This window comes from Wolbachia endosymbiont (group A) of Anomoia purmunda (genome assembly GCF_947251545.1).
Lineage (GTDB): Bacteria > Pseudomonadota > Alphaproteobacteria > Rickettsiales > Anaplasmataceae > Wolbachia.
Genome location: NZ_OX366362.1, coordinates 691,602 through 806,944 on the forward strand (window position 1 = coordinate 691,602; position 115,343 = coordinate 806,944).

Here is a 115,343-nt window from a genome sequence, read left to right on the forward strand (position 1 = left end):
ATTCACGCCGCTGTTAAATGCTGATGCCAGGAAATACATCAGAATTGTTGGATCTTCAACTGTTTTTCCTTTTATCTCGTTTATAGCCGAGGAGTTCAATCGTGTATTCCCTTTTAAGACTCCAGTTGTAGAATCAATAGGAAGTGGATCAGGGTTCAAAATGTTTTGCTCAGGAATAGGGGAAGACACGCCAGACATCACCACTTCATCTCGCCCTATGAAGGAAGTAGAAAGAGAACTATGTAAAAGAAATAAAATTAATGAAGTGATAGAGATCATCATTGGCTATGATGGAGTTGTCATTGCAAATTCAAATCAAAGCCATAGATTTGATTTCACAAAAAAGGACTTATTTGAAACTTTATCTGCATATTCTCAAGAAAATGATAAATTAGTAAAAAATAATAAGAAGTTTTGGTCTGATGTAAATCAAGCCTTACCAAAAACAGAAATTGAAATTTATGGTCCACATCAAAATACAGGCACATACGAAACTTTGGTTAATTCTATTATGCTTGATCAATATTCATGCATGAATTCAAGAATTTTTAAAGAGAATTATAAAGATCAGGAAGAAAGAAAGAAAGCATGTGGTAATATAAGGGATGACGGAAGGTATATAGAAGTTGGAATTAATGAAAATATAATAATACAAAAATTGAAAAGTAACAAGAACGCCTTAGGGATATTTAGTTTCAGCTTTTTAATGAGGAATCAAGATAAAATACAAGGGAGCACAATTGCAGGAATTGAGCCAACTTACGAAAATATATCATCGGGAAAATATATATTAGCAAGACCTCTATACCTTTACATAAAGAAAGAACACCTGGATACTGTTGATGGATTAAGAGAATTCATAAAAGAAATTATAGATTCGATCGGCATTGAAGATGGGTACCTATCTAGGCTTGGTCTAATCCCACTTTCAAGTGAAGATATAAAGAAAGCTTCAGCAAAGGTTTATGATATAACATGACGGCAACACTTCTTGTATCCGTTCAGGATAGCGGCAAGACCATAGAGTAAAAGTGAGTTTACAACAAATGGTGTCATCCCAGTGCTTGACACTGGGATCCAGGTTACTATATATGAAAAGTTATTATGTTTATATACTTGCAAGTGAACGAAATGAAACCTTGTATATAGGTATAACGTCAAATTTAATTAAACGAATTTGGGAGCATAAGAGCAAAGCCATTTCCGGTTTCACGTCAAAGTACAATGTTAGTAAATTAGTCTACTTTGAGGAGTTTCAAGACATAAATTTAGCAATTAGTAAAGAAAAGCTTCTAAAAAGCTGGCAGAGAAAATGGAAAATAAACTTAATTGAAAAAACAAATCAAGAATGGAAAGATTTATATGATGAAATCGTATCTGGATTCCAGTGTCAAGCACTGGAATGACACCATTTGTTGTACAAACTACCTTTGCAAACAAATGTTCGTACAGCTGTGTGTCATGCACTTTGCTTCAATATTTGTACATTAGCCACTCCCCTGAACAGATACCACTTCTTTTATATTCTTTGTTCTAACGTCCCAGCGCGCCGCGCTGGGATGACATTATTAATGTTGTACTTCTCGTTGTGATGTAAGCCGTTCCACACTTGGGTTCTCAAAAACTCCTCCAATATAAGCACCAGCTAGTACAGCCAATGCTGAAACTGCTAAAACTAATGCAACTACAGGATATGCCAGCACATAGGCTGCAATAGCACCAGCTACGCATAGCCCACCAACGCTTAGAGCAATCTTCCCCTTGTGTTTACTCAAGAAGGTTGTATCGTTATCGTTCTTTTCTGGGGTTGTGTTACCAGTAGTTGGTGCAGTAGTGTTAGTTACTATAGGAGCATTGGAATTAAGATCCATTACCCTCTTGTGCTCTTCCATTTTTTGAATAACTTTTCCAAGAGCAGATGCGTTATTAGAGTCGTTGGTCCTTTCTTGCAGGCCTCTAAGCATATTTATTGTGTTAACACTATCACCTCCTGCTAGATCGTATTCTGTACTACACAAAAAATCACGAGTTCTTTGATCAGCTTTCTGCCAAATTAGTTCAATGATCTATATAGCTTTGTCTTGATCTTGAATGTTATAAGAGTCAATAGCAACCCTTAAAACAGTATTTCTGAGTTCATTAGAAATCCACTCAAGTCTCAAAATTTTTTGTATATTACTATCTTCACTATCTTTGAACATGTTCTGGACTTCTAGAAGATTGCCACACGAGATTGCTTGTATTAATGAGTTTTGAATGTTTGTTTGTAGCTCAGTTAATTTAACTATATCTTACCTCTAATAAAAATTTAATTATCACACATATTTACAAGTAAGTCAAATATATTGTTAATAACTGTTAATAAAGGCCAACAAAGTGCTTGACGTTAGAGTAGCTTTTATGGCTTTGTATAGCGAGGAAGTAACTCTATGAAAAATCATCAACGTTTACAAACTTTACGTTCAATTGCATTTATTGTGGGAATATTCCTATTGTTGTTTAGCTTAGCAATGCTTATTCCTGCTATTACCAATAAGTATCTCAGCTACGAATGGAAAAATTTCCTCGCTGGATTCATAATTACCTGCACATCTGGCGTAACTTTTATTTTGTTCGGTAAATTAAGTAGATTACATGGCATGCCAGCAATTTTTGCGATTACTAGTTGCACCTGGATTGCCTTGTCTCTGTTTGTAGCTATTCCTTTCTATTTTGATAATCTGAGCTATGTTGATGCATTATTTGAAACGATATCTGGCATCACAACCACAGGGGCAACTATATTTAATGATATTGAAAAACAATCTCCAGGAATATTGCTGTGGAGAGCAATGCTACATGGCATGGGGGGTTTTGGTGTAATCACTTTAGGAATTGCAGTTTTTCCTATATTTAAGGTTCTCAGTCTAAATAATTTACTTTATTCTGAATATTCAGATACTACCAAAAGGAAGTTGCCGAACACGCGAAGCGTAGTAATTCATGTTACGGCAATATATTATGGCCTAATTTTGTTATGTATATTTTCCTGTTATCTAGCTGGTATGCCACTGTTTGATGCAATATGCCACGGAATGTCCTCTGTATCAACTGGTGGATTTACTAACTATAATGATTCTATAGGGCACTATAATAACCCTATGTTAGAAGTCATAACGATCATTTTTATGATTTTAGGTTCTCTGCCTTTTCTTAGCTATTTAAAAATTATAAGACGGTTAGACATTTGCTATGATGAACAGGTCTCTTACTTTGTTAAGATAGCTACTATCTCAATCATTTAGATGCAGCACATTTACCATCACTTCCTTGATTACGTCAACTGGTTATGCAATCTGTAATCATATAGATTGGAGCTTCATTTCAGTCTTAGCTTTTTTTCTAACCTTTGTTGGTGGATGTAGCGGTTCTTCAAGTGGTGGTGTCAAAATCTTTCGTTTGATCATTTTTCTAAGATCTATAGAAAATCACTTTCGCCTTTTATTAAACCCAGGCGCAGGCGATAGGGTAAAATTCAATGGAAAAACCCTGGAGAATGATGAAGTTCACTCTGTCTTTATATTTTTTGCAATTTTCATGTTAACGCTTACCGTTTCATCAATAGTGATGTCTTACTTAAGCAATGCAGACTTTATAACTAGCATCAGTTCAGTCTCTGCAACGCTTACAAACTCTGGCCCGGGATTTAGTAATTTAATAGGCCCTTCGGGTAATTATTCCTCTTTCAGTAATGAAGTAAAATTATTTCTATCGTTTTTAATGCTGCTTGGCAGACTTGAAATATTGCCAATCTATTTTTGTATAGGCAATTTATTCTTATTTAATAGAAAGAAATAGTTGGTGAAGTTGTGAAACTTGATATTATAGCTAAACTGACTTACGACAATTTGAAAAACCGTCATTCCGCTACTCGTTAGCGGAATCTATACCGCGAATAAATCTACAACTGTACAAACATTGCAATATGGCACATAGTAAACGATGTCATGCAAGTAGCTGACACTGGAATCCAGCTTCTATGCAACCTCATCAAAAACATTCATTTAGTGTAAGATCAGCTACTTTCCATGATAGTTTACTTGTTCACAAGCAAATTTTTCTGGATCCCAGTGTCAAGCACTGGAATGACATCATAGGGGCACTGGAATGACAAAAAAAGGAGCACTTGAATGACAGAGCTCTACAAGGAGGTGCAATGTTTTTCACTTACCCAACAAACTTAGATTTTATGCTAAACTGTGCTGCCACTAACTTTGCAATCGGTACTCTATAGGGTGAGCATGAAACATAATCTACCCCTGATTCGATGAGAAACTCTATAGATCTTGGATCTGCTCCATGCTCTCCACATATACCCAATTTTATTTCTTTTCGGGTTTTTTTGCCTCTTTCAATGGCTATCTTGATTAACTCCCCTACCCCTTCGATGTCCAGCACTTCAAATGGGTCGCTTTCGAATATGTTGCTTTCCTTATAAGAATCGAGGAAATTAACTGAATCATCTCTTGAAAGTCCCATGGTTGTTTGCGTTAAATCATTAGTGCCAAAACTAAAAAACTCTGCATGTTTTGCTAACTTATCAGCAATCAGTGCTGCTCTTGGTAGTTCTATCATCGTTCCAATTGAATAAGCCTTGTCTGATGTCATTCCAGCGCGTGACGCTGGAATCTGCGTCTGGATCCCAGCTGAGATGACAGAGGATTCTTTCTTTGCTAGCTCGCATATCAGAACAAACTCTTTCTCACTCATGATAAAAGGAATCATGATTTCAGGCTCCACTTCTATCTTCTTTTCTTTCTTTAATTCACTTGCAGCACTAAGTATTGCCCTAATCTGCATGCTATATATTTCAGGATGAGAAATAGCAAGCCTACAACCTCGATGACCAAGCATTGGGTTCTTTTCTGACAACTCTGCTATTTTATTTTTTACTGATTCAACTGACTTACTAAGTGATTTGGCAATTTTTTCTATAGTAGACTGATTATTGGGTAAAAATTCATGCAAAGGAGGATCAAGCAACCGTATAGTGACTTCCCTGCCCTCTATAATAGAAAATATTTCTTTGAAATCAGACTTTTGCATTTCTTCCAGTTTAATGAGCGCATTTGCCCTTTCATTTTCATCGTCAGCTATTATCAACTTTTGAATGAATTCGATTCTATCACTAGCGAAAAACATATGTTCTGTGCGACATAAGCCTATACCTTCTGCACCGAATCCTTTTGCAATTTTTGCATCTTTTGGAGTATCAGCGTTCGCTCTCACTTTGATCGTTTTAATTTCATCTATCCAGTTGATTATCGTTTTGAATTCTTGCGATAATTCAGGTGAAATTGTAGGGAGAATGCCAAGCATAACCTCCCCTGTTCCTCCGTTGATGGTAATTGGTTCACCTTTATTTACTTTTGTATCCCCTACAGAAAAGAAAGTTCCATCTTTATCGATATAAAGTCCACTCACACTGCAAATGCATGGCTTACCCATTCCACGGGTTACAACAGCAGCATGCGAGGTCATCCCTCCCCGTGCTGTTACTATGCCACTTGCAGCATTCATTCCATTAATATCTTCAGGACTCGTTTCTGACCTTACTAAAATCACTTTTTTGCCCTGCTCTGCAGCTTTTTCAGCATCACTTGCACTAAACACTACATATCCAGAAGCAACCCCTGGAGAAGCCGGCAGTCCCTTCCCTATTGCTTTTTGGTCACTCTTAACGTCAAGAACTGGATGCAATAAATTGCCAAAGGTTTTTGGATCAATTCTCAATATTCCTTCTTCTTTTGTAATCGTTCCTTCGTTTACCATATCAACTATTATGCGAATAGCAGCTTCAGCCGTGCGCTTGCCAGACCTAGTTTGCAAAATCCATAACTTACCGTCCTGTACAGTAAATTCGATATCCTGCATGTCTTTATAATGCCTTTCAAGTTTTTCACATACCACACATAATTCTCGGTAGACACTTGGCAGCAACTTCTCCATGGTGTTTTTTTGCTCTCCGTCAATTGGCATAGGAGTATAAACACCAGAAACCACATCCTCACCCTGAGCATTAATCAGAAATTCACCAAAGTATTTTTTTTCTCCAGTTGAAGGATTTCGTGTAAATATCACACCAGTTGCAGAATTATCATTTAAATTACCAAAAACCATTGCTTGCACGTTGACCGCTGTTCCAAGGTTTTCAGGAATATTATGTATTCTTCTATAGGAAACAGCCCTATCATTTTTCCAAGAGGCAAATACTGCATTAACTGAATTTAACAATTGCTCTTCAACGTTCTGCGGGAAATGTTTCTCAGTTTTTTCATATACTATCTTTTTAAAATCGTTAACAATTCTCTTTAAAACATCAACATCAAGATCAGCTAAGCTTTTTGCTCCACTCTTTTGCTGCTCATTATCAACAACATCTTGAAATAGGTGATGATCAAGCTTTAGTACAACATTGGAGTACATCATGATGAAGCGGCAGTAGCTATCGTAAGCAAAACGTTCGCCACTTTTTTTTGCAAGCCCAACAACGGTTTCATCATTTAGACCAACATTTAAAATAGTATCAAGCATGCCCGGCATTGAACTAACACTACCAGAGCGTATAGAAACTAATAAGGGATTATTTAAATCCCCAAATTTACAACCGATGTCATTTTCGAGCATCGCCATGTAGTTTTTGATTTCACTACATATGTCATTCCAGTGCGTGACCACATTTTTTTCTGGATCCGAGTAGTCAGCTACTTGGATGACAGAAGATCTATTGTCTTGATAATAGACTTTGCAAGCAGAGGTGGAAATTGTGAAACCAGGTGGAACAGGAATGCCAACATTGCACATTTCTGCTAAATTTGCCCCCTTTCCTCCCAGCAGATTTTTCATTTCTGCATTGCCTTCGCATTTACCCTGGCTAAAGTAATGTATTAACTTTTCCCCCATCATTTTCTCCGGATTTTCACTGATAAACACATTGTACATATAGTTCCAATAAACCTGTGAGGACTTGAAACCTTAGGATAATAAATTTTACAAAATTTTGCAACAACGTTCCTTCTGGCAACGTCAGTAAAGTTAACAAAAAAGATGACAAATTATTGAATTATTATCAATAAGAATATATAATATAAAGATACATTTAAAAATTTTTTTATGGCTCTTTCTAAGTTTCTCGACCCCAAGAATGATGTTGCGTTTCGGCGTATTTTTGGTACTGAAAAAAATAAAGACATCCTCATTCACTTTCTCAATGATATTTTGGGGTTCACTGGCAAAGATGAAATAAAAGAAATAGAATTCCTCAGCACTATTCAAGATGCTGAAATTGCCTCTAAAAAACAAAGTATCGTTGATGTACTCTGCAGGGATGAAAATGGGGTGCAAGTAATAGTCGAAATGCAAGTTGCCAAAACTAAAGGCTTTGAAAAACGCGCTCAATATTACGCTGCTAAAGCTTATTCAAGGCAAGCTGATAAAGGTGATCAATACCATAATCTCAAAGAAATTATCTTTATTGCTATTGCTGATTGTATTCTCTTTCCTAATAAATCTGAGTATAAGTCAGATCATGTAATGTTAGACAAAGATAGCTATGAACATGATTTAAAAGATTTTTATTTTACATTTATTGAGTTACCAAAATTTCCTAAAACTAAAGAAGACCAATTGGAGAGTATAGTTGAAAAATGGATCTATTATTTTAAATATGCAGATGAAACTAGCGAAGAAGAATTGGAAAAGATAATAGGTAGTGATGTAATAATTAAAAAGGCATATGAAGAACTAAATAGATTCAACTGGTCAGAGAAAGAATTTATTGCCTACGAACAGGAAATAAAACGTATTCGTGATGAACGGGCTGTTCTTGAACAAAAACTTGATGATGCTAAAAAGGAAGGAAAAATTGAAGTTGCAAAAACAATGCTGGCTAATAATGTTGATGTCACCACTATTGTTAAGTTTACTGGCCTCTCCATGAGTGAGATCAAAGAATTGCAGAATTAAGTGGACCCGCAAACGGTTACACGAAATAATGCTGCAGCCTGACCAGGTGATAAGTACATTTAGCCTATTTATCTTTATACTTTCATGTTATCTGTTCAGGGGAGTGGCTAATGTGCAAATATTGAAGCAAAGTGCGTGACACACAGCTGTACGAACATTTGTTTGCAAAGGTAATTTGCACAACAAATGGTGTCATTCCAGTGCTTGACACTGGAATCCAGATACGATTTCATCATATAAATCTTTCCATTCTTGATTTGTTTTTTCAATTAAGTTTATTTTCCATTTTCTCTGCCAGCTTTTTAGAAGCTTTTCTTTACTAATTGCTAAATTTATGTCTTGAAACTCCTCAAAGTAGACTAATTTACTAACATTGTACTTTGACGTGAAACCGGAAATGGCTTTGCTTTTATGCTCCCAAATTCGTTTAATTAAATTTGATGTTATACCTATATACAGAGTTCCATTTCGTTCACTTGCAAGTATATAAACATAATAACTTTTCATATATAGTAACCTGGATCCCAGTGTCAAGCACTGGGATGACACCATTTATTGTAAACTCACTTTTACTCTATGGTTATACTACCTTGCCGCTATCCTGAACGGATACCTTTCATGCCAATTTTATAAATCAAGTTTATTTCTATGAGTAGCTACAATTTAAAGACCTTGCTTCATCAATGTAATGGAACAAAACCTTTTTAGTAAGTTCAAAACCTTCTAAAGTCTCTCCTTCGCATCTTGCTGTAATGCAGTTTTGCGTATTTGATACCCTAAGAAGCCACCAACCTTTATTATCGGTTACCTTAACACCATCAAGATCTGAAAATACAATATTTTGCTTCTCCAGTGTTTTCTTTATTGATTCAATTATTTGAAATTTTTTCTCATCTTTCACTACAATCTTTACTTCATGAGTGATATATAGCTTCGGTAAATCCTCAATTACCTGAGATAGGCTTTGGCTTTTCTTAAGCAAAATGTCAACTGCTTTAACAGCAGAATATAGCCCATCATCAAAACCTAGCTCAGAAAAGAAGAAGTGCCCGCTTAATTCACCAGCAAACTTTGCCTCTTCCTCTACCATCTTCTTCTTAACTAGTGAATGTCCAGTAGCGCAGGTAATAACTTGCCCTCCTAACTTACTAACAAAATCATGCACTTTCATACTCATTTTTACGTTGGCAATAACTTTGCTTTCTGGATATTCCTCCAACACTTCACGTGCAAAAATTATAAATAAATGGTCATTGGAAACAACACTGCCTTTATTATCAATTAAGCGCACCCTATCGCTATCGCCATCTAGCGCAATGCCAAGATCACATCCATATTCCTTCACAATGTCAATTAATTGAGCGAGATTTTTTTCCTCTATGGGATCTGGATCATGCAGTGGAAATGCCCCATCTATAGAGTTATTGGTTACGATGTGTGTATGACCAGGAAAGATCTTTTCAATATACCTTATAATTCCACTTGCTGGACTATTTCCACAATCCCAGGCTATTTTTAATTTCTGTGTAGTATCGTTCTTCACTGCACTTTTTAATATGCGAATGTACTCACTATATATATTTATGTTAATTAAGCTTCCAATTCTTGTACTGTCTTTAATTGGATTGCTTATAATTTCCTTTATCTCTTGATCTGAGAAGACTTTTTCATTACTAAAAAATTTAAAGCCATTGTATTCACTTGGGTTATGAGAAGCGGTTATTACAATACCAAGATCCGCCTGCGTGATTTGTGTTGCAGCGTAGAGCATAGGTGAAGAGCAGAGTCCAACGCGTATAACATTTGCACCGGATAAAGTTAAGCCCCTAATTAATTCTCTTTCTATACCTGGTGAATCTATTCTGCTGTCGTAGCCGACACAAACACTAGCTACGGTTTGGCCAAACTTTCTACCTATCTCGTACCCATCATTAATCTGCAAATCTTTGCCTACTATACCTCTAATATCGTATTTTCTTATAATGGTATTGTCCATACTGCACTTCTTAAGGAGTAACTACTATATAACATAATGGACAAGTGCTCAAGTTTATTTACTCAATGATTAGTTGACTTTTTAAAAAAAATCTGTTAATATTATAGTATATTCTTCAAAGATGTAAAATTATGCCACAGGAAAACGAAAGTGTATTTATAGCTGAGAGTCAAAGTTTAAATGTAGATGAACAGCAAAAAAAGGATATTTTAGATGCGATTAAATCTTGTAGCAGCTTTCAAGAGACTATAAAACAATTGGAGGAAAAAAATTTAATCTGGTATTTTATTGGTCCTTTACGCAAAGATGAGGACATTACAGGACAGATAAATTCAAAGTGGGAAAAGGAGTTCCAAAAATTTGAGCAATCAATAAATGAAACACATAGAGAATTTGAAGCATCTTTACCGGATCAAAATTTTTTAGTGTATCCAGCAAAGGATAATGGCTTCAAAATTAGATTTGAAAATGAAGAAAAACCAATAGAAATTAGCAATATTTTAGGGGCCAGCAGTGAAGGTAAGGTTTATAACATATCTTTAGGGAAAGATAGTCAAATAACCGCAAGCAAGAAAAATGGTACTGAGAGGCACTATGATTTTACTGGCTCCGGTTCATGTGAAATGACCATTAACTGGCAGGCTAAGGATTCTGAAGGTAATAACATAGACTGTAGCATGACCGTAAAATTAGATTCTGGTGGTATACAAAGTGTTATTGGTGAGCCAAAGTTTGGTGATTTAAAGTTCACACCAGAGGAAACAAAAGATAAAATATTAAAATTAGTTGAGCAGAATAAAGAAGTTTTTATCAATAGAAAAACTCTGCATCAAGCTTTTACTGACATGTCCAGGAGTGTAGACGATCAGCAAGTACCAGCAGAGGAAATATTTACAAAAGATCCACATATATCACCACAGTCACCTACACCAAGCAGCAGTGGGTATTCCTCTCCTAGCACACCTTCTTCACGTAGAAGTTCTTCTTCTGTTGAAAGCGAGATTGGTGATGAAGAGTCTGAAATCACTGATGAATACATTGACGACGACTATGATAAACAAAAAATGCACAAAGATTATGAGAGAAAGTATGAACAAGAAGGATTAAAAGGAGTAGATGAGACTATAAATGAAATTAACAAACTTGCAGAGCAGCGTGACTTCTTGAGAGATGAAGTTAATGAACAACGGCAAGTTATATCTGAAAAAAATCAAAGAATAAAGGAACAAGGTACTTTAATTGAGTCGCTTATGAGTAAAGAGCAATTAAAGAATCAAGAGTTAGTTAAGGAATTAAATCAACTGTACAAAGAAAAAGAAGATTTAGAAATGGCAATTCAGCAATCTGGTATAGGTAAAAAGTCTCTTGCAGATGAGATAGAAGAAGTGGAGAAAAATGAGAAAATAGAGAGTTTGAGAAAAGAAATTAAGCAGAAGGATGAAAAGATACAGCAGATAGTAAGAGAGAGCCAGAAATTAGAAGGAAAGCTTCAAGATTTAAGGGCAAAGTATTCGGAAGTAAAAAACGAAGATAGTGAGTATATTGAAAATTTAACCCGTAAACTAAAACAAGCTGAGATTGAATTTATCGATAATAAAGATAAGCTGACTGAGCAAATAGAAAAATTGGCAGAAGAAAAGGAAAATTTATTTAGACAATTAAGAGCAAAAAGTACAGATTCAACATCGTTCAGAAAGCAACAATCAGAAATAGATAAGCTTAAACAACATCTTAAGGAAAAGGAAGGGATGTTAACGTGTACACAGGAAGAGCTGGCATCTGTCAAAGAGAGTCTAGAGCAACTGCAGAACATATTACAGCAGGAAAAAGGTCAGGCAACTCAAACTGAAGTTGAATATGAAAGTAGAGGAACAAGCATGCAGCAGCAAGACCAAGGTATACAAGCTGTAAACAACAACTCAAGCAGAATAGCTAGTGGGTTAAGACAAGAAAACAAAAAATTGACTAGAGACAAACTAACTATATCTGAACAATTAAAACAAAAAATAAGAGAGATTGACGAGTTAAAGAAAAATTTAAAGCAACTGCAAGAAGAAAATAAACAACTAAAACAAGAAGTTACCAAAAATGCAGGCGTTGATGCATCATCTTCAACAGGTCAAAAAGAAGCTAAAGAAGCAGAAATTATACCGCAAAACATTATGGATTGGCCCGTTCCAATTCCAGACGATAAACCGGAAGAGCAGAAAACTCCATTAGAGCCAATCAAGGTAAATACAGAATTATCAGATCCAAAATCAATCCCCGCTGAGGTTTCGGAAAAATCTCTTCCTCTTCCAAAAGGATGAGTTTTGCTTCTATTGTTAACTGACCTGACCGCCAACATTCCTTTCGCTTTTTGGCTTGTCCTTTTTTATTTTGTATAGCTCTTTTGAGCTGGGCAGGGATGAGTTTTTTGAATTTAAACCGAGCCTTTCCTTTAATTCAGCGTTCTCTATCTTTAAAGCCTTGTTCTCTGCCTTTAGACTTTCATTCTCTCTTTCCAGCCTTTCTATTTTTGCTTCTAACTTTTCTATTTTTTGCTGTAAATTTTTGCAAAGTTCTAAAAGGGTTACCACATTACCTCACTTTTGCTCTATGATTATCTTTTAGATCACTTTGTCTACCTTATTCTGCCACTCCGCTGAACGGATACCAAATGACCATCATAACAAAAGCCTTGACCTCCCACACTAAAACTATATAGATACACTTTTAAGTTTGGTATGAGAGGCACATTAACTAATTACTTCCTTTCCACATCCCAGTCTTGTTACCACTAATTTTTACTTCATCAATATCAGTGTTAGGATCTCCAAGCTCTTCTTCAGCCTGTTGTACAATTCTTATAATCATGTCCACATCTATATTATTTAACCTCATCGATTGCTCTATTGGTGACAAAAGATTTTCATGAATTGGCTGCTTATGTTATGTTTTGTTGAACCACTCAACAATTGAAATGATTGATATTAGTATGTTATTTACTAGAGTAGCGTTTATTTCTGGTACTGCTGTAACGGTATGATTATTACGTTCTCCAGAAGTAAGTAGAGCTGGAGATTCTGTGGAACCCTTAGGAGAATTAAAATCAGTACCTTTTTCTGTGAGGGATTTTACTACATCCACACCGTAAGGTTGAAAATGCTCCATATCTATAGCTGGCTTAAAAGGAGAAGAGATAAACTGAGAAACACCCTTAACAACGTCTACTACATGAGCAAAAGCATTTGTCCAAGAAGATGGCTTACTTGCTCCACTTGCAGCTTGATTATTCTCTATTGCAGAATCAACATTTTCAATACTATGGCTAGCACCTTTTGATTCAAGGTAGATAGATCGTTCTTCCCTATGATGACGAGGGTGATCTCCATGGTGATGACGACGTTTGCGTTGTTCAGGTATTCCTCTTTGTTCAGCAAGTTTTTTCTCTAAATAGTCTACAACTTCTGATGCGTTATTTTCACGTGCCAACTCCAAAGGTGTTTTACCATTTCCTGCTTCAATTTCCATATCAGCACCTCTCTTAACAAGCTCTTCTACTACATAAAAGCGACCCTTGTAAGCAGCCAAGTGCAGAGGGGTATTGCCATCGCTGTTCTTCTCATTAACATTGGCATTGTTGTCTATAAGCTCTTTTACTATATTAAAGAGACCTCTGTAAGCAGCCAAGTGTAGGGGAGTATTGCCATTGTTATCCCTCTCATTAACATCGGCATTGTTATCTATAAGCTCTTTTGCTACACGTAGGTAACCATTTGCAGCAGCCAAGTGTAGGGGAGTATCGCCATTGCTATCCCTCTCATTAACATCGGCATTGTTGTCTATAAGCTCTTTTACTATATTAAAGAGATCTCTGTGAGCAGCCAAGTGTAGGGGAGTACTGCCATTGCTATTCCTCTTATTAACATCGGCATTGTTATCTATAAGCTTTTTTACTACACTTAAGTGACCTTTGAGAACAGCAAAGTGCAGAGGAGTATAGCCTTCTTTGTTCTCAGAATCAATATTAGCCCCTTTCTCTATAAGCTTTTCTATGACACTTAAGTGACCATTGAAAGCAGCCTCGTGCAGAGGAGTAGAGCCTTCTTTGTTCTGAGCATCAATATTAGCCTTTTTCTCTATAAGCTTTTCCACTACACTTAAGTGACCATTGAAAGCAGCTTCGTGCAGAGGAGTAGAGCCTTCTTTGTTCTGAGCATTAACATCAGCCTTTTTCTCTGTAAGCTTTTCTACTACATCTAAGTGACCATTTTTTGCAGCCCAGTGCAGAGGAGTATAGCCTTCTTTGTCCTTAGCATTAATATCAGCCTTTTTCTCTATAAGTTTTTCTACTACACTTAAGTGACCCATGTAAGCAGCAAAGTGCAGAGGAGTATAGTCTTCTTTGTCCTTAGCATTAATATCAGCCCCTTTCTCTATAAGCTTTTCTACTACACTTAAGTGATCATTGTAAGCAGCCAAGTGCAGAGGGGTATAGTCATCATTGTCCTGAGCATCAACCTCAGCCCCTTTCTCCAGTAGAAGATTAACTAATTCTAAATTACCTTTTTCTGCAGCATAACGCAGTAATGTATTACCTGCATTATCTTTGTACTTTACAAAAAAAGCTACTATCTCTGATCTATTGCGGGAATTTGCTAATTCAAAAGGTGTTAATCCATCCTCGTTCTTAGCATTAATACTAGCCCCTTCCTGTACTAGCTTTTTTACCTCTTCATAATTATTGTTGTTAACAGCTAAGTGCAGAAGGGTATTGCCATGATTATCCCTCCTATGATTATTGTCCAGTAGAAATTTCAAATTTTGTGAAATCTTTAAAAACCCAGTCATTTTTAAGAGTATAGAAAATAGTTATAAGAAATTTCCTAGCAGTAGCAGTTATAGCTTTAGCAGAACCACGCTTCTTTTTTATATGTTCATAAAAACTTTTCAAGTAAGGACTGTAACGTACAGCAATCCAAGTACATTGAACTAAAGAAGTACGCGCTATTTTTGACCCTCGTTTGGTAATTCTTCCAATTGTACATTGCTGATTAGATTGAGAAACTCTTGGTACAACTCCAAAATATGCAGTAAGTTTCTCAGGTCTACGGAAATCATTAATGTCTCCAATTGTTGCAATAAAGACAGCTGCAGAAATTGGACCAATTCCCTTTATGCTGATAAGATTGCTGAACCCAGGAAGTTGTTTAGCAAAAGCTATAATTTCCTTTTCAAGTTTTTTAAGGCTTTCTCGGATAGCTTCTAAATGATAGCTAATCACTTCAATTTCAACTTTTTCTAAAGGCTCCCAATTATGCTTTTGAGTAGCACGCTCAAATCCTACTTTAGTTGTAAGTACTTCTTTTTTAATTTTTATTCCATGATAATTAAAAAGACCATGAACTTTATTGATTAAAGATACCCGTGACTTTACTAACTGATCTCTCGTTTGAAGAAGAGAAGCTAACTGCTGGCATTGTTTGTTTTTGCACCTTGCCTCAGGCAACATATCTTTGCTTAGAAAGAAAGCAATAGCTCGCGCATCATGCTTATCTGTTTTGTTCACAGAGCGACGAACAACTTCAAACTGTCCAGGAGCAATTATTACTATGCGTTTAACGTAAGGTGAAACTGCATCATAAAAGAAACAGCTGTTACCTGTTGCTTCTATGGCTACTTCATATGTTTCTTGAAGATCTTTGGTGAAATTATCCAAGTCTTTTAAGCGAAACGTTTGAATATGCTCAGGTTTCCCTTCTTGTAAGTAACAAGCAGTAAAACTATTGGTATGTAAATCAACTCCAATGTGACGCATATTTTTTCCTCCAATTGCATATTTCAATATATCAGAGTAGAATATTGCCGGTTGTTCCAAACTCCTATACGAGGTCATCACATTTTGTGAGCCTCACGATGATTTTCGGTGGCAGGGGCAGTTAATCTCCCCCACGAAGTCTTCTTTCTACTCCCTGGGCAGAAAGTGCTTCAGAAAAACATCCAACCTGCCACCTATCCACTCTGAGAAGTTATTATCTTCTCTTGCTTCCAACCAAGCAATACTTATTCATACCATCTCTTTCTCTTAATTTTACTTTTGCTAAGGAAAAAGAATCTTTTTTACGTATTATGTTTGCATTATAGACTAGTTGACCGTAAGTCCTACCAACAATTTCATCATAATCAAAGCAATAGCTAACATTATAGTCACTTTCACTAGTTGATTTCTGATCATTGCTACTTTCATCGTCATCTTTATTCCATACTTCAATATCGTAATCAGTGTTTTCAAGGTTTTTGTCTTCACTTGTTCGATAATCTTGATTGTTTTCTACTTTTTCGTACAGCCAGGTTGATTTTTGATCATCGCTACTTTCATCGTCATCTTCATTCCATACTCCAATGTCGTAGTTAGTATTTTTAGGTTTTTTATCTTCACCTGTATGATAATCTTCTGCTTCTCTATATAGCCATATTGATTCCTGGTCATCATTATCATTGATACGCCTCATTTCCACTTTTGTTGTAGACTGAGGTCTTACTATTTCTTTTCTTACGTTTTCTTTGTTTAATTCATCTTCAAGAGACACTTCATTACTAATATAGAAGTTTTTCTGTTTTAAACTCTCATTTTCATTCTGCAATGAACTAAATTCTGCAAACAGTTCTTCACGCTCTGATAAATAAACATAGAGCTGGCCTATTACATCATTAAGTTCCTTATCTTTTTCTAATATCTGGTTTTCATAATTACTCTTCAAATCCTCTATACTGTCTACCAGCGCTACACTTTCTTTTCTTAGTCTACTTGAGTTAGATTCAACCAAATTTAACCTTTGCTGTAACTCTTCATTTTTTTTGTCTATCATCTGTATTTCATTCTTCATATCTTCTAATTTGCTGTCCAAGTTCCTTATTATGTCATTTTTATTCTTCACGTCCAATAATACTCTTTCTATTTCTTGTTTTAGCTGTTCAATTTCTTGGCCATTTTTAGTTAATTCTCTTGTTTTTCTTTGTAATTGAGCTTCAAGCTCTTTAATTTTCTTTTCTAGGATCTGATTTTTCTTGCTGAGCTCACTCACTTCTTGATCATACTCTTCCGCTATACCTTTATAGCATTCCAAGAGCTTTTCATTTTTCTTGAGATCAAAGTTTTCTTGTTGCAGCCTTTCTATTTCACCATCTGAATTATCTATTACTTGGTTACCCTCACTACCAATCTCAAATATCTCTTCAGAAGTAATCGTAAAATCTTTAAATACGCAAGGCAAAGTAGTGTCTTCAAGGTTATTACTATCAAATGAGTTATATTGTACTACCTGCCTTGAACTAGGCATACTTATACCTTTCTATTAACAAAAGCACACAATGCATTATATTTACTATATACGCAACTGATTTAAACATAATTTATTTACTAATTCATATTGTGAATTTTTATAAAATAGGTTTATATGCAAAATATTATAATAACGTTAAAGCACGTAGCTAATACCATTATTAGTACAGTATGAAGGGCCTTTTTGCCTATAATTGAAGAGTTTAAGCAAATTCATAATATACCTCATTTATCTTCTAATAACGAAAATTTGTATCGAAACAGATAAGACCATAAGTATGAAATTCAAAGAGGAATGAATCAGTTAAATCAAGAATAGATGTTGTGTTATAGTAGTGATTATGCTAATTATTGGGTCGTTTGGTTAAAAGGTAATTGTGAAAAGGGGTAAGAATTTGACTGAAGATAAAAAATTAGCATCTGATATTCTAAAAGAGGTTGCAGGTACTGGTACTGCTGATAGTGATAAAGTGACATTGTTTGACATTAAAACAGCTTTACAAGAACGTGGTTTTGGTATTTTAATAATCATCTTCTCCTTGCCGCTATCGGTGCCTATACCGGTTCCACCTGGTTATACAACTATTCTTTCTATACCTTTAATCTTGTTTTCATTACAACTTCTGCTTGGGTTTCATTCTCCCTGGATGCCACGTTGGTTGGAAAGGAAATCCTTTAAACGTTCAACATTAGCCCTTGTGGTTAAAAAAACTTTACCTGCATTAAAAAAAATAGAAAAGTTCATGAAACCGAGAATGTCTTTTATCTTCTGTGGGCCAGGTGAAAAGATTTTGGCATTTATAATGCTGGTTTGCGTATTGGTGATAGCCAATCCGTTTCCGTTGACTCACTTCATTCCAGCAATCGGTACAACTCTTATTTCACTTGGTATTATGAATAAAGACGGGCTTGTCTCGATACTTGGAGTGTTGGTATCCTCATACGCGTCAAGTTAAGGAAAAGTGTAAGTAAAATTGATAGAGTGAAGGAAAAGAATAAGGTATAAGTTCTTCTTGGATATGTGAATGAGAGAACTTACAATGGACAGAATAGCTTGCTTATCAAAAGACCTCAATGAATTCTTTAATGAAAAAGCAGACGAAATATCAATTGCAGTAGGTTTTATAAAAAGAAAGAGAAAACTTAATGGCTCATCATTCATAAAAGCTATGGTTTTTGGTAACATAGGAGTTGGTGATTGCAGCATAGAAACAATGTGCCAATTGCTAAATGAAGACTCGATAGAAATTACAAAACAGGGTTTGGATTATATTAGCCTGCCCAGTAGCATGGAAGATATGTACAAAGGATATGGGAGTAGCTATAGAGATTGTGAGAGTAATACCAAATCAGGAATAAAGCTGCAGTTAGTCTTTGATTACCTGAACCAAGCGCTAGATAAGTTAAATTTAATAGAAGGAATAAGGTCGGATCAAGGTTATAGGGATTATCTGAACGGTTTATCAGCCAATGATTTGCTAATATTTGATTTGTGCTACTTTGTGCCTAGTTCTTTTAAACAGATTGATGAAGCAGGTGCATATTTTGTTAGTCGTTATAAGTCTGATACCAATATATATGATATAGAAACAAATCAAAAAATAGAGTTGTTGGAATGTTTAGAAGGTCAATCCCTTCTAGAGATGGAAGTGCTATTAGGAAAAGAAGTAAAAATTAAAGTGAGAATTATATGTCAAAAATTAACTGAAGAACAGTCTATAATTAGAAGAAGAAGGGCTAATAAGTTAGCAAAATCACATGGATATACATCTTCTCAAAAGAATCAAAAATTGCTGGATTGGTCGATATTCATAACTAACGTTCCAGAGAGTAAAATCAGCGCTGAACAAGTATTAACAGTTTACAGGGTAAGATGGCAGATTGAATTATTATTTAAATTGTATAAGAGTCACATCAGGCTTGACGAACTTAAAGGAAAACCATACAGAGTATTATGTGAACTATACGCTAAATTGTGCGCAATTCTTATATTTCATGGAATAGTTGGTTGTATAAAACTGAAAGAGAATACAGAGCTGAGTTTAACAAAGGCATTCATTGAATTAAAAAGAAGGATTAGGGAGTTGTTTTTAGCGTTAAGCAGTAAAATTAATAATTTGAGAATTTTCCTGAAAAAACTTACCACAGACTGGTCACAATTTTCTGTGAAAGATAGATATAGAAAAACTAGAGTATCCACCTTAAGTTCATTGAATTTTCTTACCCTTGCTTCTTAACTTGACGCGTATGCGATCAGCAACCCGTACGTTCAATTATTAAAATGCTGCAAAGTTGCTATTTTTTTGATGTGGTTGAACAGGACTCTAAACTGAAATTTGTCCAAAAGGGCAGGGGAGTTACAACTGTAATGCCAATTGGTGAAACGGTTTTCAGTAACAATTCAAAACTTGCTAATATCAGTCAATTAGATTTAAACAATAAAGTTAACATCGTTTACTTTAACCGCAATTTTGGCTATCCAATTGATGTTAAATACGCTGAGTTGCCAAAGCAAGGCGCTGCTATAACAGTTGAAATACCGCTCATTATGGAGGAGGGAGAGGCGCAAAATATCGCTGAGGTTTTACTTTATTCTTCGTGGCAAGAGAGAAATATATACAATTTCAAGCTACCGATAAAATATGCATGGCTTGCTCCAAGTGATGTAATGACGATTTTAGACGGTGAGAAAAAGCATACGGTGAGAATTATAAAAACAAAATTTGAAAGTATGTCCATTCAAGTGATTGGCGTTGGTTATGATCACTCTATATATAAGCTCTCTTTTCCTTCAACAAGGTCACTTATGCTGAAGGAATACCCTCCTTCTCACATCAGCAAAACCATCATAGAAATGATAGATTTACCGCATGTTAAAGGTAATAGCGCAAGCTTTACTTTAATTAGCGAGGAAAAGAATTGGAAGGGAGCAACACTCTTTATTTCGGGTGACGATAAGGATTATAAGCCTATTACAAGCACAAACAAGCAGTCTACTTACGGATATGTAATGGAATCTACCGACGAGGGGCTTATAGTAGTGTTACGTTTTGGTGTATTGAGTTCTTCATATAACCATTATTTAAGTGGGAAACTAGCAATTTATCATGGTGTCATTCCAGCGCTTGACCATATTTCTCCTGGATCCCAGTGTCTGGGCACTGGGATGACAGAAGAGGGTTTTACAAGCACTAACGTTAGTACTATAAATGTAAGCAATTTAGCACTGGTTGGAAAAGAGGTAATAAAATTCCAGAGTGCTGAACTTATAGATAAAAATAAATATAAGCTTAGCAACCTAATTAGAGGGCAAGAAGGCACTAAAGAGACTGCAGGTGAAAAATTTACTCTGCTTGATGATTCAGTAATATCTTTCGAAGTGCAAAGGGGAAAAAAGTTTTACCTAAAAGCAGTGACTTATGGTGACTCGCTGGAAAATACGGAAGTGAAAGTGATAAATTCATTTAGTAATTGAAATTTAATAAAGTAAGTGCTAGAATTAATATACAGGTATTAATGGTAGAGATGGTATGAATAAGTATTGCTTGGTTGGAAGCAAGAGAAGATAATAACTTCTCAGAGTGGATAGGTGGCAGGTTGGATGTTTTTCTGAAGCACTTTCTGCCCAGGGAGTAGAAAAAAGACTTCGTGGGGGAGATTAACTGCTCCTGCCACCGAAAATCATCGTGAGGCTCACAAAATGTGATGACCTCGTATAGGAGTTTGGAACAACCGGCAATATTCTACTCTGATATATTGAAATATGCAATTGGAGGAAAAAATATGCGTCACATTGGAGTTGATTTACATACCAATAGTTTTACTGCTTGTTACTTACAAGAAGGGAAACCTGAGCATATTCAAACGTTTCGCTTAAAAGACTTGGATAATTTCACCAAAGATCTTCAAGAAACATATGAAGTAGCCATAGAAGCAACAGGTAACAGCTGTTTCTTTTATGATGCAGTTTCACCTTACGTTAAACGCATAGTAATAATTGCTCCTGGACAGTTTGAAGTTGTTCGTCGCTCTGTGAACAAAACAGATAAGCATGATGCGCGAGCTATTGCTTTCTTTCTAAGCAAAGATATGTTGCCTGAGGCAAGGTGCAAAAACAAACAATGCCAGCAGTTAGCTTCTCTTCTTCAAACGAGAGATCAGTTAGTAAAGTCACGGGTATCTTTAATCAATAAAGTTCATGGTCTTTTTAATTATCATGGAATAAAAATTAAAAAAGAAGTACTTACAACTAAAGTAGGATTTGAGCGTGCTACTCAAAAGCATAATTGGGAGCCTTTAGAAAAAGTTGAAATTGAAGTGATTAGCTATCATTTAGAAGCTATCCGAGAAAGCCTTAAAAAACTTGAAAAGGAAATTATAGCTTTTGCTAAACAACTTCCTGGGTTCAGCAATCTTATCAGCATAAAGGGAATTGGTCCAATTTCTGCAGCTGTCTTTATTGCAACAATTGGAGACATTAATGATTTCCGTAGACCTGAGAAACTTACTGCATATTTTGGAGTTGTACCAAGAGTTTCTCAATCTAATCAGCAATGTACAATTGGAAGAATTACCAAACGAGGGTCAAAAATAGCGCGTACTTCTTTAGTTCAATGTACTTGGATTGCTGTACGTTACAGTCCTTACTTGAAAAGTTTTTATGAACATATAAAAAAGAAGCGTGGTTCTGCTAAAGCTATAACTGCTACTGCTAGGAAATTTCTTATAACTATTTTCTATACTCTTAAAAATGACTGGGTTTTTAAAGATTTCACAAAATTTGAAATTTCTACTGGACAATAATCATAGGAGATATAACATGTCAAAGGAAATGGTCAATGCGTTGAAAGCTGAAGTGAAGAAGCTCAAATATGCTGATTTCAAAGCTAACACTTGGGACGAAGTAATTTCTGGTGAGGGAACATATAAGGATCTTAATAGAACACACGACCTTGCTATTAACGGACAAAAAATAACTAACGAATTTATTAACAATCTGTATTCAAAACATAAAAATCTAATTCTACGGGATGAAAACGGAAAAGGGAATTATCGTCCATTTCTCAGACAAATTTTTACAGAAATGTTTAAACAGGTTGGTGCAACAATTCCCAATAACTCTATTATTGAGGAGTTAATAAATAACTATTATCAGGGCGGATATACTCATTTTCTTCCTAATGATATGAGTCAAGCTCTTGGATCTTTTCATTTGTTAACGCAAAGCAGCTGTATGACAAGAGAGTATATTATGGATTGTCGTGAACCCAATTGTATAAAGCTTAGTTTTAGCATGAAATATACAAAAATGCTTAACTATGATGATCGTACATATATCGAAACACCAGGTTTTTGCAGTTCAGCGGAGTTTAAACTGAAATGTGAAGATAAAAATGTAACATATGAAGATGGTAAAGTACTTCTTACCATTCCTAAAGAGCTGAAAAACTACAAAGTAAGTGGTAAGAATTTGTTTGATATTATTGTTGAATATTTTCAAAAAATTTGCGAAAAATTAGGTTTTAAATTTGAGACTAAAATAGAACATAGCCTTGGTGAACCACTAAAGGTAATGAGTGAGGCAAATGTATCTTCTGTTGAAGACTTAAAGCTTAAAGTGAGTAATCAAGGGTAAGATATTGAAATTCGTGCTTTTAACTTAAGATCCCAGTGTTACGCACTGGGATGACAAAGGAGGGCAGTGTCCGCTACTCGAATGACATCGTTTACTATGTAACATTGTACTTATACTAATGAAAAAAATACATTATAATTAAGTATATTTAATCCAATAAATCATTAAGTGAAAACAGCTTTTTTGCAAAATATCATCTCTCTTATTATGATATTGTCTGTAGCAATTGTCGATATGGCAACTGACCTATACTCAGTTGCACTACCAAGCATTGCCAATTATTTTAAAGTAGAAGGCAGTGTAGTACAGCTTACAATTAGCTTAAATCTAGTTGGATTTGCGGTATCTGGATTAATTTATGGTCCATTATCAGACCACTATGGTAGGCGTCCAATGATGTTGATTGGTATGACAATTTTTACTTTGGCAAGTGTCATGTGTTGTATAGCCGACAGTATTGCGCTCTTGATACTAATTCGCTTCATACAAGGAACAGGGGCTGGTGTTGCAGGTGTTGTTGGGTATGCAGCAATAAGGGATATGTACTCGGGTAGTGAATACTCGAGAGTAATTTCAAAATTAAATATGGTTGTGGCACTCTCACCTGGAATAGCTCCAGTGGTGGGCAGTTATATAATTTCACATGGTTATCATTGGAAATTTTTGTTTTTTATTATGTCACTTGCAGCAATTGCTATGCTTATTTTTATCTACTTTAAGTTACAAGAAACACTCACTGTGAATAAAAATACAACTAATGTGATTGTTAATATCCTTAAGCAATATATATCAATATTTAGAAATTATCGTTTCCTTGGGTTTTCAGCCATTCATGGATTAACTTTCATGTGGCTTTGGGCATACATTGCTAACTACCCGTTCATATTTGAATCGATGGGCATTGAAGTACAGTATTTTGGCTACCTCATATCGATCATAGTCATATTCTACATAATTGGAACTTTAATTAATAGAAGGTATGTGCCGAAAATAGGGGTGAGCAAAATGCTAATAATAGGTTTGGTGTTACCGATAATATCCGATAGTTTATTGGTATATTTTTATTTCGCGGACAAGTTGAACATATTCATTCTTCAAGTTGCCTGGATTCCAGCTAATATCGGACTTGCATTAGTAATCAGCAATAACGTAACTTCTGCTTTAGAAACGATCAAAGGTATAGGGCTTGGTAGTGCAGTTCTCTCATTCTGCAATATGATGTTTGGGGCTATTGGAATATATATAGTAGGAAAATTTTTTCGCTATGGTATTTTACCAAATTTACTATTAACAATAGCATGTTCTACAATTGCAATTCTTATGTACAGCCGGCTCAAATGTACTGAAAAACACGGGCATTATTTACGTGATCCAGGAACATAGAGCTCATGGGTTATTAATGACTTTATCATGATAATATAATTTTACAGGGGGTGAGAGCTCATAGATTATTAACGGCTTTATCATAACAATATAGTTTTACAAAGAGGTGTAGGATGAGTAGTTCACAAAGTATAGATGATTTGTTTCAGGCTGCTAAAAGAGGTGATATTGATGCAGTAAACCGTCTAATAAGTGAAGGAGCAGATGTTAATGCAACAGGTTTGTGGCAAAAGACTCCTCTACATTGGGCTGCTGAAAAGGGCCATAAAGAGATAGTAGAAGTCCTACTGAAAGTAGAAGGGATCAATGTTAATGCAACAGATCAAATTGGACAGGCTCCTCTATATTGGGCTGCTGAAAATAACCATAAAGAGGTAGTAGAAGCTCTACTAAAAGTAGAAGGGATCAATGTTAATGCAACAAATTGGTTGCAAAAGATTCTTTTACATTGGGCTGCTGAAAATGGCCATAAGCAGGTGGTGCAAGCTCTATTGGATAAAGGGGCAAATGTTAATGCAACAGATTCGTCGCAAAAGACTCCTTTACATTTAGCTGCTGAAAAGGGCCATAAAGAGGTAGTGGAAGCCCTACTGCAAGTAAATGGGATCAATGTTAATGTAACAGATTCGTCGCAAAAGACTCCTCTACATTTGGCTGTTGAAGGGGGCCATAAAGAGGTAGTAGAAGCCCTACTGCAAGTAAATGGAATCAATGTTAATGCAACGGATTCGTTGCAAAGGACTCCTCTACATTCGGCTGCTGAAAGGGGCCATAAAGAGGTAGTAGAAGCTCTATTGGATAAAGGGGCAAATGTTAATGCAGAGGGTAGTAATAAACCATACGCGTCAAGTTAAGGAAAAGTGTAAGTAAAATTGATAGAGTGAAGGAAAAGAATAAGGTATAAGTTCTCTTGGATATGTGAATGAGAGAACTTACAATGGACAGAATAGCTTGCTTATCAAAAGACCTCAATGAATTCTTTAATGAAAAAGCAGACGAAATATCAATTGCAGTAGGTTTTATAAAAAGAAAGAGAAAACTTAATGGCTCATCATTCATAAAAGCTATGGTTTTTGGTAACATAGGAGTTGGTGATTGCAGCATAGAAACAATGTGCCAATTGCTAAATGAAGACTCGATAGAAATTACAAAACAGGGTTTGGATTTTAGATTTACTGAAGAAGCAGTGGAATTTATGAAAAGAATGTATAATGAATCTTTAGTTTTATTTAAAAACAGCTTACAGGTTGATTGCAGAATTTTGAAGCAATTTAGAAGCATTAAGCTATTGGATAGTAGCTATATTAGCCTGCCCAGTAGCATGGAAGATATGTACAAAGGATATGGGAGTAGCTATAGAGATTGTGAGAGTAATACCAAATCAGGAATAAAGCTGCAGTTAGTCTTTGATTACCTGAACCAAGCGCTAGATAAGTTAAATTTAATAGAAGGAATAAGGTCGGATCAAGGTTATAGGGATTATCTGAACGGTTTATCAGCCAATGATTTGCTAATATTTGATTTGTGCTACTTTGTGCCTAGTTCTTTTAAACAGATTGATGAAGCAGGTGCATATTTTGTTAGTCGTTATAAGTCTGATACCAATATATATGATATAGAAACAAATCAAAAAATAGAGTTGTTGGAATGTTTAGAAGGTCAATCCCTTCTAGAGATGGAAGTGCTATTAGGAAAAGAAGTAAAAATTAAAGTGAGAATTATATGTCAAAAATTAACTGAAGAACAGTCTATAATTAGAAGAAGAAGGGCTAATAAGTTAGCAAAATCACATGGATATACATCTTCTCAAAAGAATCAAAAATTGCTGGATTGGTCGATATTCATAACTAACGTTCCAGAGAGTAAAATCAGCGCTGAACAAGTATTAACAGTTTACAGGGTAAGATGGCAGATTGAATTATTATTTAAATTGTATAAGAGTCACATCAGGCTTGACGAACTTAAAGGAAAACCATACAGAGTATTATGTGAACTATACGCTAAATTGTGCGCAATTCTTATATTTCATGGAATAGTTGGTTGTATAAAACTGAAAGAGAATACAGAGCTGAGTTTAACAAAGGCATTCATTGAATTAAAAAGAAGGATTAGGGAGTTGTTTTTAGCGTTAAGCAGTAAAATTAATAATTTGAGAATTTTCCTGAAAAAACTTACCACAGACTGGTCACAATTTTCTGTGAAAGATAGATATAGAAAAACTAGAGTATCCACCTTAAGTTCATTGAATTTTCTTACCCTTGCTTCTTAACTTGACGCGTATGGTAGTAATAAACAGACTCCTCTACACTTGGCTGCTACACATGGCCATAAAGGGATAGTAGAAGCTCTATTGGACAAAGGGGCAAATGTTAATGCAGTAGATAAAGGTAGAAAGACTCCTTTCGATTTAACTACTAACGAAGAAATAAAAACTCTATTGCAAAACACAGATAAATTACTTGAGGCTGCTAAAAGTGGTGATATTAGTGAAGTAAAGCGTCTAATAAGTGAAGGAGCAAACGTTAACGCAGTTGAAGATTTGTATACTCCTTTATATTGGGCTGCTAAAAATGGTCATTTTAATATAGTAGAAGTTCTATTAGATAATGGAGCATATGTTGATGGTGTCAATTATTCTATGGAACGTGATGTGTTGACTCTATTACAAAAAAAAGAAGCTGAATATTGCAAGAGCTCTTTACATCTGGCTGCTAGGCTTGGCAAGTTGGAAGCAGTAAAAGATCTATTAGAGAGAGGAGTAGATGTTAATGTACAAAATGATAAAAAGAGACTCCTTTACACTTCGCTGCTGAAAATGGCCATAAGCAGGTGGTGCAAGCTCTATTGGACAAAGGGACAAATGTTAATGCAGAAGATGAAGAGGGAAACACTACCTTAGATTTAACTACTAACGAAGAAATAAAAACTCTATTACAAAGTACAGCTCAATTACTTAAGGCTGCTGCTGAAAAGGGTCATGAGGAGGAGGTACAAGCTCTATTGGAGAAAGGAGCAAATGTTAATGCAACAGATCAAAATGGAAAGACTCCTTTACATTTGGCTGCTCGAAATAACAACAAAGAGGTAGTAGAAGCCCTACTGCAAGTAAATGGGATCAATATTAATGCACAAGATAGAGATAACATGACTCCTTTACATTGGGCTGCTGTAAAGGGCCATAAAGAGGTAGTAGAAGTCCTATTGCAAAAAGATGGAATCGATGTTAATTTAGCAGATGAGAATAAAGATGCTCCTTTACATTCTGTTCTTAAAAAGGACAACATAGATATAAATGTATTGAACGCTCTACTGGGAGCAAAAAAAATCAATGTTAACGCACAAGATGGAGATAACAGGACTCCTTTGCATTTAGCTGTTAAAAAGGACAACATAGATATAGATGTATTGAACGCTCTACTGGGAGCAGAAGGAATCGATGTTAATAAAAAAGATAAACTTACAGAATGGACTCCTTTACATTGGGCCGTTGAAAAGGGCCATAAAGAGGTAGTAGAAGCCCTATTGGAAAAAGATGGAATCGATGTTAATATAGAAGGTAAATATGGAAAAAAGACTCCTCTACATTTAGCTGCTCAATATAACGAAAAAAAAGAGATAGTAGAAATGCTATTAGATAAAGGGGCAGGGGTTGATGTAGTAGATAGCCGCGGCAGGACTCCTTTACATTGGGCTGCTCAAAATAACAACAAAGAAATAGTAGACGCCCTAATAAAAGCAAAGGCAACCGTTGATATAAAAGATGAAGATGAAAATACTCCCTTAAAATTAACTACTAACGAAGAAATAAAAGCTCTATTTAAAAAAGCCGCAAAAGAACTTGACGATGCTAATCCAGTGGATGAATCATCGACAGATAATGAAGGAGATCCAGAGGAAGATGCTGGTACACCACAGGGGACTACCAGTGCAGGACAAGGAACTGATATAAAAGCTGAAGGTGTAGAGCCTGTTGCTCCCACAGAACCTGCACAAACAGAAGAACAGCCGAGCTCTTTTTTTGGTAGTTTGTTTAGTATACTTATGAAGCCTTTTTCATTAATTGCATCATTTTTTGGTGGTTTTTTTTCATGGTTGTTTGGGTCTGATGAGCCAACACAATCATCATCTGAATCAGACCAATCAGTTGTATTAGAATCACCAAGTAGTTTAGAAGGCAATGACATAATATAGCCAGAGGTTTACTAGATTCCAGCGTCACGCGCTGGAATGACATGGTGGTATGTATTCAAGTAGCTGACACTGGTTCCTTTATGACGGCAGTGCCCAGAGGTGTCATCCCAGTGCCCAGACACTGGGATCCAGGAAACTTAACTCTACACCAAGTGAATGTACAATAAGAACTAGATTCCAGACTGGAATGACAAGTTCTCGGCAACCCCTACGTCATATCAACTATGTTTTTTAAAAATTTTTTATTTGTGCAATTGCAACTTCATATGGGCAATAAAAACCCGTTTGTCATAGAAATAGAATTTATATCAAACAGCTACTACAACAATTCCTGCTTAAACCAATGAATATGTGAATAAGTACTTTAAGTCTGTGTTTATTCACAATATTCATTAACTCATTTCAGTTACTGCTATGTAAATTTTTAAATATTCACATTGACTGCTTCTTTAAGTCTTGCATTTGCAATTACTATGATTTTTCGCATTAGAGCCGTTATAGCTACCATTTTCTTTTTACCTCTACCAATGAGATCAGAGTAAAAAGCACCAAGTGCAGATTTAGATCTTGCAGCGGCCATGGAAGCTGTAAAAAGCTTTTTACGGACACTACTTCTACCACCTATAATCCTTCGATAACCAGCAGTTTTACCACTTTCCCTAGGATGAGGTGCAACTCCGGCAAGACTTGCTACTTCTCTTCTGTTTAAGTAACCAAGCTCTGGCATTAAACACAGAAAATCTTGTGATAACTTTGCCAGGAACTGTTTTAAGGATTTTTTGACGTTGTTGTAATTCATGGCTTTCGTCAATAATCTTTTGTATAGTATTATTGAGTTCGTTTATTTGACTATCGAAAAACTCGATGGTCTTTTGACAGCTTTCTTTTATATGCCGGTGCTTCCAGTCTACATTTTTCCTGAACTCTCATTTGCGTAACGACGTTGGCAAAGTGCAACCAAGGTTGATTGCTTTTCAAAAGTAGGGAGAGAGAGAGTTCTATGGCGCATATTGAGCAAGAGCCCTTGCATCTGATTTATCGGACTTTGCTAAAGTTCCGTGTGACAAGATGAAGCTTTTTACTTTACGAGTATTAGCTCGATGCACGGCAATATTTTTGTCAATAAGAAAATGTGATAAGCCAATTTCCTGTATTTTCTAAAGTTACTAAAGAATTAGGTAGAATGTCTGAAAACTTTTTAAACAATTGTTGCCAACCAGAAGCATTATTGTCAAATTCGACAGCATTTTTCTGTTCGTGAATTGCAACAACATTTTTAAATTTTCCGATGTCAATGCCAATAAAATTTTGATAGCATGATAACCTCGATAGTTTATTGATTTAAGATTGTAAACGGGTGCATATCACACAACTATTCAAACGTATCGAGGGATGGGGCTAGTGTACCTTGATATGAACGGTTGTTGCCGCGTCGGTCGCACACGCCCGCTATTCCTATAGTGAGTAGAGTTATCTTCCCTCTTGTTTCTTTTATAACATATTTTTAACTTACAACCGCCGCGGTATCTCATCCGCTAACAAGCAGCGGTATCCGTTCAGCTAAGTGGTGTGAGAGACGATAGATAAGAGGTTTTGGAAAAGATTGAGACCCATTTGTTTCCATGTTAAGTATAACGAAATTATCCGTTTAAGGAATGCATTTCCCCGCTTCGATTGGGTAAAATATGAATTTTTGCGATAAACGACATAATGCCGTATCTGCTGTTCAGCATGGTTGTTTGTCAGCGGAATGTTTTCTGGGTCATATAAAAAATTCCACATTATTCTTTCAGATTTCAAAATATTTTTTGCAACTCGAGAAGCTCCAATTGCTTCAGGTAAACGTGATATGTTTTTAGCACTCCTTGTCTACTTTTTATTTTACCGCTCCGCTGAACGGATACTAAAGAAATAGGAAGCTAAATATGGAATGGGTAAATGATAACAGTGCTGCAAGAAAGGATTGTAGCAGAAAACGCTAATCTCAAGGAAGAAATAAAAGTGCTGATCACAGAAAATGATAGCCTGAAAGCAAAAATAGTTGAATTAGAAGACAAATTGCGCCATTTCGAAAAATCCTTTTAAATTGTAACTATATGCTGCTGGCACATTAACCTCCTTATTCCCATATTCCTTTTTTACACTATTTAGATTATTATGGGAAGAGGTATAGATCTAGCTTTAGCGTTTGTGATTAACACAAGCAAGATTCACGTTTTTTTAATATTTATATATAGCTTGTCTAATTATTAATATACTAAGGAGGGGTTGATTTTTTGTTAAAGTGATATAAAATAATAGTTAGTGTAGTTAGTGAAGTAAAAATGCTAGTATCAAAAGAGCGTAAGGACTATTTACTAAAAAAGTTTAAATATGCTGCCAAAGAATTTGGCAAATCTGGTACAAAGTTCAATCATAAAACAGTACCAAAAGAACAGCAACTCTTTATTGATTTAGGTAACAAAAAAGTTTTTGGTATTATAAGAAGAATTTTATACTGGATAGAAAGTAAATTTACATATTTTTTTTCACGCTATAATTTTTTTTCAGAAGTTGGAGTTGAAGGAAGAAAAATCCCTGGAACTAATACAAGGGTTAAGTATTTTACTTTAGGTGAACAGACTGATCAAACAAGATCTGCTAATGAAGAAAATGGGGAACTAAAATTATACGACTCAAAAGGCAAACTATATGATACAACTGATAAAATTAGTAAGGACAAAAAAGGTTGTGTAGCTTATGTGATCACGCTTGATGGAAACTTAGTAACTCATGAACATATTAATGTTAATGAAAGCGAATGGGCTTATCGTCATTCAACTCTTGCAGGTGGTAGGCCAGTTTTATGTTCTGGTTTAATAAAAGTGGTAAATGGTAAGATAATTTATATAGACAATAATAGTGGGCATTATAAACCAGAATCAGCAAACTTATACAATGCAGTGAAAAAGTTAGAAGGTCTATTTTCGAAAGATGCAAAAGTTGTTTGCCTACCATATTGGATGAGCTTGCAAAAACAAATTCCGTTTATACGCAAAATTATCCCAGCCAAACAAGAGCCTGTAGAGAAATTCTTGAAAAGGATGGAGAAAAAAGGAAAAGATGGATTGACTCAATATGAAAGACATTTTAAAAGGGTAAAAGAATATAATGAAAAATACTCAGATAAATTAGAAAGCCAGTCGGTTTATGCTAAAGTAGTTGCTCATAATTATAAATCAGTGCCTATTTCAGACTGCAGTCCTCAAACAATAAAAATTGCAACAGAACACTCAATAAGAAGAATTATTGGAGCAAATTATGGCCATAAACCAAAAATTGATATTAAATATAATGAAAAAGAAGCTGTGGGTGTTAATGTAATTTTTCACTATAAAGATGATCGCAGCAAATTTATTGAAGTTTTAGACTCACATAGATGTAGCTATTTACCACGTATTCAAGAAAATAAATATATAATTACGATGAGCATAGGACAGGCTAATGAATTTATAAAGGACACTTTACAAATTGAAATAGACAGTGTTGAACAATTGGGTATCCGTTTAGTGGAGCGTTAAAACTCTATTTAAATATATACTAATATACTGAGTTTTGTTACAATAACTTTATATTCTTATTTCCATAATATCATTTGATGGAAATTTTCAGTCTTATGCACAACTTTATTTGCAATTTTACATTTTTATTCGATTCAAAATTGCATTTTTGCAATAAAAAACTTACTTATTGTAGGAAAATCTTGTGTTTGTTCTCATATAAAATTATTTATGGAGTGACAATGGTGCATGTATTATACTTACATTTCTGATTCGAAAATTTATGCAGTTGTTTCTAACAAGATTGGTCAACAAATTCTATTGTTTAAAGATGAGAAATAAAGTAATCATCATTTCCAGTATTGCTTTTATTCTACTGTTTTTTATCAGCAGTGCATTTTTAAAAAAAGATCAGGCGGTTCATAGTGATAATGCAACTAGTAGCTTTTCAGTAAAAACTCAAGAATGTGCGCCGCAAAACCGCACTATATATTTAAATTTTTCTGGTACAGTAAATCCCTTACATAGAGCTAGCCTTGTCTCAAAAATAAGTGGTAAGATTATTGCTATTTATTTACCTGATGGTGAAAAGGTAAAAAGAGATGATGTAGTGTTAAAGATAGAAGATTATGACAGGATTGAGCAAGCTCAGAAAGCCAAAGCTTTATTAAAGCAGCGTGAAATTGAGTATGATTCCTCTCACAAACTGAATAAAAAAGGCTATGGAGCACAAATACAAGTAGAAGTAGCTTTTACTGCGTTACAAAGTGCAAAAGCTGACCTAAAAAGGCTAGAATTGGATTTAGAAAATACTGCAGTCACATCTCCTATAGATGGTTATATTGATAAAATCAATGCAAACGAAGGGGATTTTGTTAATGCTGGGCAAAAAATAGCTGACGTGGTTAATTTCGATCAAATTCTTGTAGTGTTATACGTTTCGGAAAATGAAGTAAATAAAATAGAGCTAGGCAGCACAGCTCAAATTAATTTGCTGGACGGAAAAGAATTGGCAGGTGAAGTAAGTTTTATTAGTAAAATTGCTGAGCCTAAAACTGGGTCTTATAGGGTAGAGGTAAAGGTAACTAATAATAAAATGATATCCTTGCAGGGAATAACTGCCAACGTAAGGCTACCTTCAGGCGAAAGATTTGCATATAAAGTTCCTTCTTCAGCCCTGAGCTTAAGTGACGAAGGTGCTCTTGGAATAAAGATTATTGATGATAATAATTATGTAATATTTGCACCAATAGAAATTGTTGATCATGAGAGCGATGGGGTTTGGATAGTAGCAAATAACGAAGGTAAACCCATAAAGTTAATAGTATTGGGCCACCTATTTGTTAAGCCTGGTGATAAGGTTTAAGACATAAGATCCTTTTTCATAGTATACTACGTTATACCAATCCTAGCGTCTGGGCACTGGTTTCTTGGCACTTATTCCGCGTATCCGTTCAGGATAGCGGCAAGGTAGTATAACCATAGAGTAAAAGTGAGTTTACAACAAATGGTGTCATCCCAGTGCTTGACGCTGGGATCCAGGAATTTTATTAAGTTGGTAAGCATAAAAGTAGCCGTTTTATGTTAAAATACAACGTTTTGATGATTATGAAAAAGCTGGATTCCAGTGTCAAGAACTGGAATGACATCGTTTACTATGTGCCATATTGCAATGTTCGTACAGCTGTGTGTCACGCACTTTGCTTCAATATTTGCACATTAGCCACTCCTCTGGACAGATACTATTCCGCAATAATTTTTTTTTCCTTCAATAAACTTTGCAGTTCGCCTTTTTCGTACATCTCGCGAGTGATGTCGCAACCACCAATAAACTCTTCCTTTATATATAATTGTGGAATTGTTGGCCAATCAGAAAACTTTTTTATAGATTCACGTATTTCATCATTCTCCAACACGTTAATATACTTAAACTTCACGTTCAATTTTTTTAGGATTGACACGACGAGTCCAGAGAATCCGCATTGAGGAAAATCAGAAGTGCCTTTCATATACAATACCACATCATTTTCTGCTATATCTTTTTTTATTTGTTCAAAATTGCTCATAAATTCACCTTATTTTTAAGTATTAGTTTCCAGTTGCAAGGCGTGTATAGACTGACCTTCCAGAGCTTTATATACCATTTTATGCTGTTCTATTCTTGTCTTTCCAAGAAAGCGCTTGGAGTTTATTTTTAAATGATAATGGTCATCATCTCCAGCAAGATCATGAATCTTTATATCAGCGTCGGGGAACGATTGTTTGATTATTTTCTCTAATTCATAAATTGCAATAGCCATTGATTTACTTTAAACTACAATACTTTTATTATAAATCTAAAACGACTGGATGCAATTGAATTATTAGTTACTAATATCGTGAAGACAGTAAATTCAGCATGTTAAGTGCACTAGCAAGGCGAGATTTTAATTGATTTTCATATTTACTCCAATCTTGTACTGCCTTTCTTGCAACACCTGAATCAACTGCGGCTTTTGCAACAGCAGGAGATACTATAGAAATTAACCTTGGGTCAAATGGAGTAGGTATTATATATTCACGTCCGTAGCTCATTTTACGACCGCCATAGACTGCAGATATCTCACCTGGTACTGGCTCACGGGCAAGCTTTGCTATTGCATCTGCAGCTGCAATTTTCATTTCATCATTTATTGTTGTTGCATGTACATCAAGCGCCCCTCTAAATATATAAGGAAAACCCATTACGTTGTTGACTTGGTTGTTGTAATCTGACCTACCAGTTGCGATTATTGCATCTGGCCTCACAGATTTTGCAAACTCAGGCCTTACTTCTGGATCGGGGTTGGCGAGAGCGAAAATAATCGGGTCTTTGCCCATACTCTTTAACATCTCTTCATTTAACACATCTTTTGCAGATAGCCCGATGAATACATCAGCGCCTTTTATTGTATCAAGTAGAGAACGTTCGGAAGTATCAATTGCATACTTTTCCTTCCACTCATTCATATCCTCGTTTCTACCTTTGTATATTACTCCTTGCTTATCACACAGCACTATATTTTTAGCGCCCATGGACTTTAGTATTTCTAAACATGCAATACCGGCTGCTCCAGCACCATTCATAATGATCTTAACGTCCTCTAATTTCTTTTCAACAATATCAAGAGCATTTTCTATGCCAGCTGCAACAACCACCGCAGTTCCATGCTGGTCATCATGGAACACTGGAATATCCATCAGTTCATTCAGGCGTTTCTCTATTATAAAACAATCGGGAGATCTTATATCTTCTAAATTTATCCCCCCCCAACTTGGTCCAAGATATCTTACTGCATTGATGAAATCTTCTATATTTTCTGTACCAACTTCTATATCAACTGCATCAATATCAGCAAAACGCTTAAATAAAACAGCTTTGCCTTCCATGACAGGTTTTGCAGCAAGAGGACCGATATTACCAAGTCCAAGCACTGCAGTGCCATTTGAAATGACAGCAACACAGTTGCTTTTTGCTGTATAATCATAAACAACCTCAGGATTTTTAGCTATTTCAAGGCACGGAGCTGCAACGCCAGGGGAATAAGCAAGTGACAAATCATACTGGGTAGATAAAGGTTTTGTTGGCATGATTGAAATTTTACCAGGGTTACCACCTCTACTGTGATACTTAAGCGCTTCTTGTTTTGTGGTACTATCTAAATCATCGTTCATCATTACATCCTTATATTTTAAGCTTGTATTTTTTAAGTATATGGAGTTTTTATGAATGTTCAATTGTAAACTATTAGCTTGTGAACTCTGTTGTACTTCTGTATAAGTTTACCTATTACGTAAGATGATATTACATGCTTAAGAAAAACGTGCCTAATTTGCTTACAATTTCTCGTGCACTTGCAATACCAGCAATAATATTAAGTTTTTACATAGAAAATAAATATGCAGGCCTGATAACAATATCAATCTTTGTGTTTGCGTGCATTACGGATTTTTTTGATGGTTACCTGGCGCGTGCGTGGAAAGTCCAATCAAAGTTTGGCAAGCTATTTGATCCGATTGCTGATAAATTAATAGTGGTTTCAACGATAATTATGCTAATTTATAAGCAAAAGATAAATGATTTTACAATAGTACCGTCGATTATCATCATCTGTCGGGAGATATTAGTTTCAGGTTTACGGGAGTTTCTGATAGCTACAAATGTTAGTCTACCTGTAAGCAAAGCTGGAAAAATTAAAACATTTCTACAGATGGTTGCTGTAGTAGCGCTAATAATGAACGATTATTATATGACTCAATATACAGGTGCGATTTGTTTATGGGTTGCAGCTATTATAACTGTGTGGTCAGGCTATAATTATATCCTAGCCGGCATCAAACAGATTGATTAAATCTTCTAGGAAATAGTTAATAGACAAGAGTAGTTAATACTTTCATAATATTGACTGAATAGTTAAAATCCTGTATAATATATTAGTTAATAGGGTTTATATGACTGATAACTTTAAGACTACGTTTTCTCCTGAAGAGTTTTTTTGGGATTTTTGGCCAACAGTTGATGAAGAAGTCAAAAAAGAAAGGCTAGAACAAGAGTTATTAGCACTAAAAAAAGAAGAAGCTTGAACAAGAGCTATTAACACTAAAAAAAAGAGAGCTATATAGACAATGTGCATCATTGGTAACAATGGTCCCATTTGCATTATTTATGGCTATTGAACTGGAAAAAATATGTAGCGATCAGGTATTACTTGGCGTGATAAGTGGCGCGCTAAGCCACACTATATTACCTTTCATGGTCCTATCTCTTATTTGTACGCTATATTTAATTTACAATAATAGGAAAATAGCACAAAAAGAACGAGAGTTGGAGAATATTGAAAATGGAGAGGAAGTAAAGGAAAAAGAGCACAATATTTCTGATATAGGTCAGTGTTTGATCTATATTGAGGCTATAACAACTGCACTGGCTATTGTAGGTATGATAATGGGTGAAACATCTTCACTTGAAGCAGCAGAGGATGCAATTTTATTTCTTGCCAATGCAATTGCTTTTCTTGCAACTCTTGCTTCTTATATTGGTGAGCATGAAAAAAATAAGAAAAAGGAAACAGAAAAATCTAATCTTGATGAGAAGTCTAGCAAGAAAACTAGCAATATGTCTGTAGCCGGATTGGCGCTTGCTGGTTCTTCTATATTTTTAATAAGAAGGATAATGTTAATGACATTAGCATCATCCTTAAATCCTGCTGTTGGGCCTACTTTAGGCTTGATAGGTATTGCACTTTTTATGGTTATACAGATATTAACTATATATTCCTATAGCAAGACGCTGAAAGATCCAAAAGTGGAAGGACGAGGTGAATCAAGAAATGCAGGTAGTTCTGACCGTAGTTATAAAGAAGAAGGGCCGGCTATTGCCTAAGAAATTTATTTATTTAAGTAATACTTAGGTCTATACTTTATTTTGGTCGAAAAAAATCTTATGTATAAGACTTTAATCATGTGCTTTATTTTTCTGATTTGCTCCTTTACACAATCGTATGCGAATGATCTTGAAAAAACTGAAACTGAACTATATGAAGAAGCAGTTGAACTTTTTGACCAGAAAAAATATAAACAAGCTATTAGGGCATTTCAAAAGATAGAGGATTTGTATCCTTTCTCTTATTGGGCAAGGAAAGCAAAATTATTATCTGGTGTGTCTCATTATAATATGGGTAACTATAGCAGTGCTGCAAGTAATATGGATGATTATATATATGTTTATCCAAATGGTGAAGATTTACCATATGTATACTACTTAAGAGTATTATTTTATTACATGCAAATTAATAAAGTGCAACTTGGACAGCAAACTGCATATAAAACTTTAGAGCTGGCTACAGAGTACATTAACCTTTTCCCAGACAGCAAATATATAGATGAAATCAAGGAAAAAGCAAAATTAATCACAGAACATATATCAACAAAAGAGTATTCTATCGGTAAATTTTACCTGAAGCGTGGTGAATATTTAGCAGCAATTAAGCGTTTCCAGAATATAGCAAGCTATAAGGATTCTAAATATTTTTCTAAGTCTATTAACTATTTAATAGCAGCCCATTCAGCTCTTGGCCTTGACTTAGAAGCTGAGCAGTATGAAAGTATGTTATTAGCAGAAAGCCTGCAAGATGCCAAGCCGGAGGCTTGAAAATTTGCTTTAGCTTTTTCTATGCTTTGATATATAATTAGGTTTTTAACTATTTGAATATGGCTGGTCATTCACAATTTTCAAATATAAAACATCGGAAAGGCGCTCAGGATGCAAAGCGCTCTCAAAAATTTACGAAGTTGATTAGAGAAATAACAGTTGCTGCAAAGCAAGGGCTACCCGATCCCGAACTCAACCCGCGCCTTCGCTCTGCTATATTTGCTGCACGCAAGGAAAATCTACCAAAAGATAAAATAGAAACAGCAATAAAAAATGCAACTGGTAACGTTGCTGGAGAAAATTACGAAGAAATACAATATGAAGGTCATGGGCCTTCTGGCACTGCACTCATTGTCCATGCCTTGACTAATAACCGCAATCGAACTGCTTCTGAGGTACGTTATATCTTTTCTCGTAAAGGTGGAAATTTAGGAGAAACAGGAAGTGTTAGTTACCTTTTCGATCATGTAGGCTTAATCGTCTATAAAGCAGAGGGTGTGAATTTTGACGATTTATTCAGTCATGGAATCGAATTAGAAGTATTGAATGTTGAGGAAAATGACAAAGAAGGATTACACGTTATAACTTGTGAAATAAAAGATTTTGGTAAAGTACGCGATGCCTTTTATGCAAAATTCGGAGAACCAGAACTTGCTCGTCTTTCATGGCAGCCAAAAGATCTGATTGAAATTAGCGATAAAGAGTTGATTGATAAATTATCTGCATTGGTTGAAGAGCTGGAAGATAATGATGATGTACAGTATGTGGAAGGTAATTTTACTTTTGTTGATGCTGTTTAAATGATGAAGCTGATTATATTTATACTGCTCTTTATCTTACCGTTATATACCGCTGAAACATCAACAGATTTTGCAGTGCTGTTCCAGTGTGTAGGGTGTCATCCCAGTGCCCAGACACTGGGATCCAGAAAAATTCAAGCACACTATGCAGCATTGTCAGTCAAAGAGCTGGATTCCAGTGTCAAGCACTGGAATGACACCACCCGCAAATTGCAATGTTCGTACAGTTGTGTGCCTAGACACTGGGATCCAGAAAACTCAATTACAAATGGACACACTAAGCAATTATATGACAAGAACTGGATTTCAGCGTCAAGCGCTGGAATGACAGAAAAGGAGCGTGCAAAGGCTGCGCCCATAGGGTGTCATCCCAGTGCCCAGACACTGGGATCCAGAAAAATTGATTGCAAACAGCGCACTATACAACATTTTCGATCAGAAAGCTGGATTCCAGCGTCAAGCGCTGGAATGACAGGAGAGGATTTTGAGGTGACAGAAAGCAACCATGATAGAAGATTATTATTCATATCCAGTACCATAAAATCTTCCTTTTTTGCCACAGGAATTGAGCAAGGGTTGGCGCCAAATACAGTGGTGAAATTGATCAACATATATAAAGATTTCGGTGTTGATTTTAAAAAAGACATTGTGCCGAAGAGTAAATCGGAGGTTCTTTTTGAGAAATTGCCTAATAATCAGAAGACTGAAGAAAAAATTTTATACGCTTCACTGACAATAAACAAGAAAGCTATTAGTTTATATCATTATAAATCGCAAGACGGCAAAGAAAGGTATTTTAATAATGAAGGAATAAGCTTAAAAAATGGCGAAATTTTTGCAAATCCTTTAAATGGAGATTATCGCATATCCTCAAAATTTGGCAATAGAAAGCATCCTGTTCGCGGTAAAATTGCTTTTCACAAAGGAGTGGATTATGCAGCTAAACTTGGCACTCCCATATACGCTGCTGCAGAGGGTGTGGTAGAATATATAGGAAAGAATGGTGGCTATGGAAATTACATCAAAATAAAACACAAAAATGAATATTCAACCTGTTACGCGCATGTAAGTAGATTTAGTGGCGATATAAAGTTAGGCTCTAAAGTAAAGCAGGGGCAGGTTATTGCCTATGTTGGTAGCACTGGTGTTGCAACAGGATCCCATTTACATTACGAAGTTATATATAACGGCAAACACATCGATCCGCTTACGATAGCGCATAAAACTGAAGTAAAATTGCCTGATCATGAATTAAGAGAGTTTAAACTATTTGTAAATAAGATAAATAAAACGATCAACAGAGAGGGTTCAAGTGAAAAAGAAGTTTAAAGACAATATGGATAAGAATACGATAAACGATAGAAATTTGAGTCAAATTCGGGCTTTTCCTGTACTAATAGCGCTAGGATTAATTTTATCGCTGCTTTTTTTGGCATATGACAGCACAATTGCACTTGGAGTTGCTGCCGTTTCAATTTTGACTTTTCTTCAAGGATTTTTTATTAATGACCCTAATGAAGCAAGAGTGATAGAATTTTTTGGTCATTATATTGGAACTTATTTTAAGTCTGGAATATGTGTAACGCTTCCCTTTTCAAGCAAATATATAGTTTCCCTAAAATTTCAAAATATCAACACAGAAAAAATAAAAGTGAATGATGCAAATGGAAGTCCAATAGAGATTTCTGCAGTAATTGTTTGGAGAGTGAGCAGTCCTGCAAAGGCGTATTATAATGTTAACAACTATCACGAATTTGTTTTTGTACAAAGTGACTCAGTAATAAGAGAATTAGCTAGTAACTATCCGTATGACAGCGAAAGCGATGAGGAATCTTTACGTAAAAATTCTGATAAAATTTCGAGTGAATTGCAGTCAATGTTACAACAAAGATTAGATATTGCAGGAATTGAGATTACAGAAGCGAGAATATCACATTTGGCGTATTCATCCGAGATTGCACAAGCAATGTTAAGGCGTCAACAAGCACATGCTATCACTTCTGCAAGAAAGCTTATAGTGCAAAACGCAATAGGAATTATCGAGGAAGTAATAGCTCATTTTGAAAAAAATAAAAGCTTACAATTAGATAGCAAGCAAAAAGTTCAATTGATAAATAATTTGTTGGTTGCCCTAATCTCTGAGCAAGATGCACAACCGACGATTAGTTTGGATAATAATTAGCATAATTGCTAATATCGGTTATTCAAAAATGTTATTACGATGCAAAATCTGCACGAGACGCTTTATGATCATGTACTACATTGTAGCATACAACAACAATATCGTTCTTGCCCGCCATGTCATTTCAGCGCGTGACGCTAGGCCATAAAACTTGCTTGACACCCTTCGCCAGCTCCCTTATCATGAAACTGAAGCTATTGTATTTGCTTTCGCAAATCTGCAGATTAAAAGGTAAGGATTACTTAATGTATCGGCGTCTTATGTTCAATTTTTTGCAGTATATAGATACTGTATGTCTTTACAAAACTTCATCTACATCTAGATTTTTATCTAAATAAGCTGAACGCGCTTATAAAGCGTTACAAGACATCAAAAAATGCCAATACTCAACAGAGATAGTAAAAGACTAGCTAACTCGGGGATTCTTTGTCTTTTTTTCTGCTTAGTAAATTTCTTAAACATTTGCAGCGTAGGTTAGTTGCAATTAAAAGCAGCTAAATTGCAGCGTTTAAGACTTAAAAACGCCAATACTGAAAATAGACAATGGCTAGGGCTTCGTGTGCCTTTTTTTTGTTTGGTAAATTTCTTAATGTTTGTGGCTAAAAGAGCCCAAGAGAGGTCAGTGCTCCTTTTTTTGTCATCCAAGTAGCCTCCTATGGTGTCATCCCAGTGCCCAGACACTGGAATCCAGTTGAGCTATTTCAACAAAAATACTGCATTTTGAGATGAACGTTTATTCTCACCAGACTTATTTACAAGTATAACAATTAAAGTCTGGATTCCAGTGTCAAGCACTGGAATCCAGCCTTTATTATGCAGCCACTTATTTGAAGTTAAGTTTTCTGGATCCAAGTAGTCAGCTACTTTCATGACACCATTCTTTTTCCTGGATCCAAGTAGTCAGGGCACTGCCGTCATAAAGGAACCAGTGTCAGCTACTTTCATGACACCTTTTTTCTACTTAGTTTGGTTTATGCAAGAAGTCTAATGTTAGAAGGGTTAGCTATAATTCTTAACCGCCATGAACGTGTCCGTTACTGTGGACAGGCGGTTCTACATTTTCCAAACAACTGCCTACTTTCAGTGAGTTGTTCAGATTATGCTCTATTTGTGTTTTTGTTTCGAACTTAAATCCTAACTTTTCGCAGAATCTTTGGAAATATTCTTTAATAATGTCAAACAAACTCTTTTCACCCTCTTGATAGTTTTTTAGCTCTTCAGGAGCAGTAAGTGATAATTTACCATCTTTATATGTTACACCATCTTTACCATCTTGAGACTCAAGTGTGAATTCTAGTGAGCTGGATAAATCACATATTTTTTCTTCTGGATTGTCAAATGTGGTTATAGGTATTGCCATATCAGACTTAATTTTTATGTGATTATGGTCAATGTAGTAGATATTTAGTGCTTTTTTAGGATTGTGTGGAGTTAAGCTGTAACTGCTGAGCGCAGCGTGATACTCATTAAATATACCAGCTCCATACCCTGCTTGATTACAATTAGTGACTAGCTCTTCTAAAATGGGGTCACTTGGAACTTTTGCTCCAGAATATCCAAACATTTCCTTGAAAATTTCTTTTGCAATTGAGCAGTAATTCTTGTTTTCATGTACTTTTTTTTGCAATAGAGGAACTAACTCTGCACTACTGTAAGAACCTTTCCCATATTTATTGTTTTTTTTATCAGTAGAAGTTAGATCTCGATAAAGTTCTCTCCATGAATATTGATTCCAAGCTCTTTCCGTCAACGTGTTAATTGAAGTTTTGTCTATACTTTTTCCATTAATAACGAAATTCGTCCTGTGGAAATCTAAGTACATTGTTTCGCCAGAGTTTGCTTTTTTATTATCCTCTGCAGCTCTTAATTTACTGAAGTCAAATTCTTTAGCTTGAGCGTTTAATGTAACGATTGGATTTTTCTTTGCTTCTGCCATAATCTTGCTCCCCATTAACATTCTGAAATTAATTGTATTACTGAATTATTAATAATCTAGTAATAGTGCCTGCTATGTAGCTAAAATTTTCCTTTAACTTAAGCTATATGTAGCTAAAATAACTTGGGTTTACCGACAACCGTCATCCCGCTAGCGGGATCTAGAGATATCGCGGCGGTATGACCCTGACTTGCATTAGCCATGTATAATAAAGGGAATCTATGACAAAAGAATCATTGGTAAAAACTGATATAGTGAAAGTTGAAGACAAAAAGGCGGTAAGAAGATTTTTTAAAATACTAGGTGGAGTGGCAGATGCTGTAAGATCGTGGATTGGTAACATCAGTCCTGATTTAAGCAACAGTCGCGATATCGATAGTTTAGTCTTGAAGATGAACGAGTGCTTAAATCCGAAGGGAGGAGAGGTCTCAGCACGTAAGAACGCTGTATCTCTTGGTAATCTGTACTTGAGCTTATCAGAAAAAGGTAAAATAAAATTTCTACAAACCCTGGCAGAAAAATTTAATCCGAATAAAGCGGAAATAGATGAGAAGATTAAAGAGTATAAGAAAAATCAAGATCCCGAGTTAAACTATAAATTTGAGCAGGATTTAATAAAAATTCTTGAATCACCACGTTCTAAAATATTAAAGCAATTTATTTCTTTACCAGAAGGCCTTAAGTTTATTGTTGATATGCGTTCTGACGTGCTTAAGCTAAAGAACCAATATAGAAGCTTGAATCCACTAGAGAACGAATTAAAAAATATACTCTATACTTGGGTTGATGTTGATCTACTTGATCTTCGTCAAATCACCTGGGATTCACCTGCATCATTGCTAGAAAAACTTATAAAATATGAAGCTGTGCATAAAATTTCCTCTTGGGGCGACCTAAAAAACAGACTAGACTCTGATCGTCTCTGTTTTGCTTTTTTTCATTACAAGATACCGAACGAACCTCTAATTTTTGTAGAGGTTGCATTGGTGGATAAGATTGCAGATAGCATTCAACACCTTTTAGATGAGTCGGTACCTTCAAATGATCCGAGTAATGCGAGCACTGCTATATTCTATTCAATATCAAATACTCAAGCAGGGTTATCTGGAATCAGCCTTGGTAATTTTTTGATCAAAAGGGTTGTAGAAAAGCTATCACAAGAGTTTAAAAGTATAAAAACATACGCAACTCTTTCTCCAATACCTGGCTTTACGAAATGGCTAAAAAACAATCTAAACCAAGATGTCACTTTATTGGGCAAACTAAATATAAAACAATCTAGTGCAGAAATTTTAGAAAGTGCAAAAACCAACGTTGAATGTACAAATGAAACTAAACAATGCATGCTTAAACTATGTGCATATTATTTACTAAAAGTTAAAAACAATAATGGTAGTGCTTATGACCCGGTGGCGCATTTCCATTTAAGCAATGGTGCATCGATAAAACAATTAAACTGGATGGCGGATACTTCTGAAAAGGGTATTAGTCAGTCAGCCGGGATGATGGTAAATTATCTATATGAGTTGCCTAAAATAGATAATAATCATGAAAACTATATGGTTAATAAAGTGATTTCCTGCTCGAAAAAAGTGTCGTCTATGTTGAAGGAGTAAATAGTCTCTTAATAAATAATTGCCCTCACAAAACTTAAAATGTAAAATGGTTCTACTTAAGTAAAATAGCCATCAATGAACAACATAAGAAATTTTGCAATAATAGCACATATAGACCACGGTAAGTCAACGCTTGCTGACCGTTTAATAGAGGAATGTAACGGCCTTGAAGCAAGAGAAATGACCAATCAAATACTCGATTCAATGGATATAGAGCGTGAACGTGGCATTACAATTAAAGCACAGACGGTAAAACTCAATTATACGGCAAACGACGGTAATCAATATTGCCTAAATCTCATGGACACCCCAGGTCACGTTGACTTTTCTTACGAGGTAAGCCGAAGCTTAGCAGCGTGCGAAGGTTCACTTTTAGTAGTAGATAGTAGCCAGGGCGTTGAAGCACAAACCCTTGCAAATGTATATAAAGCTATTGACAACAACCATGAAATAATAGTTGTGCTCAATAAAGTTGATCTTCCTGCTGCAGATCCAGAAAGGGTAAAACTCCAGGTTGAGGAAGTAATCGGTATTGACGCAAGTGAGTCAGTTTTAATATCAGCAAAAACTGGACTTGGAATAAAAGATGTACTTGAAGCAATAGTGGCAAAACTTCCAGCTCCTCAAGGTAATGTAAATGCTCCACTGCAAGCAATTTTAGTTGATAGTTGGTATGATACTTATTTGGGAGTGGTAATTTTAGTGCGAGTTAAAAATGGAGTGCTAAAAAAAGGCATGAGAATTGTTATGATGTCTAATAATGCTACATATCAGATAGATAATATCGGTATTTTCACCCCTAAAAAAGTGATGACGGGTGAACTTTCAGCGGGTGAAGTTGGTTTTATAACTGCTTCAATGAAGGAAGTAGCAGACTGCAAGGTAGGGGAAACTATCACTGAGGAAAAGAGACCTTGTAGTGAAGCACTTCCTGGATTTAAAGAAGTGCATCCTGTGGTATTTTGTAGCATTTTCCCTCACAAAACGGATGATTTTAAATATTTAAGGGAAGCTCTAGAAAAGTTACATTTAAATGATGCAAGTTTTACCTTCGAAGCTGAAACTTCAAATGCGCTAGGCTATGGATTTCGTTGTGGTTTTTTGGGAATGTTGCATCTTGAAGTTATTCAAGAAAGGCTCGAGAGAGAATTTGATTTAGATCTAACAGCAACTGCACCGAGTGTTATATATAGGGTTACAACACGAAGCGGTGAAGTTTTGAATATTCATAACCCAAGTGATATGCCAGATCCAACAAAAATTGAAATTGTGGAAGAACCATGGATTACCGCAACCATAATGGTCCCTAATCAATACTTAGGTGATATTCTGTCTCTATGTGAAGAAAGGAGAGGAGAACAGGAGGATTTATCTTACATTGGTAACACAACAACAGCATTGTTAAGATATAAGTTACCACTGTCTGAAGTTGTTTTTGACTTTTATGATCGATTAAAATCAATTTCCAAAGGATATGCAAGCTTAGATTGGGAAATTTCCAGCTATCTGGTAAGCCAAATAGATAAATTAAGCTTTTTAATTAATGGAGAGCCCGTAGATGCACTGGCTTGTATCGTTCACAAAAGTAGGGCAGAAAAAAGGGGGCGTGAAATATGTGCACGCTTGAAGGATTTAATACCACGTCAGCAATATAAAATCGCGATTCAAGCAGCAGTGGGCGGAAAAATTATTGCCAGAGAAACGATTAACCCATACAGAAAAGATGTAACAGCTAAACTCTATGGTGGAGATGTAACGCGAAGAATGAAACTACTTGAAAAGCAAAAGAAGGGTAAAAAAAGGTTACATTCTATAGGGAACGTAAATATTCCACAGAATGCTTTTATTCAAGCCTTGAAGATAAGTGATTGATCTTAAAAGACTTCTTGTATAGTTTTTGGCAACAACCGTTAGAAACGAAAAAACTTGCTTGACAAGCCTCGCCAGCCCCCTTATCATGATACTGAAGGTATTCATTTATCTTCAATCTGTGCAGATTAAACGACAACAGTATTACGTAGTTGGCGTCTTATTTTTAATTTTTTGCACTATGCGCACCTTACGTCTTCACAACATTTCTGGGTTTTTACCTATATAAGCTGAAACGCGCTGTTTAAGACAGTATAGCAAGCCAATTTGCAGGATTAGAGAGTGACAACTAGCTAACACGGGATATCTTTTGCCTTTTTTTCCACTCAGTAAATTTCTTAATGTTTGTGGCTAAAAGAGTCCAAGAGAGGTGTCATGCCAGTGCTCCTTTTTTTGTCATCCCAGTGCTTGACACTGGGATCCAGCATTTCACGCAATCCCATCAAGAACGTTGTATTTTACATAACACTTTTATGCTTACCAACTTAATAAAATTCCTGGATCCCAGTGTCTGGGCACTGGGATGATGAGAAAGGAGCACTGGGATGACATCATAGGGACACTGGGATGACAGGGGAGGGAGGCTACTTGGATGACACCATATAGGCTACTTAGAGGACCCAAAAAGGGTGTCATTCCAGTGCTTGGCACTGGAATCCAGTTTTCCATATAATCTCATCGAAAATGTTGTAACCACTTTCTGTGCTAGTTTGCTTGCTTACAAGCAAACTTTCCTGGATCCCAGTGTCAAGCACTGGGATGACATCATAGGGGCACTGGGATGACACCATCTGCCACGCAAATTGCCTGCAAATTGCAATGTTCGTATAGTTGTGGGCGGTATAGCTATAGATAGTATTAGCTATTTAATAAAAAGATCGTAGCTAAACCAAGAAATATAAGAGCTGAGAGAATATCAGTTGTTGCCGATGTTAGGATTGAAGAAGAAACGGCAGGGTCAGACTTTAAGCGATGAAGCATTATAGGAATGAAAGTTCCGATGAACGTTGCAATAATTGACATCATAATCATGGAGACCACAAAAATCATCTCCACTTTGAAGTTGTGAAACCTTATTGCTAACACTACTAATGAAATAGTAGATAAGATCACCCCGTTTATAAGACCTATTAAAAATTCTTTCATCAGTATTCTTTTTGCATTTTGCTCAGTTAAATATTTTGTTGCGATTGCCCGGATGGTTAGCGTTACTGTTTGGGATCCTACATTTCCGCTCATTGATGCAATTATCGGCATGATTATTGGCAGTACTATAAAACTTTTTATTACATCATCGAAAAAGCCAACTACTATGGAACACATTGTTGCAGCTAAGAGGTTAAACAGTAACCAAGGTAGCCTTTTAATTATAGTTTTATGTATAGGGGCATTTATATCGGCTTTAGAAGATACACCGCTTATTTTGAGTACATCCTCTTCTGTTTCTTGTTGAACAACTTTTATCACATCTTCAATTAAGATCACACCAATAATTTTACCATTCTTATTTACTACTGGAGCTGATAATAGAGAGTAATCTTTAAATATTCTTGCTACTTCCTCTTGGTCTACTCCAGTTTTAATGATTTTTATGTCATGATCCATTATCTCTTTTATTATTGTGTCTCCTGAGTGAGATATTACCTTATTTAAATTAACACTGCCTATAGGCTCTAATTTTGAGTTGATAATGAATATCTGGTGAAATTTTTCTGGTATTTTTTTATAGTTGCACACAAATTCTGTCAGTTGATTTATTGTCCAATAATATGGAGCTATAACCATATCTTTATGTATTAACCTTCCTGCACTTTCTTCTGGATATGATAGCAACTCCTCTACCGATTTCTGAGTTTTGCTGGGCAAATAGTAAAGTATATTTTCTACAGACTTTCTATCTAAATCTTTCACTATGGTTACTATATCTTCTACATCAAGGAGCATTAGTAACTTTGCTGTATTTTCTATTCCCAATGTTTCTATGATCTCTATTTGTAAATCTGGCACTACATGCACTAGGGCATCACTTAACAAATGTTGATCGAGGATATTAACTAATTTCTCTCTGTGATCACTGATCGAAGTAGATAAAAAATAAGCTAACTGAACGCTATCTATCGTTTTTACAATATTACGAACATTTTCTAGTTCCTCGTTATCAAGTGACTCTATTAAGTCATCAATAGCCTTTTTGTCTAAACCATAATGGGAACTTATTTCAATATTCATTACTTTACCTTATTTTTTAATAAATATACGCGCTTGATTTCCTTAAACATTAAAGTATAATGAAATTATTTAAATTAACTATCATATGGTTAAATTTCTATTTTGTTTACTGTTATTGTTATTGATAGTAAATATATTAAAATCTAAAGTATAATGAAAACTTATCCAGAAATTCTTGAACACTTTCAAAGCTTAAATAAAAGTATTTCTCTTATCAGGAGGTGTCTTTGACATAGAAAAATTAAAGTTGCGTCTTGAAGAGCTTGACTCCCAAGCGTCGAATGATGATCTGTGGCAGGATAACCAAAAAGCACAAGAAGTTTTAAAAGAACGTTCTAAAATTAAGAATGACGTGGAGTCGTTTTTAAAGCTGGAAAGCGATTACAACGATGCCATCAGCTTAATGAAGTCTGCTATTGATGAAAATGATGAAGAATTTTTCTCTGAAGTTGAAAATGAATTAGCTAAGCTAGAGAAATTAATCAAGTGTAAAGAAACAGAGTCCTTATTTACTGGTGAAGCAGATAATAATAACTGCTTTTTAGAAATCCACTCAGGAGCTGGCGGAACCGAGAGCAATGATTGGGCTGAAATGCTGATGCGCATGTATATAAGGTGGGCAGAAATTTATCATAACTTTAAAGTTGAAGTTGTAGAAAAATTAGAAGGAGAGTCGGTTGGTATAAAGTCTGCAATGATAAAAATCGTTGGAGAAAAAGCTTATGGGTGGGCAAAAAGTGAAAGTGGAATTCACAGGCTGGTTAGAATATCGCCATTTGATGCAAATGGTAAACGTCATACCAGTTTTGCAAGTGTAGGAGTAACTCCAGTGATCGAAGATTCAATTGATATTGCTGTGGATGAAAAGGATCTAAAGATCGACACCTACCGTGCTTCCGGAGCAGGCGGTCAGCATGTGAACAAGACTGAAAGTGCGGTACGCATTACGCATATTCCAACTGGTGTTGTAGTTCAATGCCAAAATGGTCGTTCTCAACACAGAAATAAAGATGAGGCGTTAAAATTACTTAAAGGACGTTTGTACCAAATTGAATTGGAAAAAAAAGAACAAAAGATGGCTGAAGAATATGGTAAAAAATGCGATATAGGCTGGGGCAATCAGATCAGATCGTACGTTATGCATCCATATCAAATGGTGAAGGATTTAAGAACCGGACATGAAGTGGGTAATATAAATTCTGTTTTTGATGGTAATATAGATTGTTTCATAGTTAGTGTGCTTACTAAGCAAAATTAGACTTTTATAGCTAAAGTAATTTAGGCTTAACGACAACCGTCATCCCGCTGCTTGTTAGCGGCTAAGAGATACCGCGCGGCGGTATGGCGTAGGACTGCCGTCATTCCGCTACTTGTTAGCGGCTCGGCATGGGGCTGTCTAGCTATAAGAATTCATTTAGTAGTATTACATATAGCATATTAAAACCTAGTACTAAAATGGATGAAACGAAAGAAGCGCAAAACGTAAATGGGAATGTGCCAGGAGGTGGCAAGGCGGCAGCTTGACACAGTTTATAGTATCAAGTTAAGCTTAAAATATGATTGAATAGTTGTTAATAACAGTGTATAATTATTAATCTTTTCTAAGCATTTTTACTATGGCTATTTCTAAGTTTCTCGATCCTAAGAACGACTTTGCCTTTCGGCGTATTTTTGGCTCTGTAAATAATAAGGATATTCTTATTCACTTTCTTAATGATATGCTAGGCCTTACTGATGTTGATCAAATAGAAGATGTTTCTTTCTTAAGTCCCATTCAGGATCCTGATATTGCTTCTCAAAAGCAGAGCATTGTTGATGTTCTCTGTACTGATTCTGCTGGAACCCAGCTAATTATTGAAATGCAAGTTGTTAAAACTACAGGCTTTGAGAAACGCGCTCAATACTATGCTGCTAAAGCTTATTCAAGTCAAGCTCACAAAGGTGATCAATATCAAGATCTTAAAGGAGTTATTTTTATTGCTATCGCCGATTTTATCTTATTTCCTAACAAGCTGGCTTACAAATCTGATCACGTTACTTTTGATAAAATTACCTATGAATATGATCTCAAAGATTTTAGTTTCACTTTCATCGAGCTACCAAAGTTTAATAAGACAAAAGAAGATCAGCTTTCAAATATTGTTGAAAAATGGATTTATTTTTTTAAGTACGCCGATGAAACTAGCGAAAAAGATCTACAGAAAATAATAGGTAGTGATGTTATTATTGGTAGAGCTTATGATGTGTTAAATCAATATAACTGGAGTAAAGAAGAACGTTTTGCTTATGATCAAACTAAGAAACACATTGATGATTATCTTTCTTCTATTCAACAAGGAAAAATTGAAGGAAAAATTGAAGTTGCAAAAATAATGCTAGTCAATAGTATTGATGTTAACACTATTGTCAAGTGTACTGGCCTGTCCATTAGTGAGATTGAAGAATTGCAGAATTAAGTGTGAATGGTTACGAAAAATATAAGTTTTTGCGATAAACGACATAGTGACGTATTTGTTGCTCAGCATGTCAGTGGAATATTTTCTGAAAAATTTCCACATAACTCTTTCAGATTTCATAATATCTCTTGCCACTCATCTGAACAGATACCCATTTTGGAGGGATACCAATAATAGTTGTAAGCGGTATAAGTTGTGACCACTAGTCCATATACCTTCCAAGCATAACACGCTCACGAAACTTTAATGCGATAGCTTGGTTTCTACTGAAAGACAGCATTATGCCAAGTGCGATGCTCGAAGATAAAAGAGAAGAACCACCATAGCTAAGTAACGGCAGGGTTATGCCGGTGGTTGGAAAAACACTCAATGTTACCCCTATGTTTATTATGAATTGTGTGATGAATTGAATTGAGATACCGAGAATCACTAACAGATTGAATAATTCATTTTCCCTATATGCAACGTAAAGCAAGCGGGTGGAAATGATACCAAATAACATCAATGTGGCTAAGCACGTAATCAAACCAAATTCTTCTGCTAAAACAGAAAACACAAAATCTGTATGACAATCAGGAAGAGAGGCTTTTACGCTACCTTCACCAGGTCCAACTCCAGTTAATTGACCTCTTTTGAATGCTTCTAATGATTTTGTGACTTGAAAGTTATCGCGCTGCGTAAAAAAGACAAAATTGTAAATCCTTTGCTTTATATGTGGGAGGCATAAGTAAGCTATTGTAGTTCCAGTTGTGGCCATTCCTATTATGCATAGAAAGTATAAAAATGGTATACATGCAATAAACATTTGACCAATAAAAGAATATGTTAAAAGCATGGACATACTGAAATCAGGTTGCAAAAGTAACAACACAAAAACTAACAGAAATATTATGATTGATATGTGCATTTTAAACCTCATTTCGCTGGCCAAGATACTAGCTATAACAACAGAAAAAAATGGTCTTACGAACTCAGATGGTTGAACTGAAATTTTGACAATATGTAACCATCGTTTCGCACCTTTTACCTCTATACCAAGTATTATCGCAATTGCTACTAGAATAGTAAATAAAATGAAACCTGCGAATGAGAGGTTAAGTATAGTTCTTGTGTTGAGAAAAGAAAATGTTACCAAGGTAATTAGTGACAGGACTATATAAATTGTATGGCGCCGTATAAAATAATCCTGTGGTAGAAAAAGACGCTGCGCAATTACAGGGCTTGCTGAATAAACAAGAATGAAGCTTATAGTGAGCAAAAAAAACACTGGAAGGATGAGATAATAATCCAGCGTTCTATACCAGAATTTAATATTCATTTTGTTCCAATGTGTAATGCCACTATTCCATAGCTCATATTATGAAACTCAACATTCTTAAAGCCTACCTCTTCAATTTCCATTTTAAAATCAGCCTGAGTTGGAAACTCTCTAATGCTCTTCACTAAATATTCATAAGAACTCTTGTCTTTAGCAACTATGCTGCCAATTTTAGGAATTACTTTAAATGAATATAAGTCATAAAGTTTGGTAAATATCTCATTTTGATAGTGCATAGGGGCAAATTCTAAGCAGATAAATTTTCCATGTGGTTTTAATACCCTGTGCGCATCATTTAAAGCCTTCTTACGGTCAGAAACATTTCGAATGCCAAAAGCTATTGTGCAATAATCAAATTCGGAGTCTTCAAATGGTAAACTTTCTGCACTCGCACATACCCAATCAAAATTAATTTGGTTTGAATTTATAGCTTTATCACGTCCTCTGCTTAGCATATTTTGATTTATATCGCATACTGTAACCTTAGCACTTGGGTCTTTTCTTACTATTCTTATTGCTATATCTCCAGTTCCTCCAGCAACATCTAAAACCTTAGAATTTTTTGTAAAATGCACACTATTTACCATTTTATCTTTCCACAATCTGTGCATTCCGAGGCTCATTATATCATTCATGGTGTCGTAGCGATTTGCTACGGAGTCGAATACCTCTTTAACTAATTGCGATTTCTTCTTGATTTTTATAGTAGACATTACGTAAAGTTGCTCAACTCCTTTATAATTAGTAAAAATTAATTTGAATTAACATAAATATCAACAACAGGCCTTGAGCCTGTTAAAATCTTCTTCAGCGTGGTATGATGACCGAGTGAGTGGGCTTGATGCAACCACTAAGAAACCTTTGGAGTAAGCAATGTATTTATAATGCTCAAATTCCTCTGGGGTAACATACCTATCAAGTTTTGCATGTTTTGGAGTTGGTTGTAGATATTGACCAATTGTAATAAAATCAACCTCAGCACTGCGCAAATCGTCCATAACCTGAAATATTTCCTCTTTTGTTTCTCCAAGACCAACCATAAGCCCCGACTTTGTGAAAACTTTAGGATTAATCTGCTTTACCATCTTCAGCAAATATAGTGAATGAAAATAGCGAGCTCGTGGTCTTATTTTTGCATACAATCTCGGCACTGTTTCAATATTGTGGTTATAGACATCAGGTGATGCAACAGCGATTGCTTCAAATGCTCCTTTCTTATTTAAAAAATCAGGAGTTAAAATCTCTATTGTTGTTTCTGAAGTTATCTTTCTAATTTCTTCTATGCACTGTATAAACTGATTTGCGCCACCATCTGGTAAATCATCACGATCAACAGAGGTAATGACAACATGTTTTAAGTTTAACTTTTTTATCGCTTTTGCTAAATTTTCTGGCTCATGAGGATCTAATTTATCAGGAATGCCAGTTGCAACGTTGCAAAATGCACAAGCACGAGTGCAAACAGAACCGAGAATCATTACAGTAGCATGACGTTTATTCCAACACTCACCAATGTTTGGACATGCAGCCTCTTCGCACACTGTATGCAAGTTATGCAGTTTAACGATGTTTAAGGTTTCATTGAATACTTCACCGGTCGGAGCTTTTGCTCTGAGCCATTGAGGTTTGTTATGCATCTGAAACGGCTAACTCTACCTCTTGCTTTACTAAAACTTTTTTCAACCTTCTTTTTATCTTCTGCGCTTTCTCACTTAGTTTAATCGTTCTTGTGTTGAGCAAAAAAGCATCTAAATCACCTTTGTAATCTATAGTTCTCAAAGTTCTTGTTGCCACACGAAATCTAAACTTTTTATTCAATATATCACTTGTCAACGTAACCTTATGTAAATTTAAAAGAAAGGTACGCTTTGTTTTACGATTCGAATGTGATACCTTATTACCAAAAGATTTTTTTCTATTTGTTAATTCACAAACTCTACTCACTTTAATATACCAAATTATTCTATGTACTTAGATTACCTTATATAGTCAAATAGTCAATACTCTCTTGCTTAATTTTTATACCATATACTGCTTTATAACCAAAAAATATCGTAATTTTTTCTATTATAAGAGAAATCATATGCTGAATTTCCAATGCTTTACTGCCATTTGTTACTACCAGATGCAACACACCCGAATTTATATTCTGTGCATATGAGATCTTTTTCGGTTTTGTACACTCTGCTATTTCTTTCCCTACTATATTTCGCCAGTTTAAAATCAGACGTATTTCATTTTTGCTAATCTTATTTTTCATGCATTTTAATGCGTAATTTTCAATTATAGACTTTAATTCTTTTGGACCGCTACGCTTGAGCATTTTTCTGTTTTGTTTCTAGTATAACTAAATAAGTAAGGTTTACCACTACATTGGATTTCTTAAAGCCCTGTCATTCCAGTGCGTACTGCACGAACATTGTAATTTGAGTCCACCAGGGAGGATGTCATCCCAGTGCTCAGACACATAGCTGTACGAACATTCATTTTTGAAGGTAAATTGCACAGCAAATGGTGTCATTCCAGTCTGGAATCCAGAAATTTTGCTTATAGCTGAGCTGATGAGCTAAAGGTAGTTGTCTTACGCTAAAATAAACGTTTTTAATTAAGTTGCATAGAAGCTAGATCCCAGTGTCTGGGCACTGGGATGACACCCCACTGGTGGGAATTGCTCCCAAACTACAACGTTCGTACAGTTGTATGCTCAGACTACTTGGATCCAGAAAAATTGATTGTGCACTATACAACATTTTCGATCAAAAGCTGGATGCCAGTGTCAAGCACTGGCATGACACCATTTGTTGTGTTTAACAAAAACAAATGTTCGTACAGTTGTGTAGCTGACACTGGGATGACAACCATACGCGTCAAGTTAAGAAGCAAGGGTAAGAAAATTCAATGAACTTAAGGTGGATAGTCTAGTTTTTCTATATCTATCTTTCACAGAAAATTGTGACCAGTCTGTGGTAAGTTTTTTCAGGAAAATTCTCAAATTATTAATTTTACTGCTTAACGCTAAAAACAACTCCCTAATCCTTCTTTTTAATTCAATGAATGCCTTTGTTAAACTCAGCTCTGTATTCTCTTTCAGTTTTATACAACCAACTATTCCATGAAATATAAGAATTGCGCACAATTTAGCGTATAGTTCACATAATACTCTGTATGGTTTTCCTTTAAGTTCGTCAAGCCTGATGTGACTCTTATACAATTTAAATAATAATTCAATCTGCCATCTTACCCTGTAAACTGTTAATACTTGTTCAGCGCTGATTTTACTCTCTGGAACGTTAGTTATGAATATCGACCAATCCAGCAATTTTTGATTCTTTTGAGAAGATGTATATCCATGTGATTTTGCTAACTTATTAGCCCTTCTTCTTCTAATTATAGACTGTTCTTCAGTTAATTTTTGACATATAATTCTCACTTTAATTTTTACTTCTTTTCCTAATAGCACTTCCATCTCTAGAAGGGATTGACCTTCTAAACATTCCAACAACTCTATTTTTTGATTTGTTTCTATATCATATATATTGGTATCAGACTTATAACGACTAACAAAATATGCACCTGCTTCATCAATCTGTTTAAAAGAACTAGGCACAAAGTAGCACAAATCAAATATTAGCAAATCATTGGCTGATAAACCGTTCAGATAATCCCTATAACCTTGATCCGACCTTATTCCTTCTATTAAATTTAACTTATCTAGCGCTTGGTTCAGGTAATCAAAGACTAACTGCAGCTTTATTCCTGATTTGGTATTACTCTCACAATCTCTATAGCTACTCCCATATCCTTTGTACATATCTTCCATGCTACTGGGCAGGCTAATATAATCCAAACCCTGTTTTGTAATTTCTATCGAGTCTTCATTTAGCAATTGGCACATTGTTTCTATGCTGCAATCACCAACTCCTATGTTACCAAAAACCATAGCTTTTATGAATGATGAGCCATTAAGTTTTCTCTTTCTTTTTATAAAACCTACTGCAATTGATATTTCGTCTGCTTTTTCATTAAAGAATTCATTGAGGTCTTTTGATAAGCAAGCTATTCTGTCCATTGTAAGTTCTCTCATTCACATATCCAAGAAGAACTTATACCTTATTCTTTTCCTTCACTCTATCAATTTTACTTACACTTTTCCTTAACTTGACGCGTATGATTCACCAATCCGGCTAAAATTCAAGAATTTCAATGCTTTAGCTATTTTCAATAGAATTAAATTTATTAATATAAATAACAAATTACTATTCTTAAATTTGATCAGATTGATTGCAAAAAAACAAGATTTTCAATAGGTTGCTTATAATCCTAACTATAGTTAGCCTTTCATAAGTAGCGATGCAACAAAGCCCACTGGGATCCATATTCACCTTATGATAGTGTCATTCCAGTGCCCTGACTACTTGGATCCAGAAAAAAGAATGGTGTCATGCAAGTAGCCTCCCCCCCTGTCATCCCAGTGCCCAGACACTGGGATCCAGGAAACTTAATTTCAACCAAGTGGCTGCATAATAAAGGCTAGATCCCAGTGTCACGCACTGGAATGACATCACAGGAGCGCTGGAATGACACCATTTTCGGTCTCTTAAATTGCTTTAGCCACAAGCATTAAGAAATTTACCAAATGAAAAAAAAGGCAAAAGAAGCCCTGGGGTTATTATCCGCTTTAAAATATTGGCGTTTTTTATGTTTTAAACGCTTGACAAGCGAAATTCAGCTGCTTTTAATTGCAACTAATTTACGCTGCAAATGTTTAAGAAGTTTACTAAGCAGAAAAAAAGACAAAGAATCCCCGAGTTAGCTAGTCTTTTACTATCTCTGTCGAGTATTGGCATTTTTTGATGTCTTGTAACGCTTTATAAGCGCGTTCAGCTTATTTAGATAAAAATCTAGATGTAGATGAAGTTTTGTAAAGACATACAGTATCTATATACTGCAAAAAATTGAACATAAGACGCCGATACATTAAGTAATCCTTACCTTTTAATCTGCAGATTGGCGAAAGCAAATACAATAGCTTCAGTTTCATGATAAGGGAGCTGTTAAGGCTTGTCAAGTAAGTTTTTTCTTTTCTGCGGGCTACTTTTCGACACCAGTGGTGTTAAGTATTCGTACAGTTATTGGTGTTATCAAGATACTCCCTAATCTTCTTTAAATCCTCCCAGGCTAAACGTTTTTGCATTGGCTGACGCAGTAGGTAAGCTGGGTGAAATATAGCGGCTGTGGTGATTGAATTGGACAAATATTGGTTAGTGTACGTATGAAATCTACCACGCAAATTCGATATAGTTTTTGTGCTGTCAAGAAGGCTATAACACGCAATTCCACCAACTAAAACCAAAATCTGTGGTGAAACTAGTGCAATATGCTTCTCAACAAATGGTCTGCACATATCAAGCTCTAGGTCAGTTGGCTTTCTGTTACCAGGTGGGCGCCAAAATACGGTATTGCTTATATAAACTTTGGTGCGATCAAGATTGATTGCATTTAACATTTTATCGAGCAACATTCCACTTGCACCACAAAATGGTATGCCTTGAAGGTCTTCATTTGCCCCTGGAGCTTCACCAACGAGGATAATTTTTGCATTTGGATTACCATCAGAAAAGACAGTATTAGTTGCAGTTTTTTTTATCTCACAACCTTCAAATGATTCAACTGCACTTCTTAATTCATCCACACTACCACATTTACCTGCAAGTTTCCTTGCTTCAATTATCCAGTCACTTGGAAACATGGATTGCTGCTCTTTCCCATCTTTAGTGTCATTCCAGCGCGTATCTGCATCTTTCTTCTTGGTTCCAGTTTGGATAACAGAGGGTTGCACACTCTCTTTGCTCTCCAACTTTTTTTCCTCTTCACCCTCCATTAGTGTGCAATCAACGCCCACTTCATGGTAAAATTTTAGTAATTCTAGGTCTTCATTGCTCATAATGCTTTTTAACCTTTTGTGCTTTTTTCATGGCCATATCATACTTCAACTTAGATAAATGTCTAATATATAATATGCCGTTTAAGTGATCTAATTCATGCTGAATACACCTTGCAAGCCAACCACTAGCTTTTAGCGTCTGTTCTTCGTTATTTAAGTCTTTGTATTTCACAGTTAAATACTTTGGACGCTTAATTTCATAGCTTTGCTCTGGAATTGAAAGGCACCCTTCCTTGAGAATCACTTGTTCATCAGATAATTCCGTAATTTCTGGATTAATCATGCAAAACTTGCCAGTTGATTCATATCCTGCTGGCTCATTTTCAATTGTTTCTAGCTGAACATCCACAACAAAAATTCTCTTTAACACCCCCACTTGCACTGCAGCAAGGCCAAGACCTTCTGCATCATACATAGTTTCGAACATGTCGTTTACTAATTCTTTAATTTTATCGTTTATATCTGTTACTTCACTGGCACGTGTGATTAGTCTTTCATCAGGGGCAATTACAATTGGTAATATGGACATAAAAATTATAATTCTATGTTTTGCTTTTCCTTTTGTCCAGAATTTAGTGTATATTAAAATGTTGCTATATCTATAATAGAAATATAAATTATTAAAGAAAGCTACAATTTAAATGAAATTGCGTAATAAGGTTAACTAATGTACTCTGCAGTAATAGCAAAGCCAAAGAGAAACGTTTTTGCTGTTTTAGACATAGGTACAACAAAGATTATTTGTCTAATCGTTAAAATAAATGGCAACTTCAGCTATAAAGTAACAGGAACGGGCTATAAGATTGCAGAAGGTGTAAACGGTGGGTCGATAACTAATGTAAAACACGCAAATTACTCCATCTCATCAACTATAGGTTTAGCTGAGCAAGTATCAGAAGAAACCATAGATCAGATATATGTAAACATTGCTGGATGTGGCATCTCATCTTTCAATGTACACAATGAAATTATTGCAGCTAACCATGAGATTTCTGAGCGTGATATAAGACGTGTAGTTTTCCAAACATTTGAGAAATATATTGAAGACAATATTATCATTCACAATATACCACTAAAATATCACTTAGATGACATGACTGACATAAAAGAAGTTGGTGGATTGTACGGAAAAAGACTATCTGCTGATGTTAATGTTGTCACTGCTTCGCGTCCAGCGCTTACCAATATTGAAAACTGTATTACCAATAATGGTGGATTAAATATGGCAGGTTGTATTGCTTCTGCATATTCTGCAGGTCTTGCGTGTCTCAGTGAAGATGAAAAAGAGCTCGGGACTGCTATTGTTGATATAGGTGGTGGATGCACTGCAATTGGAATTTTCAAAAGAGGGAAACTTGTGTATGCAAGCAGCGTTCCAATTGGTGGCGTTCATATCACTCGAGATATTGCTTACGGGCTATGCACAAGCATAGAACGTGCAGAGTATATAAAAATACTATATGGTAGCACTATCGTAACTTCAATAGATGAGAACGAATATATTACAGTGCAAAATAGTGAAAATGATGAACCTACTCAAGTATTCAAATCTGAGCTTATTAACATCATAAGACCAAGAGTTGAAGAAATACTTGAAATGGTAAGAGAGCAATTTCAAGAGCAGAAAGATCCAATTAATAAAGTAGTGATCACAGGTGGAACTAGTCAAATCACAAGCATGAAAGAAATTGCAGGCTATATATTCAATAAGCAAGTTCGAATTGGGTGCCCTGAGTCTTGTAGCGGTCTTGATGGCGAATATGATAAAAATCCTGTATTTTCTGCTGCTATAGGTTCTATAAAGCTAATAGTTGACACTTTTTATAAAAATAATTCTGGTATTTTAGGTCAGGATGGTAAAATGAGTAAATTGTATAATTGGGTTAAATCAAAAGTTACAGTCTAGATTTCTGTTTTACCACCTTTCATACAAATGACTTGACACTAGGATCCATAGGACTTATTTTTATAATATGTAAAGTTATTATGTTTATGTACTTGCGAGTAAGCGTAAAGGATCACAAATTACAATAAGACATGGAAAATACGAACATAACTATACACTCACAAGAAGATTTTGAATTTATGCGCAAGGCTGGCAGGCTTGCTGCTGAAACTCTTGATTTCATTGCACCATACGTAAAGGTAGGAGTGACAACTAATGAGTTAAATGATCTATGTCATGACTTTATAATGAATGCAGGTGCAATTCCAGCACCACTAAACTATAGGGGGTATCCAAAGTCAATCTGCACTTCAAAAAATGCAGTTGTGTGCCATGGTGTTCCCGATGATAAACCGCTTAAAGGTGGAGATATTTTGAATATTGACGTTACGGTGATTTTAAATGGCTGGCATGGTGATACAAGCCGCATGTTTTGGGTTGGCAAGCCATCAATAAAAGCAAAACGTTTATGTGACGCTACTTATCATGCATTGATGGAAGCAATTAAACAAGTTAAACCCAGCAATAAGTTAAATGAAATAGGGCTTGCTATAGAAAAATATATTAGAGATTTTGGATATTCTATCGTACGCAGCTACTGCGGACATGGTATAGGAAAAGTCTTTCATGCTCCACCAAATGTAGTGCATTTCTATGATCAAGATGAAAATCTCGTCTTGAAGGAAGGTATGTTTTTTACAATAGAGCCAATGATTAATGCTGGAAAACATGAGACTCTGCTCAGTAAACTCGATGACTGGACAGTGACAACACGTGATCTTTCACTTTCTGCTCAATTTGAACATACGCTCGGAGTAACAAAAGATGGTGCTGAAATATTCACATTATCACCTAAAAATTGGCACTTCCCGCCTTATAACTAAAACCCTGTAGCTATAATTCTTGTTTTTAGTGATCTTGAAGAAAGCTAACCCTTAACTTGTGATATAGCAACTAGCCCAATTAATGCACAGAAAATCATGTAAAAACTAGCTGAAGTCTCTTGTCCTGTAACTTTGATAATTGTTGTGCATATAAATGGTGCAAGACCACCAAAAAATCCAGCAGCTATATTTCTTGACAAACCAAATCCGCTGTACCGAACCTTTGTTGGAAATAATTCACACATAAATGCACTGACAGGGCCAAGCGATGCATACGCGTCAAGTTAAGGAAAAGTGTAAGTAAAATTGATAGAGTGAAGGAAAAGAATAAGGTATAAGTTCTCTTGGATATGTGAATGAGAGAACTTACAATGGACAGAATAGCTTGCTTATCAAAAGACCTCAATGAATTCTTTAATGAAAAAGCAGACGAAATATCAATTGCAGTAGGTTTTATAAAAAGAAAGAGAAAACTTAATGGCTCATCATTCATAAAAGCTATGGTTTTTGGTAACATAGGAGTTGGTGATTGCAGCATAGAAACAATGTGCCAATTGCTAAATGAAGACTCGATAGAAATTACAAAACAGGGTTTGGATTTTAGATTTACTGAAGAAGCAGTGGAATTTATGAAAAGAATGTATAATGAATCTTTAGTTTTATTTAAAAACAGCTTACAGGTTGATTGCAGAATTTTGAAGCAATTTAGAAGCATTAAGCTATTGGATAGTAGCTATATTAGCCTGCCCAGTAGCATGGAAGATATGTACAAAGGATATGGGAGTAGCTATAGAGATTGTGAGAGTAATACCAAATCAGGAATAAAGCTGCAGTTAGTCTTTGATTACCTGAACCAAGCGCTAGATAAGTTAAATTTAATAGAAGGAATAAGGTCGGATCAAGGTTATAGGGATTATCTGAACGGTTTATCAGCCAATGATTTGCTAATATTTGATTTGTGCTACTTTGTGCCTAGTTCTTTTAAACAGATTGATGAAGCAGGTGCATATTTTGTTAGTCGTTATAAGTCTGATACCAATATATATGATATAGAAACAAATCAAAAAATAGAGTTGTTGGAATGTTTAGAAGGTCAATCCCTTCTAGAGATGGAAGTGCTATTAGGAAAAGAAGTAAAAATTAAAGTGAGAATTATATGTCAAAAATTAACTGAAGAACAGTCTATAATTAGAAGAAGAAGGGCTAATAAGTTAGCAAAATCACATGGATATACATCTTCTCAAAAGAATCAAAAATTGCTGGATTGGTCGATATTCATAACTAACGTTCCAGAGAGTAAAATCAGCGCTGAACAAGTATTAACAGTTTACAGGGTAAGATGGCAGATTGAATTATTATTTAAATTGTATAAGAGTCACATCAGGCTTGACGAACTTAAAGGAAAACCATACAGAGTATTATGTGAACTATACGCTAAATTGTGCGCAATTCTTATATTTCATGGAATAGTTGGTTGTATAAAACTGAAAGAGAATACAGAGCTGAGTTTAACAAAGGCATTCATTGAATTAAAAAGAAGGATTAGGGAGTTGTTTTTAGCGTTAAGCAGTAAAATTAATAATTTGAGAATTTTCCTGAAAAAACTTACCACAGACTGGTCACAATTTTCTGTGAAAGACAGATATAGAAAAACTAGAGTATCCACCTTAAGTTCATTGAATTTTCTTACCCTTGCTTCTTAACTTGACGCGTATGGTACACTCAATGGCGTCAACTTAAGGGAAAATATCAGTGATTGTGTATAAAATTTCTCTCTAAATTCTTTTATCATTACATTATCCAAAGAGTGCAAGAAACAGCACTTTTGTTTCTATTTTATTTCAACAAAAAAGTTTAAAATGTGTCCTTTTTAGGTGAAACATGCAAAAAGGAAAAAATCTTGTTCTACAAATTAAAAATACAATATACTCAAAAACTTTTCAGAAAATCCATAGGAAGGTTTGCTAATGAAGGCTCTTAAGTTGACGCCATTGGCTGAACGGATACCTACTGAATAACAGTAAGATTTTTCAATCCTGTTCCACAGCAAATTTTAATGCCATGTGAGTAGTTATAGTGCTGTTAACAATCAAAATGACAAAAATTAAGATGGTGATTAGTAGTGTATAAATATTCAAGGACAAATTTTCAAATTGAGTTAGCATTTTAAAATACACAAAGGTTGGCATTATCATTGGCAAAACAAGAATTTGCGATACTCCTGATGCTAAGTTGTTTCGACCAATCATCAATGCATTTCCAGTAGCTGAAATATTAATGATTATCAGCGTATTAAATAATAAAGACACTCCAACTGCTATTGAGTGTTCAATACTATTGCCTAGAATTGCAAAGCTGAATATGGAAGAAATTACTGAAATCGGTAACCCAAATAATAACCAGTGAGCGAAAATTTTATAAGCAACTATAAGCCTAGAAGAGAGTGGCTGTACAAAGATTTGCTCTAATATTCCATCATAATAATCAGATGTAAACAAATTATTTGTAGAGATCTGCAAAACAAATGTAGCACATATCCATGTTAATGTTAACATAACTTCTTGTTTATTGTTGTTTTCAAGTGTAAATGAAGATAAACTTAACATTATGATAAAAATACATACTATATAGCTAAGATTCTTATCATCTATTGCTAATTTTTTTACTAAGTCGATCATACTAGGCTTTTAAATGTTTATTATAAATTATAGTGTTTACTTTGAGGTAGTATAATTTTTTGTTCATAAATTATATAGGTTTTATTATTTTTTTGATAATGCAATTATGGAAAAGTTACCAAAAATAAAGTCACCAGAAGATTACACTCCTTCAGAAGATGAAGAATATATGAGCGTAAAACAACTGGAATACTTCAGCTTAAAGTTACAATCAATACTCGCTGAGCTGGAGAAACAAGAACTAGAAGAGAATAGTATTGATACATACTATTCTGATGGAGATAGTGGAAACGAGGAATTAATCAAGCGTCGAAAAGATAGAAAAGAAAAAATTAAGGAGGCGTTAGAAAAAATAAAATTAGGCACTTATGGTTACTGCGATGGAACAGGAGAAGAAATAGGAGTCGAAAGACTTAAAGCTAATCCGCTTGCTATATATTGTATTGAAGAGCAAGAGAGAGTAGAAAAAGAAAAGAACGTGTACAACATTAACGATTAATTTACACATAAGTGGTGAGCCATAGACTTCAGAGTATTCTTAAGGAGCAAGAGGCGCTGAAGTATATTATGCTATAAAGAAAGTGGAAAATTGGACATTCTCAACTCGACTCCTGCAGATTAAAAATTAAGTTGAATAAAAATTGGGTTTGGCACAGTTTTTTCCCATAGTTTAAGAAATTAAAAATTTAACGATTAGAATTATAATTACAGACCACAGTAAAAAATAGACTTTTCCATTTGATTTATTTTTAATTTGGATGTTTTCTAATTTTTTATCAGCTATTAGGTTTAATTTTTCTATAAGGCTAAATATCCCTTGGATTGTTTTTACAGGATAAGAACTTCTAATTTTTTCCCTATACCCTATTTTACTTTCATGTTGACTGCTTATCCACGCTTCAACTACTTTCCACATATTGATTTCTGGGTAGATCTTTCTACATGTCCCTTCCAGTAAAATCATAGTTTTCTGCAGCAATAACAATTGTGTTTGAACTTTCATATCAAAATCACCAGTTATTTTTAATAGCTGAACAAGTAAACTAGCAAATGAAATCTTCTGTATAGGCTGTCCAATAATGGGTTCACCTATTGCCCTGCAAGCTGTGACAAAATTTCTATGCTGTGATGAAACGTAACCAGCTTTAAAGTGCATTTTTGCAACGTGATCATAATCCCGATTTAAAAAGCCTTTGAGTATCTCTATAACGTAATAGCATGTCTCACGATCTATTCTACCCATGATTCCACAATCCAGAGCAATAATATTGTTATTACTATCAACCATTAGATTTCCAGGATGCATATCAGCATGAAAAAAACAATCCCTGTATACCTGATTACAAAACGATTCTATAAGATTGATAGCTATTTGCTTATGATTATTCAGTTTTTCAACTTCGTATATTGGCGTTGCTTCTATCCATTCTAATGTTAAAACCTTTTTTGCAGTTCTATTCCAATCTATTTCAGGTACGTAAAAACCTCTGTCATTTTTTGTGTTTTCCTTTAGTTCCGAAGAGTGAGCAGCTTCAAAACGTAGATCTAACTCTAATCGGCAAATTTCAGCAAAAGTTTTGACTAATTCAATTGGCCTCAGCCTTTTTGATTGTTCGCTAAATTTTTCTGCAATTTCTGCAAGCCAAGAAAGCATTTTTATATCCCTTGAGAATGTTTTCTCAATATTTGGCCTTAAAACCTTCACAGCAACTTCCTTACCCTCAGTTGTAACCGCTTTATGCACCTGAGAAATCGATGCTGCTGCAATTGGCTTTTCAGAAAAGCTTGAAAAAATGTCGCTCAATTTACAATTAAACTCACTTTCTATAGTTTTAACTGCTATTTTATGTGAAAATGATGGCAATCTATCACATATCAATAACAAGTTATTTGTTATATCCTCATTTAAAACATCAGTACGTGATGAGATAGACTGCCCAAACTTAATGAACACCGGACCTAATTTTTCAAGAGCACACTTTAGCTTGTGGCCTTGTATTTTATTTATTGATTTTTTTGATGGTGGAAGTAAATAAGGTAATATATTGTAACGCGTCAGCACCGTAGTTATGTGCAGAAGACGCAAAATATTTTGAATCATTTCGCTGCGTAACTGCTAAATATTTCATTTAGGGTTCTATTTTTCATGATCTCATCAGGCTTGCCTTGGCAATAGATAGTATTATTTATACAAATTATGTAATCTGAGGATGGTAGAGCAGAGTTAAGATCATGAGAAGTCATAAGAATCGATACCAATCGTTTTTTTGCTATTTTATTTATAATATCATAAAATTTAGCCCGCGCGTTAATATCCATTGCACTAACTGGTTCATCTAGAATGATCAAGTCAGGCTCTGCAATTAAACAACGTGCAAGTAGCAATAATTGTGTTTGCCCTGCAGAAATTTCTAACACTTGATTCTTCAAAATGTTACCGATACCAACCAACTCTATCGTTTCTGTAATAATGGATTGATTTTTCTTTAGTCTTTTCAAGTAGCTATTTAAAAGGAAATATTCAACTGTTATTGGCATCAAATTACTAATACTAAAATTTTGTGGCATATAGCCAATTTTTATGTTGTCAGCAAATACGATATTACCGGTACAGCTTTTATTTATGCCAGCAATTGCTTTCACTAAAGAGGTTTTACCTCCACCATTTGGACCAAGTATTGTAATTACGTCTCCTCTTTCCATGAACATATTGATATTGTCAAGGATTCTTTTACCATCATATGTGAGAGCAAGATTTTCTATTTTTAGAACACGATTATTGACATTATTCAATTTATTGACAAAATTTAACTTCTTCTCAACGTTTATATGAGACATTTACTGACTTTTTTTTTATTACTTTCATTTACACTATACTATAATATCGCCTTTTCATCCAATTTAAAAGTTGTAGCTACAATCAAACCTATCCACTCACTTGTAGCTTCTGTTACAGAAGGGATTTTAGAACCGGAATTGCTTGGCTATGCAACATCTGCGCATAATTATATATTAAAGCCATCTGATGCGAGTAATTTAGAATCAAGTGACGTTATATTTTATGTTGACGATAACTTAGAGACGTTTGTTCAAACTTTCGCCAAAAATAATAAAGAACTAGTGCAATTGTCAAAGGCAATCAACCTACTTCCTACTCGGCCACATTCATTTTCTAGAAAAATCACTAATATTCAAGATGAAAAAGATTTACACATTTGGCTGAGTCCCGAAAATGCAAAGAGCATGATACTTTCTATAAGTGCAACATTGTCTAACATAGATAAAGAAAATTCCTATCGATACAACTCTAATGCAACAAAAGCTATAAAAAAAATAAACCAAGAAGTAAAAGAAATCATGAAAGAACTGAATGATTTTAAAAATCAAAAATATATCGTCACTCACGATGCTTATCAATATTTTGAAAAATATTTTGGTTTAAATCACCCAAGTGCCATTCTTTCCATAGAAGAGGATTCTTACATAGGTATGAGGAGTTTAATGAAGCTAAAAAAGATAATGAAAGAAGAAAACGTTAAATGTATATTTGCTCATTCACAGGAAGATAGCATAAAGCCTAATGCCCTTTCTAATGACGCAAAAATGGTAGTTCTTGATCCTATTGGATCAGACATAGAGCCTGGAAAAGATGCATATCTAGCTATAATCAATAGCATTGCACAAAATTTTAAGTCTTGTTTTGTTGAGTAATAAGTTCCTTTTTAGCTTACCGTTTTATTGTTCTGCAAATCAAGAAGAAGTGAGTTTACAACAAATGGTGTCATTCCAGTGCTTGACACTGGAATCCAGCTTTTTCATAATCATCAAAACGTTGTATTTTAACATAAAACGGCTACTTTTATGCTTACTAACTTAATAAAATTCCTGGATCCCAGTGTCAAGCACTGGGATGACATCGTAGGGGTGCTGGGATGACACCCTGATAACCTTCATCCCGCTACTTGTTAGCGGGATCTAGAGATACCGCGAATGAATCACGGTATGACGGTCGCGGCGGCATGACGATAAGGTTTATACCTTGTCATCCCAGTGCTTGACACCGGGATTGATTTATCTTGTCTACCTTATTTTGCCACTCCGCTGAACGGATACCATATTATGCAGGTTTAGAATTATGCTTTATTCTTACGTTTATGTTTTGGCCCAATAAAATCAATAAGTTAAGCAAGTATTCTAAGGAGAACCCTTCGATTTTTGACCTATTGATTTGAGATACTTTAGGTTGATCAATCTTTAGAGCGTTTGCTGCTTTTTTCTGTGTTGTGTACTTCTTACTTATTAATTGTACAATGATCTTTATTAATTTCAGTTTTGTATCTTTTACATCCCCCAACTCTACTATTATAGGATAACTTAATTGTAAATTTTGCATAATAATAAAATCCCTTATAAAAAAATTACTTTAGTTTTTCTTCTTTAAATAACACATGCCTTCTGACTACTGGGTCATACTTCCTAAACTCCAGTTTTTTGGTGAGCTTTTTTGGATTACGCTTTTTTACATAAAAATAACCTGTTGATTTTTCTTCACCAGTTTTTGTTGTCTTGATTGCAGTGCTAACTAACTTAACGAGCAAAGAAGCATTTTTTTTCGCCATACTTATAATGATATAATAAATTCTATGCGAGTTTATTACGCAAAACACTAAAAGTCAACCGAATAATGCAGATCGTAAAATTCTTGACAATCAACAGTGCATTAAGTAGCATGAAGTTAACTTCAGAATGAAAAGCAAACGGTAAATATAAGTGGCAAATAGTGGTAAAAGGTTATTATTGATAGAAAATTCCACCTGTTCTAATGAGGTAAGAGTTGCCTTGTCAGTTAATAATAAGGTTGTAGAATTTGAACAAGAATTCAAGGAAAAAAAACAATTAAGAGGTAATATATACGTTGCTTATATAAAGCGTATAGAGCCTTCTTTGCAAGCCGTATTTATCGAATATGGAAAAAATAAGCAAGGTTTTTTGTCTTTTTCCGAGATATCTCTAGATTACTTTAATATTCCAGAAAAAGAAAAGGAAACTATCTTTGAGAGCTACTCAAATGACGATTATACAGAAAAAGGGAACGATACCCTAGCAAATGTCTCTTCAGATTCTGCAGCTAGTAAGAATGTCAATGAGTCAGGTAGTGGTTTTGTAAGAGAGGTACCTTTATATAAAAAATACAAATTACAAGATGTTATTTCAGTAAATCAAAAAGTATTGGTTCAGCTAACTAAAGAAGAACGAGGCAATAAAGGAGCTTCATTTACAACATACATAACTTTAGTGGGTAGATACTGTGTTTTCATGCCAAATTCCATGAGTAAAGGTGGAGTGTCTCGCAGAATTGAAGATGCTAATGTCAGAAAGCAGTTAAAGGAGATACTGAGTTCAATAAACTTGCCAAAAAGATCAGGTTTAATAGTAAGAACTGTTCGTTCAGGAAAAAATAAGAAAGAAATTGAGCAGGATTACAATTACTTATCCTCATTATGGCAGAGCATTCAAAAAAATGCCTTCTCTGTAAATGCTCCATCATTAATTTACAACGAAGCAGATGTAATTATGAGATCTGTTCGTGATTTTTGTGGCGATGATATAGAAGTTATAGTGTCTGGAAAGGAAGCTTTTGAGGCAGTTAGGCAATATGCTAACAATGCACTAAAAGGTAGTAAGTTGCGCTATAGATTGTATAGAGGTTATGCTCCGATCTTTACCTACTACGGAATTGAAGACCAAATTTCTGAGTTATATAGCAATAGAGTAGAATTGCCATCTGGTGGGTCTTTGATAATAACTTTAACTGAGGCGTTTGTTTCGATAGACGTGAATTCAGGAAAGATGACAGGAGAAGATAGCATAGAAGAAACAGCTTATAGAACCAACATGGAAGCAGTACCTGAAATATCAAGACAGGTGAATCTTAGAGGCCTATCAGGATTAATAGTAGTCGATTTTATTGATATGTTGAAATATCAGTATTGCAGAGCTGTTGAGTCTGCTATAAAGCAAGCGTTTAAAGATGATAAAGCTAAAGTTCAATTTAGCTACATAAATGACTTTGGTTTAATGGTATTTTCAAGACAAAGAATTAAACCAAACATACAAGAAATTAATACTACAGAATGTTTACACTGCAAAGGCACTGGAAGAATAAAATCAAACGAAGTAATTGTTTCATCAATACTAAGGGATTTACAACATATTGCTAACAAGAATCGAAATAAGTCTTTTGATTTAGTAGCACACAGTGCAGTTATAGCGCACATTTTTAATAACAAACGCAATACAGTTTCTACAATCGAAAAAGAGTTTAATATTACATTGAAAGTTAGTATTGATAACAGTTTAGATGTAAATGCATTTGTTTTAAAACAAGGAGATGATGTTAATTTAAACGGTTATAAGCCATTACAGAACTCTGGATACCAAATTGTGGATAGCAACAATGAAGAAGCTGATAATTCAAATAAACTACGAGGCAATTTTTGGCTGACTAAGTGGCTTTCGCGCCTTTTAAGTTCTAATAACTAACTAGAAACCTAAATTGGGCTTGTAATTAATGAGTCCTATACTTATATATTCTTATATCAGATAATATTTACAATGGGGTACTCATTATGGGAAGAGCAATAGGTATAGATCTCGGAACAACAAATTCTTGTGTTGCAATAATGCAGGGCAAAGACACAAAGGTAATAGAGAATAAAGAAGGAGCAAGAACTACTCCATCTATAGTTGCATTTACTTCATCAGGAGAAAAATTGATTGGTGCTCCAGCAAAAAGACAAGCAACCACCAATGCAAGTAATACCTTTTTTGCTACTAAGAGATTAATAGGCCGTCAATACGGTGATTCTGAAATGAAAAATCTAAACGTGCCGTATAAAGTGTTTGCGGCAAAAAATGGTGACGCATGGATTAAAACCACTGATAATAAAGAATACTCTCCTAGTCAAATTGGTGCATTTATACTACAAAACATGAAAGAAGCAGCAGAAGCTTATCTTGGAGAGGAAGTAAAAGATGCTGTGATAACAGTGCCAGCATACTTCAACGACTCTCAACGTCAAGCAACAAAAGATGCAGGAAAAATCGCTGGATTAAATGTGCTCAGAATAGTAAATGAACCGACTGCCGCAGCGCTTGCTTATGGTCTTGATAAAAAACATGGACACACAATAGTGGTATACGATCTTGGTGGTGGTACATTTGATGTTTCAATACTTGAAATAGGTGAAGGGGTTTTTGAAGTAAAGGCTACAAATGGTGACACTCATCTTGGAGGTGAAGACTTTGATAACGCAATAGTGAGTTATTTACTAGATGAATTTAAGAAAAGTAATGGCATTGATTTGAAAAATGATCCAATGGCTATGCAAAGAATCAAAGAAGCTGCTGAAAAAGCGAAAATTGAATTATCAAGTGCAATGGAAACGGAAATAAATCTACCGTTTATTACAGCTGATGCAAGTGGTCCAAAACACTTAAATATGAAATTAACGAGAGCAAAACTTGAAAGCTTAGTGAATGATTTAATCGAAAGAACTATGGCTCCTTGTAAAAAAGCTCTTGAGGATGCTGGTTTGTCTGCTAGTCAAATTGGCGAAGTGGTTCTCGTTGGTGGCATGACTCGTATGCCAAAAGTCATAGAGAAAGTTAAAGAATTCTTTGGCAAAGATCCACATAGAGGAGTTAACCCTGATGAAGTTGTAGCAATTGGAGCTGCAATACAGGCGGGGATCATTCAAGGTGATGTAAGAGATGTGTTACTACTTGATGTGACTCCACTTTCTCTTGGTATTGAAACTCTAGGAGGAGTATTTACTCCACTTATTGAACGTAATACTACTATTCCCACTAAAAAATCTCAGGTGTTTTCAACTGCAGAAGATAACCAAACAGCCGTTACAATTAAGGTGCATCAGGGTGAAAGAAAATTGGCAGTTGATAATAAGTTACTTGGCCAGTTTAGTTTGGAAGGGATACCTCCTGCTCCGCGCGGAAGGCCACAAATTGAAGTAACATTCGACATAGATGCAAATGGAATAGCGCACGTTTCTGCAAAAGATAAAGCTACTGGAAAAGAGCAAAAAATACGCATTCAATCTTCAGGTGGTTTATCTGATGATGAAATAAATCGCATGGTAAAAGAAGCTGAAGAAAAAGCGCAAGAAGATGAAAAGCGCAAAAAGTTTATTGAAGTGAAGAATCAAGCGGATAGCTTAGTCCATTCTACAGAAAAGTCTCTGACAGAGTATGGTGATAAAGTTTCACCAGAAGATAGATCTGCTATTGAAAATGCAGTTAACCAATTAAAAGAAGTTAGTAAATCTGATAACATTGATGACGCTGATTCAATACAGCAGAAAATTACTAATCTTTCTCAATTATCTATGAAACTTGGAGAAGCTATGTATCAAGCATCTCAACAAAATAGTGCTGAAAATGGCTTTTCATCAGAAGGGAATCCAAATGATAAAGAGGAAAAAGTAGTAGATTCTGATTATCAAGACATAGATAATAAAGAAGAGAATAAGTAATTGCGATTGTCATCCAAGTAGCTGATACTGGGATGACAAGAGGAGCATATTGTTGCTTAAAGAAACCATTATGGACATTATTAAGGCAATAGAAGAAAAGATACGCGATTCGATAGATGTAATTGATATCAACATTATCGATGAATCAGCAAAGCATGCTGATCATTATTTTGCTTCATCTTCAACATTACCTTCGCACATTAAATTAATATTAATATCTGACGGCTTTATTGGAATGAGCGTTCTAAAAAGACACAAGTTGATTTATGAGTTATTGAAGGGTGAGATAGAGCTAATACATGCAATTTCTCTTCACTTGTATACGCAAAATGAGTACAATTTAAAAAATAAATAATAAAGATGTGAAGGAAGAGTCTATATTAGTTAAAGCAGGAAGAAAATTTAATGACTATAAAGGTTCTATGAACCCGCCAGTTTATCATTCTTCTACCATATTATTTCCTACTTACAAGGACTACTTAAATGCAGCAAATGGAGAAAGTATATACGATGTAATCAACGATGGTGTTGCAAGGGATTATAGCTACAGTAGTGTTGGTACTCCTACTGTTCATTATCTTTCAAATGCACTGGCTGAAATTGAGGGGAGTGGACAAGCGCTTATTTATCCTTCCGGACTATTTGCACTTACTTTTGCTATTCTAACTTTCACTAAAGCAGGCTCGCACGTTTTAATTCAAGATAATAGTTATTATAGGCTTAGGAGGTTTGCAGAAAATGAGCTACCAAAAAGAGGAACAGAAGTAACTTTTTATGATCCAACACAGGATATAACTGATTTAATTCAGAGTAATACTTCATTGATAATGATCGAGACTCCTGGTTCTGTAACGTTTGAGATTTCGAATATAGAGCATATAGTAAAAGTTGCTAAGGAACATGAAATTGTGACCGTTTGTGACAATTCATGGGCCACTCCTTTGTTATTTAAGCCGTTTGATTATGGAGTTGATGTTGCACTATATGCGGTGACAAAGTATCTAGCCGGTCACTCAGACTTATTGATGGGGGCTATTATTGCTGAAGGTGAAATTTTTAAATTGCTTTATGAGAGCTATAAAAATTATGGGGTAACCATTCAATCGCACGACTGCTACCTTGCACACAGGGGACTAAGAACACTGCACACACGTATGAAAAGGCACCAAAATACAGCAATGGAAGTGGCAAAGTGGCTAGAAGCACAGCAAAAAGTTAGAAAGGTTTTATATCCAGCACTTCCCTCCCATCCTCAACACGAATTATGGAAAAGTTATTTCAAAGGAGCAAGCGGCACATTCAGTATAGTACTAGATAGAGAATATTCATGTGAAGAACTAAGCTGCATGGTTGATCATATGAAAATTTTTAGTATTGGTGCTTCTTGGGGAGGGTGCGATAGTTTAATATTACCAATAGATCGTAGATCTATGTCAAGATCTGTAATGAATTCAGATTATGGTGGAAGTTTTATACGGATATTTTGTGGACTGGAAGATCCTGAAGATTTAATCTTTGACCTTAATGATGCACTAAAAAGGTTATCATGCTTAGACTTTCAAAACGATGAAGTAGGACATGAAACTGAGAGAATTACTGCATAACATTATTGATGTTAACTTTGATATTGAGATCAAGGGCGTTACATGTAATCCCAAAAGATCTAAGGAGGGGTATCTTTTTGTTTGTGTGTCAGAAAGGAGTAAAGAATACGCAACATGCGATACTGGAATCCATATCCTTCCTACTGAATCACAGTGTTACGTACACAACTGTGTAGACGTTGTGATACAAGGGGCCAAGAAAGATGTCATCCCAGTGCTTGACTACTTGGATCCAGAAAATTTAATTGCAAATGAGCACACTAGGCAATTGTATAATAAAAACTGGATTCCAGTGTCACGCACTGGAATGACAGATACTTCGAGCTTTGCAGTGCTTGAACACCCAAACCCTCAAGAAATATACAGCGAAATAGTCAGCAGGTTTTATCAATTCAAACAGCCCAAATATGTTGCTGCTGTAACTGGTACAAATGGTAAAACTTCAGTAGTAGAATTTTGCCGCCAGATCTGGCAAAACTCTGGCTATAATGCTGCGTCTATTGGAACACTTGGAACATGCATCAATAATGGCAGAAAAGGTAATAGCAACAGTCTTACCACTCCAGGTGCAGATGACCTTTACGCAACATTGCGTGGTATAAATGTAGAACACTTAGTGTTGGAATCATCAAGTCATGGAATTGATCAATACAGAATCCATGGATTAAAGTTGAGTGCTGCAGCTTTTACTAATTTCTCGCAAGATCATTTAGATTACCATAAAAGTCTTGGTGAATATTTAGAAACTAAAAAAAGGTTATTTTACGAAGTATTACCAGAAGGAAAAACAGCGATTTTAAATGCGGATATAGATGAGTACTACGCATTGCTTAAAATAGCTGAAAAACGCAGCAACAAAATTATCACCTATGGAAAAACAGGCTCTGATATTACTTTATTAGAGCAAACACCAACTCCAAGTGGTCAACATCTTACAGTAAAAATTGATAACCAAATTTACAATACATTTTTCCCAATTTTGGGGCAGTTTCAGGCATATAATCTGCTATGTGCAATTGGTATATCTGGATTAAATTACAGAGAAATATGTGTAGAAAGACTCGTTTCTCCACCAGGAAGAATGGAAAAAGTGAAACCTTTTGCATTTGTGGATTACGCTCATACTCCAAGTGCGCTTAAACAAGTCATATTATCTTTAAAATGGCATATCAACAAAAAAATAATTCTAGTTTTTGGTTGTGGTGGTAACCGCGATCAGAAAAAGCGTTCAGAAATGGGCAAAATAGCACAAATGTATGCAGACAAAGTAATAATTACAGATGATAATCCGCGTGATGAAGATCCGGCAAAAATTCGCCACGATATTTTGCTACATTGCCCTGATGCACTGGAGATAGGAGGTAGGAGAGAAGCTATAGAGAAAGGCGTAGATATTGCCTATAACGAGGGTATGATTCTGCTAGTTGCAGGAAAGGGAAATGAGAAATTTCAAATTATAGGCAACCAAACTTTTGAATTTAGTGATGTTGAGGTTATTAAAAATCATGCCTTAACATACTGATTTTCACAATGGGCTTACCTCCGCTAATGTGCGAATATTGAAGCAAAAGTGATGTCATCCCAGTGCTTGACACTGGGATCCAGGAAAAAAAGAGCATAGATCCAGTGGATGGCAGGGGTTGGTGTCATGAAAGTAGCTGATGCTGGAATTTAGCTTTTTATGCAGCCTTATCAATTTAGTATAAGATCAGCTATTTTTCATACTCAACAAATCAGTTTACAAGCAAACTTCCCTGGATCCCAGTGTCAAGCACTGGGATGACATCCTCCTGGTAGACAATGTTCGTACAGCTGTGTGTCGGGGCATTGGGATGACACCCTCCTTGGCAGACAATGTTCGTACAGCTATGTGCGTGACGCTGGCGCTGGAATCTAGAAAAAAATAGATCCAAGTAGTCAAGCTACTTGGATGACACTGACTGCTAATTTTTTATGCAAGAGGTCCAATCATTCACCGTTCTTGCAAGTGATAGCACTCTCACTTCTTTTGCACCGGAGTTTAAAATTTCCTGAGAGCAAGATCTTACAGTTGCTCCGGTTGTTACCACATCATCAACTAATATCACGATTTTATTTTCGATAATTTTCTTGTTGCTTGTTTTAAAAGCCTTCTTTAAATTTTTTTCACGCTGTTTAAGTGAAAGACCAGCTTGAGGCACAGTATGGCGAAGACGTTTTATTGCAAATGGCGTATAGGATAAATTGGACAACTTACTCAACTCTTTTGCAAGCAACGCTGCTTGATTATATTTACGTTTAAACAAGCGCATTTTATGTAACGGTATAGGAATTATGATCTCTGCGTTCTGAAATGTATCCTGATTAGCTTGGTATATCCACTTTGCATAGATTTTTACGTAATTCAAATTATCAAAAAATTTGAAATTTATAATCATGTTTTTACTATGTTGATCATAAGCAAAAACTGATCTTAATACTTTAAACGGTGGAGGATTGATGATGCACTTACCACACGTATAAATATTGTCTGAGATTACTACGCCACAAACATTGCAGTAATGCTTAGTTAGAAAATTGATTTTTTTGTTGCATTCACTACACAGATTAAGATTTTCATCAATGATACATTCGCAACTTACGCATACGCTTGGAAATATGAGATTTGTAGCTTTTTTTAGTAAGAGAAGGTTCACAACTCATTAAATATATTATAAAATAATTTATATAGTATAGCTAAAGTAACTTAAACTTACACCCTTTCACTTTTTATTTCATTTCAATATAGTTCATACTGCTGAAAAGCAGAACTTATAACTCAGTCCGTGGTACACCACCGACTAAAGTAGTCTTTGAATTATCCTTAGATAAAAGTTGATGTTTTTCTGGCTCCTGTGTTTCACTTAACTTACTTTGCACTTTGTTATAAGCCAACATGAGTGGCGTTATCATTAACGCGGCAGCCCAAATGACAGCAGCGCAAGCATAACTTACAATCTTATTAAATACTCTAGCTACTGCACTAGCACAATCTTGCCCCATTTCTAAAAATATGTTTGAATAATCAACGAATGATTTTGTATCCGTTTTAAGACAATAACCCCCTGTTATTTTTGACAACAACTTAATTGGTAAGTATGATGAATATGCCACTAACAAAAATAAAGGTTGCAATATTATGCTAGCTGCTAGAAAAGCACCCCGTTTACAAAGTGGAAACACTTCCTCTGCTCTATAACCCACATACTCACAATTTTTTATATATTGATCATTATAACCGTTCTTACTCTCAACTCCACAAATTACATCTTTCACAGGTCCTAGCACATTATCAACATAATGCACAGATTTATAGAAACTATTCTCTGGAACTGGTGTGTGATTTTTTACTTCCTTAGCAGGCACAATTCCATATTTAGCATACCTTTTAAAATATTGATATACTGACATTCTTATCTCCAAATCATGAATATGTAACCTAGCCTAATATAATTAAGAAATAGTTTATAATAAATACGTTTTAAGATACCTGCCTGTAACACTTTCTGGAATTTTTGCCACTTCTTCTGGAGTTCCAGTAGCAATCACTTCTCCGCCTTTTATTCCGCCCTCTGGTCCGATGTCTATTATATAATCTGCAGTTTTTATAACGTGCAAATTGTGCTCGATAACTATAACAGTGTTTCCCAGATCGACTAATCTATGGAGTATTTTTAGTAAGTTATTTATATCTTCAAAGTGTAATCCAGTTGTTGGCTCATCAAGAATATACAATGTTCTTCCGGTAAATCGTTTTGATAGCTCCTTGGACAGCTTTATTCGTTGTGCTTCACCCCCAGACAACGTTGTTGACGACTGTCCGAGTTTTATATAGCCAAGCCCCACTTCCTGCAAAGAAATCAACTTTTCTTTTACCATTGGAAGGTTTTCAAAAAAATCACAAGCTTGATCTATCGTCATATCAAGGACATCAGAGATTGATTTTTCTTTATAAGTAACTTCCAATGTTTCCCGATTATACCTTCGCCCTTTACACTGCTCACACTTCACATAAACGTCCGGTAGAAAATGCATCTCTATCTTTAAGTGCCCATCACCTTTACAAGCCTCACACCTTCCCCCTCTGGTATTAAATGAAAACCGGCCTATATTATATCCCCTTGCTTTTGAATCCGAAAGACCTGCAAACCAATTTCTTATATGAGTAAACATACCGACATATGTTGCTGGATTTGACGCAGGAGTTCTACCAATTGGCGACTGATCAACTTCTATAACTTTATCTATATATTCAAGGCCTTCTATCTTATCGCATTGGCCATACCTTGCAGACGAATGATGTATCTTATGTGCTGAATATTTATATAACGTTTCTATGACTAAACTTGATTTTCCCCCTCCTGATATTCCAGTAACACAAATAAGATTCCCTATAGGAAATTTAACGTTCACATTTTTTAAGTTATTTTCACATGCATTTATTACTTTTATGAACTGAGTTGCTTGCTTTCTTCTCCTTGGAATTAAAATTTTTTTCTCTCCACTCAAATATTGCCCTGTTATGCTCTCTGAATTTCTTTGCACCTGGTCTGGTGTTCCTTCTGCAACAACTTTTCCACCATTTACGCCAGCTCCAGGACCAATATCAATTGCATAATCAGCAGCCATTATTGTATCTTCATCATGCTCAACAACGATTACAGTGTTACCCATGTCTCTCAAGTTTTTCAGTGTAGCAATTAACCGATCATTATCGCATTGATGAAGGCCTATCGAGGGTTCATCAAGCACGTACAGCACTCCTGTTAAACCAGAGCCAATTTGTGAAGCAAGTCTGATCCTCTGACTCTCACCGCCAGAGAGAGTGCTAGATTCTCGATCAAGCGTTAGGTAATTCAACCCTACATTCTTTAAAAATGCTAGCCTCTTGATTATTTCATTTAATATTTTACTTGAGATTTGCTTCTGTTGTTCTGTGAGCTTGTCTGGCAAATTTTCAAACCATTTAAGGGATTCATCGATGCTGAGCTCTGATACTTCACCTATATGTTTGCTATCAATTTTTACTGTAAGCGCTTCTTTTTTCAATCTATAGCCAGTACATTCTCTGCAGTGAGTGACAGAGCAATATCGCTCAACAAGCGTTTCATCATAATCCATCTGGTTCTCCAAGATACTGATCAAACCTTGAAATTTATTAGAGCCAAAGAGTATCATATCTTTTACTTCTTGATCTATGTTCTTCCACGGAATATCAAGGTTAAATTTGTAGTTTTCAGCCAGTAATAGAATTGCACTTTTTAGAAATCCATAACCTGTGTGCACTTGACGGAACATTGATCCCACTGGCTTTAAAGCACCCTCAGATATTGAAAGAGTTTCATCCGGTACTATTAGCTTTACATCAACACTTAGCTTTTTACCAAGCCCATTACACGCACCACATGCACCGTAAGGACTGTTAAAAGAAAATAATCTTGGTTCTATTTCCTCAAGAGTGAAACCAGACTCGGGGCATGCAAAATTCTCTGAAAAAGTCAGAATTTGACCATTTTTATACTCGGAATTATGGTTGTCAGGTAGGTTTACTATTTCTACATACATTAGACCATTACCAAGTTTTAGTGCGGATTCTATACTACTTGGCAGTCGATTTCCTATATCGCCCAATATTGATATTCTATCTGCAACCACAAAAGCGTCGTGTTTCTTGTTCTTATCGAGTTTAGGCAAGTTATCTACATTGTACACTTCACCATCTATTTTGAACCTTACGTAACCTTGTCTTTTAATTTCCAATATCTCTTTAAGATGTTCTCCCTTTCTATCACGCACAACAGGGGCAAGTATATATATCTTAGTTTCTAAAGGTAACGCAATTATAGTATCTACAATTTGAGACACCGTTTGTTTTGTTATTGGTAATCCAGTTGCAGGTGAATAAGGAACTCCTATTCGTGCATATACTAAGCGCAAGTAATCGTAAATTGCGGTAATAGTTCCAACTGTTGACCTTGGATTTTTTGAGATCGATTTCTGGTTGATAGATATTGCAGGAGAGAGACCTGTAATCGACTCAACATCTGGTTTATCCTGAATGTTGAGAAATTGACGCGCGTAAGCTGATAGGCTTTCAACGTACCGGCGTTGGCCTTCTGCATAAATCGTATCAAATGCGAGGCTAGACTTGCCAGAACCACTTAGCCCAGTTATAACAACTAGCTTATTTTTCGGTATATTGACGTCTACACCTTGCAGATTATGTTCCCTTGCGCCCTTAACTCTGATGAAATTGTCCATACATCACGTATTTTTGACTATTATAGCCTCAAAATACGTGAATTTATAGTGATATATTGATTTTCTATTGATTTTTTCAACTGTTACGGAAAATTAGGCAGCGTTTGATAAATCGTCATTCCGCTACTTGTTAGCGGCTGAGATACCGCAACGGTATGACGGTTAAGTAGGCCAGTGCCCCTATGATGTCATCCCAGTGTCAAGCACATAGCTGTACGAACGTTGTAGTTTAGGAGCAATTCCCACCAGTGGGCCAGTGCCCAGACACTGGTTCTATGCAACTTAATTAAAAACGTTTGTTTTAGCGTAAGACAACTACCTTTAGCTCATCAGCTCAGTTATAAGCAAAATTTCTGGATTCCAGACTGGAATGACACCATTTGCTGTGCAATTTACCTTCAAAAATGAATGTTCGTACAGCTATGTGTCAAGCACTGGGATGACACCATTCTTTTTTCTGGATTCCACTGTCTGGGCACTGGAATGACACCCCCCTGATAGGCTCAAATCATAATGTTTGTACAGTTGTGGGTTTAGGCTACCTATAAATTCTAAACTGTTGTTACGTATTAGGACCACCAAATACACCCCCAGGACCCAAAGTCAGTTTAGCTATATCAGAAAACAGGTTATGTGGAAATCTTAAAATATTTCTTGTTCGCCAAGCAAAATAAATACATTCCTGCAAACAAGCAGATGCTCAATACTGACGGATAAGAAAACTTAAAAATTAAATCTCTAATATATATTGATAAGCATTTACCTGCAGAAAATTTGTATAGTAATCCAACACATACAACTGTACTATCAACCACTGATGCTATAATTAAAGTAATGAAATTTGCCATATGAAAATTCAACTTGGACCTCAATTTTTCAAAAATAATTATACTTGAGAGAAGAGAGACTAAAATTGCAGTATATGAAATCAATATCATCAAACTAAAACTTTGCAATTTAAAAACACAACATAGCACTGTACACACTATTAAACTGTACGTAGCTTTGCTTTTGCCATAAAATTCAACCATTGAATTTATAACTAAAGCAGCTCCCACAAATAAGGCAGCACATATCATCAATTTATTTGAAGTGTTGAGTAAAGAAAGACTGATAAACAGGAGTATCGATAAAATAGACATAATTACCTACCCAAAATTAATAACATACATTCATTCTAAATAAACATTACATATAGTAAAAGAGTTATTTATCATAATGAGGAAAACATTTTATATTAGCATGCCACATCTTTCAGATTTACTTTTAAAACATCCTTTATGTTTAGCACCTTTTTCTCTGTTACTTTGCCAATACATGAATAAACCGCACCTTCAAACGATTCTTCAAACCTCTTCTGATTTTGTGGTGCAATAGTAACCAAAATTCTACTTTGCGATTCAGAAAACATTATTATCTTGTTTATTATGTCTGTATTTTGTATTTTTCCTATTGGCACTAGTGAAAGATCGATTTCAGCACCAAGGTCTCCTGCAATTAGCGATTTTGCCAGAGCAATAACTAATCCGCCCAAGTTTGGTGCAATTGCAGAGGCAATTATGCCATCTTTTATTGCCTGGTTGTAACGCTCATACAACTTCCTAGCGCTCTTTGCATCAACTTTTGGTACATTGTTATTATCTATTCCACTGTATAATTGATATTCAGATCTACCAAGTTCATCGAGTGTTTCTCCAAGCACGTATATTAAGTCTCCTGGCATTTTTACATCAAGCGATACCGCATTTTCAATATTCTCTATAACTCCAATTGCTGAGATGAGTAATGAAGGTGGTGCAGAGATCATCACTTTCTCGCCATTTTCATCATATCCCTTAAAGTCGTTAAACATACTATCTTTTCCAGATATGAATGGTGTTTTAAATGCAGTTGCAAAGTAGTAACAAGCCTCTGCAGCTCTCTTTAGTTGCCACAACCTTTCTGGATTATAAGCATCACACCAACAAAAATTGTCGAGCAACGCTAGATGATTTATATTTCCTCCTGCAGCTACGTAGTTGCGTATGGCAGTGTCAATCGCACATGCTGCCATATGGTAAGTGTCAATTTCCCCATAACTCGAGCCAAACCCTTGCGATTTCACAACACCTTTATTTGAAGAAAGGATTGGCCTTGAGACAACAGCTTCGCTGCACACTCTTCCCTTGCCCTGCAGTGGTTTTAACACTGATGACCCTTGAACTTCATGGTCGTATTGCACCACTATGAACTCTTTACTGCATATGTTTGGTCTGCTTAGCATTTCTTTTAGTTCGGCTTCTTGGCTTGATGTCATGCAAGTAGCTGACACTGGAATCCACTCTCCAGTCCACGGCTTTGTCTGTAAGTGCATTCTAGGGTTACCATCATGCAGAAATTCAGTTCCGATATCCATTATTACTTTCCCTTCAGGACATTTAACAACAGCTTTACCACTCTCATTGAACTCTCCAATCACACAAACCTCCACATCATGTTTTTTCATGATTTGCTTAAACATAGGGAGATTTTCTTCTGGCACTGCTAAGGTCATTCTCTCTTGTGATTCTGATATCCATATTTCCCACGGAGCCATACCATCGTTTTTAAGGAGAACCTTGCTCAAATCAACTTCAAATCCGTCTTTTCCCATTTCACCAATAGACGACGACAGCCCACCTGCTCCGTTATCCGTTATTGCATTATAAAGACCAAGATCTCTTGCTTCCAAGGCGGCATTGGATAATTTTTTTTGTGTTATAGGGTCACCAATTTGTACAATTGTTGAAGGGCTGTTTCCCGATAAAGCCTCTGAAGAAAAAGTTGCACCGTGAATTCCGTCCCTTCCAACTCTTCCACCAATAATTACGATTTTATCGCCGTTTTTAGGCCCTTTGATGTGTGAAGGTACATTATTTATACTGCGCGGAATAATTCCGACACTGCCAACAAAGACTAACGGCTTTCCACAAAATCTATCGTCAAAATATACCGATCCAAGTTGTGTTGGAATACCAGAGCAATTACCAGCAACATTAACACCGTGAATCACTTCTTTCATTATATATTTTGGCGGTAAAATCTCATCAGTGCGCTCTTTATCCCTATAAAATTTGCCTTTTGCTTCTTTGGCAAAGCAAAAGTAATAGGTATTCATTATAGGCTCTGCGCCTTTCCCGAAACCCACTATATCACGATTAACTCCAAGCACTCCGGTCATTGCTCCACCAAATGGATCAAGAGCTGAAGGGCTATTGTGAGTTTCAACTTTATCGACAATCAAGTAATCGTCATCAAAAATTATTCCTCCGGCATTGTCGGAGAAAACTGACACACATATGTCAGAATTTATCTCACGCGTTGCACGCTTAATATAATGTGCATACAGGCCATCTTTTATTTCATCAATTGGAGAGGAGAAAATGTTGTGCTTACAATGTTCAGACCAAGTTTGTGCTAGGGACTCAAGTTCAATATCATATGGATTTCTATTAAGTTTTTTAAAGTAATCCTTTATAGCTTTCATTGCTGCCAGCGAGAGCCCTAAAGTGCCATTACCATCGATTCCATCTCTGCTGATTTTCTCAAGTTCTTGGTCACTTACATTTAAATCAACAGATTTAGCCCCATTACTACTTGATATCACTCCAGTGCTCTCTTTTGTCATCCCAGCCTTTTTTTCTGTCATCCCATTGCTTGACACTGGGATCCATTCTTTTTTTTCCTGGTCACGCGCTGGAATGACACCGGAGTGGGCATCTCCAGCTCTCCCTTCTGTCATTCCTGTTTCCCCCTCTGTCATTCCAGTGCTTGACACTGGAATCCAGTTTTTATTATACAATTGCTTGAAATTTTCTGGATCCAAGTAGTTAAGCACTGGGATGACGCCTTTTAACTTACCGTAATGCCTCCAATAACAATTGCCGTTTTCTTTATAAACAAGAATGCAATACTCAGTGATAGGGTTGAATTCTTGCTTTACATAATCTTCGGTTGGCATGCTTCCTTTACCCAAAATCAATTTTGAACTTCTTGCCTTAATCTCAATTGGTGTCATTCCAGCGCGTGACGCTGGAATCTGCGTTTTCTCTTTCTGGATCCAAGTGTCAGCTACTTGGATAACAAAAGAAGGGGCTGGGATGACAGGCTGGTCGATATAGCCTTTGTTTATTAAATATTCTCTAACAATTTGTTTCGCTGTGTTGCCTACATTATCGGTCATGCCAGGTAAAAAGCTTATTTCCAAGCCCCACTCAGCTTGTGGTTCTATGAAGTTATATTGAACTTCTTCAAGGTTTTCGTTGTAGGAATAATAACGGCAGTCTTGTATGACTTTATTATAAAATAGCCCGCAAATTTCTTCATATAATTTTGGTGGTAATTCTTTGTGTATATAAATCGAGTAAACGTTGACTAACCATCTGCGGCCAACTTGCTCACATTTATTTAAAACTTCTATTCTGATGTTTGTCATGTAATGTTATGAAAGATTTTAATATATAATAGCATACAAGCACGTTTATATTTTGAATAATTTCTATACAATAAAAGTATTGTATTAATTGTTGCTGTTAGTGGGAAGAGTTTTTACCGTTAATGTGGATGAATCCCTTTTTGATGTGCTGGTTCAGCATATATTTTCTGAATATGAAAGGGAAAAAATTCCTGAAGTAAAAATCATACTTCCTTGCAAGAGGGATGTGATAGCGCTGCTGAGTGCATTCAAGAATCATAACGCTAAAAAATGCATAATTTTACCAGAGATAGTTTCGCTAGAGAACATCGATGAGGAGGATTTAATATTAAATCTTGATAGAGTCAAAGTTATCAAGCCAACAAAAAGGACGCTGCTACTCATTCAATTCATATTGGAGTGGAATAGAAAAAATAATGATAATTTTCCAATTGATTTAGCTTATAGCCTGCCATCACTGCTTGATAAAATTCAGTATACCCAAATGGCAGAGTCCGATGAACATTCAAAAAAAATAGAAAGTTTCATAAATTTACTTATTGAAACATGGAGTAAAATTTTAAAAGATTTAGGAGTAGTGGATATATTAGAACATAAGAGTGATTACATAAACAATATGATAACCTCTTTACAAAAAGACCAACATATAATCTTTGTTGGAATTGGAAAGGATAAGTCGTTAATTAAGGCTATATATGATCTGCCATTTGGAAAAATAATTTTGCCTAACCTGAATTTGAAAATTAAAGAGAAAGACTGGAAATTACGTGATAAAAAACACTATCAATATTGCCTGAAAGATCTGCTCGATTATTTAAAAGTGGATAGAAGGGATGTTAGTTTTCTGCCAGAAGCGTGTTCTGATGTCATCCGAGTAGCTCGACACTGGGATCCAGAAAACTTAACTTTAAATGAGCGCACCAGGTGGCTGTATAATGAAAACTGGATCCCAGTGTCAAGCACTGGGATGACAGAAAAAAAGGCTGGGATGACAAAAGAAGGGGCTGGGATAACAGGAAGTCCTGAGGAATATCTAGATTGCATCTTTGATACAACTGCCGATCTGAGCAAAGTTGGTGGTAGATCAATTGAAAATATTGAAGTCATCACTTGTGATTCCAGAGAGGAAGAAGCACAAGTGACATCATTAATTATAGAAAATGAAGGTTATGAAAATGTTTCTTTGGTCGTCTTTGATAAATTACTTGCAACTCGTATAGCATGTTTATCAAGGCAACACAGTGCCATACCGGAAAATTACCCTTATATAACGCTTCTGCTTTATAGTATCGAAGTTTTGACCTCAAATTGGAGCAGTGTGTCATTACTTTCGCTCCTTAAGCATAGGCTAGTGACTTTTGGTTACACTCAAGAAGAGTACTCTCGGATTTTATCTGAATTTGAAATAGAGGTATTACGCAACTTTAGTACAAATGGCCTGAGCGATATTATAAATGCTATCAATGCCCATAAAAAGCTAAAATACAAAGAAGATATATTACTTATTATCAGTAAGTTAGAGGTCGTATTTAATCCTTTACTTCATTCTATAAATTGCTCTATTTTTGATGTGGTAGCAACTCATTTGCAGTGTATTAATATATTATCTGGTATAAATTTTTCAGAGCTAAATAGTGAAATAGGTAATTTTACCTGTAATTTCTCAAATGCATGTGAGGGTGTAGGAATTAAATGCTCCTTAGAGTTATATAGCCAAATTCTGACCTTATTTTTAGAGAAAGAGTTTTTCTCTGTAGCAAGCGACTTGAATAAATTCAGCTTATATCACAACAAAGTTGTAATACTTGCTGGATTTAATGAAGCGCCAAGCTTTCAAAGTCCGCTTTTGAATGCACTTACGAGAGAAAAATTTAACCTTCCTTCCGTGCAAGAAGAGCAGGGGTATTTTTTTTATACTTTACACAATTTGTTTTGTGCAAGTAAGGTTTATATTACAAGATCGCTAAGCCATAGAAAACCAATTCTATTGCAGCGTTTGGAAATTCTACTCAAGGAGGGGAAACAGCCGTATCGTGATTGGCTGAGGATATTAAATACGCCTGAATGTACTGTTCCATGTACTCAGCCTATGCCAAAACCTCAAACCGAAGTTAGAAAAGAAAAAATGCAGGTGATGTCTTGCAGTGCAATAGAAAAGCTAATTCGTAATCCTTATTCATTTTACGTTGAATATATACTGGGCCTTAAACAATTAAGAGACTTGAATTTTAAGCCATCGATATTAGAATTTGGCACTATGGTACACAACATTCTTGCAAGATATTTACGCAACAAAAAATCGCCAATGAGCATTGCACGAGAAGCATTTTCGACTAGTCAGTTTAATTTTTCAAATATGTGGTGGGTAAGACTACAGAGGGTAATTCAATCTTTTGTCGAACTTGATGAAACTCGAAGCAACTATGTTGAGTTGGAAAAGAGCTTTTCCTGTCCGATATTCCATATTGGTGTCATTCCAGCGCGTGACGCTGGAATCTATATTTCTTGTGATCAGTATGAAACTGCTTGGATGACAAATAGAGATCTTATCCCTCAAGAAATCTTACTGACAGCAAGATGTGATAGAGTTGAGTATCTACCAAGTGGGCAAGTAGCAATTATAGACTATAAACTTGGTTCACCACCTTCCAACGAAGAAGTGATGTCGGGGTTTTTTCCGCAATTAATTTTACAAGCCTTAGCGGTAGAACATATAACAAAAAGAGAAGTCTCAGAACTTGCTTATTGGAAACTTGATTGTGATAAAATAAAAGTTATTTCTATACAAAATTATAGATACAAAATGCAAGAATTAAAAAATGATCTGCCTGGTTTTTTATCTAATTATTTAAGTAATTCCACACCCTTTATTGCCTCTCCATATTTTGATAAATTCCTGAGATTTAACAGCTATAAACAGCTAGAAAGGGTAGGAGAGTGGTTGTAAATGGTGTCATGTAAGACTGGTTCCCATTCAAGACGGCAGTGCCCAGAGGTGTCATGAAAGTAGCTGACACTGGTTCCTTTATGATGGTGTCATCCCAGTGCCCTCTTCTTGTCATCCCAGTGCGTGACACTGGGATCTCATTTTACTTTATGATGATGTCATGAAAGTAGCTGACACTGGTTCCTTTATGACGGCAGTGCCCCTATGGTGTCATTCCAGTGCTTGACACTGGAATCCAGAAGAAAGAATGGTGTCATCCAAGTAGCTGACACTGGTTCCTTTATGATGGTGTCATCCCAGTGCCCAGACACTGGGATCCAGGAATTTTGATTGGACACTGGGATGACAAAGGAGAGCAGTGTCAAGCACTGGAATACATCACAGGGGCACTGGGATGACACCATTTGTTGTGTTTAACAAAGTTCGTACTTAGCTTCATGTTAGCTATAAACATTAAGAAATTTACCAAATGAAAAAAAAGGCAAAAGAAGCCCTGGGGTTATTATCCGCTTTAAAATATTGGCGTTTTTTATGTTTTAAACGCTTGACAAGCGAAATTCAGATGCTTTTAATTGCAACTAACCTACGCTGCAAATGTTTAAGAAATTTACTAAGCAGGAAAAAAGACAAAGAACCCCCGAGTTAGCTAGTCTTTTACTATCTCTGTCGAGTATTGGCATTTTTTGATGTCTTGTAACGCTTTATAAGCGCGTTCAGCTTATTTAGATAAAAATCTAGATGTAGATGAAGTTTTGTAAAGACATACAGTATCTATATACTGCAAAAAATTAAACATAAGACGCCGATACATTAAGTAATCCTTACCTTTTAATCTGCAGATTGGCGAAAGCAAATACAATAGCTTCAGTTTCATGATAAGGGGGCTGGCGAAGGGTGTCAAGCAAGTTTTTCGTTTCTATTCCCAATAAAAGTGCGTTATATGGTTATGCAAGAAGTCTATTTACCCATTTGCTTAACTTTCTCTCTACTTTTTCTGAGTAAGGCCGCTATTGGCATGACAAACATTCATCGTAGTCAATATCTGTTTTTTGCTGCAATATTTCACTTTTTTTGAATATGTCATGCGAGACCTTATCGGCTCTCTGCATTGATTGTGATCTGCAGTAATATAAGCTCTTCAATCCTTTTTTCCAAGCAAGCATGTGTATTTTGTGCAAGTAACGTTTATGTACGTTGGCAGGTAAGAACAGATTTACTGATTGAGATTGACAAATGTACGAAGTTCTATCACTTGCATGTTTTATAATCCATCTTTGGTCAAGCTCGTACGCTGTTTTAAATGTCAATTTTTCATGCTCACTAAGAAAATCTAAATGCTGAACGGAACCCTCGTTTGTTGAAATTGAAGACCATATTTTATCATTGTCTTGATTTTTTTCTGCTAATAGTTTTTGCAAGAATTTATTTCGCACTACAAATGAACCTGTAAGTGTCTTTTGTATGAATACGTTTGCTGCATATGGTTCTATTCCAGGAGAGGTATTACCTGCAATAATGGAGATCGAGGCAGTAGGAGCAATAGCGAGTTTGTGTGTAAACCTTTCCATTAGATCAACTTCTTTGGCATCAGGACATGCTCCCTTTTCTCCTGCTAATTTTTTAGAAACTATATCTGCTTGCTCGCGTAAATACTTAAATATTTTTTTATTCCATTGTTGTGCTGTTACTGATTCAAAAGGAACCATTTTGCTTTGTAAAAATGAGTGAAAGCCCATCACACCAAGACCAATACTGCGTTCTCTGGCTGCAGAATATTTTGCTCGCTGCATTTCATTCGGTGCTTTATTTATGAAATCTTCCAATACATTATCAAGAAAGCGCATTATATCTTCTATGAAGAGTTTATTGTCTTTCCATTCTTCGTAGTACTCAAGGTTTACGGATGATAGACAACACACAGCAGTGCGTGACTTATTCAGGTGATCATAACCTGTGGTTAAAGTTATTTCACTGCATAGATTTGACATCTTGATGTCTAAGTTGAGCTTTTTGTAAGATTCTGGCTTATTGTTATTTGTTGCATCAAGGAAAATAATGTAAGGTTCTCCAGTTTCAACTCTTGCTGTTAATATTTTGATCCATATATCCCGCGCTTTTACAGTTGAAATAACCTTATTGTTGTGAGGGCTTATTAAATTCCATTCTTGATCATTCTCAACAGCCTGCATAAATTTATCTGTTACTATTACAGCATGATGTATATTTAACGCTTTGCGATTTGGGTCACCGCCTGTTGGCTTGCGTAAATCCAGAAACTCTTCTATCTCCGGATGAGATACAGGAAGATAGACTGCTGAACTTCCTCGCCTTAAGGATCCCTGACTAATTGCGAGCGTTAGAGCATTTTGCACTACAATAAATGGAACAATTCCTGATGTTTTGCCGCTACCCTTTACGCTTTCGCCTATTGAACGCAGGTTTCCCCAATAACTACCTATTCCTCCACCACGTGCAGCAAGCCAAACATTTTCATTCCATAGATCAACTATTCCCTGCAAGCTGTCTTCGGTTTCATTAAGAAAGCAAGAGATAGGTAACCCTCTCTTAGTGCCACCATTGCTGAGTATTGGTGTTGAAGGCATGAACCACAAGTTACTCATGTAGTCATAAAGACGCTGCGCATGTTCTTTATTATCAGAATAGTAATTAGCAATACGTGCAAAGAGGTCTTGATAACTTTCATTTTCTATTAAATACCTGTCTGATAGAACTGCTTTTCCAAAATTGGTTAATTTGCTATCCTTTGCGTAATTAATGGTAATGTTATTCATAAAATTCCTTTTATTCTTTTATTATATATAGGTACTTAAAAGTCATTTTGAGCGATTTTTAAGTTGGGTTTTTCGGACTTTCTTGTTGATGCTGTAATGCAAACAAGATACCGTCAACCTGACTGCCATATATTTTACAGTAACTCATATAACTTATTTGCATATTTATTTCTTTTGCAACATGTTGAACATAATTTTCTGAGTGACGAAAATAGTCTCCTTTGTTTACAAAGTCAATACCTTCACCTTCCTTTCTTCTTATTAAACACACAATAACCCCTTTTTTGCTCGTAGATCTTTTTGCTAATTCCAATTCTTCTTGAAAGTCATGTAGATAATGTAGCACTTCAGCAAAGATAATTACATCATACTGCTGGTTTTTCTCTTGTTTAAGAAACTCTTTCATTTCCATATGTATTAATTCATTGTAAACAGGCTTACCTTTTATAAAGCATCCTCTTGCGATATTTAGCATTCTACTTGAAATGTCAATTCCTGTTATGTGGTTTCCAATACTATTTATTTTCAAGAAATGACCACATATTCCAGTTCCACAACCAAGGTCAAGTATATTGAGCTCAGAAGTGGAGTTGTTGAAGATTTTTGTAATTATCATGTGTACAAGTTCATGCCCTCTATATTGTTTGGCAATCAACCAATGCTCAACAAAATATTCACCTGTGTAATCAAAATATTGTCTTATGAGGTTTTTTGGCAATTCTGTAATAGGCGCTGAGTTTGTCATTTTTTTTATATAGTAAGACGCCTCCTCGTGGTCATTATCTAATTTTAGTGTCTTTGTTAAATAATTATAAGCTTTGTTAGTATTCCCTACCGCAAAATGACACCTTCCGATGTTATACCAGACTATAGGTAGATGGGGGTAAAATATGCTAATTAACCAAAATCGTAACTTTGCATCTGATATGCTACCTTTATAAAAGTGATATAAACCGATTTCAATGTTGGTGTTTAACAGGTTCTTAGATTTTTTAAGAAGCACTATCATTTCTTTATGAAGAGTATTATATTTATTCACAATGAAGTGTTTTACTTTCTTAATATTTAATACACCAATGAGCTTAGACATACAATTTAAAGCAATGTTTTTTATAAAAGAGAGATTACTTTTCATACATTAGAAATACTCCGAATGTTCATTATCATTTTTAGGCAATTGATTTTAACACAGTTTATCTTACAAAATATCTTTTTCATTAATTTTTACTGTATATATAAGTTTACCGCATATTTCTCAGATTGTACTGTTTAGAATTGTTAGTATATTGTTGTTGATAATATAAGTAAATGTTTTGTGCAAAAAGGCGTTGACATATTATTTATTAGGTTATAATATATAAAAGATTAATTTAGTTTTTAGATGTTTGACAAGTTTTATGGTAGAGATTAATTTAATCTCAATTCAATTTTAATAATATTTAACTCTGCATATTCTGCATATAGTCGGATAAATAAATTATTAAGAGCACTTGATGGATGCCTTGGCGTTAAGAGGCGATGAAGGACGTGGCAGGCTGCGATAAGCTGTGGGGAATTGTCAACAAATTTTGATCCGCAGATTTCCGAATGGGGAAACCCAACTAGTTTAGCTAGTTATTACATACTAAGTATGTAAAGCAAACTTGGTGAACTGAAATATCTAAGTAGCCAAAGGAAAAGAAATCAACCGAGATTCTGTTAGTAGTGACGAGCGAAAGCGGAAAAGGCTAGTGATTTAAGAATAAGAATTAGAATACTCTGGAAATAGTAACCATAGAAGGTGATAGTCCTGTATAAGTAGAAAGTTTTTAAATCCTTGAGTACAGCGGGGCACGTGAAATCCTGTTTGAATATGGGGGGACCATCCTCCAAGCCTAAATACTCCTTAACGACCGATAGTGAACAAGTACCGTGAGGGAAAGGTGAAAAGAACCCCGGGAGGGGAGTGAAATAGAATCTGAAATCAAGTGCTTACAAACAGTTGGAGCTCTATATCAATTTATTGATATTTAGAGTGACAGCGTACCTTTTGCATAATGGGTCAGCGAGTTAATCTATGAAGCAAGCTTAAGCCGTTAGGTGTAGGCGTAGCGAAAGCAAGTCTGAATAGGGCGTTTTAGTTTTATGGATTAGACCCGAAACCAAGTGATCTAGTCATGACCAGATTGAAGGTGTGGTAAAACACACTGGAGGATCGAACCAGTTAATGTTGCAACATTATTGGATGAGTTGTGATTAGGGGTGAAAGGCCAATCAAACTTGGAAATAGCTGGTTCTCCGCGAAATCTATTTAGGTAGAGCGTTGTATGTATGTTGTTGGGGGTAGAGCACTGGATAGACTAGGGGGATTCACCGTCTTACCAAATCTAACTAAACTCCGAATACCAACAATTAATTATACAGCAGGCACACTACGGGTGCTAAGTCCGTGGTGGAAAGGGAAACAACCCAGATCACTATCTAAGGTCCCAAAATTACAGCTAAGTGGGGAAGGAAGTAGAAAAACCATTACAGCTAGGAGGTTGGCTTGGAAGCAGCCATCCTTTAAAGAAAGCGTAACAGCTCACTTGTCTAAATAAGTTTTTCTGCGCCGAAAATGTACCGGGGCTAAAGCTGTATACCGAAGATGTGAGTGCTTATTGATTTCGATCAATAGGCGCAGTAGCGGAGCGTTCCGTAAGTCTGTGAAGGTGGTTTGTGAAAACTGCTGGAGATATCGGAAGTGAGAATGCTGACATAAGTAGCGTAAAAGAGTGTGAAAAACACTCTCACCAAAAATCTAAGGGTTCCTACGTTAAGTTAATCTGCGTAGGGTTAGTCGGTTCCTAAGGCGAGTCCGTAAAGGAGTAGTTGATGGCAATTAGGTTAATATTCCTAAACCTCTTAAGTGTGACGGGTTTCGTATTTGTATAGATCTTATTGGATTGATCTATGCTTAAAAGAAGCTCCAGGAAATAGCACTTATATTTATGAGGCCGTACCGCAAACCGACACTGGTGGATGAGTAGAGTATACTAAGGTGTTGAAAGAATGATGTTGAAGGAACTCGGCAAATTATACCTGTAACTTCGGAAGAAGGGTAACCTGCTTTTAGGCAACTATGAGTAGGTGGCACAAAATAGGGAGTAGCGACTGTTTACTAAAAACACAGGACTCTGCAAACACGTAAGTGGAAGTATAGGGTCTGACGCCTGCCCGGTGCTGGAAGGTTAATAGGAAGGGTGCAAGCTCCGAATTGAAGCCCCAGTAAACGGCGGCCGTAACACTGACGGTCCTAAGGTAGCGAAATTCCTTGTCGGGTAAGTTCCGACCCGCACGAATGGCGTAACGATTTCTCCACTGTCTCCAACATCACTTCAGCGAAATTGAATTCCCCGTGTAGATGCGGGGTACCCGCGGTTAGACGAAGAGACCCCGTGCACCTTTACTATAGCTTTACATTGCTATTAAAAGTGTGATGTGCAGGATAGGTGGGAGACTTTGAAGTTATGGCGCTAGCTATAATGGAGTCAACCTTGAGATACCACCCTTTACACTTTTGATATCTAACTATGTTTCATTATCTGGAACTAGGACATTGTATGGTGGGTAGTTTGACTGGGGCGGTCGCCTCCTAAAAAGTAACGGAGGCGTGCGAAGGTAAGCTAGAGCTGGTCGGAAATCAGCTTGATAGTATAATGGCATAAGCTTGCCTGACTGCGAGGCTGACAAGCCAAGCAGAGACGAAAGTCGGTCATAGTGATCCGGTGATTCTGTATGGAAGGGTCATCGCTCAACGGATAAAAGGTACGCCGGGGATAACAGGCTGATGGTGTTCGAGCGTTCATAGCGACGACACCGTTTGGCACCTCGATGTCGACTCATCACATCCTGGGGCTGAAGAAGGTCCCAAGGGTTCGGCTGTTCGCCGATTAAAGTGATACGTGAGTTGGGTTTAGAACGTCGTGAGACAGTTCGGTTTCTATCTGCCGTGGGTGAAGGAAATTTGAGAAGGTCTGACTCTAGTACGAGAGGACCGAGATGGATATACCTCTGGTGTACCAGCTGTTATGCCAATAGCATCGCTGGGTGGCTATGTATAGATGGGATAATTGCTGAAAGCATATAAGCAAGAAACCCTCTTCAAAAAGATTTCCCAATTAAGGCCGTGGGAGACTACCACGTTGATAGGCTAGGTGTGGAAGCATGGTAACATGTGAAGCTAACTAGTACTAATAGCCTGATTGATTTATTTGCTTTCTGTATGTGTGTATGCAGTGTTAAATATTAAGTTAAAATTGTTAAGTTAGAAATTTTTATTGACTTGGTGGCTATAGCAAAAATGAACCACCCGATCTCATCTCGAACTCGGAAGTGAAACTTTTTAGCGCTGATGGTACTTGAAAAGGGAGAGTAGGTCGCCGCCAAGTTTATAAAAATTTCTTTTTACCGCCTTTTAATAATTCTTTTATTACGAGAAGTCGCTTCTATGTTCAAATCTAATAATCGCGGTCTAGGCTTAGGATTATTCTTATTCTGCTCTAAGTATTGACTTTGCTCAAATGCTAATTCCCATTGTGTACGATAACTAGATTCTTTATATTTATAAAAACCTTCATTTGTATCTTCATTTGTATTGAGATTTTTATCTTGTTCTTTTCTACTTTCTACCATTAAACACCCACACCCATTAATTTATTTTAAAAATTTTACTTATGTTATCATAAAAAATATAGTTGTAAATACCTTAATTTAATTTTTTTTTATTTTATCTTTTTTAAGCAAATAGTTAGATCTTTTTGTAAGTTTTTATAACTTGCTTGCATAATGTTTCTATGAGTTAGTATTATGTAGTAGTGCCCTATATTGCTTATATTTAAAATGCTAATTTTAGCAAGTATTCGTAGTTGCCTTTTTATTTTATTTCTTTTTGTTGCTTTTCCGGCTTTTTTACTGACAGCCAGACCTACTCTAATAGTATGAGTGTACTTTTCAGGTTCTCTTTCTTTTATAGCGTACAGTGATATATAAAACCCACGATAAAAAAGACTGCTGAGTACTAACTTATTTTTGAAAGCAAAGGAAAAATCTTTTTTTTTATACTTACTATGCGCATAATTTGTTACACCCTAATGAACGGCGCCTATTAAGGATTTTTCTTCCAGCTCTTGTTGCCATACGTGAACGAAATCCATGTCTGCGCTTTCTTATCAAATTTTTTGGTTGAAATGTTCTCTTCATTGTTTTTATATTAATATAATTATTTATTTTAAATTATTTTACTTTATTGTCAAATGATGGTGAACTTGTATGACATTTTCGTAGAATAAAATTTGATGCATGGAAAAATGAATTCGGTGATAGTCATACCTATCTTACTAATCCTTTTATTTTGTTTTAGTAGGTTTCAAGAAGTAAATAAGGTTAAATCTTATCTATATCTTAGTTGTGTATGGATGCTAACTTGGTTGTTAGTATTCTATAATAATTGTTTTGTAACTTTTATTTCTATAGCGTTACTTTTTTTCATGCTTGCTTTTATCTTTAAAAATAAAAGAAATAAGATAATAAAACTTTCGTTATTTGTGGCTTTGGCCATATCATTTTTTATCACTTTATTTATAATGCTATCTATTTTTATTCAATCTATTAGTTTTTTTAATAAAGTAGCTATTTCAGAATTCTTGTTTTGCTTGAAATGGGGCCACAATGTAGTCACTATCAATGAAGAGAAGATAGGATGTTTTGGTATAGCGCCGCTTTTAGTTGGTACATTACTTATAACTATTATAGCAATGTTAGTTGTCGTTCCGCTTGGTTTATTTTCTGCAATATATATTAGTGAATATGCGAGTGAGAAAGTGCGTTATATTGTTAATACAACTTTGCAAGTTTTGTCTGCTATTCCTACAGTTGTATATGGATATTTCGCGGTTGTGTTTTTGTCTTTCTTTATAAAGCAGGTAGCAAATTTTTTTGGTTTAAGTATACACTCAGAAAGTGCCTTAGTTGCCGGTTTATCGATTGGGATAATGATTCTTCCTTTTATTATTTCTTTACTTGAAGATGCCATAAGATCTGTTCCAAAAAGCTTGCGTTATGGCTTCATGGCACTTGGCGCAACTCCAGCGGAAACTATATGGCATATAACAATACCTTATGCAATGCCTACAATTTTAAGTGCAATTTTATTGTCAATTTCAAGAGTGATAGGTGAAACAATGATTGTGCTAATGGCTGTGGGAATCAACGCAAATTTGACTTTTAACCCTCTTAATTCAGTTACTACCATTACCGTGCAGATCGCTACATTACTTACCGGAGATCAGGATTTCAATAGTGTACAAACTCTTGCTGCTTATGCGCTTAGCTTAGTATTGTTTATTATTACTTGGCTATTAAATGCATTTGCATTGTTTGTAATGAAGCGTAACTAGTAAGCGTTTTAATGTTGCAAAATTTCTATTAATAATATAAAATTTATTTTCTTTAGAAGTTCTTTTATGGAATTATAGTGTTAGATGATAAAAATAAAGAGATGAATATAGGTAGAGCGATTAAGGTAACTCAAGCAGTTGTTGATATAAAATTTGAAGGTGAATTGCCTAAAATATTTAATGCTTTAAAAAGCAAACTAAAATATAAGGATAAGGAGCTGGTTTTAGAAGTTTCGCAGCATATAGGTGACAATATAGTTCGTTGTATTGCTATGGATAGCACAAATGGCATGTCAAGGGGGGATGAATTTGTTGATACAGGTGCACCAATATCGGTGCCAATTGGGCGTTCAACTTTAGGAAGGATTTTTAATGTTGTTGGAGAGCTTATAGATGAGTGTGGTCCACTGAAGGGAAAATATAACTTAGAGCCTATACACAGAGCACCTCCAAGTTTTACTGAACAGAGAATACAGGAAGAAGTTTTAGTTACGGGAATAAAAGTTATAGATCTTCTTGCACCTTATCTTAAAGGAGGAAAAATTGGCTTATTTGGTGGAGCCGGTGTTGGTAAAACAGTCCTGATAATGGAATTAATTAATAATATAGCAAAAGCTCATAAAGGATTTTCTGTGTTTGCCGGGGTAGGGGAGAGAACGCGTGAAGGTAACGATCTTTATCACGAGATGATCACTTCAAATGTAATAAATATAAATGAGCATGAAAAATCTCAAGCTGTTTTGGTTTATGGTCAGATGAATGAGCCTCCTGGAGCAAGGGCTAGAGTTGCTTTAACGGCGCTTACTATGGCGGAGTATTTTCGTGACCGTGAAAACCAAGATGTTCTATTTTTTGTGGATAATATCTTTAGATTTACACAAGCTGGTTCTGAAATTTCTGCTTTACTTGGAAGAATACCGTCAGCTGTTGGTTATCAGCCAACCCTTGCAACTGATATGGGTGCAATGCAAGAAAGAATAGCTTCAACAACTTCTGGCTCTATTACTTCTGTGCAAGCTATATATGTTCCTGCGGACGATTTAACTGATCCAGCCCCAGCAACTACATTCTCTCACCTTGATGCCACCACAGTGTTGTCAAGGCAAATAGCTGAAATGGGAATATACCCTGCTGTTGATCCACTTGATTCAACTTCTCAGTCTTTATCTGCTGAAATCATTGGTGAAGAGCATTATAAGGTAGCTTCTGAGGTGAAACGTATATTGCAAACTTATAAATCACTGCAAGATATTATCGCAATACTTGGTATGGATGAGCTATCTGATGAAGATAAAATTATTGTTGATAGGGCTCGTAAGATTCAGAAATTTCTTTCTCAACCTTTTCACGTTGCAGAAATATTTACTGGCATGCCTGGTAAATTTGTTTCACTTTCTGATACTGTTTCCAGTTTTAAAGGGATTGTTGAAGGCAAATATGATCACTTACCAGAGGCTGCTTTTTATATGGTGGGAAATATAGATGAAGCAATAAAAAAGGCTGAATTAATACAAGCTGAAGCTAAATAAAAGTTGAAGATTATGAATACTTTTAAAGTGCAATTTTTCTCTCCTGATGATCAAATTTCATTCAGTGGAGTGGTTTCTCTTTCAGTAACTGGGCTCGAAGGGGAGCTTATGATTTTAGCTCACCATGCTCCTTACTTAATTTATTTATTGCCTGGTATGATTACTATTAAAATGAGTAACCAAACAGAAAAGAAGGTTGTAATTGATAGTGGCGTATTAGAAGTTGCAAATAATAATTGTAGTATTATAACCAATCATGTTCATGTTTTTGATAATTTGACTCATGATGAGAAGTCATTAAAAGATAAAAGGGATAATATATATTTGAGTTATCTTGATGGCAAATCTCTCTAGGTGCTCTTTTTTTGTTACCTCAGTGTTCGTCTTTGTCATCCCAGTGCGTGACACTGGGATCTATCTTATTTTCATCATGGACATTATTTTAACATACGCTCCTACAATCTGTTGTCCATTGTATAATTTTCAAATATTTTTATATCTAGATCCCAGTGTCACGCACTGGGATGACAGGAAAGAAAGCACTGGGATGACAAGAGGAGGGTTACTGAAATGACACCAATGGTTGATGCCTTGCATCTACTTTTCCACTTAACTAGATGTTCGTGTGTCAAGCCATAGGATGACAAGATTTTACAAAGATAGTTTTTTAATAGGAGATTAATATGGAAATTTTTCTTGATAGCGTTGATTTAAATGAAATTAAAGAACTAAAGGAGTTCATTGATGGAATAACAACTAATCCTTCTTTAATAGCAAAGTCCGGGCGTAAAGATAAATACGAGGATTTAGTGCGTGAAATATGCTCTATTATAAAAGGGCCTGTTAGTGTTGAAGTTGTTGCAGATAGCCATGAAGAGATGATCACAGAAGGTCTGAATTTAGCAAAAATTGCTGATAATGTTGTGATCAAATTACCTCTTACACATGAAGGATTAATTTCTTGTAAAAAGTTGTGGACAGAGCATAAAATACATGTTAACATCACATTATGTTTTTCTCCTGGACAAGCACTGCTTGCTGCTAAGGCCTGTGCTTGTTTTATTTCTCCCTTTGTTGGTCGCCTTGATGATATAAGCTATGATGGCTTATCGCTAATAGAAGATATATGTACTATATATTCTAATTACGGTTTTGATACTAAAGTTCTTGTTGCATCAGTGAGAAGCCCAACGCATGTAATAGAAGCTGCAAGGCTTGGTGCTGATTCAATTACTGTGCCAGCAAAAGTACTTAGACAATTAATTAATCACCCACTTACTGACCAAGGGCTAGCAATATTTGAAAAAGACTGGGGTGCAAAATAATAAACGGTCACTACTCTGAATCGGTTGACAAATTGGACGTTTGATAAGCATAATTTGGAGCTTCTTGTGTAATGACTATATCATGAGCATGACTCTCTCTTAATCCTGATGCAGTAATAGTAACAAATTTACAATTTTTTTTCATCTCTTCTATATTCCTATTACCAGTATACCCCATTGCAGCTTGCAATCCGCCAATCAACTGATGGATTACTCCTGAAGCTGGACCTTTGAATGGAACTCTTCCTTCCACTCCTTGTGGAACTAATTTGAGTTTTGAATCTTTATCTTGAAAATAACGGCTAGCTGAACCTCGTTTCATTGCGCTAATAGATCCCATTCCTCGATAGCCTTTATATGCTCTGCCCTTATACATAATAATCTCACCTGGGCTTTCGTCAGTGCCAGCAAAAATCGAACCAATCATCACAGAGTCAGCACCAGCTGCAATAGCTTTTGCAACATCTCCTGAGTATTTTACCCCACCATCAGCAATTAGTCTGACGTTTCTTGCTCTACACGCCTCTGCAACATTCTTGATTGCAGAGAATTGTGGCACACCAACACCTGTAACTATTCTGGTTGTACAGATTGATCCTGGTCCTATTCCAACCTTCACTGCATCAACACCCGCATCAATCAACGCTTCAGCAGCCTCCTTTGTTGCAATGTTTCCGCCAATTAATTGCGTATTAGGATACATCTTTTTTATTTCCCTGATGGTATTGATAACGTTTTCGGAATGACCGTGAGCAGTATCCACAACAACTACATCAACTTCTTCTCCGATCAGAGCTTCACATCTTTCTATACCATCTTTTTTACCAGTGCCAATTGCAGCGGCAACTCTGAGCCGTCCTTTACTGTCTTTACATGAATTTGGGTATCTATTGTATTTTTCAATGTCTTTAACCGTAATTAAACCTATACAACAAGAATTTTCATCTACGACCAAAAGCTTTTCTATTCTATTTTCATGCAACAATTTCATTGCTGAGGCACTATCCACTCCCTGCTCCCGCACTGTCACTAACTTATCTTTTGTCATCACTTCGGAAACTTTTACATTTATGTTCTGGTCTTCAATAAACCTCACATCTCGGTTAGTTAAAATTCCAACTAACTTGCGTTGATCGACTACAGGAATGCCAGAATAATTGTGCTCTCTCATTAATGAAATTGCTTCTGCAACTGTTTTATCCGGTGAAATCGTAATTGGGTTATACACGATCCAACTTTCATATTTTTTCACCCTTCTCACTTCTAAAACTTGTTCATCTATTGACAAATTCTTATGTATGCAACCTATTCCTCCATGTTGGGCAATAGCTATTGCAAAGCCCGATTCAGTAACAGTATCCATTGCAGAGGATATGAGAGGGATATTTAGTTCTATACTATTTGTTAAATAAGTTTTTGTATCTGCATCGCAAGGTAATATATCAGAATAGGCTGGCAAAAGAAGTATATCGTCAAACGAATAACAAGCTTCCATTTTTTTCATAGGCTTTATTTAAAGCTTATACGCCAATTAATTAAATTGCAATAGGGCTTTTGCAAAATTAGCTATAGCTAAAGCAATTTAGGTTTACCGAAATATATTTATAGTTAGACTAGTAACTATAGGTGATGCCTTAAGTTGTCATTCCAGCACGTGACGCTGGAATCCAGCTTTTATAAGCTGGATTCTATGGTCAAGCCCACAACTGTACGAATATTGTCTAGCAGGAGGGTGTCATCCCAGTGCCCAGACACTGGGATCCAGGAATTTTATTAAGTTGGTAAACATAAAAGTAGCCGTTTTATGTTAAAATACAACGTTTTGATGATTATGAAAAAGCTGGATTCCAGTGTCAAGCACAGGAATGACATCGTTTACTATGTGCCATATTGCAATGTTCGTACAGTAAGCCATAGGATGAGAGAAGCGGAGCTATAGAAGACGGTGTGGCTCTGTCGTATAGCTCTAACTGTTTTTAGGGGATAGAAAGGCTATATGGTTGCTAATATATTTTATTGCAAAATAAGCATTCTACATTATTTGCCAGCAAACAAAACTGCTCAATGGTTAAGTCTTCTGGACGCTGGTTTCCACTCAATTTAGCGTTTTCGAGGACAGTTTCAGCATGGTTCGTTATATTTTGCAAGCTATTCCTCAGCATCTTTCTTCTTTGAGAAAAAACAGCACGTGTTAATCTTGTTAAGGTTTCCAAATTTACTGCAAACTTTGGGGTAGGTAAAGGATTTACTGTAATTACTGAAGAATGTATTTTTGGTCTTGGAAAAAACTCTTTAGGTTCAATATCAAATTCCTTTTTTATATCACATAGTAACTGGCTTAGCACTGATAAGGAACCATAATCTTTAGAATTGGGTCTTGCCGTAATGCGATCTGCTACCTCTTTTTGAAACATTAATATCAAGTTCGTAAAAAATTTTATATTATTTAACCACTTTAAAAATAACACTACTGAGATATTGTAAGGCAAGTTAGCAATAACTTTAACTGGGCGCTCTATCAGCTCTTCTTCTATAACATGCAGTGCATCCGCTTCTATAATTCTATACTTTCCTTGATGCTCATTTAGCAGTTGGTCATGGTGTTTTACTAAATCTCTATCTTTTTCTATAGAAAGTAGAGACTTTGGATTATGCACCAATATTTCTCTTGTTAATGCACCATATCCAGGACCGATTTCAATGACATTAAAATTTTCCAGACTACCAGCTAAAGCGACGATTTTTTTTGTTATCTCACTCGATAAAATAAAATTTTGCCCTAGACTCTTTTTTGGCTTCAGTAAAAATTTTTTCATATTATTTTCATTATACAGTATTTTAAAAATTAGTTGACTAAAATCCATTGATAATTGTATATTATTAATGTATTTAACGCCGGCTTAGCTCAATTGGTAGAGCAACTGACTTGTAATCAGTAGGTTGTCAGTTCAAGTCCGACAGCCGGCACTCTCACTCATATAAGTAAAGTTGATGTCCTTTTTAATAGTAGCAAATTGGAAAATGAATGGAATGCGTTCTTCATTTGTTGACTTTATAGGCAAGCTTAACAACAAGAGCAACGAAATTACCTCTAAATTAGTAATTTGCCCTCCTTTTACGTCATTTCCAAGCAGTATAGAGTTGAACAATAATATTAATATAGGAGCACAGAATTGCCATCATAAAAAGTTCGGTTCTTACACAGGTGAAATTAGCGCAGAAATGTTAAAAGAACTAGGGTGTACTTACGTAATACTTGGGCATTCTGAAAGGGCCAATGAAAAAGATAGTGAAATAAAACTTAAGTCGGAAATAGCAATAGAATCAGGCTTACACCCAATTATCTGTGTAGGTGAAAATTCAGAAGATTATAAGAATGAAAAAACAAAAGAAGTAATAGAATATCAATGCAAAAACCGTTTGCCAACACACGGTGAATATACCGTAGCATATGAGCCAATATGGGCAATAGGTACAGGATGTGTACCAAGCAATGATGCAATTGCTGAGGTGATAGAGGTAATAAAATTGTGTACTGGTAAAAAACACATTATATATGGTGGTTCAGTCAGTTCAGAAAATATAGAAAATTTGTTAAATATTTCAAATTTATCAGGAGTTTTAATTGGCAGTGCAAGCTTAGATTTCGATCACTTTTATAAAATTATACAACAAGTTGAAAAAAAGTTTTCTCTTATTAATTCTAAAAGGAGATAAGAGGGAATTATTCACTATAGGAATAGGGCTATCACGAGCGTCTCAGCAGATTCTGCTAACGTGTACTCCCTCGTCATACCGTCACGGTATCCGCTAACACGTAGCGAGATGACGGTTGTCAAGGTGACACTGGTTTCCATACAAAAGTGGTGTCATCTAAGTAGCTGATACTGATTTCTATCCAAGACGCCAGTGCCCAGACTACTTGGATCCAGAAGACTTAATTTTAACCAAGTGGCTGCATAATAAAGGCTGGATTCCAGCGTCACGCGCTGGAATGACATCTTTCTTGGTGGACTCAAATCACAATGTTCGTACGGTTGTGGGCTTATAGCTTAGAAAATTAACGATATTTTATTCCCCGGTGAACGCTCTATTTTGTTTTCCAACTCTAGTTCTAAAAGAGCCATTAGAGCTATGTTGGTAGAAAGTCCGATTGCTAATATAAGTTCATCTATATCAACAGGTACAGAGTTAATATGATCAACTATAACAGATTTTGCCTGTTGTAATTTTTCTTGTTTTTGGTTAACAAAATGGTGCTCAACATCAAATAGTTTTTTTTGCTGCGAAGGTAAACTAAACCTAATACTCTCTATTATGTCATCAGCGGATTCGATAAGCTTAGCACCGTTTTTAATTAAATAATTACTACCACTACAGCGTGAATCTAAAGGGAAACCAGAAACTGCAAACACCTCTCTCCCTTGATTTAAAGCAAAATCTGCTGTTATTAGAGAGCCAGAACGTTTCGATGCTTCAATCACTGCAACACCCAGCGATAGACCAGATATAATTCGATTCCTCTGAGGAAAATATTGAGGCTTTGGTTTAGTAGCAAATGGAAGCTCAGTAATTACCAACCCACCGTTCCCAGTGATTTTTTTGTATAGATCAAAATTCTCTTTTGGATACACCACATCAATTCCGCTTGCTGTAACAGCAATAGTGGGATGATTTTTGTATATTACACTGTTTGCTGCAGTATCGATTCCTTTTGTAAGTCCAGAAACAATAACAAAACCAGCTTCGCTTAAATCAAGTCCCAACTTATTGGCAAAATTTCTTCCATTCATTGAAGAGTTACGCCCACCGATTATTGCAATTATCTCACGGCTTAATAATGATATATCACCAAGTGCAGTTATTACAGGAGGACAATTAGAGATATTTCTTAAAAGATCAGGGTAATCTGGGTCACATGCGGGTATAATTTTAGCTCCAATTCTTTCTGCATTATTGATTTCTTCTCGTGCATCTTGAATGCCATACACCTTATTATTAGCCACCCTATTGAGATATTTCAACACCTCATCTAGCGATCCATGTGTTCTTAGTATACTAAAAACTTTATTGGTCCTATAGTTCTAGCCAAGCTTAACCATACTTCTAATTCTTTGTTGTTCAATTTATTTATCTTCATAAAAGGCTTGAATTTCTTATCAATTTAGTGTACCCAAGATAATGCAAATATACAGTGTTTTATGACGCATTTTGTTACAGATAAATGCATAAAATGTAAATATACGGATTGTGTGGAAGTATGTCCCGTTGACTGCTTCTATGAAGGTAAAAACATGCTCGTGATTAACCCAGATGAATGTATTGATTGCGGAGTGTGTATACCTGAGTGTCCAGTGGATGCAATTGTAACTGATGATTCCATAAAAGATATTTTAGAACTAGATGAAGAGTTGCTGAGCAGCGAACAAAAAACTTTCAAGTTATTTTACGATATAAATGTAGAATACTCACAAAAGTGGCCAAATATCACAGCTAAAAAACAACCTCTCTATACTGCAGAAGAGTATAAGGAAAAAAAGGATAAAACAGCTTATTTTGATGAAAATTTAGAATAATATTAACAAAGAAAAAGATCAGACTCCTTGCATAACCATATGAAAAACTAGCAACTCACTCTTCTTTGTCATTCCAGCGCGTGACGTACAATCATACGAACATTGCAATTTGCAGGTGGCAGATGGTGTCATGCAAGTAGCTGACACTGGTTTCCATCCAAAAGGGCAGTGCCTCTATGATGTCATCCCAGTGCTTGACACTGGGATCCAGAAAAAAGAATGGTGTCATTCCAGTGTCCCTATGATGTCATCCCAGTGGCCTTTATGATGTCATCCGAGTAGCCCTCTATGATGTCATCCCAGTGCTTGACACTGGGATCCAGAAAAAAGAATAGTGTCATTCCAGTGCCCCTATGATGTCATCCAAGTAGCTGACACTGGGATCTAGCAAGCTTTGCTTGCAAATAAGTCTAATACGCGTCGCGTTTTATGCCAAAACACAATTGGAGTTACATGCAAAATAGATCCCAGTGTCAAGCACTGGGATGACACCATTTGTTGTACCTTAACAAACGTTCGTACAGTTGTGCATAGGATAGAGCTATAGAATTTTTCAAAGCGTTTTTTCTATTGAAGATAAGAGCATCTTTTATATATGCTATGTAGTAAAACATAGAATGCCCATGATTCCAACTATAGCAATTTTAAGTGGTGGATTTTCTTGTGAGAGAGAAATATCACTTATGAGCGGAAAAGCAGTAAAGAAGGCACTTGATAGCCTTTCATATAATGCAATAGAAATAGATGTTGACAGCAATATTGCTGAAAAGCTTAAAAAAATTAATCCGGGCCTTGCTTTTATCGCTCTGCATGGACCTTATGGTGAAGATGGCTGCATTCAAGGTTTATTGGAAATCTTAGGTATAAAATATACACACTCAGGAGTTATGGCTTCGGCTGTTGCTATGAATAAAGTGATGTCAAAGCATATATTTCGATCCCTTAGTATTGATACTCCAAAAGGTTATGTAATTAGCCGAGAAGATCTACTAAAAAATAATATTAAAATTGATTATCCGTACGTCTTAAAACCAATTAATGAAGGTTCAAGTATTGGAGTGTACATAATTTTCTCGCATGAGGATTACTTAGAACTGAAAGATAATAGTTCTACTATAATGGAAAAGATGATCGTAGAAGAATACATACCGGGCATAGAGTTACATACTGCTGTATTGCTAGATGAAGCAATTGGCACTATGGAAATACGACCAAAAAATAAATTCTATGATTATGAAGCAAAGTATACAGATGGATTTGCAGAACATATATTTCCTGCTGAAATTTCTGACAATATATATAAAATGACCTTGGAACACGCACTGAAAGTTCATCAATTTTTAGGATGCAAAACTATTTCCCGCTCAGATTTCCGTTATAATCCCAAAAATAACACTTTAAAAATGCTTGAGATTAATACACATCCTGGCTTTACTGAGCTATCGTTAGTGCCAGAAATTGCAAAATTGGCAAAAGGAATCAATTTTAATGGATTAGTTAAAATTATTATTGAAGATAGTTTGCAGCACAAAAATATTAGGGATTTAAGTCATGTTGAGCAGTATTACTAGAAGCCAAAGGAGTTTTTTGCGTAAGTGTGCCTTGGTTATTATCACAGCACTTTTTCTTACGCTAATACTCTACAGCTCACTTGATAAAATAATAAATCGATTTAATTACTACTTTACTTGGTATAATGACTGCCTATCCAGTTTATTACTCAGTAGTGGATTTTCAATCGACGAAGTAGTCGTGAGCGGCAATAAATTTACAAACAAAAAGGATATTCTAAGTTTGACAAATAGAACGCAACCTATCCTGTATATATCACTTTCAAAACTTGCCGGTAACATACAATCCGTAAGCAGATGGATAAAACACGTAAGAGTTCACAGAATTTTGCCCAATACTCTACACATTAATATAGATGAGCATAAACCATTTGCTCTCTGGAAAGATAATAACAAAACCTCGATAATTGATTTCGAAGGCAAAGTGATCGTAGATGACTATCTAGTAGATGATCTTGTTGTAATTACAGGACAAAACTCGTTATCAAACCTAGAATTTGTTAGAGATGTGTTAGAGAGTAAAACTCAATTAAGAGACCACATTTCTTCTTTTGCTTATATAGGAAATAGAAGATGGAATATCATACTTGATAACGATTCCACAGTGAAACTGCCTGAAGATAACCCTTATAGTGCATGGGACTATTTAAACCACTTACACAATACAACTGATTTTACTTTCAGCAATTGGAGTATTATTGATATGCGTATTACTGATAAAATTTTTGTAAAGAGGTGATCTGCTGTCATCCCAGTAGCGGGATACTTAACCGTCATACCGCGATTCATTCGCGGTATCTCTAGATCCCGCTAACAAGCAGCGGGATGACGGTTGTCAGGCTAGTACCTTCTCTTGTCATCCCAGTAGCCTCCTTCTCCTGTCATCCCAGTAGCCTTTTCTTCCTGTCATCCCAGTGCTTGACACTGGGATCCAGAAGACTTAATTCTAACCAAGTGGTTGCATAATAAAGACTGGATGCCAGTGTCAAGCACTGGCATGACACCTCTCTTGGGCTCTTTTAGTATAAATATTTAAGAAATTTATCAAATGAAAAAAAGGCAAAAGAAGCCCTAGTCACTGTCTATTTTCAGTATTGGCGTTTTTTAAGCCTTAAACGCTGCAATTTAGCTGCTTTTAAGTGCAACTAACCTTAGCTTTAATATTTAAGAAATTTACCAGGCAGAAAAAAAAGGCATAGAAAACCCGCAGTAGCTAGTTATTCACTCTCTATTTTAAAATTTGACGTTGGGTGATGTCTTGAACGCTTTATAAGCGCGTTTCAGCTTATATAGGTAAAAACCTAGAAATTTGATAAAGACATAAGGTACACATAGTGCAAAAAATTAAGCATAGTACGCCAAATACAAGTTTTCTTGTCGTTTTAATCTGCACAGATTGGGAAGTTAAATAATATAGCTTCAGTTTCATGATAAGGGGGCTGGCGAAGGGTGTCAAGGAATTTTTATGGCCTAGCGTCACGCGCTGGAATGACATCATTTACGATGTAACATTTATTACTTTTGCAGATACAATTTACATGCTATAATTAAGTCTTCATAGATGGTAAATTGGAGTGCAAAGAAGTAAAATTAAAGTAGAAATAAAAAGATTATCACACGGAGAAGACTTATCTCTTCCATGTTATGCAACTACGCAGAGTGCTGGCATGGATCTTTATGCTGCATTGAATGATTCTGCTGTTTTAAATCCACTTGAAAGATTACTTGTTCCAACTGGAATTGTGATTGCAATACCAAACGGTTTTGAGGGGCAAATTCGCCCACGTTCTGGTCTTGCTGCAAAACATGGAATCACTGTCTTAAATTCTCCGGGCACTATAGACTCTGATTATCGAGGTGAGGTTAAAATTTGTCTAATTAATCTAAGTAATCAGCCATACGAAATAAAAAGAGGAGATAGAATCGCACAAATCCTTATTTCTCCTGTATCTCAGGTAATTTGGGATGACAGAGAAGAATTCTGTGCAGAAGAAACCGGTCGCAATGCAGGGGGCTTTGGCTCAAGCGGCAGGTAACTTACGAAAAAGCTTGACTATGAGAGTTTTTTTATTTAAGCATATTAATATTTGAGGTCGTTTATGCTAACTTCCAAACATTTTAAGAATCATCGTGGTCAGTCCCACAAAACAAACATTGCATTTGTAGCACTTGCTGCTCTGTGTGCCGTAGGTACAATAGTAGCACTTTCAGCACCGCTTTGGAGGCCTTCAACTGCAGCTTTTGCAACTACACCTGAAGCATTTATATTAGCAGGTGTTAATATTGCACTGGTTGGTTTAGCAGTATATGCCATCAGCAAAAATAACGAAATATCTGAGTTGAAAGCTCCGAAGATTGTTGTTGATGGTGAAGCAAAATTGCTAGTAACAAAAGAGGTGTATGAGGAAATGAAAAAGGATAACCAAGTTAAAGATAATGCGGAAGAGGATAAATGGTATATAGACTTCAGCTTAAAAGGCGAGAACTACCGTATTACTGTTGATGGTCAGTTTGATAATGACGAGACGATAGGCAATACTTTATTATTAAGCATAAATTCACTGGAAGTGAAAAACAAAGAAGGTAAGTTCGAGGCAATTGAAGAAGAGTGGGATAAAACATTAGGTTTAGACAAAGATGGTGCTAAAGAGGTTAACACTTATTTAGGCCAACTTATTTCTGTTGAACAAGTTGCTTCTCAACAACAAGGAAAATAGACAGTATAGCCAAGTGAAATAAAAGAGGCAGGCTAAGTCTGCCTCTTTATTTTTTTTGACTTTTAGTGTTACGCGCATAACTGCATGGATGTTGCGATTCTCAAGGCAACATATCTGTTTAGATGCATGGCTAATGTACAGTATCCGTTCAGCAGAGTGGCAAAGTAGGTAGACAAGATAAACCAAAAAATCAAGAAAAAGTGAGTGTACAACAAATGGTGTCATCCCAGTGCTCCCTTTCTTGTCATCCCAGTGCTTGACACTGGGATCCAGAAAAATTGATTGTGCACTATACAACATTTTCGATGAAATTATCAAAAGCTGGATCCCAGTGTCAAGCACTGGGATGACACCCTCCTGGTAGACCATACGCGTCAAGTTAAGGAAAAGTGTAAGTAAAATTGATAGAGTGAAGGAAAAGAATAAGGTATAAGTTCTCTTGGATATGTGAATGAGAGAACTTACAATGGACAGAATAGCTTGCTTATCAAAAGACCTCAATGAATTCTTTAATGAAAAAGCAGACGAAATATCAATTGCAGTAGGTTTTATAAAAAGAAAGAGAAAACTTAATGGCTCATCATTCATAAAAGCTATGGTTTTTGGTAACATAGGAGTTGGTGATTGCAGCATAGAAACAATGTGCCAATTGCTAAATGAAGACTCGATAGAAATTACAAAACAGGGTTTGGATTTTAGATTTACTGAAGAAGCAGTGGAATTTATGAAAAGAATGTATAATGAATCTTTAGTTTTATTTAAAAACAGCTTACAGGTTGATTGCAGAATTTTGAAGCAATTTAGAAGCATTAAGCTATTGGATAGTAGCTATATTAGCCTGCCCAGTAGCATGGAAGATATGTACAAAGGATATGGGAGTAGCTATAGAGATTGTGAGAGTAATACCAAATCAGGAATAAAGCTGCAGTTAGTCTTTGATTACCTGAACCAAGCGCTAGATAAGTTAAATTTAATAGAAGGAATAAGGTCGGATCAAGGTTATAGGGATTATCTGAACGGTTTATCAGCCAATGATTTGCTAATATTTGATTTGGGCTACTTTGTGCCTAGTTCTTTTAAACAGATTGATGAAGCAGGTGCATATTTTGTTAGTCGTTATAAGTCTGATACCAATATATATGATATAGAAACAAATCAAAAAATAGAGTTGTTGGAATGTTTAGAAGGTCAATCCCTTCTAGAGATGGAAGTGCTATTAGGAAAAGAAGTAAAAATTAAAGTGAGAATTATATGTCAAAAATTAACTGAAGAACAGTCTATAATTAGAAGAAGAAGGGCTAATAAGTTAGCAAAATCACATGGATATACATCTTCTCAAAAGAATCAAAAATTGCTGGATTGGTCGATATTCATAACTAACGTTCCAGAGAGTAAAATCAGCGCTGAACAAGTATTAACAGTTTACAGGGTAAGATGGCAGATTGAATTATTATTTAAATTGTATAAGAGTCACATCAGGCTTGACGAACTTAAAGGAAAACCATACAGAGTATTATGTGAACTATACGCTAAATTGTGCGCAATTCTTATATTTCATGGAATAGTTGGTTGTATAAAACTGAAAGAGAATACAGAGCTGAGTTTAACAAAGGCATTCATTGAATTAAAAAGAAGGATTAGGGAGTTGTTTTTAGCGTTAAGCAGTAAAATTAATAATTTGAGAATTTTCCTGAAAAAACTTACCACAGACTGGTCACAATTTTCTGTGAAAGATAGATATAGAAAAACTAGAGTATCCACCTTAAGTTCATTGAATTTTCTTACCCTTGCTTCTTAACTTGACGCGTATGGTAAAATGGAGACTCAAGCACGATATGTAATTCATTCATCTTTTCACGCATTAAATCCCTCTGGTGCGTGATATACATAAACTTTGCCCTTGGATTATTGCCAAGAGCAAACGCTACATGGAATATAAAACCGAGTGTTGTCTTAGCGCAGCGTGGTGGTATGTTCCACCATTGGCTGTGTGCTTTTTCAAACACCAATCGATTAATGCTGCTAAAGAGCACCCACAAATAGTTTTTGCTGCAATCTTCTCTTTTTAAATTTAATCTGATATTAAACACTCGCAGCATGCCTTGAAATGCAAAAAAACCAAAGTCTTTGCGGCATAGATCGATGTCTTCTTGAGTTAACATTCTTTACTCTTTAAACTAATTATAGTATACACTAAGTCGACGCAGGTGCACAAAATTCTTTTATCAACTTTCTTTATTGAAAAATTCAGAAAAATGTTGTATAATTGTTACAGTAGTAGACTTTGGTAAAACTTATGGCACATTCAAGAGTTAATATAGCCTTCAATCACGAAATTTCAGAATACCTTATTGAGTTAGCTAGAATAAAAAACCAATCCATTCAAGATCTAGCACAAGAGCTAATGCAAGAAGCGATTGAAATTGAAAAGGAGGATATGGCACTAGCTGAGCTTGCTGCTAAGCGTTCAGGTGAAGAAAGGGTTAAATTCGAAGATGTTAAGTGGGAGTGAAGCCTTACAAAATCGTACTTTTTAAGAGTGTTACTGAAAGGGATCTACCATCTCTTCCAAAAACAATAAGATCGAGAGTTGAAAAAGCTATAGAAGAGCGCCTCACAGTTAATCCTGATAAAATAGGAAAATCTTTGTCATACAAACTGAAAGGATCTCGTAGAATGCGAGTAGGTGATTATCGTGTGATTTATGAAATAGATAATCTAAAACATGAGGTAGTAGTTAGTGCAATAAGACATAGGAAAAATTGCTACTAGTATTACTAAACATTAAATATATTTTTATACACCACTCCTTCCTGATCAATTTTCCTTATTGAAAAATTCAGAAAAATGTTGTAAAATTGTTATAGTAGTAGACTTTGGTAAAACATATGGCTGATTCAAAAGTTGTTATAACTCTTAACTCAAAAGCTCTTCACAATCTCACCCAGTTAGCTGTATTCAATAAAGAGTCCGTTGAAAAACTAGCAAAAAGGTTAGTCATAGATGGAATCGAGTGTGAAATTGAAAATATCGCACTTTCCAAAATCATTAAGGAAACTGATTCTCCTGATGCAAAGATGGTTAAAAGCGGGGATGTAGACTGGGATACACTATTATCTGCATAAATAAATTGTGAAATATGAGGTTGACTACCCAGAAAAAATTTTTAAGAGAGATTTTCGTCCCTTATCGCCAGAAATAAGAAAAAAAATAAAAAAACTCATAGAAAATGAAATTGCAGCTAATCCATTCAAGGTTGGTAAACCGCTAAGTGGTAATTTGAAAGGATATAGAAGCTTCAGAACTAAAGATTATCGTGTTGTGTACCGTATAAACATTGCAGAACATAAAATAATTCCTGCTTCGGTAGGATATAGAAAAGATGTTTATGATAAGATACCATTGGATTTACTGTAGTAAACATTAAATATATTTTTATACACCACTCCTTCCTGATCCATTCTCTACCTTAGGTGGCTTCGCTCAGCTCAAAAAAAGCTCATTTTTTTGGACGAAAACAAGATTTAGAGTTCTCCGGTTCAAGGTAGAGAATGGATCAGGAAGGAGTGGTCAAGGTTGACCAAGCGCCACATGTTGATGAAGACATCAAACCAAATACTTGCTTCCTTGCAATTCTTCCTTCATTTTCTCATATTCAGATGCACACTTCTTCGATACCCTGCGTTCAGTATTTGAGACTAAACCAAGTTAGATTAAATATACTGCTTAAAATTCTCTCTTTTTGAGTTAATAAAAAAGCCGCTAAGGCTGCTTATGATTGCTTTGGCATTTGCTCCCAATAGATCTCTTGTAACACCTTCAGGTAAATTTGCTGTAATTCTTTTTTTACATACTCTACACGTCCCCTTTGCAATCTGTACTCAGTTACAATTGGCTTGATTTCTGGCAACTCTGCTTTTTGATGAATAATTTCATCTTCTAAAACAACCTTACCTCCACACATACAAATCGTATCAATTGTGCAGCTCACTACCTCGTCTGCAGCCATTAATTCACGCTTATGCGCCTTATGTCCTGGCTGACCTCCTGGGTTTTTATCACTCTTCTTTTTTGCTTTCTTACGATATATATCTTGTGATGGTGTAGCGATGAATTTTATGAATTTAAGCCCAATTTGTCTTCTAATTCAACTATTTTTGCTTTCAGGCTATCATTTTCTGTAATCAGCGCTTTTATTTCTTCCCTGAGATTAGCGTTTTCTGCTACAATCTTTTTTTGCAGCACTGTTGTCATTTACCCATTCCATATTTAGCTTCTTACGTCTTTACACTTTTGTACTTACTTTGTAAACCACCTTATCTCCGTGAATGGTTACAATGGCTTTTTACTTATCAGAATCCTTTGCCTTCTTCTCAATATACCTACATATCAGAATGGACAATTCATATAAAATCAGCATAGGTATTGCAAGCCCTACTTGGCTTAATACATCAGGTGGAGTTAAGATTGCAGCAATAATAAAAATTACCACTATTGCGATTCTACGTTTATTTGACAAACTTTGTGTAGTGAGTAACCCTACTCTCACCATCAATGTGAGTATTACTGGAATTTGAAATGCAGTGCCAAATGCAAACATAAATTGGAGAACAAGGTCTAAATATTCGCTAACTGATGGCATAAACTCTATCGGTATATCGAAGGATTTACCACTGTGTTCGAAGTTGATAAAAAACTTCCAGGCTAAAGGAAATATATAGTAATAGACTACAGTAGCTCCCGTTACAAATAAAACCGGTGTTGCAATTAAGTATGGCAACAACACTGCCCTTTCACTTTTATATAACCCAGGTGCTAAGAACATATAGAATTGCCATGCAAACACAGGAAAAGAGAGCAAAAGTGCACTCATTACAGCAACCCTAAGATATACAAAAAATGCCTCTGTTAAGTCTGTGTAAATTAAAGAAAAACCTTCGCTACCTTTTGTTGCTTCTATTAAAGGTGCGAGTAAAAAACGATATATATTTTCCTTAAAGTAGTAACAAAAACCAAAAGCAACGCAAAAAAATAGAAAGCAAAAGATAACTCTTGTTCTGAGTTCCGCAAAGTGCTCACAAAATGAAGCATACTTGTTTGGGTTTCCATTCATACTTTACTATGGCTCAATAATGCTATGTCTAACATTCTCAGTGAAAAAGCCCACTCATTGTCATACCACGCTGCAACCCTGCATATATCACCTGTAATATATGTACCAGTTAAATCCACAATTGCACTATAAGGGTTATGCACAAAATCTATTGAGACTAAAGGTTCCACGCATATAGAAAGTACATTTGACATTGGAGAACCCTCTGTCATCCTAGTACCCTCTGATGTCATCCGAGTAGCTGACACTGGGATCCAGAAATTAGATTCCAGCGTCACGCGCTGGAATGACGTAGAGGAGAGAGCTGCATCCTTAAATATTTCATTGATTTCTTCAACGGTCGCTTTCTTATCAGTCGTAAATTTAAAATC

Annotated in this window: 114 protein-coding genes, 1 tRNA gene, 2 rRNA genes and 9 pseudogenes (2 of these 126 cut by a window edge); 70 read left to right on the forward strand and 56 right to left on the reverse strand. The window is 35.6% G+C overall.

Annotated features, from left to right (window positions below; genetic code table 11):
• The 3 genes from OPR57_RS03585 to OPR57_RS03595 form a co-directional block, all read left to right on the forward strand.
• A protein-coding gene (locus tag OPR57_RS03585) for a substrate-binding domain-containing protein (RefSeq protein ID WP_265037415.1) crosses the window boundary here: on the forward strand, positions 1–979 show its 3' portion. 38 nt of this gene lie to the left of the window's left edge; only the last 979 of its 1,017 coding nucleotides appear in the window; the start codon falls outside the window, past its left edge; the stop codon is at positions 977–979.
• A gap of 112 nt (positions 980–1,091) precedes the next feature.
• Positions 1,092–1,406, forward strand: coding sequence for a GIY-YIG nuclease family protein (locus tag OPR57_RS03590; protein ID WP_265037520.1), 315 nt, complete (start codon positions 1,092–1,094; stop codon positions 1,404–1,406).
• Positions 1,403–1,537 carry a hypothetical protein gene (locus OPR57_RS03595; RefSeq protein WP_265037417.1) on the forward strand — a complete coding sequence of 45 codons (135 nt, stop codon included), beginning with the start codon at positions 1,403–1,405 and terminating at the stop codon, positions 1,535–1,537. The genes OPR57_RS03590 and OPR57_RS03595 overlap by 4 nt, the downstream gene beginning before the upstream one ends.
• A gap of 31 nt (positions 1,538–1,568) precedes the next feature.
• Here the strand turns inward: OPR57_RS03595 and OPR57_RS03600 are convergent, their stop codons facing one another.
• On the reverse strand, positions 1,569–1,964 hold the full coding sequence (locus tag OPR57_RS03600; protein ID WP_265037419.1) for a hypothetical protein: 396 nt from the start codon (positions 1,962–1,964) through the stop codon (positions 1,569–1,571).
• A gap of 465 nt (positions 1,965–2,429) precedes the next feature.
• On the opposite strand from OPR57_RS03600, the gene OPR57_RS03605 reads away from it, so the two are divergent.
• Together OPR57_RS03605 and OPR57_RS03610 are read left to right on the forward strand one after the other, a co-directional pair.
• Positions 2,430–3,284: a potassium transporter TrkG gene (locus OPR57_RS03605; protein WP_265037421.1), complete on the forward strand. Its 855-nt coding sequence runs from the start codon at positions 2,430–2,432 to the stop codon at positions 3,282–3,284.
• A 25-nt stretch (positions 3,285–3,309) separates the two neighbouring features.
• Positions 3,310–3,837 carry a potassium transporter TrkG gene (locus OPR57_RS03610; RefSeq protein ID WP_265037423.1) on the forward strand — a complete coding sequence of 176 codons (528 nt, stop codon included), beginning with the start codon at positions 3,310–3,312 and terminating at the stop codon, positions 3,835–3,837.
• Positions 3,838–4,206: 369 nt separating this feature from the next.
• Here OPR57_RS03610 and ppdK read toward each other — a convergent pair whose 3' ends face one another.
• Positions 4,207–6,942, reverse strand: a complete 2,736-nt coding sequence (gene ppdK / locus OPR57_RS03615) for a pyruvate, phosphate dikinase (RefSeq protein ID WP_265037521.1) — start codon at positions 6,940–6,942, stop codon at positions 4,207–4,209.
• Between the two features lie 210 nt (positions 6,943–7,152).
• Here ppdK and OPR57_RS03620 point away from each other — a divergent pair, with 210 nt between their 5' ends.
• Complete coding sequence (locus OPR57_RS03620; protein WP_253309476.1) at positions 7,153–8,004, forward strand: Rpn family recombination-promoting nuclease/putative transposase; 852 nt, start codon at positions 7,153–7,155, stop codon at positions 8,002–8,004.
• Positions 8,005–8,196: 192 nt separating this feature from the next.
• Here the strand turns inward: OPR57_RS03620 and OPR57_RS03625 are convergent, their stop codons facing one another.
• On the reverse strand, positions 8,197–8,511 hold the full coding sequence (locus OPR57_RS03625) for a GIY-YIG nuclease family protein (protein ID WP_064085789.1): 315 nt from the start codon (positions 8,509–8,511) through the stop codon (positions 8,197–8,199).
• Positions 8,512–8,650: 139 nt separating this feature from the next.
• Entirely contained in the window at positions 8,651–10,000 is a 1,350-nt protein-coding gene (locus tag OPR57_RS03630) for a phosphomannomutase/phosphoglucomutase (protein WP_265037425.1), read from the reverse strand.
• A gap of 131 nt (positions 10,001–10,131) precedes the next feature.
• Between OPR57_RS03630 and OPR57_RS03635 the strand changes: the two genes are divergently transcribed.
• Positions 10,132–12,309, forward strand: a complete 2,178-nt coding sequence (locus OPR57_RS03635) for a hypothetical protein (protein WP_265037427.1) — start codon at positions 10,132–10,134, stop codon at positions 12,307–12,309.
• A 21-nt stretch (positions 12,310–12,330) separates the two neighbouring features.
• Here OPR57_RS03635 and OPR57_RS03640 read toward each other — a convergent pair.
• The 5 genes and pseudogenes from OPR57_RS03640 to OPR57_RS03660 form a co-directional block, all read right to left on the reverse strand.
• Positions 12,331–12,579: pseudogene (locus OPR57_RS03640) on the reverse strand (IS66 family transposase); the annotation flags it as partial.
• Between the two features lie 163 nt (positions 12,580–12,742).
• A complete protein-coding gene (locus OPR57_RS03645) occupies positions 12,743–12,883 on the reverse strand; it encodes a hypothetical protein (RefSeq protein WP_265037429.1) in 141 nt (46 codons plus the stop codon).
• 48 nt (positions 12,884–12,931) lie between these two features.
• Positions 12,932–14,803 carry an ankyrin repeat domain-containing protein gene (locus OPR57_RS03650; RefSeq protein WP_265037431.1) on the reverse strand — a complete coding sequence of 624 codons (1,872 nt, stop codon included), beginning with the start codon at positions 14,801–14,803 and terminating at the stop codon, positions 12,932–12,934.
• Positions 14,781–15,800, reverse strand: coding sequence for an IS110 family RNA-guided transposase (locus OPR57_RS03655; RefSeq protein ID WP_265037507.1), 1,020 nt, complete (start codon positions 15,798–15,800; stop codon positions 14,781–14,783). Before OPR57_RS03655 ends, OPR57_RS03650 begins: the two co-directional genes overlap by 23 nt.
• Before the next feature lie 214 nt (positions 15,801–16,014).
• On the reverse strand, positions 16,015–17,322 hold the full coding sequence (locus OPR57_RS03660; protein ID WP_265037434.1) for a hypothetical protein: 1,308 nt from the start codon (positions 17,320–17,322) through the stop codon (positions 16,015–16,017).
• 379 nt (positions 17,323–17,701) lie between these two features.
• Between OPR57_RS03660 and OPR57_RS03665 the strand changes: the two are divergent.
• The 11 genes and pseudogenes from OPR57_RS03665 to OPR57_RS07820 form a co-directional block, all read left to right on the forward strand.
• A pseudogene (locus tag OPR57_RS03665) lies at positions 17,702–18,262 on the forward strand (exopolysaccharide biosynthesis protein); the annotation flags it as partial.
• A 102-nt stretch (positions 18,263–18,364) separates the two neighbouring features.
• Positions 18,365–19,561 carry an IS4 family transposase gene (locus OPR57_RS03670; protein WP_406831627.1) on the forward strand — a complete coding sequence of 399 codons (1,197 nt, stop codon included), beginning with the start codon at positions 18,365–18,367 and terminating at the stop codon, positions 19,559–19,561.
• Between the two features lie 14 nt (positions 19,562–19,575).
• A pseudogene (locus tag OPR57_RS03675) lies at positions 19,576–20,799 on the forward strand (phage tail protein); the annotation flags it as partial.
• 308 nt (positions 20,800–21,107) lie between these two features.
• On the forward strand, positions 21,108–22,127 hold the full coding sequence (locus tag OPR57_RS03680) for an IS110 family RNA-guided transposase (protein WP_265037507.1): 1,020 nt from the start codon (positions 21,108–21,110) through the stop codon (positions 22,125–22,127).
• 16 nt (positions 22,128–22,143) lie between these two features.
• Positions 22,144–22,959, forward strand: coding sequence for a hypothetical protein (locus tag OPR57_RS03685; RefSeq protein WP_265037436.1), 816 nt, complete (start codon positions 22,144–22,146; stop codon positions 22,957–22,959).
• A 207-nt stretch (positions 22,960–23,166) separates the two neighbouring features.
• Positions 23,167–24,342: a multidrug effflux MFS transporter gene (locus OPR57_RS03690; RefSeq protein ID WP_265037437.1), complete on the forward strand. Its 1,176-nt coding sequence runs from the start codon at positions 23,167–23,169 to the stop codon at positions 24,340–24,342.
• A 113-nt stretch (positions 24,343–24,455) separates the two neighbouring features.
• Positions 24,456–25,196: an ankyrin repeat domain-containing protein gene (locus tag OPR57_RS03695; RefSeq protein WP_265037438.1), complete on the forward strand. Its 741-nt coding sequence runs from the start codon at positions 24,456–24,458 to the stop codon at positions 25,194–25,196.
• An 83-nt stretch (positions 25,197–25,279) separates the two neighbouring features.
• Complete coding sequence (locus OPR57_RS03700) at positions 25,280–26,611, forward strand: IS4 family transposase (RefSeq protein ID WP_406831642.1); 1,332 nt, start codon at positions 25,280–25,282, stop codon at positions 26,609–26,611.
• A gap of 39 nt (positions 26,612–26,650) precedes the next feature.
• Positions 26,651–27,241 carry an ankyrin repeat domain-containing protein gene (locus OPR57_RS03705; protein WP_320157506.1) on the forward strand — a complete coding sequence of 197 codons (591 nt, stop codon included), beginning with the start codon at positions 26,651–26,653 and terminating at the stop codon, positions 27,239–27,241.
• Positions 27,169–27,342, forward strand: a pseudogene (locus OPR57_RS07815) (ankyrin repeat domain-containing protein); the annotation flags it as partial. The gene OPR57_RS03705 and the pseudogene OPR57_RS07815, both read left to right, overlap by 73 nt.
• Positions 27,343–28,533: an ankyrin repeat domain-containing protein gene (locus OPR57_RS07820; RefSeq protein ID WP_406831656.1), complete on the forward strand. Its 1,191-nt coding sequence runs from the start codon at positions 27,343–27,345 to the stop codon at positions 28,531–28,533.
• Positions 28,534–28,588: 55 nt separating this feature from the next.
• On the opposite strand, the gene OPR57_RS03715 is transcribed toward OPR57_RS07820, so the two are convergent.
• From OPR57_RS03715 to OPR57_RS03725, 3 genes and pseudogenes are all read right to left on the reverse strand, one after another.
• Positions 28,589–28,738: a hypothetical protein gene (locus OPR57_RS03715; protein WP_265037440.1), complete on the reverse strand. Its 150-nt coding sequence runs from the start codon at positions 28,736–28,738 to the stop codon at positions 28,589–28,591.
• 219 nt (positions 28,739–28,957) lie between these two features.
• Positions 28,958–29,874: pseudogene (locus OPR57_RS03720) on the reverse strand (IS110 family RNA-guided transposase).
• Between the two features lie 219 nt (positions 29,875–30,093).
• Positions 30,094–30,390 (reverse strand): annotated as a pseudogene (locus OPR57_RS03725) (IS66 family transposase); the annotation flags it as partial.
• Between the two features lie 81 nt (positions 30,391–30,471).
• Here OPR57_RS03725 and OPR57_RS03730 point away from each other — a divergent pair.
• From OPR57_RS03730 to OPR57_RS03740, 3 genes are all read left to right on the forward strand, one after another.
• The gene (locus OPR57_RS03730) at positions 30,472–30,618 is read left to right on the forward strand and encodes a hypothetical protein (RefSeq protein WP_265037441.1); all 147 of its coding nucleotides are present in this window, start codon (positions 30,472–30,474) and stop codon (positions 30,616–30,618) included.
• Positions 30,619–30,857: 239 nt separating this feature from the next.
• The gene (locus OPR57_RS03735) at positions 30,858–32,093 is read left to right on the forward strand and encodes a hypothetical protein (protein WP_265037442.1); all 1,236 of its coding nucleotides are present in this window, start codon (positions 30,858–30,860) and stop codon (positions 32,091–32,093) included.
• 262 nt (positions 32,094–32,355) lie between these two features.
• Positions 32,356–33,438, forward strand: a complete 1,083-nt coding sequence (locus OPR57_RS03740) for an efflux RND transporter periplasmic adaptor subunit (RefSeq protein WP_265037443.1) — start codon at positions 32,356–32,358, stop codon at positions 33,436–33,438.
• Between the two features lie 376 nt (positions 33,439–33,814).
• Here the strand turns inward: OPR57_RS03740 and grxD are convergent, their stop codons facing one another.
• The 3 genes from grxD to OPR57_RS03755 form a co-directional block, all read right to left on the reverse strand.
• Positions 33,815–34,138, reverse strand: a complete 324-nt coding sequence (gene grxD / locus OPR57_RS03745) for a Grx4 family monothiol glutaredoxin (RefSeq protein WP_265037444.1) — start codon at positions 34,136–34,138, stop codon at positions 33,815–33,817.
• A gap of 15 nt (positions 34,139–34,153) precedes the next feature.
• A complete protein-coding gene (locus OPR57_RS03750; RefSeq protein WP_265037446.1) occupies positions 34,154–34,372 on the reverse strand; it encodes a BolA/IbaG family iron-sulfur metabolism protein in 219 nt (72 codons plus the stop codon).
• 70 nt (positions 34,373–34,442) lie between these two features.
• On the reverse strand, positions 34,443–35,765 hold the full coding sequence (locus tag OPR57_RS03755) for a malic enzyme-like NAD(P)-binding protein (protein ID WP_265037449.1): 1,323 nt from the start codon (positions 35,763–35,765) through the stop codon (positions 34,443–34,445).
• 134 nt (positions 35,766–35,899) lie between these two features.
• Between OPR57_RS03755 and pgsA the strand changes: the two genes are divergently transcribed.
• The 7 genes from pgsA to OPR57_RS03800 all read left to right on the forward strand — a co-directional run bounded on the left by pgsA (position 35,900) and on the right by OPR57_RS03800 (position 41,223).
• Positions 35,900–36,442, forward strand: coding sequence for a CDP-diacylglycerol--glycerol-3-phosphate 3-phosphatidyltransferase (gene pgsA, locus OPR57_RS03760; protein WP_265037450.1), 543 nt, complete (start codon positions 35,900–35,902; stop codon positions 36,440–36,442).
• A gap of 100 nt (positions 36,443–36,542) precedes the next feature.
• Entirely contained in the window at positions 36,543–36,674 is a 132-nt protein-coding gene (locus OPR57_RS03765) for a hypothetical protein (RefSeq protein ID WP_265037453.1), read from the forward strand.
• A 61-nt stretch (positions 36,675–36,735) separates the two neighbouring features.
• A complete protein-coding gene (locus OPR57_RS03770; protein ID WP_265037455.1) occupies positions 36,736–37,473 on the forward strand; it encodes a hypothetical protein in 738 nt (245 codons plus the stop codon).
• Between the two features lie 60 nt (positions 37,474–37,533).
• Positions 37,534–38,241, forward strand: a complete 708-nt coding sequence (locus tag OPR57_RS03775) for an outer membrane protein assembly factor BamD (protein ID WP_265037457.1) — start codon at positions 37,534–37,536, stop codon at positions 38,239–38,241.
• Positions 38,242–38,300: 59 nt separating this feature from the next.
• Positions 38,301–39,041 (forward strand): YebC/PmpR family DNA-binding transcriptional regulator, encoded by a 741-nt coding sequence (locus OPR57_RS03780; protein ID WP_265037459.1) that lies wholly within the window; start codon positions 38,301–38,303, stop codon positions 39,039–39,041.
• 468 nt (positions 39,042–39,509) lie between these two features.
• Positions 39,510–40,370 (forward strand): M23 family metallopeptidase, encoded by an 861-nt coding sequence (locus tag OPR57_RS03795; protein WP_265037525.1) that lies wholly within the window; start codon positions 39,510–39,512, stop codon positions 40,368–40,370.
• A 7-nt stretch (positions 40,371–40,377) separates the two neighbouring features.
• Entirely contained in the window at positions 40,378–41,223 is an 846-nt protein-coding gene (locus tag OPR57_RS03800; protein ID WP_265037527.1) for an SPFH domain-containing protein, read from the forward strand.
• 474 nt (positions 41,224–41,697) lie between these two features.
• On the opposite strand, the gene OPR57_RS03805 is transcribed toward OPR57_RS03800, so the two are convergent.
• From OPR57_RS03805 to OPR57_RS03815, 3 genes are all read right to left on the reverse strand, one after another.
• Positions 41,698–41,904: a hypothetical protein gene (locus tag OPR57_RS03805; RefSeq protein WP_265037461.1), complete on the reverse strand. Its 207-nt coding sequence runs from the start codon at positions 41,902–41,904 to the stop codon at positions 41,698–41,700.
• Positions 41,905–41,919: 15 nt separating this feature from the next.
• A complete protein-coding gene (locus OPR57_RS03810) occupies positions 41,920–42,093 on the reverse strand; it encodes a WPE palindromic element domain-containing protein (protein ID WP_265037463.1) in 174 nt (57 codons plus the stop codon).
• Between the two features lie 142 nt (positions 42,094–42,235).
• Complete coding sequence (locus tag OPR57_RS03815) at positions 42,236–43,159, reverse strand: hypothetical protein (RefSeq protein WP_265037466.1); 924 nt, start codon at positions 43,157–43,159, stop codon at positions 42,236–42,238.
• A 221-nt stretch (positions 43,160–43,380) separates the two neighbouring features.
• Here OPR57_RS03815 and OPR57_RS03820 point away from each other — a divergent pair, with 221 nt between their 5' ends.
• The 3 genes from OPR57_RS03820 (at position 43,381) to OPR57_RS03830 (ending at position 47,171) form a co-directional block, all read left to right on the forward strand.
• Positions 43,381–44,775: a malonyl-CoA decarboxylase gene (locus tag OPR57_RS03820; RefSeq protein ID WP_265037468.1), complete on the forward strand. Its 1,395-nt coding sequence runs from the start codon at positions 43,381–43,383 to the stop codon at positions 44,773–44,775.
• Between the two features lie 75 nt (positions 44,776–44,850).
• Positions 44,851–46,647 (forward strand): translation elongation factor 4, encoded by a 1,797-nt coding sequence (gene lepA / locus OPR57_RS03825; protein WP_265037470.1) that lies wholly within the window; start codon positions 44,851–44,853, stop codon positions 46,645–46,647.
• 344 nt (positions 46,648–46,991) lie between these two features.
• Positions 46,992–47,171 (forward strand): hypothetical protein, encoded by a 180-nt coding sequence (locus OPR57_RS03830; protein ID WP_156518024.1) that lies wholly within the window; start codon positions 46,992–46,994, stop codon positions 47,169–47,171.
• On the opposite strand, the gene OPR57_RS08025 is transcribed toward OPR57_RS03830, so the two are convergent.
• The 3 genes from OPR57_RS08025 to mgtE form a co-directional block, all read right to left on the reverse strand.
• Positions 47,122–47,313: a hypothetical protein gene (locus OPR57_RS08025; protein ID WP_265037472.1), complete on the reverse strand. Its 192-nt coding sequence runs from the start codon at positions 47,311–47,313 to the stop codon at positions 47,122–47,124. The genes OPR57_RS03830 and OPR57_RS08025 overlap by 50 nt on opposite strands.
• Complete coding sequence (locus tag OPR57_RS03840) at positions 47,277–47,435, reverse strand: hypothetical protein (protein WP_265037473.1); 159 nt, start codon at positions 47,433–47,435, stop codon at positions 47,277–47,279. Before OPR57_RS03840 ends, OPR57_RS08025 begins: the two co-directional genes overlap by 37 nt.
• 67 nt (positions 47,436–47,502) lie before the next feature.
• Positions 47,503–48,873 (reverse strand): magnesium transporter, encoded by a 1,371-nt coding sequence (gene mgtE, locus OPR57_RS03845; protein ID WP_265037474.1) that lies wholly within the window; start codon positions 48,871–48,873, stop codon positions 47,503–47,505.
• A gap of 153 nt (positions 48,874–49,026) precedes the next feature.
• On the opposite strand from mgtE, the gene prfB reads away from it, so the two are divergent.
• Positions 49,027–50,131, forward strand: a protein-coding gene (gene prfB, locus OPR57_RS03850) for a peptide chain release factor 2 (RefSeq protein ID WP_265037476.1) whose coding sequence is annotated in 2 segments (ribosomal slippage) — positions 49,027–49,101 and positions 49,103–50,131 — 1,104 coding nt in all. Because the reading frame shifts where the segments join, the coding sequence is not laid out codon by codon here.
• Between the two features lie 358 nt (positions 50,132–50,489).
• Positions 50,490–51,329, forward strand: a complete 840-nt coding sequence (locus tag OPR57_RS03855) for an Rpn family recombination-promoting nuclease/putative transposase (RefSeq protein WP_265037478.1) — start codon at positions 50,490–50,492, stop codon at positions 51,327–51,329.
• Positions 51,330–51,531: 202 nt separating this feature from the next.
• Here OPR57_RS03855 and OPR57_RS03860 read toward each other — a convergent pair whose 3' ends face one another.
• Genes OPR57_RS03860 through OPR57_RS03885 form a run of 6 tightly spaced genes read right to left on the reverse strand, consistent with a single transcriptional unit; the run spans position 51,532 to position 55,168 of the window.
• A complete protein-coding gene (locus tag OPR57_RS03860; protein WP_265035772.1) occupies positions 51,532–52,647 on the reverse strand; it encodes an FtsW/RodA/SpoVE family cell cycle protein in 1,116 nt (371 codons plus the stop codon).
• Complete coding sequence (ubiE, locus tag OPR57_RS03865) at positions 52,644–53,360, reverse strand: bifunctional demethylmenaquinone methyltransferase/2-methoxy-6-polyprenyl-1,4-benzoquinol methylase UbiE (protein WP_265035773.1); 717 nt, start codon at positions 53,358–53,360, stop codon at positions 52,644–52,646. Before ubiE ends, OPR57_RS03860 begins: the two co-directional genes overlap by 4 nt.
• 60 nt (positions 53,361–53,420) lie before the next feature.
• Positions 53,421–54,284: a lipoyl synthase gene (lipA, locus tag OPR57_RS03870; RefSeq protein WP_265035774.1), complete on the reverse strand. Its 864-nt coding sequence runs from the start codon at positions 54,282–54,284 to the stop codon at positions 53,421–53,423.
• Positions 54,277–54,591 carry a 50S ribosomal protein L28 gene (gene rpmB, locus OPR57_RS03875; RefSeq protein WP_006279619.1) on the reverse strand — a complete coding sequence of 105 codons (315 nt, stop codon included), beginning with the start codon at positions 54,589–54,591 and terminating at the stop codon, positions 54,277–54,279. Before rpmB ends, lipA begins: the two co-directional genes overlap by 8 nt.
• 37 nt (positions 54,592–54,628) lie before the next feature.
• Positions 54,629–54,970 carry a DUF721 domain-containing protein gene (locus OPR57_RS03880; RefSeq protein ID WP_265035775.1) on the reverse strand — a complete coding sequence of 114 codons (342 nt, stop codon included), beginning with the start codon at positions 54,968–54,970 and terminating at the stop codon, positions 54,629–54,631.
• Positions 54,971–55,015: 45 nt separating this feature from the next.
• Complete coding sequence (locus OPR57_RS03885; RefSeq protein ID WP_265035776.1) at positions 55,016–55,168, reverse strand: hypothetical protein; 153 nt, start codon at positions 55,166–55,168, stop codon at positions 55,016–55,018.
• Between the two features lie 126 nt (positions 55,169–55,294).
• Between OPR57_RS03885 and OPR57_RS03890 the strand changes: the two genes are divergently transcribed.
• The gene (locus tag OPR57_RS03890) at positions 55,295–55,549 is read left to right on the forward strand and encodes a hypothetical protein (protein ID WP_265035777.1); all 255 of its coding nucleotides are present in this window, start codon (positions 55,295–55,297) and stop codon (positions 55,547–55,549) included.
• Here the strand turns inward: OPR57_RS03890 and OPR57_RS03895 are convergent.
• The 4 genes from OPR57_RS03895 to def all read right to left on the reverse strand — a co-directional run bounded on the left by OPR57_RS03895 (position 55,520) and on the right by def (position 59,120).
• The gene (locus OPR57_RS03895; protein ID WP_406831644.1) at positions 55,520–56,716 is read right to left on the reverse strand and encodes an IS4 family transposase; all 1,197 of its coding nucleotides are present in this window, start codon (positions 56,714–56,716) and stop codon (positions 55,520–55,522) included. The two genes, OPR57_RS03890 and OPR57_RS03895, sit on opposite strands and share 30 nt — an antisense overlap.
• 314 nt (positions 56,717–57,030) lie before the next feature.
• Complete coding sequence (locus OPR57_RS08030) at positions 57,031–57,159, reverse strand: hypothetical protein (protein ID WP_410541008.1); 129 nt, start codon at positions 57,157–57,159, stop codon at positions 57,031–57,033.
• A 601-nt stretch (positions 57,160–57,760) separates the two neighbouring features.
• Positions 57,761–58,591, reverse strand: a complete 831-nt coding sequence (locus OPR57_RS03905) for a uracil-DNA glycosylase (RefSeq protein WP_265035780.1) — start codon at positions 58,589–58,591, stop codon at positions 57,761–57,763.
• Positions 58,581–59,120 carry a peptide deformylase gene (def, locus tag OPR57_RS03910; protein ID WP_265035781.1) on the reverse strand — a complete coding sequence of 180 codons (540 nt, stop codon included), beginning with the start codon at positions 59,118–59,120 and terminating at the stop codon, positions 58,581–58,583. Before def ends, OPR57_RS03905 begins: the two co-directional genes overlap by 11 nt.
• Positions 59,121–59,258: 138 nt before the next feature.
• Between def and ftsA the strand changes: the two genes are divergently transcribed.
• Positions 59,259–60,497 (forward strand): cell division protein FtsA, encoded by a 1,239-nt coding sequence (gene ftsA / locus OPR57_RS03915; RefSeq protein ID WP_265035782.1) that lies wholly within the window; start codon positions 59,259–59,261, stop codon positions 60,495–60,497.
• A 131-nt stretch (positions 60,498–60,628) separates the two neighbouring features.
• Entirely contained in the window at positions 60,629–61,420 is a 792-nt protein-coding gene (gene map / locus OPR57_RS03920; RefSeq protein WP_265035783.1) for a type I methionyl aminopeptidase, read from the forward strand.
• Between the two features lie 44 nt (positions 61,421–61,464).
• Here the strand turns inward: map and OPR57_RS03925 are convergent.
• Positions 61,465–61,692: pseudogene (locus OPR57_RS03925) on the reverse strand (MFS transporter); the annotation flags it as partial.
• A 99-nt stretch (positions 61,693–61,791) separates the two neighbouring features.
• On the opposite strand from OPR57_RS03925, the gene OPR57_RS03930 reads away from it, so the two are divergent.
• Positions 61,792–63,123 carry an IS4 family transposase gene (locus OPR57_RS03930; RefSeq protein ID WP_406831642.1) on the forward strand — a complete coding sequence of 444 codons (1,332 nt, stop codon included), beginning with the start codon at positions 61,792–61,794 and terminating at the stop codon, positions 63,121–63,123.
• 327 nt (positions 63,124–63,450) lie between these two features.
• On the opposite strand, the gene OPR57_RS03935 is transcribed toward OPR57_RS03930, so the two are convergent.
• Positions 63,451–64,098 carry a heme exporter protein CcmB gene (locus OPR57_RS03935; RefSeq protein WP_265035787.1) on the reverse strand — a complete coding sequence of 216 codons (648 nt, stop codon included), beginning with the start codon at positions 64,096–64,098 and terminating at the stop codon, positions 63,451–63,453.
• A gap of 106 nt (positions 64,099–64,204) precedes the next feature.
• On the opposite strand from OPR57_RS03935, the gene OPR57_RS03940 reads away from it, so the two are divergent.
• A complete protein-coding gene (locus OPR57_RS03940; protein WP_064124828.1) occupies positions 64,205–64,597 on the forward strand; it encodes a TraR/DksA family transcriptional regulator in 393 nt (130 codons plus the stop codon).
• A gap of 171 nt (positions 64,598–64,768) precedes the next feature.
• Here OPR57_RS03940 and ubiB read toward each other — a convergent pair whose 3' ends face one another.
• Both ubiB and OPR57_RS03950 read right to left on the reverse strand, forming a co-directional pair.
• Complete coding sequence (ubiB, locus tag OPR57_RS03945) at positions 64,769–66,199, reverse strand: 2-polyprenylphenol 6-hydroxylase (RefSeq protein WP_265035790.1); 1,431 nt, start codon at positions 66,197–66,199, stop codon at positions 64,769–64,771.
• Complete coding sequence (locus OPR57_RS03950; protein ID WP_265035792.1) at positions 66,196–66,936, reverse strand: metal ABC transporter ATP-binding protein; 741 nt, start codon at positions 66,934–66,936, stop codon at positions 66,196–66,198. The genes ubiB and OPR57_RS03950 overlap by 4 nt, the downstream gene beginning before the upstream one ends.
• On the opposite strand from OPR57_RS03950, the gene OPR57_RS03955 reads away from it, so the two are divergent.
• Positions 66,928–67,809: a zinc ABC transporter substrate-binding protein gene (locus OPR57_RS03955; protein WP_265035794.1), complete on the forward strand. Its 882-nt coding sequence runs from the start codon at positions 66,928–66,930 to the stop codon at positions 67,807–67,809. The two genes, OPR57_RS03950 and OPR57_RS03955, sit on opposite strands and share 9 nt — an antisense overlap.
• Before the next feature lie 406 nt (positions 67,810–68,215).
• On the opposite strand, the gene OPR57_RS03960 is transcribed toward OPR57_RS03955, so the two are convergent.
• Together OPR57_RS03960 and rpmG are read right to left on the reverse strand one after the other, a co-directional pair.
• A complete protein-coding gene (locus tag OPR57_RS03960) occupies positions 68,216–68,491 on the reverse strand; it encodes a helix-turn-helix domain-containing protein (protein ID WP_265035796.1) in 276 nt (91 codons plus the stop codon).
• A 25-nt stretch (positions 68,492–68,516) separates the two neighbouring features.
• The gene (gene rpmG / locus OPR57_RS03965) at positions 68,517–68,717 is read right to left on the reverse strand and encodes a 50S ribosomal protein L33 (protein WP_015589280.1); all 201 of its coding nucleotides are present in this window, start codon (positions 68,715–68,717) and stop codon (positions 68,517–68,519) included.
• 151 nt (positions 68,718–68,868) lie between these two features.
• On the opposite strand from rpmG, the gene OPR57_RS03970 reads away from it, so the two are divergent.
• The 5 genes from OPR57_RS03970 (at position 68,869) to murE (ending at position 75,776) form a co-directional block, all read left to right on the forward strand.
• Entirely contained in the window at positions 68,869–70,641 is a 1,773-nt protein-coding gene (locus OPR57_RS03970) for an Rne/Rng family ribonuclease (RefSeq protein WP_265035798.1), read from the forward strand.
• 86 nt (positions 70,642–70,727) lie between these two features.
• Positions 70,728–72,650 carry a molecular chaperone DnaK gene (gene dnaK, locus OPR57_RS03975; RefSeq protein ID WP_265035800.1) on the forward strand — a complete coding sequence of 641 codons (1,923 nt, stop codon included), beginning with the start codon at positions 70,728–70,730 and terminating at the stop codon, positions 72,648–72,650.
• A 70-nt stretch (positions 72,651–72,720) separates the two neighbouring features.
• Complete coding sequence (locus OPR57_RS03980; RefSeq protein ID WP_265035802.1) at positions 72,721–73,005, forward strand: BolA family protein; 285 nt, start codon at positions 72,721–72,723, stop codon at positions 73,003–73,005.
• Between the two features lie 7 nt (positions 73,006–73,012).
• Positions 73,013–74,254, forward strand: coding sequence for a cystathionine beta-lyase (metC, locus tag OPR57_RS03985; RefSeq protein WP_265035804.1), 1,242 nt, complete (start codon positions 73,013–73,015; stop codon positions 74,252–74,254).
• The gene (gene murE, locus OPR57_RS03990; protein ID WP_265035805.1) at positions 74,229–75,776 is read left to right on the forward strand and encodes a UDP-N-acetylmuramoyl-L-alanyl-D-glutamate--2,6-diaminopimelate ligase; all 1,548 of its coding nucleotides are present in this window, start codon (positions 74,229–74,231) and stop codon (positions 75,774–75,776) included. Before metC ends, murE begins: the two co-directional genes overlap by 26 nt.
• A gap of 421 nt (positions 75,777–76,197) precedes the next feature.
• On the opposite strand, the gene OPR57_RS03995 is transcribed toward murE, so the two are convergent.
• From OPR57_RS03995 to OPR57_RS04010, 4 genes are all read right to left on the reverse strand, one after another.
• On the reverse strand, positions 76,198–76,929 hold the full coding sequence (locus tag OPR57_RS03995; protein WP_265035806.1) for a ComF family protein: 732 nt from the start codon (positions 76,927–76,929) through the stop codon (positions 76,198–76,200).
• 115 nt (positions 76,930–77,044) lie between these two features.
• Positions 77,045–77,683 carry a hypothetical protein gene (locus tag OPR57_RS04000; protein ID WP_265035807.1) on the reverse strand — a complete coding sequence of 213 codons (639 nt, stop codon included), beginning with the start codon at positions 77,681–77,683 and terminating at the stop codon, positions 77,045–77,047.
• Between the two features lie 54 nt (positions 77,684–77,737).
• The gene (uvrA, locus tag OPR57_RS04005) at positions 77,738–80,533 is read right to left on the reverse strand and encodes an excinuclease ABC subunit UvrA (protein ID WP_265035808.1); all 2,796 of its coding nucleotides are present in this window, start codon (positions 80,531–80,533) and stop codon (positions 77,738–77,740) included.
• A gap of 1,237 nt (positions 80,534–81,770) precedes the next feature.
• Positions 81,771–84,986: an AIR synthase-related protein gene (locus OPR57_RS04010; protein WP_265035810.1), complete on the reverse strand. Its 3,216-nt coding sequence runs from the start codon at positions 84,984–84,986 to the stop codon at positions 81,771–81,773.
• Between the two features lie 100 nt (positions 84,987–85,086).
• Between OPR57_RS04010 and OPR57_RS04015 the strand changes: the two genes are divergently transcribed.
• The gene (locus tag OPR57_RS04015; protein WP_265035811.1) at positions 85,087–87,933 is read left to right on the forward strand and encodes a WPE palindromic element domain-containing protein; all 2,847 of its coding nucleotides are present in this window, start codon (positions 85,087–85,089) and stop codon (positions 87,931–87,933) included.
• Between the two features lie 185 nt (positions 87,934–88,118).
• Here OPR57_RS04015 and OPR57_RS04020 read toward each other — a convergent pair whose 3' ends face one another.
• The 3 genes from OPR57_RS04020 to OPR57_RS04030 form a co-directional block, all read right to left on the reverse strand.
• On the reverse strand, positions 88,119–88,337 hold the full coding sequence (locus OPR57_RS04020) for a hypothetical protein (protein WP_265035812.1): 219 nt from the start codon (positions 88,335–88,337) through the stop codon (positions 88,119–88,121).
• Between the two features lie 603 nt (positions 88,338–88,940).
• Positions 88,941–90,725 (reverse strand): ribonucleoside-diphosphate reductase subunit alpha, encoded by a 1,785-nt coding sequence (locus OPR57_RS04025; RefSeq protein WP_265035813.1) that lies wholly within the window; start codon positions 90,723–90,725, stop codon positions 88,941–88,943.
• A gap of 58 nt (positions 90,726–90,783) precedes the next feature.
• Positions 90,784–91,860: a methyltransferase domain-containing protein gene (locus OPR57_RS04030; protein ID WP_265035814.1), complete on the reverse strand. Its 1,077-nt coding sequence runs from the start codon at positions 91,858–91,860 to the stop codon at positions 90,784–90,786.
• 335 nt (positions 91,861–92,195) lie between these two features.
• On the opposite strand from OPR57_RS04030, the gene OPR57_RS04035 reads away from it, so the two are divergent.
• Positions 92,196–94,961, forward strand: a 23S ribosomal RNA gene (locus OPR57_RS04035).
• Positions 94,962–95,027: 66 nt separating this feature from the next.
• Positions 95,028–95,134 (forward strand): 5S ribosomal RNA (gene rrf / locus OPR57_RS04040).
• Between the two features lie 16 nt (positions 95,135–95,150).
• Here rrf and OPR57_RS04045 read toward each other — a convergent pair.
• The 3 genes and pseudogenes from OPR57_RS04045 to rpmH form a co-directional block, all read right to left on the reverse strand.
• The gene (locus OPR57_RS04045; protein ID WP_265035815.1) at positions 95,151–95,378 is read right to left on the reverse strand and encodes a hypothetical protein; all 228 of its coding nucleotides are present in this window, start codon (positions 95,376–95,378) and stop codon (positions 95,151–95,153) included.
• A gap of 89 nt (positions 95,379–95,467) precedes the next feature.
• Positions 95,468–95,743, reverse strand: a pseudogene (gene rnpA / locus OPR57_RS04050) (ribonuclease P protein component); the annotation flags it as partial.
• Positions 95,744–95,810: 67 nt separating this feature from the next.
• On the reverse strand, positions 95,811–95,945 hold the full coding sequence (rpmH, locus tag OPR57_RS04055) for a 50S ribosomal protein L34 (protein WP_006279898.1): 135 nt from the start codon (positions 95,943–95,945) through the stop codon (positions 95,811–95,813).
• A gap of 107 nt (positions 95,946–96,052) precedes the next feature.
• Between rpmH and pstC the strand changes: the two genes are divergently transcribed.
• The 5 genes from pstC to fsa all read left to right on the forward strand — a co-directional run bounded on the left by pstC (position 96,053) and on the right by fsa (position 99,995).
• On the forward strand, positions 96,053–97,141 hold the full coding sequence (pstC, locus tag OPR57_RS04060; RefSeq protein WP_265035816.1) for a phosphate ABC transporter permease subunit PstC: 1,089 nt from the start codon (positions 96,053–96,055) through the stop codon (positions 97,139–97,141).
• Positions 97,142–97,242: 101 nt separating this feature from the next.
• Complete coding sequence (atpD, locus tag OPR57_RS04065) at positions 97,243–98,670, forward strand: F0F1 ATP synthase subunit beta (RefSeq protein ID WP_265037529.1); 1,428 nt, start codon at positions 97,243–97,245, stop codon at positions 98,668–98,670.
• Positions 98,671–98,682: 12 nt separating this feature from the next.
• Entirely contained in the window at positions 98,683–99,024 is a 342-nt protein-coding gene (locus OPR57_RS04070) for a F0F1 ATP synthase subunit epsilon (RefSeq protein ID WP_265035817.1), read from the forward strand.
• Positions 99,008–99,244 carry a hypothetical protein gene (locus OPR57_RS04075; RefSeq protein WP_265035818.1) on the forward strand — a complete coding sequence of 79 codons (237 nt, stop codon included), beginning with the start codon at positions 99,008–99,010 and terminating at the stop codon, positions 99,242–99,244. Before OPR57_RS04070 ends, OPR57_RS04075 begins: the two co-directional genes overlap by 17 nt.
• Before the next feature lie 109 nt (positions 99,245–99,353).
• Positions 99,354–99,995, forward strand: coding sequence for a fructose-6-phosphate aldolase (fsa, locus tag OPR57_RS04080; RefSeq protein ID WP_265035819.1), 642 nt, complete (start codon positions 99,354–99,356; stop codon positions 99,993–99,995).
• A gap of 10 nt (positions 99,996–100,005) precedes the next feature.
• Here the strand turns inward: fsa and guaB are convergent, their stop codons facing one another.
• Positions 100,006–101,499, reverse strand: coding sequence for an IMP dehydrogenase (gene guaB / locus OPR57_RS04085; protein WP_265035820.1), 1,494 nt, complete (start codon positions 101,497–101,499; stop codon positions 100,006–100,008).
• Positions 101,500–101,649: 150 nt separating this feature from the next.
• Between guaB and OPR57_RS08035 the strand changes: the two genes are divergently transcribed.
• Positions 101,650–101,772: a hypothetical protein gene (locus OPR57_RS08035; RefSeq protein ID WP_265035821.1), complete on the forward strand. Its 123-nt coding sequence runs from the start codon at positions 101,650–101,652 to the stop codon at positions 101,770–101,772.
• A gap of 27 nt (positions 101,773–101,799) precedes the next feature.
• Entirely contained in the window at positions 101,800–101,934 is a 135-nt protein-coding gene (locus tag OPR57_RS04095; protein WP_265035823.1) for a hypothetical protein, read from the forward strand.
• 64 nt (positions 101,935–101,998) lie between these two features.
• Here the strand turns inward: OPR57_RS04095 and rsmA are convergent, their stop codons facing one another.
• Positions 101,999–102,811 carry a 16S rRNA (adenine(1518)-N(6)/adenine(1519)-N(6))-dimethyltransferase RsmA gene (gene rsmA, locus OPR57_RS04100; protein ID WP_265035825.1) on the reverse strand — a complete coding sequence of 271 codons (813 nt, stop codon included), beginning with the start codon at positions 102,809–102,811 and terminating at the stop codon, positions 101,999–102,001.
• A gap of 78 nt (positions 102,812–102,889) precedes the next feature.
• Between rsmA and OPR57_RS04105 the strand changes: the two genes are divergently transcribed.
• Positions 102,890–102,962 (forward strand) — tRNA-Thr (locus tag OPR57_RS04105).
• 24 nt (positions 102,963–102,986) lie between these two features.
• Entirely contained in the window at positions 102,987–103,712 is a 726-nt protein-coding gene (locus tag OPR57_RS04110; protein ID WP_265037530.1) for a triosephosphate isomerase, read from the forward strand.
• Positions 103,713–103,864: 152 nt separating this feature from the next.
• Here OPR57_RS04110 and OPR57_RS08040 read toward each other — a convergent pair whose 3' ends face one another.
• The gene (locus tag OPR57_RS08040; RefSeq protein WP_265035827.1) at positions 103,865–104,014 is read right to left on the reverse strand and encodes a hypothetical protein; all 150 of its coding nucleotides are present in this window, start codon (positions 104,012–104,014) and stop codon (positions 103,865–103,867) included.
• Between the two features lie 33 nt (positions 104,015–104,047).
• A pseudogene (dprA, locus tag OPR57_RS04120) lies at positions 104,048–105,135 on the reverse strand (DNA-processing protein DprA).
• Between the two features lie 61 nt (positions 105,136–105,196).
• Between dprA and OPR57_RS04125 the strand changes: the two are divergent.
• The 10 genes from OPR57_RS04125 (at position 105,197) to OPR57_RS04175 (ending at position 111,657) form a co-directional block, all read left to right on the forward strand.
• Entirely contained in the window at positions 105,197–105,571 is a 375-nt protein-coding gene (locus OPR57_RS04125) for a ferredoxin family protein (protein WP_010082601.1), read from the forward strand.
• A 130-nt stretch (positions 105,572–105,701) separates the two neighbouring features.
• On the forward strand, positions 105,702–105,839 hold the full coding sequence (locus OPR57_RS04130; RefSeq protein WP_265035829.1) for a hypothetical protein: 138 nt from the start codon (positions 105,702–105,704) through the stop codon (positions 105,837–105,839).
• A gap of 126 nt (positions 105,840–105,965) precedes the next feature.
• Complete coding sequence (locus tag OPR57_RS04135; RefSeq protein WP_265035831.1) at positions 105,966–106,118, forward strand: hypothetical protein; 153 nt, start codon at positions 105,966–105,968, stop codon at positions 106,116–106,118.
• Between the two features lie 70 nt (positions 106,119–106,188).
• The gene (locus OPR57_RS04140) at positions 106,189–107,142 is read left to right on the forward strand and encodes a D-alanine--D-alanine ligase (RefSeq protein ID WP_265035832.1); all 954 of its coding nucleotides are present in this window, start codon (positions 106,189–106,191) and stop codon (positions 107,140–107,142) included.
• Positions 107,123–107,881 (forward strand): cell division protein FtsQ/DivIB, encoded by a 759-nt coding sequence (locus OPR57_RS04145; protein WP_265035833.1) that lies wholly within the window; start codon positions 107,123–107,125, stop codon positions 107,879–107,881. Before OPR57_RS04140 ends, OPR57_RS04145 begins: the two co-directional genes overlap by 20 nt.
• Positions 107,882–107,967: 86 nt before the next feature.
• Entirely contained in the window at positions 107,968–108,108 is a 141-nt protein-coding gene (locus OPR57_RS04150; RefSeq protein WP_265035834.1) for a hypothetical protein, read from the forward strand.
• A 608-nt stretch (positions 108,109–108,716) separates the two neighbouring features.
• Positions 108,717–109,178 (forward strand): dUTP diphosphatase, encoded by a 462-nt coding sequence (gene dut / locus OPR57_RS04160; protein ID WP_006279458.1) that lies wholly within the window; start codon positions 108,717–108,719, stop codon positions 109,176–109,178.
• 63 nt (positions 109,179–109,241) lie between these two features.
• On the forward strand, positions 109,242–109,859 hold the full coding sequence (locus OPR57_RS04165) for a hypothetical protein (protein ID WP_265035835.1): 618 nt from the start codon (positions 109,242–109,244) through the stop codon (positions 109,857–109,859).
• Between the two features lie 229 nt (positions 109,860–110,088).
• On the forward strand, positions 110,089–110,223 hold the full coding sequence (locus tag OPR57_RS04170) for a hypothetical protein (protein WP_265035837.1): 135 nt from the start codon (positions 110,089–110,091) through the stop codon (positions 110,221–110,223).
• Positions 110,224–110,325: 102 nt separating this feature from the next.
• Positions 110,326–111,657: an IS4 family transposase gene (locus OPR57_RS04175; RefSeq protein ID WP_406831652.1), complete on the forward strand. Its 1,332-nt coding sequence runs from the start codon at positions 110,326–110,328 to the stop codon at positions 111,655–111,657.
• On the opposite strand, the gene OPR57_RS04180 is transcribed toward OPR57_RS04175, so the two are convergent.
• Positions 111,641–112,021: a hypothetical protein gene (locus OPR57_RS04180; RefSeq protein WP_265035839.1), complete on the reverse strand. Its 381-nt coding sequence runs from the start codon at positions 112,019–112,021 to the stop codon at positions 111,641–111,643. The genes OPR57_RS04175 and OPR57_RS04180 overlap by 17 nt on opposite strands.
• Positions 112,022–112,155: 134 nt before the next feature.
• On the opposite strand from OPR57_RS04180, the gene OPR57_RS04185 reads away from it, so the two are divergent.
• The 4 genes from OPR57_RS04185 to OPR57_RS04200 all read left to right on the forward strand — a co-directional run bounded on the left by OPR57_RS04185 (position 112,156) and on the right by OPR57_RS04200 (position 113,276).
• Positions 112,156–112,371 carry a hypothetical protein gene (locus OPR57_RS04185; protein WP_265035840.1) on the forward strand — a complete coding sequence of 72 codons (216 nt, stop codon included), beginning with the start codon at positions 112,156–112,158 and terminating at the stop codon, positions 112,369–112,371.
• Positions 112,362–112,631: a type II toxin-antitoxin system RelE family toxin gene (locus tag OPR57_RS04190; RefSeq protein ID WP_265035841.1), complete on the forward strand. Its 270-nt coding sequence runs from the start codon at positions 112,362–112,364 to the stop codon at positions 112,629–112,631. The genes OPR57_RS04185 and OPR57_RS04190 overlap by 10 nt, the downstream gene beginning before the upstream one ends.
• 116 nt (positions 112,632–112,747) lie before the next feature.
• A complete protein-coding gene (locus OPR57_RS04195) occupies positions 112,748–112,984 on the forward strand; it encodes a hypothetical protein (RefSeq protein ID WP_253301976.1) in 237 nt (78 codons plus the stop codon).
• Positions 112,985–112,991: 7 nt separating this feature from the next.
• Positions 112,992–113,276 (forward strand): type II toxin-antitoxin system RelE family toxin, encoded by a 285-nt coding sequence (locus tag OPR57_RS04200; RefSeq protein WP_265035843.1) that lies wholly within the window; start codon positions 112,992–112,994, stop codon positions 113,274–113,276.
• A 355-nt stretch (positions 113,277–113,631) separates the two neighbouring features.
• Here the strand turns inward: OPR57_RS04200 and OPR57_RS04205 are convergent, their stop codons facing one another.
• From OPR57_RS04205 to OPR57_RS04220, 4 genes are all read right to left on the reverse strand, one after another.
• On the reverse strand, positions 113,632–113,868 hold the full coding sequence (locus OPR57_RS04205) for a hypothetical protein (RefSeq protein WP_265035845.1): 237 nt from the start codon (positions 113,866–113,868) through the stop codon (positions 113,632–113,634).
• 107 nt (positions 113,869–113,975) lie between these two features.
• Complete coding sequence (locus tag OPR57_RS04210; RefSeq protein ID WP_265035848.1) at positions 113,976–114,113, reverse strand: hypothetical protein; 138 nt, start codon at positions 114,111–114,113, stop codon at positions 113,976–113,978.
• Positions 114,114–114,204: 91 nt separating this feature from the next.
• Positions 114,205–114,972, reverse strand: a complete 768-nt coding sequence (gene tatC, locus OPR57_RS04215; protein WP_265035850.1) for a twin-arginine translocase subunit TatC — start codon at positions 114,970–114,972, stop codon at positions 114,205–114,207.
• Positions 114,969–115,343, reverse strand: partial view of a type I glyceraldehyde-3-phosphate dehydrogenase gene (locus tag OPR57_RS04220; protein WP_265035852.1) — the end only. The gene runs 723 nt beyond the window's last position; the window shows 375 of its 1,098 coding nt (coding positions 724–1,098); its start codon lies off the right edge, out of view; the stop codon is at positions 114,969–114,971. The genes tatC and OPR57_RS04220 overlap by 4 nt, the downstream gene beginning before the upstream one ends.

Excerpts from the sequence above, each read along its gene's own strand:
- OPR57_RS03685 (WP_265037436.1), top strand. The coding sequence starts at position 22,144 with ATGTCAAAGGAAATGGTCAATGCGTTGAAAGCTGAAGTGAAGAAGCTC.
- OPR57_RS03655 (WP_265037507.1), bottom strand. The coding sequence starts at position 15,800 with ATGCGTCACATTGGAGTTGATTTACATACCAATAGTTTTACTGCTTGT.
- rpmH (WP_006279898.1), bottom strand. The coding sequence starts at position 95,945 with ATGAAGAGAACATTTCAACCAAAAAATTTGATAAGAAAGCGCAGACAT.
- OPR57_RS04045 (WP_265035815.1), bottom strand. The coding sequence starts at position 95,378 with ATGGTAGAAAGTAGAAAAGAACAAGATAAAAATCTCAATACAAATGAA.
- OPR57_RS04180 (WP_265035839.1), bottom strand. The coding sequence starts at position 112,021 with ATGTTAACTCAAGAAGACATCGATCTATGCCGCAAAGACTTTGGTTTT.
- OPR57_RS04140 (WP_265035832.1), top strand. The coding sequence starts at position 106,189 with ATGCCCATGATTCCAACTATAGCAATTTTAAGTGGTGGATTTTCTTGT.
- OPR57_RS03750 (WP_265037446.1), bottom strand. The coding sequence starts at position 34,372 with ATGGCTATTGCAATTTATGAATTAGAGAAAATAATCAAACAATCGTTC.
- OPR57_RS03605 (WP_265037421.1), top strand. The coding sequence starts at position 2,430 with ATGAAAAATCATCAACGTTTACAAACTTTACGTTCAATTGCATTTATT.
- OPR57_RS04150 (WP_265035834.1), top strand. The coding sequence starts at position 107,968 with ATGACGGTTGTCAGGCTAGTACCTTCTCTTGTCATCCCAGTAGCCTCC.
- OPR57_RS03680 (WP_265037507.1), top strand. The coding sequence starts at position 21,108 with ATGCGTCACATTGGAGTTGATTTACATACCAATAGTTTTACTGCTTGT.
- OPR57_RS03840 (WP_265037473.1), bottom strand. The coding sequence starts at position 47,435 with ATGGTGTCATCCCAGTGCCCCTATGATGTCATCCCAGTGCTTGACACT.
- OPR57_RS03625 (WP_064085789.1), bottom strand. The coding sequence starts at position 8,511 with ATGAAAAGTTATTATGTTTATATACTTGCAAGTGAACGAAATGGAACT.
- atpD (WP_265037529.1), top strand. The coding sequence starts at position 97,243 with ATGAATATAGGTAGAGCGATTAAGGTAACTCAAGCAGTTGTTGATATA.
- OPR57_RS03700 (WP_406831642.1), top strand. The coding sequence starts at position 25,280 with ATGGACAGAATAGCTTGCTTATCAAAAGACCTCAATGAATTCTTTAAT.
- OPR57_RS03935 (WP_265035787.1), bottom strand. The coding sequence starts at position 64,098 with ATGATCGACTTAGTAAAAAAATTAGCAATAGATGATAAGAATCTTAGC.
- OPR57_RS03695 (WP_265037438.1), top strand. The coding sequence starts at position 24,456 with ATGAGTAGTTCACAAAGTATAGATGATTTGTTTCAGGCTGCTAAAAGA.
- OPR57_RS03670 (WP_406831627.1), top strand. The coding sequence starts at position 18,365 with ATGGACAGAATAGCTTGCTTATCAAAAGACCTCAATGAATTCTTTAAT.
- OPR57_RS04110 (WP_265037530.1), top strand. The coding sequence starts at position 102,987 with ATGTCCTTTTTAATAGTAGCAAATTGGAAAATGAATGGAATGCGTTCT.
- def (WP_265035781.1), bottom strand. The coding sequence starts at position 59,120 with ATGTCCATATTACCAATTGTAATTGCCCCTGATGAAAGACTAATCACA.
- mgtE (WP_265037474.1), bottom strand. The coding sequence starts at position 48,873 with ATGAATATTGAAATAAGTTCCCATTATGGTTTAGACAAAAAGGCTATT.
- OPR57_RS04185 (WP_265035840.1), top strand. The coding sequence starts at position 112,156 with ATGGCACATTCAAGAGTTAATATAGCCTTCAATCACGAAATTTCAGAA.
- ftsA (WP_265035782.1), top strand. The coding sequence starts at position 59,259 with ATGTACTCTGCAGTAATAGCAAAGCCAAAGAGAAACGTTTTTGCTGTT.
- grxD (WP_265037444.1), bottom strand. The coding sequence starts at position 34,138 with ATGAGCAATTTTGAACAAATAAAAAAAGATATAGCAGAAAATGATGTG.
- OPR57_RS03800 (WP_265037527.1), top strand. The coding sequence starts at position 40,378 with ATGGATAAGAATACGATAAACGATAGAAATTTGAGTCAAATTCGGGCT.
- OPR57_RS03660 (WP_265037434.1), bottom strand. The coding sequence starts at position 17,322 with ATGCCTAGTTCAAGGCAGGTAGTACAATATAACTCATTTGATAGTAAT.
- OPR57_RS03895 (WP_406831644.1), bottom strand. The coding sequence starts at position 56,716 with ATGGACAGAATAGCTTGCTTATCAAAAGACCTCAATGAATTCTTTAAT.
- OPR57_RS03890 (WP_265035777.1), top strand. The coding sequence starts at position 55,295 with ATGACACCCCACTGGTGGGAATTGCTCCCAAACTACAACGTTCGTACA.
- OPR57_RS03590 (WP_265037520.1), top strand. The coding sequence starts at position 1,092 with ATGAAAAGTTATTATGTTTATATACTTGCAAGTGAACGAAATGAAACC.
- OPR57_RS03735 (WP_265037442.1), top strand. The coding sequence starts at position 30,858 with ATGCTAGTATCAAAAGAGCGTAAGGACTATTTACTAAAAAAGTTTAAA.
- OPR57_RS03765 (WP_265037453.1), top strand. The coding sequence starts at position 36,543 with ATGACTGATAACTTTAAGACTACGTTTTCTCCTGAAGAGTTTTTTTGG.
- rpmG (WP_015589280.1), bottom strand. The coding sequence starts at position 68,717 with ATGGCGAAAAAAAATGCTTCTTTGCTCGTTAAGTTAGTTAGCACTGCA.
- OPR57_RS08025 (WP_265037472.1), bottom strand. The coding sequence starts at position 47,313 with ATGGAAAACTGGATTCCAGTGCCAAGCACTGGAATGACACCCTTTTTG.
- ubiE (WP_265035773.1), bottom strand. The coding sequence starts at position 53,360 with ATGTCTACTATAAAAATCAAGAAGAAATCGCAATTAGTTAAAGAGGTA.
- OPR57_RS03600 (WP_265037419.1), bottom strand. The coding sequence starts at position 1,964 with ATGCTTAGAGGCCTGCAAGAAAGGACCAACGACTCTAATAACGCATCT.
- OPR57_RS04205 (WP_265035845.1), bottom strand. The coding sequence starts at position 113,868 with ATGGCTGCAGACGAGGTAGTGAGCTGCACAATTGATACGATTTGTATG.
- OPR57_RS03815 (WP_265037466.1), bottom strand. The coding sequence starts at position 43,159 with ATGGCAGAAGCAAAGAAAAATCCAATCGTTACATTAAACGCTCAAGCT.
- OPR57_RS04010 (WP_265035810.1), bottom strand. The coding sequence starts at position 84,986 with ATGACAAACATCAGAATAGAAGTTTTAAATAAATGTGAGCAAGTTGGC.
- OPR57_RS04095 (WP_265035823.1), top strand. The coding sequence starts at position 101,800 with ATGTTAAAATACAACGTTTTGATGATTATGAAAAAGCTGGATTCCAGT.
- OPR57_RS03755 (WP_265037449.1), bottom strand. The coding sequence starts at position 35,765 with ATGAACGATGATTTAGATAGTACCACAAAACAAGAAGCGCTTAAGTAT.
- OPR57_RS03630 (WP_265037425.1), bottom strand. The coding sequence starts at position 10,000 with ATGGACAATACCATTATAAGAAAATACGATATTAGAGGTATAGTAGGC.
- OPR57_RS04210 (WP_265035848.1), bottom strand. The coding sequence starts at position 114,113 with ATGACAACAGTGCTGCAAAAAAAGATTGTAGCAGAAAACGCTAATCTC.
- OPR57_RS03940 (WP_064124828.1), top strand. The coding sequence starts at position 64,205 with ATGGAAAAGTTACCAAAAATAAAGTCACCAGAAGATTACACTCCTTCA.
- dnaK (WP_265035800.1), top strand. The coding sequence starts at position 70,728 with ATGGGAAGAGCAATAGGTATAGATCTCGGAACAACAAATTCTTGTGTT.
- OPR57_RS04175 (WP_406831652.1), top strand. The coding sequence starts at position 110,326 with ATGGACAGAATAGCTTGCTTATCAAAAGACCTCAATGAATTCTTTAAT.
- map (WP_265035783.1), top strand. The coding sequence starts at position 60,629 with ATGGAAAATACGAACATAACTATACACTCACAAGAAGATTTTGAATTT.
- rsmA (WP_265035825.1), bottom strand. The coding sequence starts at position 102,811 with ATGAAAAAATTTTTACTGAAGCCAAAAAAGAGTCTAGGGCAAAATTTT.
- OPR57_RS04070 (WP_265035817.1), top strand. The coding sequence starts at position 98,683 with ATGAATACTTTTAAAGTGCAATTTTTCTCTCCTGATGATCAAATTTCA.
- OPR57_RS04075 (WP_265035818.1), top strand. The coding sequence starts at position 99,008 with ATGGCAAATCTCTCTAGGTGCTCTTTTTTTGTTACCTCAGTGTTCGTC.
- pstC (WP_265035816.1), top strand. The coding sequence starts at position 96,053 with ATGAATTCGGTGATAGTCATACCTATCTTACTAATCCTTTTATTTTGT.
- OPR57_RS03770 (WP_265037455.1), top strand. The coding sequence starts at position 36,736 with ATGGTCCCATTTGCATTATTTATGGCTATTGAACTGGAAAAAATATGT.
- pgsA (WP_265037450.1), top strand. The coding sequence starts at position 35,900 with ATGCTTAAGAAAAACGTGCCTAATTTGCTTACAATTTCTCGTGCACTT.
- OPR57_RS03960 (WP_265035796.1), bottom strand. The coding sequence starts at position 68,491 with ATGCAAAATTTACAATTAAGTTATCCTATAATAGTAGAGTTGGGGGAT.
- OPR57_RS03905 (WP_265035780.1), bottom strand. The coding sequence starts at position 58,591 with ATGAGCAATGAAGACCTAGAATTACTAAAATTTTACCATGAAGTGGGC.
- OPR57_RS04195 (WP_253301976.1), top strand. The coding sequence starts at position 112,748 with ATGGCTGATTCAAAAGTTGTTATAACTCTTAACTCAAAAGCTCTTCAC.
- OPR57_RS03635 (WP_265037427.1), top strand. The coding sequence starts at position 10,132 with ATGCCACAGGAAAACGAAAGTGTATTTATAGCTGAGAGTCAAAGTTTA.
- OPR57_RS04000 (WP_265035807.1), bottom strand. The coding sequence starts at position 77,683 with ATGTCAGTATATCAATATTTTAAAAGGTATGCTAAATATGGAATTGTG.
- OPR57_RS03950 (WP_265035792.1), bottom strand. The coding sequence starts at position 66,936 with ATGTCTCATATAAACGTTGAGAAGAAGTTAAATTTTGTCAATAAATTG.
- OPR57_RS03780 (WP_265037459.1), top strand. The coding sequence starts at position 38,301 with ATGGCTGGTCATTCACAATTTTCAAATATAAAACATCGGAAAGGCGCT.
- OPR57_RS03620 (WP_253309476.1), top strand. The coding sequence starts at position 7,153 with ATGGCTCTTTCTAAGTTTCTCGACCCCAAGAATGATGTTGCGTTTCGG.
- OPR57_RS03885 (WP_265035776.1), bottom strand. The coding sequence starts at position 55,168 with ATGACACCATTTGCTGTGCAATTTACCTTCAAAAATGAATGTTCGTAC.
- OPR57_RS03955 (WP_265035794.1), top strand. The coding sequence starts at position 66,928 with ATGAGACATTTACTGACTTTTTTTTTATTACTTTCATTTACACTATAC.
- OPR57_RS03730 (WP_265037441.1), top strand. The coding sequence starts at position 30,472 with ATGATAACAGTGCTGCAAGAAAGGATTGTAGCAGAAAACGCTAATCTC.
- OPR57_RS03820 (WP_265037468.1), top strand. The coding sequence starts at position 43,381 with ATGACAAAAGAATCATTGGTAAAAACTGATATAGTGAAAGTTGAAGAC.
- lipA (WP_265035774.1), bottom strand. The coding sequence starts at position 54,284 with ATGCATAACAAACCTCAATGGCTCAGAGCAAAAGCTCCGACCGGTGAA.
- OPR57_RS03775 (WP_265037457.1), top strand. The coding sequence starts at position 37,534 with ATGTATAAGACTTTAATCATGTGCTTTATTTTTCTGATTTGCTCCTTT.
- OPR57_RS03645 (WP_265037429.1), bottom strand. The coding sequence starts at position 12,883 with ATGAGGTTAAATAATATAGATGTGGACATGATTATAAGAATTGTACAA.
- OPR57_RS03595 (WP_265037417.1), top strand. The coding sequence starts at position 1,403 with ATGACACCATTTGTTGTACAAACTACCTTTGCAAACAAATGTTCGTAC.
- OPR57_RS03855 (WP_265037478.1), top strand. The coding sequence starts at position 50,490 with ATGGCTATTTCTAAGTTTCTCGATCCTAAGAACGACTTTGCCTTTCGG.
- OPR57_RS04125 (WP_010082601.1), top strand. The coding sequence starts at position 105,197 with ATGACGCATTTTGTTACAGATAAATGCATAAAATGTAAATATACGGAT.
- fsa (WP_265035819.1), top strand. The coding sequence starts at position 99,354 with ATGGAAATTTTTCTTGATAGCGTTGATTTAAATGAAATTAAAGAACTA.
- OPR57_RS03980 (WP_265035802.1), top strand. The coding sequence starts at position 72,721 with ATGGACATTATTAAGGCAATAGAAGAAAAGATACGCGATTCGATAGAT.
- OPR57_RS03740 (WP_265037443.1), top strand. The coding sequence starts at position 32,356 with ATGCAGTTGTTTCTAACAAGATTGGTCAACAAATTCTATTGTTTAAAG.
- OPR57_RS04145 (WP_265035833.1), top strand. The coding sequence starts at position 107,123 with ATGTTGAGCAGTATTACTAGAAGCCAAAGGAGTTTTTTGCGTAAGTGT.
- OPR57_RS04130 (WP_265035829.1), top strand. The coding sequence starts at position 105,702 with ATGCAAGTAGCTGACACTGGTTTCCATCCAAAAGGGCAGTGCCTCTAT.
- OPR57_RS04020 (WP_265035812.1), bottom strand. The coding sequence starts at position 88,337 with ATGGTGTCATCCCAGTGCCCCTGTGATGTATTCCAGTGCTTGACACTG.
- OPR57_RS03930 (WP_406831642.1), top strand. The coding sequence starts at position 61,792 with ATGGACAGAATAGCTTGCTTATCAAAAGACCTCAATGAATTCTTTAAT.
- OPR57_RS03795 (WP_265037525.1), top strand. The coding sequence starts at position 39,510 with ATGACAGGAGAGGATTTTGAGGTGACAGAAAGCAACCATGATAGAAGA.
- OPR57_RS03880 (WP_265035775.1), bottom strand. The coding sequence starts at position 54,970 with ATGCTCAAGCGTAGCGGTCCAAAAGAATTAAAGTCTATAATTGAAAAT.
- OPR57_RS03860 (WP_265035772.1), bottom strand. The coding sequence starts at position 52,647 with ATGAATATTAAATTCTGGTATAGAACGCTGGATTATTATCTCATCCTT.
- guaB (WP_265035820.1), bottom strand. The coding sequence starts at position 101,499 with ATGAAAAAAATGGAAGCTTGTTATTCGTTTGACGATATACTTCTTTTG.
- OPR57_RS03690 (WP_265037437.1), top strand. The coding sequence starts at position 23,167 with ATGATATTGTCTGTAGCAATTGTCGATATGGCAACTGACCTATACTCA.
- tatC (WP_265035850.1), bottom strand. The coding sequence starts at position 114,972 with ATGAATGGAAACCCAAACAAGTATGCTTCATTTTGTGAGCACTTTGCG.
- ppdK (WP_265037521.1), bottom strand. The coding sequence starts at position 6,942 with ATGGGGGAAAAGTTAATACATTACTTTAGCCAGGGTAAATGCGAAGGC.
- OPR57_RS04165 (WP_265035835.1), top strand. The coding sequence starts at position 109,242 with ATGCTAACTTCCAAACATTTTAAGAATCATCGTGGTCAGTCCCACAAA.
- OPR57_RS04030 (WP_265035814.1), bottom strand. The coding sequence starts at position 91,860 with ATGAAAAGTAATCTCTCTTTTATAAAAAACATTGCTTTAAATTGTATG.
- murE (WP_265035805.1), top strand. The coding sequence starts at position 74,229 with ATGAAACTGAGAGAATTACTGCATAACATTATTGATGTTAACTTTGAT.
- ubiB (WP_265035790.1), bottom strand. The coding sequence starts at position 66,199 with ATGATTCAAAATATTTTGCGTCTTCTGCACATAACTACGGTGCTGACG.
- lepA (WP_265037470.1), top strand. The coding sequence starts at position 44,851 with ATGAACAACATAAGAAATTTTGCAATAATAGCACATATAGACCACGGT.
- uvrA (WP_265035808.1), bottom strand. The coding sequence starts at position 80,533 with ATGGACAATTTCATCAGAGTTAAGGGCGCAAGGGAACATAATCTGCAA.
- OPR57_RS03810 (WP_265037463.1), bottom strand. The coding sequence starts at position 42,093 with ATGAAAGTAGCTGACTACTTGGATCCAGAAAACTTAACTTCAAATAAG.
- OPR57_RS04025 (WP_265035813.1), bottom strand. The coding sequence starts at position 90,725 with ATGAATAACATTACCATTAATTACGCAAAGGATAGCAAATTAACCAAT.